Below are 103,554 nucleotides of genomic sequence, written 5' to 3'. Positions count from 1 at the left end.
GGGCTCGTTACATGACCCTAGAAACCATCGGCCAGATGAGCGATGATCCTCTGATCAGCTTGCCGGCAGTGGCACGTTGATCAGTCCGGCTCACGCCGGAGAGCATGGGACCAGAGCCGTCCAGTTACACCACTGCAGTGGACACGATCTCGAAGCGACTTCAAGACGCCAACGGAGCCGGCGCAAGCGCCCCGCGCCGAAGCAGTTCCACGTCTAGTTAAGATAAAGCGGCGATGCCTGTGTTTCTCATTTGGGAACGCCGGCATGAACGGCATGTCTAACTGGCTGCCACACAATAACGGGCCAAGTGATTTCCACTCCATGTCGCAGGTTTGCAGCATATCATAGTATAAGAATGGAATTCCGGCTTACTTCAATCGATGTACTGTAGATTGATCGAACAAGAAGAAAATGTTCTCGTCCAGGCACGATATGCGGCAATGCCGCAGGTCGGACATATCAACGATACGCGAACGGGACGTCCATGCCGTCATGCAGGTTTGATAGCAAGCGATTTTCTCGCTTTGGCCTATTTGCGTTCATTTGGGTGCCTTCTCGACCGGATGCGGGGCTGATCTTGACCCGCCGGAGCCACGCACCACGGCATGACGATCGCCGCCAATCCATCTGTTAAAGCAGGAGAAATGAGTATGGACGCATCGGTACGGAACAGTCACGCTGGGAGTTGCGCCGTGCCCGAAACGGACTGCGCTTCACAGCCGCCGCTTGCGGTGATCGTTGTGAGCTACAACAGTTCGCTCGTTCTTCCCAATCTGCTGTCGTCACTAAACGCTGGCCTGACAGGAATTTCGAGGTTCGAAGTTATTGTTGTAGATAACAATTCGAAGGACGATTCCGTTGCTATAGCGAAGGCGCATCCGATCAGTCCTCGTGTGGTCGAAACCGGCAGGAATGGTGGCTATTCTGCCGGCATCAATGCTGGCGCAGCAATTGTGCCGCCCGACTGGGATATTCTCATCCTCAACCCTGACCTGCAGCTCGCGCAAGGGGCAGCGGCCATCATGTCGAAGCGGCTCCAAGATCCGAAAGTTGGCGTCGTCGTTTCACGGATTTTGAATCAGGACGGCAGCCTTTCCCTCTCCTTGCGACGTGAACCCTCGATCAAATCGGCCTGGAGCGAGGCACTACTCGGAGGCCGGATATCAGGCAGACTCGGGATTGGAGAAGTAATTGCAGATCCTGAAAGCTATGAGGCTCCCAGGCAGGTCGACTGGGCAACCGGTGCCATTTTAATGGTTTCCTCGAAAGCACGACAAATAGTCGGCGACTGGGACGAACGTTTTTTCCTCTACAGCGAAGAAGTCGACTACATGCGGCGCGTACGCATGCAGGGTCTAACCGTCGAGTATGAGCCCCGCGCTCAAGCAATGCATATCGGCGGAGACACCGAAGGAAGTCCATTCCTTTTTGCGGTACAGACGACCAGTCGACTGCGCGATTTTAATGCGCGCAGCGGTTTGGTGCGTCGACTGTTATTCAGGGCGGGCGTCGCTACGGGAGAGGCCATTCGATCGGTTCGCAATCGGAGCCATCGGGCAGCCCTTAAAGCCGCATTGAGCCCTGTACGGCCGATCGTTGCCACCTGACAGGTCCGCGCAGAATGGCAACTCTACTCCAGTTCGGGGTTGCCCTGGGGTTCGTAACGCGCCCGTCGAGACGCGCCGACCGACGGCCCTTTGAGCGATGGCGGCTTCGTCCCCAGGATCTGCCTGAACCCTTTCGCCGAGAAGGGTTGCAGAAGCTGCGCCAGAAAGCCCTCGGCAACCCTTCCGCTGATTCCGATCTCGGCGGGCGGCCTGCGCGCGGGATTGAAATAAGTGCCGAATATCTGATCCCACAGTACAAGGTTTTCGCCATAGTTGGTGTTGCCCTCGGCCAAAACCTTGGAATGATGCCATCTGTGCAATCGGGGTGTACTGAAAATCCAGTCGAGCGGACCTGTCCTGACATCGATGTTGCAGTGGGTGAGAAGACCGATGAAGGCCGTGACGGCACTGGTCCAGAGAAAGACCGGCAAGGGCGCGCCCAAGAGATAGAGTGGGATCTGGCTAAGCGCGATCTTGAAGAGCGAATCGACAACGTGAAAGCGGCCGGTGTTGACGACCCACAGGCGCTCGACGCTGTGATGCAGGGCATGAAACCGCCACAGCGAAAGAAACTCGTGCGCGGCACGATGCGCAACGTAGAGACCGAACTCAGCGATGATCAACCCCAATACAGCTTGAAAGAAGACAGGCCAGTGATCCGGCCATATAGACGTTGCCGATGTGACAGCCGGCTGTACCACGGTGGCAATCGCCATCGGGGCGGACGCCCCGATTGCCGCGGCAAGCTGCACGCCCCCCTTTGTCAGGAGCGTATGTGCGATGTCGTTGAATGTTTCGCCATCATGCTTCAGCCATTCCTGTTCATAAGGCATCAACCGCTCGAACCCTGCGATCGCGGCCACGATCGTCAGATAGACGACGTTGAACCACAACAGCGGTGCCTCTGTGTGAAAAGCCCAACCCGCCCCGATCAATCCAGCCGCAAAAAGTGCGGGCCATAATGCCCACGACGCCGCCAAGTACAGCGCCGACTTGCCTTCATTCATCACACGCACCCTTCTGCCTTGCGTCAGACGGCGCATGATACACCGCAGTTGCGCCCGCGAGGCAAGGCCCGATGCGACGTTCTTCCCACATCAGGCAGCGCGTTGTGTATCCAGGAAGGGCCACGACCGCATCGGCCGACGCAGCTTTGCATTACGATTTCTTGCGATTGTCACGAGGCGAGCTTCTTGATAGGCGTCACGCACAAAACGTAACTCCCGCCGCAGGCCAATGCTCCAACGATCCCCTGACCACGCCCCGAGCCCGCTCGTCGGAATTGCGCTCGCATGTTCGGGTTATTCACTTTTTGCCATCCAGGACGCAGTCGTGAAGTGGCTCGTGGCGGACTACGCTGTTCCGCAGATCCTCTTCATGCGCAGCATCATGATTGTTGTTATCGCCGGCATCATGGTCCGCCGGCTGCGCCATCCGTCAATACTCAAGAGCCCGCACCGGAAATCGCTGCTGTTGCGGGCGGGGCTCATGCTTTCGGCATGGATGGCCTATTATACGGCTGCACGCCATCTCGGTCTCGCCGAGATCACGACGATGTATTTCTCAGCACCCATCATGGTCGTGGTGCTGTCGATCCTCATTCTCAAGGAAAACGTCGGGCCAATGCGCTGGCTCGCGTGCATCGGCGGGTTCGCCGGCGTGCTGCTTGCCGCCAATCCGGCAGAAGCGCCAAGTCTCGTGCCGGCGGGGATGGTTATCTTCGCAGGCTTCTGCTGGGCGTGGAGCACCGTCCTCGTTCGTCTTGTCAGCCGCACCGAAAGCACGCTGAACCAGATGATGGCAACAAGCTTCCTGTTCGTTGTCGCCTGCGGCGCGATGCTGCCATGGCTGTGGAAGACGCCGGATCTTTTCGGTTGGGCATTGATGATCGGTCTCGGCATTGTCGCTGCAGCCGGCCAGTATCTGCTCTATGAGGGCTTCCGCCATGCCCCGGCATCAACGCTTGCGCCGATGGAATATAGCGGCCTCGTCTGGGCTTTTCTCTACGGTTATCTGATCTGGTCGGAAGTCCCGACCGTCAATGTCGTGGCAGGCGCAGTCCTGATCGTCGCCTCCAGCCTCATGCTTGTATGGTGGGAGCGCCGACAGGTGCTCTCTGCCCGCCGCCTGACGGCATAGATCATAGCCGCGCGATCAAGGCAATTCGAGAGCAATTGCATGATCGGCATAATACCAGTATAGCTCCAGATGGCGATTTCCAAGAATCTTTTGGCAATCGATCTGTTACGGGGACAGGCATGCCAGGTATCAGCTTGATCGAACTTGTAGCCAAGGAACTGAGCCTGACGGCGGCCGATGTGCCACTTTACAAGCGGCTCAAATCGGCCATTGAGGCTGCCATTCGTTCCAATGCCGTGAAGGCCGGCGCCGTTCTGCCGGGAGAGCGGGTTCTTGCCGAGAGCCTCTCACTCTCACGTGTGACGGTTCGCAAAGCCTTGGCATTGCTTGAGGAAGAGGGTCTTCTCAATCGCCGCCACGGCTTCAAGACGGAGGTCGGATCGCGCGTCGAGAAGTCGATGTCGACCTTGACGAGTTTTTCGGAAGACATTCGCGCTCGCGGCATGGTGGCGGGATGTGTGTGGATTTCCAAACACATAAGCCGACCTTCGCCAACGGAGATGATGGCGCTCGGGCTGTCAGCCAATGCAAATGTGATCCGCATGAAACGCGTCCGCACAGCGGATGGCGCACCGATCGCGGTCGAAACGTCAACCGTGCCGACGCGCTTTCTTCCCTCGCCCGATCTGGTCCGGGATTCACTATACGAAGCGCTCGAGGCGCTTGGTTTCATGCCGCAACGGGCAATCCAGCGCATGCGTTCGAGAGCAGCAACCAGCGAAGATGCGCGCCATCTTCATTGCGAGGTGGGTGCACCACTCTTGATGACCGAAAGACGGTGCTTCCTGCCTGACGAGCAGATCGTGGAATACTGCGAGACACGCTACAAAGGTGACGTCTACGACTTCGTCGTCGAGCTTCAGCGATAAGACCAGATACAAACTGGTTGTAATCTGGTATTTTCCTTTTATCGTGATACCGAAATGGAGTGTCACGAGTGCAACGGGAAGACATCAGGAATAGCCTTATCGTATCCTGCCAGCCGGTTCCCGGCGGGCCGATGGATCGTGCCGATTTCGTCGCTGGCTTTGCGAAAGCGGCACTGAACGCCGGTGCCAAGGCATTGAGGATCGAGTCGGTTGCCTATGTGAAAGCTGTTCGTCCCGTCGTTTCCGCTCCGATTGTCGGCATCGTCAAGAGGGATCTTCCAGACAGTCCGGTCCGCATTACACCTTTCGTCTCCGACGCCGAGGCGCTTGCCGATGCTGGTGCCGACGTCATCGCCTTCGACGCGACGGATCGGCCTCGCCCGGCTTCGGTGGAGGAACTGGTCCGCGTCATCAAGGCGAGGGGCAAGCTGACGATGGCGGACTGCTCCTGTCTCGACGACGCCAAGCGGGCCCTTGCCGCAGGCGTCGATTTCGTTGGCACGACACTCTCAGGCTATGTTGGCGGACCGGAACCCGTGGACCCGGACATTGAGCTCATCGCGGCGATGCGACAGCTCACGCCCTATGTCATCGCCGAAGGTCGCATCCGTTCGCCGGAGCAGGCTCTGGCTGCCGCGCAAGCGGGGGCGTTTGCGGTCGTCGTTGGTTCTGCCATTACCCGCACCGAGCATGTGACCTCATGGTTCAATGAGGCGATCGCCAAGGCCTATAATAGCGCAAACCGCGAAACCGTCCTCTCCATCGACATTGGCGGCACCAAGACGATGGCAGCACTCGTCAAAGGCAGTACCGTTCTGGAAGAGATCGTCGTTCCGACCGCCCGCGATGCCGGACCGGACGCCTGGCTGTTAAAAGTGGCCGAGAGTACCGCAAATTGGCGGGGCCGATACGAACGGATCGGGATTGCAGTGACCGGCTTCATCGAAGGCGGCCACTGGTCGGCGCTCAATCCGGCAACGCTTGCCATTCCCGATCGCTACCCTCTTGTCGATCGCGTCGCTGCACTGTTTGGCAAGCCAGCTTTTGCCGTCAACGATGCACAGGCCGCAGCCTGGGGCGAGTACAGGTTCGGGGCGGGGTCCGGTGATGATCTGGTCTTTCTGACGATCTCGACCGGTATCGGAGGAGGGGTTGTCATCAACGGCAAGCCGCTGTCAGGGCTTGCCGGCCACTTTGGCCTGATCCGGTCGCCATCGCAGGGACAGGCTCCCTTCGAAGATCAGACGTCCGGCAGATGGATCGCGAGCGAGGCCCGGAAGGCCGGCCACCCGATCGACGCCGTCGAGGTTTTTGAGCGTGCGCGCAACGGTGAAACTTGGGCAGCCGATATCATGTCCCTTTCGGCCAATCGCGCCGCGACGCTCTGCCGGGATATCCAGCTGATGTTCGATCCGGATGTGATCGTGATCGGCGGCGGCATCGGCCTGGCGGAAGGCTATCTCGATCTGATGCGCAGCCAGCTGTCTGGCATGTCGCCTCGCTTCACTCCGCGTCTGGTGGCTGCAAAACTCGGCCGCCGCGCCGGTATCATTGGCGCTGCTGATCTTGCTGGTGAGGGCAAGTAGCGGCGAGCGAATGGCATGAAACCTAATATAAGAAAGGGAACGACGATGAAATCCATAACCAGGTCTCTTCCGGCACTGGCTGCGCTCCTTGCGAGCGTCGCACTGCCGGGCATGGCAAACGCGACTGTAACGGTGCTCGGCTGGCCAGGCGGCTCGGAGGAAACCGCGCTCAGAGCTACGGTCGAAGCCTACAATGCTAAAGCCGGCATCAGCGACGCCGACAAGGTGCAGTTGCTGTTCTTCAACCGCGATGGCTTCTTCGACAAGTTGCAGGCCGACATGGCCGCCGGCTCGGATGCTTTCGACGTCAATCTGGTTGCCACTTATTCGATCGGCCGTTACGCGCCTTACATGGAGCCTGTCGAACTGGGTTCGGACGCCGGAAAGGTGTTTGGTGAATCTGTCCTCAAGACGATGCAGTTCGATGGCAAGCAGTATGGCGTGCCGACAGACCTCTCCCTGCACTTCATGTACTACCGCAAGGATCTCATCGACGCCCTGATGAAGGACGACGCGGCCAAGAAGGCCTATGGGGAAATCGCTGAGAAGTACCTCGGCAAGGAACTCCAGCCGAAGGATCCCGACAGCTGGACCTGGGACGATTGGGCAGCAACTGCGCTCTATTTCAGCAAGCAGGCGAATTCGGCAAGTCCCGTGCGCTACGGCACTGTCCTGCAGATGAAGAACCTGCTTTTCAACATGATGGTCTTCCAATCCCTGCCACGCTCCTACGGCGGCAACTGGATGGACAAGGACGGCAAGATCACGATCGATTCCGATGCGTACAAAACCGGCCTCGAGCTCTACAAGAAGCTCTATGATGCAGGCGCTTCCCCGAAGGATTCGCTGAGCTACGAGTACGCCGAGACCAATGCCGCCTATGGCTCGGGCCAGGCTGCAACTGCGCTGCAATGGAATGCCGCAGCGGCCGATCTGACCAACGCTGAAAAGTCGCCGGCCGTTGCCGGAGTGACCGGCATCGTCGCGCCGCCCGCTGGCCCCGACGGCCGTGCGGATCACATCCACGGCCTCGGGCTTGGCCTAAACAAGAATGCCAAGAACAAGGAAGGTGCGACCAAGTTCCTGAAATGGCTGGCAAGCGAGGATGCCGCACTTCTCTATGCCAAAAGCGGTGGTTCTCCGGCCCTTTCGCCTGAAGTCGTCGCCAAGGTCGCCAGCGAGCGTCCTGATCTCGTCAAACTCGGCGAGTTCGCGAGCAAGTATGGCTATGTGATGAACGGCGCCACCTCCGCCAATGCCTTGTCGGTCTATGAACTTCAGGCAAAGGAATTCACGGGCTACTGGGCGGGCCAACAGGGCCTCGACGACGCGCTTGCCCACGTGAAGACGGGCATGCAGGATCTCCTGAAGAAGTAGGACGAACCCGGCGTCAGGTTTCGCCTGGCGCCGGCACACCCGGCGGACCATAATGGCTATTGTAAAACGTGCCGAAGGCAGAGCTTATCTCGCACCGCTTGTGGCATTCCTGCTTCTCTTTCTGGGCTTTCCTGCTCTCGTCAACCTCATCTACTCGGTCTCTACCGTGAGCTTCGAGAACCTGCGCAGTCCGAGCCTCAGCGGGCTTAGCAACTACGCATCTGTGCTGGTCGACCGAGAGTTCTGGCAGGCTGTATCCTTCTCGATGCGCTTCGGCATCCTGACCGCGCTTGCCGAATGCCTGATCGGCCTGTTCCTTGCGATCTTCCTTGCGCCACTGCTTGCGAAGCGATCGTTTCTGATGGCGCCGTTGATGCTGCCATTGATGGTGGCTCCCGCCATGATCGGCCTGATGTATCGGCTTGTGCTGCACGAGTTTGCCGGGCCGGTGCCCTATTATCTTTTCCTGTGGTTCGGTGACAGCCCGGCCTTCCTCGACATCAACAATGCCTTTCGCACGCTGATCGTCGTCGAAACGCTGCAGTGGACGCCGTTTGCCTTTCTGCTCTTTTATATGGCCTACGTTGCGATACCGCTCGATGTGCGGGAAGCGGCCGAGCTCGACGGCGCCCCGTGGTTCAAGATCCTGTGGTGGATCGAACTGCCGCTGATGCTTCCCACACTCGTCATCGCCTTCTTCATCCGCTTCATCGATGGCTTTCGCGTATTCGACAACGTTTATGCGCTGACCGGCAGTGGTGCCGGGGGATCAACGACATCGCTTTCGATCTACATCTACCAGGCCTTTTTCAAGGAGGGCGCCATCGGCAAGGCGGTTGCGGCATCCGTCATGCTGTTCGTCGCATCGCTTGCGGTGCTCTATGGTCTGAACTGGCTTGCCAGCCGCAGGAGGACGTAGCGATGCTGAACACTGCTCGTTGGCTCGTCTTTGCGATTGCTACGCTCGCAATGAACTTTCCGGTCATCGTTACACTCGTCACCTCGTTGAAGAGCGCGAGTGAACTGTCAATCAATCCCGGTCTCTGGATAAGCCAGCCGACACTTGAGAACTACCTTCGGGTTCTGACACACACGGATCGGTTCAATATTTATTCGTATCTCTTCAACAGTACGATTGCCTCGCTCATCGGAACGAGCCTCGCGATCCTTCTGGCCTTCCCGGCGGCCTATGCCATTGCGCGAAGCGAGGCGGGCAAGCGCACCTTGTTGCCTGTCATCATCAACCTGCGGGCCGTGCCACTGATCATCTTCGCCATCCCGCTCTATATGATGTATCAATGGCTTGGTCTTCTCGACACTCGGCTCGGGCTGGGCCTGATCTTGACGATTGTCAACACGCCACTTGCGCTGGTCATCATGGTCAACGCCATTTCCGACGTACCCCTGGAACTTGACGAGGCAGCGAAGGTGGATGGGGCAAGCTCCTGGCAAGTGATGCTGATGATCATCCGGCCTGTTGTCAGGCCCGCATTGGTGACCACCTTCATCTTCGGCTTCATCACCGCCTGGAACGAGTTCCTGTTTGGCCTCATGCTGACGACCAGCCAGGCCGTTCCGATGACCGTCGGCGCCTCCTTCTTCTTTGCCGCCAGCGGAGGCGGTGTGCAGTGGGGCACTGCATCGGCCGTCATGATGCTCGGCGCGCTGCCGCCTGCGGTGCTCGGTCTCGTCATGTACAGGCAGATTTCCGGCTCAATGACCGCCGGCGCCGTAAAGGGGTAGGGACACCTGCAAGCCCCAAGATCTCTTCCGAAACCCGGATGAATCTTGTCGATCAGTGTTTGCTAATATACCTTTGCAGGGTTGGCAACGAAGGAGCCGGGCCATGCTGAGACTATCTCTTGTCGCCTCCGCCCTGCTGTCATTATCCGTGCTCAGCGCTTTCGGCGACAGCCCCTGGTACCGGATGATCCCGGTACCAAATGCGCCAGGCTGCAAAGTTCTTGCCGACCCGGGCGGCCGGCCCATTTTGCAGCGCTACGAAAAAGGCGGCACGCGCATGTATGGCATCGGTGGCAAGGCATGCCCGGAAAAGTTCCCGGGAATAGACTCCGCCAAGATTTCGATCGCACGGTCAATTACGACGGACGGGAATTTTGCGCGTATCACAACAAGGACACGCAAGCTGGTGGTCACCCGCGCAGGCACCGGTAGCAACTATCAGTTCGCCGTCAACAAGCTGGACGTGCCGCGATAGGCGAGGCCGGCGGTTTGCCCGGCAGACTCAATATTCTCAGGTTGGGCGGCGATCCCGGCACTAAAGACTTGGCTTCCGCTCGCAAACATGGCGTAGGTCGGCGACGAATTAGGCGCACCTAAAGCCGATCTCACATAACCACAGGCGAAAGTGAGCCGATTGAAAACAACAGATCTGGATTAGCCGCCTGTCACAAATACAAATTAATAGAAACCCATTCGAAAAATACAATCTGTGCTGCGCATTACGAAAATATACTTTCCGTGCTTCGTTATATATTCAAGAATTGTCTCAACGTTACGCAATAAGGCGTATCTGAGGATAATTGTTGGACACGTTTAACCCATGCTAACTATACGGCAGGGTTGAGGGTGTGCTTCATGACCATTCCAGTCGAACAGAACTGGGGCCCGCATCTTTCCGTCAAGAGCGACCGGAAATGGTTCGGCCTCCACAGCATAGCGATTACCTGCATCGCAGCAGCGTTCGATTTTGTCGTCCTCCTTGCGGCAAGCGCCGCAGGGCATTTGTTCTATGAGCAGATGACCTACGGCACCCTGGCTGACCCGTTGCGCTACATCGGGATCGGTTTGCTTGTGGCAACGGTTTTCGTACTGGCGATGTTCAGCGTCCACGCCTATCGATCGAGCGAGATGTTCTCCTTCCGTCGCCAGTTGTTACTGATCGTCGCGTTTCTCCCCGCCGCCCTATTCTTCCTTCTCGCGGTCATCCTGTTCCTCAAGATCGACATGGCGATATCGCTGGGTTCAATCGTCACAAGTGCGGCCCTCTCTTTGAGCGGACTGGTGGCTTTGCGCTTGCTCTGGTATCGCCACCTTAGCAGGGCGATCGCGCGTGCCGCGTTCCGCACCCGCCGTGTCCTGCTTGTTTGCCCAGGCACGATGTCGACGGAACCGGTCGTTCAACGTGCCGCCCTCAGCGGTCTCTCCGTAGAGCATACGATGCGAATTTCCGAGGGTGATCATTCGCTGGCTTCCACGAGCGACGCTTATGTGAAGAGCGGCATAGGCGAAGTCGACGAGGTCTTGGTTGCCTGGAGCGACTACGGCAATTTGCGGGCACTCGAGGAGTGTCTGAACACCCTGCGCCAGTTCTGTGTGCCGGTAAACGTCATGTTCGGCGGAGTGGTCGGTGACGTCGTCGAGGGCTTCGCGCAGACTGTCGGAGAACGGCGCGTATTTCAGACCCACCGCCCACCGCTCGAGCTTTACGAACGCGGGCTGAAGAGAGCGTTCGATATCGCCTTCTCGATCGCGGCGCTGGTGGTCATGTTCCCGATCTGCGCTGCGGTTGCCGTCGCCATCAAGCTCGACAGTCCGGGACCGATTTTCTTCGTGCAGTCCCGAAAGGGATACAATGGCCGGACGTTTCGCATCCTCAAGTTTCGCAGCATGACCGTCATGGAAAATGCCGCTGACGTGCGCCAGGCGACACGCAATGATCCTCGCGTGACCCGCGTTGGCGGCTTCATTCGATCAACGAGCCTGGATGAACTCCCTCAATTCTGGAACGTCCTACAAGGTGACATGTCGGTGGTTGGCCCGCGTCCGCATGCGTTGGCGCACGATGATCTCTACGGAGCGCTTATTGCCCAATACGCATCCCGCCGCCACGTCAAGCCGGGCCTGACAGGCTGGGCCCAGATCAACGGGTGCCGAGGCGAAACTCCGACCGTGGATCGCATGGCTGACCGCGTTCGTCACGACATCTGGTACATCAATAACTGGTCACTGTGGCTCGATTTGAAAATAGTCTTCATGACGATGGGCACCGTGATCGGCCGCCGCAACGCCTACTAGCTCGCCATCGTTTGCAAGTGTTTGCAAGGTGCGAACGCGATGCGTCGGTTTCGCCCGCTGCTTTCCTGCACTCTCCGATTCGGAGCAATTCCTCTATAGATCACGGACGTCTATTGGCCCGAGAACGAGCGTGCAGTCATCTGTATGACACCTCGCTGAAGGCGATGGGTGTGATGACTGCCTTTCACAAAAGGACGGTGCTCTTCAAGAGATGCCGAGGGTTTTGCAGATGCACGGTATTCTTGAGGCTTTCGCTTTCTTCGCATAGTTGTAATTTGCACTTTCTTGCAAACCGGCGACGACAGGATGTCCGACGTGTCCGACCAAATTGCCAGCGGGCTGACCTTCGTCGTCGTTGCCCAAGCAATCGCATGGCTACTGCTTGTCTTCATCCTCTTCGTGACGGTCGCTCCCATACGGCTGCGTCCGCGGACGATCACTCACGTCAATCTTGACAGAAGCCTTGCTTTCGCGGCGATGGCCTTCTTCTTTGTGCTTGGCTATTCGCAGTCTCCGATGCTGATTGCGATCAGTTGCACTATCGGCGCCGGCCTTTCGGAATTACTTCAACTGCTGTCGCCGTCACGACATGCGCGAATGCCCGACGCCTTGGCGAAATCCGTCGGAGCCGCTGCCGGCGCTTTGGCAGCGATAGTAACGCTATCGACCGCTGCCTGAGCAAGAATTGACGCTACGGCTGCGGGTTGCAATCGCGCTTTCCGGAAACGTTTTTGTATGGCAGATAAGGACCTGACGCGTTCAATCCGGGAGGAAGATTGCCGCAAATGAAGGGAATTCGCCAACTCGCCAAGCATCTCGACATTTCGATCGGGACGGTTTCGCGTGCGCTGAACGACAGGCCTGACGTCAACGAGGAAACCCGCAAGCGCGTGCTCGCGGCGGCCGAGGAGCTGGGATATGTGGCAAACCAGTCCGGCCGGAGCCTCCGCCAGGGCACGACCAATGTCATCGGCCTGATGATCGAGTCCAGCAAGGAAACGGTCGAAAACAGCGACAACTTCTTCCTCGGCGTTACTGGTGGCCTGCAGAGTGTGCTGTCCCGTCACAAACTTGATCTGTTGATGTTGCCGTGCCCAAACGACGAGGATCCGCATGAATACCTCAAGCGCATGGTCGCGCGACGCATCGTCGATGCGATGATCATCTCGGCGACGCAGCGGGTCGACAAGCGCATCGATCTTCTGGTGAAGGCCAAGATCCCCTTTGTCGCGCTTGGCCGCAGCACCTCCGGCGGAAGCCACCCCTGGATCGATCTGGACTTCGAGGGCGTTGCAGCCTGCGCTGTCGATCGTCTCGTGTCGAAGGGACATCGCCGTATCGCGATCGCGGCGCCATCCAATGACATCAACCTCGGCTATATTTTCGTCGATGCCTATCGCCAATCACTGGAGCGCCACGGCATAGCCTATGATCCGTCGCTGGTGATCCGCGTCAAATCGAGCGAGCAGGGCGGCTATCAGGCCGGTCATGAGATGCTACGGCTCGACAGCAAGCCGACGGCCATCATTCTGATCTACGAGTTGATGGCGATTGGTCTCTATCGGCGCATGAACGAGGCGGGCATCGTTCCTGGTCGAGATCTGGCCGTTATCGGCTTTCGTGAGGAACCTCGCGGAAAATTTCTGCAGCCATCGCTAACCTGCTTCCGTATGTCACTGCGCGATCTCGGCGTCGAGCTCGCCGAGACCTTGCTCGCGACGATGCCGGCTTACGCCGAGCATTATCCCAGGGGTGCCCGCAACACGATCTGGCCCCTTGAGCTCGTCGCGGGCGAGAGCGACGCCTTTTCGCTGGAGGCATAGTCTCCAGCGTGGTCGGAAGGCCCTGCTCATCGCTTTCCAGTGCAGGCGGTATCTCGCTCCGCCTGAACGCGCGTGAGGTGAAGACGAAGTTCAGCAAGACGAGCATCGTCGACTGCTTTCCGATAGGAGACGGCGTCGAAGGTATTGTAATCGACTGGATCACCCGAGTTGAAGGCAATGCGCGCCGGAGGAGATGCCCCTCTCTTTCCTACGACACCATTCAAGCCGTGGATCGGCCGGCACAGCATCGAGCTTGAATTCCTGACCACGGCTGCTCCCGTGCGCCAGGTCCTACGGAAGGCGGCCGCTGCCGCAGGTGCTCCCTACTTCACGCCACATGCGATCCGCTCCACAGTCGCTAAGCCCTGTGATGAATGGGCCGCTTCTTTGCGGGATATGAAGGCGCTCAGCCAGAACCTCGGTCAGAAGCAGGTGAGGACGACGTCGAAGTACTATGGTGATGTCGAGCCTCACGTGAAACAGGAGCTGTTCCGGAAGATGCGTGACAAGCAGCGGAACCCGGGCGCCCGCGACATAAGCGACCTTGCCGAGCAGGTCGACCTGGAGACGCAGGATGTGGTTCGTAAGATCCTGCAGATGGCGCTGGACAAGAAATAGTGACATGTAGTGCGCAGTGGCAGACATTTGCCACCGCGCATCGGCTTGGTTGGCCCCTAGTGGTTCGAGCCCTGCAAAGCGCTTCCGAAAAAATAAAAAAAATCTTCACAAACGCTCTTGCGGTTTCCCCACGATCCGCATAAATCACGGCCACCGACGCGGCGGACCAAACGGGACCGATTTCGCGAGGGCGATTAGCTCAGTTGGTAGAGCGCCTCGTTTACACCGAGGATGTCGGGAGTTCGAGTCTCTCATCGCCCACCATTCCTTCTCCTTGAAATGGTTGAACTATCTGATCTTGCTGCACTTTGCGCCATCCCTCTTGGTACACAAAGGTGGTGCACATGGGTCTTGCGATCCCGTGAACGTCGAGTTCCCATCCATCCCGAGTTACTGAAAGAGGGCTGATAAGGTCCTCCACCCCGTGGGTGTATCCGCTCGATTCGAACTTCGCCATTAGGGCGACGGTAAGCCTCTTCGACGTTGCAGCTTGTCGCAGAATTAGACTTTGCCGATACTCTCCTCGGTTTCTGGAGGGTCGCAATGCAATACGTGATGGCTGCTGTTGTTGGCGTAGGCATCGGCTTCTTCGCCTTTTGTTTGCTTGCGCCGCTGCTCCAGAGGGTGCGCCTTGCTACGATACAATTGGATGGCCTGTCAGAGAGCGAGAGGCGCTTCAGAGCGGTCTTTGCGGTCATGGCAGAAGGGCAGCGGCAGTCGCTCCTCGACCACCACATGCAAAGGCTGGGGTGCAGTAGAGAGCAGGCGATGCGATACGCGGTTGAAGACAGAGAGCGCGATATCAATCGATGGTGAGCTCAGGCCGCGCTTACGAGCGCCTACCCGTTGCCAATTATTTTGCCTGCCTGACGCTCGCGGCTATCGCTCTCAGGCTCCTTAACCGCCCGCTTGTCATCTGCTGACTTCTCTTCAGCGTGATGCTTGCGCTCTGCCTCTTGGTCTTGGGCCTTGCGCTGATCGTGGTTGTCGGCACTCGGCATAGCGATGTCCTCTCTGTCGCTCGCATCGGGAACGGGCGGGCCGGACACGCGCAGGTCCGAAGCCATTTACCGCGGCGAAATCAGTCAGATTTTTTCCGTGCTGCGGTGCAGCACGTATTAATCTAAAGCCCTAGGTTTGCAGGTGTTTTCCGCAGCATTTCGCACTGTTTGAACCACTATTGACACCAAGAAACGTTTCCGCTTAGTATCGTAAACGTTTACGGGATGCGTTTCGGGAGGAAAACCGGAAACGATCCACCGGAGGAAATCGTGATTTTGAATGCCGTTCTATGCGGGTGCGGAGCCATGTCCAAAGGCTGGTTGCGCGCCATCAAGGAAACCCCGGCTCTTGCAGCCGCGATCGAGGTCAAGGGCCTCGTCGATGTCAATCCGGCAGCCGCTGAAGCACTTGCCACCGAGTTCGGTCTTGAGGGCGCTGTCATCGGCAGCGATCTTGCCGACGTCATCGCCAGGACCAAGGCCGACATCGTATTCGACGTCGTCATACCGACAGCCCGTTTCAATATCGTCTCGACGGCGCTGAAGGGAGGTTGCCATGTTCTCAGCGAAAAGCCGATGGCGACCTCGCTTGCAGAAGGAGCCGCGCTGATCGATCTCGCCGCCGAGACCGGCAAGATCCACGCCATCATCCAGAACCGCCGCTTCATCTCCGGTGTCCGCCGCATGCGCCGCTTCGTCGAGAGCGGGGCGATCGGTGACCTGACCGCCATCCATTGCGACTTCTTCCTCGGCCCGCATTTCGGCGGTTTTCGCGAGGAGATGGACAATGTGCTTCTGCTCGACATGGCTATCCATACCTTCGACGCGGCACGCTATGTCGCTGACAAGAAGCCGCTTGCCGTCTATTGCGTCGAACGCAATCCGACCGGATCCTGGTACAAGCACGGCGCATCCGCCAATGCCACCTTCGAATTTTCCGACGACGTCGTCTTCACCTATCGCGGCTCCTGGTGCGCTGAAGGTGAGCGCACGAGCTGGGAAAGCGAATGGCGTCTCGTCGGCTCGAAGGGCATGCTGACCTGGGATGGCGGCGATACATTCAATGCAGCTGTCGCCGGCAAGGATCCCGGCCTCCTGCACGGCTTTACGCCCGTAAACGTTCCCGAGCCCGCGCACGAAGAAGAAACGCACGGCCATGCCAGCGTCATTGCAAGCTTCGTCGAGGCGATCAAGACAGGCAAGCGGCCCGAAACCGCAAGCTCCGACAATATCAGAAGCCTCGCCATGGTCTTCGGTGCGATCGAAAGCGCCAAGACCGGCAAGCGCATCGAAATTTCAGCATAAGGAAAAGCGATTGTGAGCAACCCCGCCAAGTCCATTCGTATCGGCACCATGGTCAGCGCCTCCAAGGGCGGCGCCGACAAGCGCATCGGCCAGATTGCCGATATGGGCTTTGAAAGCTTCGAACCCTTCTTCTGGCAGACGACCAACGGCCAGGATCTGGCCGAACTCGGCAAACGCTCGCGCGACGCCATCGGTGACCGTGACATCACGATCTCGACGCTCGGCATGTTCGGCAATCCGCTGGAAACGACCGACATCGACCTGCAGACGCTGCAGGGCTGGAAGGATTGCATCGACAATGCGCACCACTTCGGCGCAACCTGCGTTGCCGGCTTTACCGGTCGAATCCGCAACAAGCCGCTGACCGACAGCCTGCCGCGCTATAAGGAAATCTGGAGCGAGCTTTCAAAGCGCGCCGCCGACAAGGGCGTCAAGATCGCGTTCGAAAACTGCGCCATGGACGGCAACTGGGCGACCGGCGACTGGAACATCGCGCACAACCCGGATGCCTGGGAACTGATCTTCAACGAAACGCCGGACGATCATATCGGTCTTGAGTGGGAGCCCTGCCATCAGATGGTCTATCTGATCGAGCCGCTGCCGCAGATCCGCAAGTGGGCCAAGAAGATCTTCCACGTGCACGGCAAGGACGCGACGATCCGCTGGGACGTCATCAAGGAGCATGGCATTTTCGGCAAGGAGAAATTCGTCTTCATGCGTACGCCAGGCTTCGGCGACAGCAACTGGACGGACATCATTTCCGAATTGCGGCTTGCCGGCTGGTCCGGTTCGATCGATATCGAAGGCTGGCACGACCCGGTTTATCGCGACGCGCTGGAAATGACCGGTCAGGTCTATGCGCTCAACCATCTCAAGCATGCCCGGGGCGCCGATTTCGTCGTCGATCCGGTTTGATGACATCGCGGCCGGCGAGGAGGAATCGCCGGCTTCCGACAGGATAACCACAAAGGAGGAGAACTATGGGTATCCGCAAGTTTGCAATGATCGGCGCCTTGGCGCTCGCAGGCGTTTCTCTCTTCGGCCTGGCCGCCAAGGCCGAAGACGTCACCTTGACCCTCTGGTCGCTGGACAAGGACATCCAGCCGGCGCCGAACCTCGTCAAGGAATTCAACGCCCAGAACAATGGCATCAAGATCGAATATCGTCTGATCCAGTTCGATGATGTCGTCACCGAGGCCATGCGCGCCTATGCCACCGGCCAGGCCCCTGACATCATCGCCGTCGACAACCCCGAGCACGCGATGTTCTCTTCGCGCGGGGCCTTCCTCGACATTACCGACATGATCAAGGGATCGTCGGTCATCAAGCCGGAAAACTACTTCCCAGGTCCGCTGAAGTCCGTCGAATGGGACGGCAAGTACTACGGCGTGCCGAAGGCGACCAACACGATCGCGCTCTACTACAACAAGGACATGTTCAAGGCGAAGGGCCTCGACCCGAACAAGCCGCCGCAGACCTGGGACGAGCTTGTCGAGGATGCCCGCAAGCTGACCGACCCCGCAAAGAACGTCTATGGTCTCGCCTTCTCGGCCAAGGCAAACGAGGAAGGCACCTTCCAGTTCCTTCCCTGGGCCCAGATGGCGGGCGGCGGTTATCAGAACATCAATGCCGAAGGCGCGGTCAAGGCGCTTGAAACCTGGAAGACGATCATGGACGAGAAGCTTGCTTCTCCGGACACCTTGACGCGCGGCCAGTGGGATTCGACCGGCACCTTCAACTCCGGCAATGCCGCGATGGCGATCTCCGGTCCTTGGGAACTCGACCGCATGACCAAGGAGGCGAAGTTCGACTGGGGCGTTGCCCTGCTTCCGGTTCCGAAGGAAGGCGCTGAGCGTTCCTCGGCAATGGGCGACTTCAACTGGGCCATTTTCTCCAGCACGAAGCATCCGGCCGAAGCCTTCAAGGCACTGGAGTTCTTTGCCTCGAAGGACGACAAGATGTTCAAGAACTACGGCCAGCTCCCGGCCCGTTCCGACATCACCATCCCGGAAACCGGCGAAAAGCTCAAGGACGAGGCGCTGAAGGTCTTCATCGAACAGCTGAAGTACGCCAAGCCTCGCGGCCCGAATCCGCAATGGCCGAAGATCTCCAAGGCGATCCAGGACGCGATCCAGGCTGCCCTGACCGGCCAGATGAGCCCGAAGGACGCGCTCGATCAGGCTGCCGACAAGATCAAGGCCGTGCTCGGTTAATCCACTCTGCATAACCGGATGGCTTTCGGGCCATCCCTACCATTTCCTCCCGGCAGGGGCTGTCTTGCAGCGCAAGCTTCAGGCAGCCCCGTTCGGAGTATTGGAGGATCGATGAAACGGATTCTTTCAAGCGTCAGAGACGGCCGCGGCTTCGACATCACCCTGGTCGCCTTTCCGCTGGCCTTCCTGTTCCTGATGGCGGGACTGCCGCTCATCTACAATGTGGTGATGAGCTTCCAGGAGGTTGACATGTTCAGCCTCGGAACCTTCTCGCGCCCCTTCGTCGGCTTCAAGAACTATACCGATCTCTTTGCCCAGCCGGAAACCTGGCCGATCCTCGGCAATACGGTGATCTTCGTCGTCGGCTCGATCGCAGGTCAGTTTCTGATCGGATTTGGCCTGGCGCTGTTCTTCTGGGTCAATTTCCCCGGCGCCTCGTGGCTGCGCGGCCTGTTTCTCGTCTCCTGGGTCATGCCCGGCCTTGTCGTCGGAGCGATCTGGAACTGGATTCTCTCGGGCGATTTCGGCGTCCTCAACTTCATCCTGAAGGAGAGCGGCGTCATTAGTAGCAACATCTTCTGGCGCTCCGATCCGCATTTTTCGCTCTATGCGGTCATCATCGCCAATGTCTGGCTGGGAACCGCCTTCAACATGATCCTGCTGTCGGTCGGCCTGTCCGGCATCCCCGGTGACCTCTATGAAGCCGCCGAACTCGACGGTGCCAATGCCTGGCAACGCTTCTGGACGATCACGCTGCCGATGATGCGTTCCACGATCGGCGCCATCATCGCACTTGGACTGATCTTCACGCTGCAGCAGTTCGATCTCTTTGCCGCCATCACCTCGGGCGGCCCGAACAACTCGTCCAACGTCACGCAGTACTGGGCCTGGGACCTGTCCTTCCGCCAGTATGATTTCGCCAAGGGCGCGACCATTTCCGTCATCATGATCATCTTCGTCATGTTCGCCTCGGTCGTCTATGTCCGCTCCACACGTCATGAGGTGCGCGGATGAGCGATACGACACGCAATCGAATTATGCTTGTGATCGCCATCCTCATGGCGGCGATTTATCTGTTCCCGCTCTACTGGATGTACATCACGGCCCTCAAGGGCGGGTCCGAGATGTTCGCAACGCCCCCGAGCTTCTGGCCGGGCGACCCGCAATGGGGAACCTTCGGCTATGTCTGGGAAAGCCGCGGCATGGGCCGGTATCTCTGGAACTCGCTGGTCATCGCCGTCGGCGCCGTTACCCTGATCACCGTTCTTGGCGTCGGCTGCGCCTATGTTCTGGCGCGCTACCGCAACGTCTGGGTCGATATCGGTCTGTTCATGATCCTCATGCTGCAGGTCCTGCCGGCATCGTTGATGGTGACCCCGATCTTCGTCGGCTTCTCGCAACTGGGCATGCTCGACTATCCGCGCCTTGCCGTCATCATCGCGATCGCCGCCAAGAGCATGCCCTTCTTCGTCGTCCTGGTGCGCGCCACCTTCATGGCGGTGCCGATGGAACTCGAGGAGGCCGCGCTCGTCGATGGCAATAGCCGCGTCGGTGCCTTCTTCAGTATCGTGCTGCCGCTTGCCCGCAATGGCATCCTCGTCAGCGCCATCCTCATCTTCATGCAGGCCTTCGGTGAGTTCGTCTACTCGAAGTCGATGATCCAGGCTGCCGAGCTTCAGCCGGCGAGTGTCGGTCTCAACTCCTTCATGGGGCCGAACACCAACGAGTGGAACAACATCATGGCCTACGCCACGATGTATGTGACGCCGATCCTCGCCATCTTCGTTCTCTTGCAGCGCCGCATTGTATCCGGCCTCACCTCTGGAGCCCTCAAATGACCAATCAGATCGAGCTCAGCGGCGTCAACAAGCACTACGGCGCGTTCCATGCCCTGAAGAACATCAACCTGTCGATCGCAAAGGGCACCTTTGTTGCACTCGTCGGTCCGTCCGGCTGCGGCAAGTCCACACTGCTTCGTTCGCTCGCAGGCCTTGAGAGTATCTCTGAGGGTGAGTTGAAGATCGCCGGCGAGTTGATGAACAACGTGCCGCCGCGCAAGCGGGATGTCGCCATGGTCTTCCAGTCCTACGCGCTCTATCCGCACATGACCGTGGAGGAGAACCTGACCTACAGCCTGCGCATTCGCGGCGTCGCCAAGGCGCAAGCCAAAAAGGCGGCGGAGGAGGTCGCTGCTACAACTGGCTTGTCGCATCTGCTGAAGCGTTACCCGCGCGAGCTTTCCGGCGGCCAGCGCCAGCGCGTAGCAATGAGCCGCGCCATCATCCGCCATCCGAAAGCATTCCTGTTCGATGAGCCCCTCTCCAACCTCGATGCCGCACTGCGTGTTCACATGCGCAAGGAAATCCGGGCGCTGCACGACCGTCTGCATGCCACCTCGGTCTATGTCACCCACGACCAGATCGAGGCCATGACAATGGCCGACCATGTGGTCGTCATGCGCGAGGGCGTGATCGAGCAGCAAGGCAAGCCTCTCGATCTCTACGACAAGCCTGCCAACAAGTTCGTTGCAGGTTTCATCGGCTCACCGGCCATGAACTTCATCCCGGCGGTAGCAGGCGAAGACGGCAGGAGCCTGACCATCGATCTCGGCAGCGTGAAGCACAAGATCGCGATCGACCATCAGATCCAGCCGGGCCGCAAGGTGACTGCCGGCATTCGTCCGGAGCATATCGGCGTAACGGCACCGGGGCAGGGCACCTTCGATGTGCCTGTCGCCGTGGTGGAATCCACCGGCTCATCCACCTTCGTCACGGCGGCGACAACGCCTGAGCTGACGATCGTCGAGACGGGCCGGGGAACAGCACGCGCAGGCGAAACGGTCGGCGTGACCGTCGATCCATCGCAACTGCACCTCTTCGACGACGCGAGCGGCGTGCGCCTCTGAAGAATAAGGCGGCCGGAAAATTCCGGCCGCACACCAATCCTACCGCCCGCCTTCGATCTTGCGATGGCGCTGGTTTGTGCCGCCAGCCCCATAGGGATAGTCGGCCACATGCGGCTGGCTGACATCGCTAAGCTTCGTCATCTCCTCTTCGGAAAGGATCAGCTTTGCAGCAGCAAGATTGTCTGCGAGCTGCTCGCTCGTACGCGCTCCGAGAATGACGGATGTTACCGCCGGTCGCGTCGCCGTCCAGGCAAGGGCGACCTGTGCCATGCTCACACCACGGGCCTTGGCGATCGCCTCTACCGTTTCGATGATCGCCCATGTCCTCTCCTGCGCATTCCGCTGGGCGTAGGATTCCATGCCGCGGCTCGGGTTCTCCCCCAAGCGGGTAGCGCCCGTCGGCATCTGGTCGCGCCGGTACTTGCCCGTCAGCCAGCCGCCGCCGAGCGGCGACCACGGCAGTAGCCCCATGCCGGCATCCTGGCATGCCGCGACGATTTCCAGCTCGATGTCGCGCACCAGCAGATTATACTGCGGTTGTAGCGTTACCGGGCGAGTGTAACCGCGGGCCTTGGCGATCTCGACGGCCTTGGCGATCTGCCAACCGACATAGTTGGAGAAGCCGTAATAGCCGATCTTGCCGGCGGAGACGGCGTCGTCGAGGAAGCGCAGCGTCTCCTCGATCGGGGTCAGTGCGTCCCATGCATGCATCTGATAGAGATCAATATGCTCGACGCCGAGCCGCAAAAGAGAGGCGTCGAGCGCCTGGTTCAGGTGGCGGCGCGAAAGGCCGATGTCGTTCGGACCTGACCCCATCGGAAACCGTCCCTTGGTCGCGATCACGGCTTGCTTTGCCTCGCTCGGGCGCGCCTTCAGCCATCGCCCGATGATCTCTTCCGACTTGCCGGCACTGTAGACGTCGGCTGTGTCGATGAAGTTTCCGCCCCAGGCGAAGTAATCGTCGAGCAGTTTGTGCGAGGAAGCTTCGTCGGCCTCCGCACCGAACGTCATGGTGCCGAGGCAGTAGGCGGTTACAATTGCTCCACTATGGCCAAGCTTGCGGTAATCCATGGAAGATCCTCCTCTTCGAATAGTGACTTGCTTGGAAGGCGAGATTTTAAGTCGCTGAACCGTTCGCCGTCGTCTCTTCGAGCACAGCATCCGGAATATCGTCGAAGGACGCGTAGTTCAGGTTATAGAGCCGCGAATAGAGCTTGCGGTTTTTCATCAGCTGCTGGTGGTTACCGCTTTCGATCAGCTCGCCATTCTGCAGGACGATGATGCGGTCCGCCTCTCTGATCGTGGCGAGGCGGTGTGCGATGACCAGCCCTGTTCGGTTTTCGAGCAGCTTGACGAGCGCCTTCTGGATCAGCATCTCGGTATAGCTGTCGATATTGGCGGTTGCCTCGTCCAGCACCAGGATTTTAGCATCGGCGACCAGCGCACGGGCAAAGCTCAAAAGCTGGCGCTGGCCGAGCGAGAGATTGCCGCCGCGCTCGCCGAGCATGCTGTCATAGCCCTGCGGCAGGCGCATGATGAAGTCATGAGCGCCGACCGCCTTGGCCGCCTCGATGACCTGTTCGCGTGTCGCTTCCACCTTGTGATAGCGAATGTTCTCGAACACCGTGCCCGTAAACAGGAACGGCTCCTGGAGAACCATGGCGATCTGGTTGCCGAGCGAATCCTGTGTCAGGTCGCGCACATCATGCCCGCCGACCAAAACCTGTCCCTGCTGAACATCGTAGAAGCGATGGATCAGCGACATGCAGCTCGACTTGCCGGAGCCGGTTGGCCCGACAAGCGCAACGGTTTCGCCAGGGTTCACCTTGAAGCTTACATGCTTCAGGACCGGGTGCTTGGGATGATAGCCGAACACCACATCGCGAAACTCGACGGAGCCATCCATATCGGCGGAAAGCTCCTTTGCGTCAGGCGCGTCCCTGATTTCGACGGGAACATCAAGAACCTCGGTCAGTCGTTGTCCGGAGGCCATGGCGCGCTGCATCACCGAATATTGCAGCGTCAGCGAGCGAATCGGATCGAAAAAACGCTGGATGTAAAACAGGAAAGCGACGAGCACGCCGACATCGAGCGCCTGATTGAGAACGCGTGCACCGCCAACGACAATGACAAGCGCCATGGCAACGCCGGTCAGGGAATCCACGATCGGCACCATCACCTGGGCATAGCGCGCTGCCGTCAGGTGTGCCTTCAGGTTTGCCCTGGCCTTGTCGTCATAGAGCGTGAAATTGACGCCCTGGCGATCCATGCTCTGGACGGCGCGCACGCCGTGGATGGCCTCGGCGAGCGCCCCTGCGGCAACGGAATTGGTCTCATGTGCTGCCATGAAGGACTTGCGCGCCAGCGGCAGCCAGAAGAGGCGAACGACAAACAGGATCGGCAGGACCGAGAGCGTCAGAAGACCGAGCTTGAAGTCGAGATAGAGCATGACGAAGACGATGCCGAACAGAAGCGTGATATCGCCGACAGACAGGACCGACGTTTCCAGGAACTCCTGCATCGAATTGACGTCGCCCTGCAGGCGCGACATGAGACGGCCGACCTCGGTCTTGTCCATGAAGGAGAGCGAAACCCGCTGGAGATGCGAAAACATCGCCTTGCGGATGTCGAAGAGCACCTCTTCCGCGACGTTGCCCACCAGCGTCTCTTGCCAGTAGCTGGCGCAGTAGTTGATGAGGATCGCGGCGAGAAAGGCGATCATCGCAAAGGTCAGCGCCTGATGACTTCCACCCGGCTGCATCCCGTGATCGATCGCGTAGCGGATGATCAGCGGGATCAGCAGCTGCATGGCCGTGAACGTCAGGACGGCAGCGACCGATAGCAGAACCTGCCTGCGGTATGGGTGCACGAACGCCCAGATGCGCTTGATGATGTTGCCGTCGAAGGCCTTGCCGAACATCTCCTCTTCAATGCGATGCGAGCCAACGACGGCGCGCGGCGGTCGGCGCCCATCCTCGCGAACGTCGGAGCGTTCGGTTTCCAGTTCCTCGGCCATTTCATTCCTCCCTAGGCGCTAAGCGCCTCATCGCCTGGCCGTACCTGCAGATCGTAGAGCGCCTTGTAGCGCCCGCCCGCGGCCAGCAACTCCTCGTGCGTGCCGCGTTCGACGACTTGCCCGTTCTCGACGAACAGGATCTGGTCGGCATGCATCAGCGAGCTCAGGCGATGCGCAACAATGATGGTCACGCGATCAGCCGCGTACTTGCGCATCGCGGAGCGAATGCGCTGTTCGGTGGCCGCATCGATTGCCGCCGTTGAATCATCGAAGACCATGACGGCGGGTTTCAACATCAGGGCACGGGCGATCGACAGGCGCTGGCGCTGTCCTCCCGAGAGCGACACACCGCGTTCTCCAACGACCGTGCCGTAGCCGGTCGGCAGGCCGAGCACGTAATTGTGCAGTTGGGCACTTTCACTCGCGCGCTCGATTCGGCTTTCCTTTGCCCAGGGGTCGCCATAGGCGATGTTGTTTTCAATCGAGGTTGTGAACAGGAAGGAGTCCTGCTGGACAACGGCGATCGCACGACGAAGCGACTGCAGCGTCGCCTTGCGGATATCCTGTCCATCAATGGTGATCTTGCCCCTGTTGACGTCGTAGAAGCGCGGGATCAGATGGGCAAGCGTCGACTTCCCGCTGCCGGGTGGCCCGACGATGCCGATCGTCTCGCCGCGCTTTGCCTCGAAGGAGACGTTGCTCAAGACCTGGTGCATCGGTGAGCTCGGATAGGCGAAGCTTACATTCTCGAAGCGCAGCGTCCCATCGGTCAGCGCCAGATCCCTGGCGTCAGGGGCATCCCGCACGGCAATTTCGAGGTCGAGCAAATTGAACAGCCGGGTGCCGCAGGTGGAGGCACGGGCAAAGGCATTGACCATCAGGCCGAGCTGGCGGACAGGCATCTGCAGGATCGTCATGAAGGTCAGGAACGAAGTAAGCGTACCGACCGTCATCTCGCCAGCCATCACCTTGCCGCCGCCAACCCAGAGGACGAGGCCCATGGCAGCGAAGAAGGAGAAGGTCATGGCGCTGGTATTGATGACACGGATGCCGACGCGTTGATGGGCGAGCGTCAAGGCGTTCTTGGAAGCGCCCTCGAACTTCATCATCTCGTGCGCCTGGGCGGCAAAGGCCCGGACCACGCGGATACCACCGAGATTTTCCTCCATGATCCGGGTCAGCACCGACAGCCGCTCCTGCAGGTCGAGCCAGGTCGCGCGCAACCGCAACTGCGTGACCGAGGAACGCCAGGCAACGAAGGGTACGAAGCTCAAGGCAAGCAAGCCGAGAACGACATCGGTGGAAAGCAGCATGTAGGCGCCGATACCGATCAGCGTGGTCAACAGCACCATGCGTACCAGCGCCGTCGAAAAATACATGCGCACGCCTTCAAGGTCGAGCAGACCGACGGTGATCAGATCGCCAGAGTGGACGCTGTCATGAAAACTGAAGGAAAGGCGCTGGATTTTCTCGTAACAGGCAAGACGCAGCTCGTAGCCCATGTGGTGGCCGACGCTCTCGCTGTAGTAGTTCTGGATCATCGTGAAGATGCCACGCAGAACGCTGGCGCCTAGCAGCATCAGCGCCGTGGTCAGCAGCGCATCCTGTGCGATCTGTCCCGCCTGCCCGCCTTCCATCGCGACCTGCGTGTGGTCGACCGCCCGACCGAGCAGACGCGGGATCATCAGCTGGAAGGTCGAGGCGACAAGGGTTGCGCCGATCGCGAAACCAGATTGCCAGGGATGGCGGAACGCCATGACGGTGATGCGGACGAGCGTAAAGAGGCCCTTGCCCCAGCCTGCCGCGGTCGCCTTCGCCATCGAAGCGGATGGCTTCGTCGCGCGTGTTAAAGCATTGCTGCTCACGGTCATATTCCAAAACAGAGGTGTGGTCGGACGTTGGTCCGGAAAGACGTCGAATCCATGAAGGGATTGATTAGCGCCCTTACTTTTGCCGATTCCTTTCGGCCCTTCAAGTCAAGAATTCACCAACTGGTTATTTTATCGTGAGTGCAACAAAGACTAGGAAGCACCATTTTGACCGCCCATGGCGTCTCGAAATGTTAAAACGGTTTCAGACACTTATCCGTTCCAGACGCTGGCACTCGGAACAAAGGCTTGCCTAAATCATCTTTTGGCGCTTTGATACACGACCAGTTTGATAGACTATAGGGCGGTTCAAAACCGCGTGAACCAGCTCAACGCGCGAGCGTTTTTTCCCGCGTTGAATTCAATCGAGACACGATGCGCAGACGGTCGCAAGGGAGTTGAGATGACGGTTCAAGGCCTGTTTTCTTCGAAGTCAGCGGCGGCAGCAAAGATCTCCGCCGTGCCGCGTTTTGCCATTGTCGGCCGCGGCTTTTCCGGAATGATGATGGCGATCGCGCTGATGAAGACAGTACGCCTGCCTTTTCATCTGCAACTCTTCGACCCCAACTCTTCGGTGAGCGGAGGGCAGGCACTCTCGTCGGCGCGGACCTCGACGATCCTGAATACGCGTGTTCGCGATCTTTCCGTCTCGGTGGGCGATACGGATGATTTCAACGACTGGCTTTGTAGCAACGCGGAATTCCGCGCCGCCGTGCCTGCGGCGATCCCGGGATTTCGCCAGATCTTCGTGCCGAAAGACATTTTCAGCGACTACGTCTACCAGCGCTTCTCGGAAGCCTTGTCCGCCCGCAAGGACATTACGGTTCAGGTGTGTCATGAACCGGTTGTGGCGATCCGCAAGAGCCACGGCAACCGTTTCCTCCTCGAAAGCGCCAATCCAGCCAATCCCCTATTCGACACCGTCATACTGGCCACTGGCTATGGTCTGCCGGAAACCGAGGAGACTGGGCAGGAGCCGTCGCAGGTGAGAGCCCAGCGCCTGGTCGCGCGCCCACACACGGTCCTTCTCGGCAGCGGCATCAGGGTTGTCGATCAACTCCTGCAATTGCGCGACGCCGGCTACGCGGGGCAGGTTACCATCCTTTCCCGACATGGCTTCCTGCCGCAGAGCCATACGCCGAACTCCGCCGACCCGGTTTTTCCGGCCGACGCGCTGCCAAAAAACCTCCCTGACATCCTGCGTTTCATCCGCGCGGCCTGCCGCGAGGCAGAGGAAGAGGGTAGAAGCTGGCAATCCGTCATGAACGGGTTGCGCAAACACGCCCGCTCTCTGTGGCGCGCACTGCCAGCCCATCAGAAGCATCAGTTCAACCGGCACTTGCGGGCGATCTATGACAGCCACCGCAACCGCTTGCCGGAGGCAATCTACGCCCGTCTCCAAAGCGAGCTCGTCAGTGGCAATACCGTACTGCGCCGTGGCGTCGTGGGTCGGCAGGGCCTGAGCGGTCTCTTCTTCCGGCCCGCCGGCTCGCACGCCGACGAGATCGTTCATGCCGAGCGTATCCTGGATTGTCGCTGCCGCGCTCCGCAACTGACTTCGCCATTGCTGGCAAGCCTTGTGAGCGGAGGTTTGGCCCTGGTAGACGAATTGTCGCTCGGGCTTGCCGTCAATCAGCGGGGACAGCCCTGTCTCGAGGATGGATCAACGGTCGATGGACTGTTTGCCGTCGGGCCCCTCGGCCTTGGCAGTCTGCCTGACATCGACCTCGTACCCGAGATCGTCAGCCAGGCCTATGCGGTTGGCGAACATATGGCTGAGCGCTTCTTTCCCCGGAGCAAGGCCGTCTGATCAGGACCGACGCGCGCGCAAATCGCCGCGGACGACGAAAGCGAGCAGTCCAGCGGCCATGACCGCAAGCGCAAACCAGGTGATCGCGTAAACCAGATGGTTGTTGGGGAAGGCGATCTGCGTCAGCCCACCGACCGGCAGGCCGCCTGGGTTTGGCGTCGCATCAGCATCGATAAAGTAGGGGGCGGTATCTGCCACGCCGCGACGATCGGCGATCGCGGCGACATCGCGTGAATACCAGCGGTCATTGGCCGGATCATTGGACTTGACCAGCGTGCCTCCAGGCTCGGTAATCCGCAGCAGTCCGGTGATTTTCACCGGGGTTGCAATCTGCCCTTCGCTGCGTGTTGCCGGATCGCGCTTGTCCGTCGGGACGAAACCGCGGTTGATCAGGATCGAGGTGCTGTCGGCCAGCTTGAGCGGGGTGATCACCCAATAGCCGGGCCCGAGCGACGTCGACGCGTAGATCAGCGTTTCCTTGTCGTTTTGCAGGATCCCTTCGGCAGTCACATGGCGATATTCGTCATTGGCGCGGCTGACCTGTCCCCACCGCGCGCGCACTGGCGCGGGAACCGGCTCCGCATGGACGCGCTGATCGACGCGGGCAATCAGATCCTCTTTCCAGGAAAGCCGCTCGACCTGCCAGACACCAAGCGCAAGCAGTGCTGCAATCAGCACCAGCATGACACCGCAGAATATCGCAAGCCCGGCGGCAGTATGCTGTCTTTGTGCGTTCTCGGAGGGGATGTCGGCCATTGCCAGAAAACCTTTGCGGGCGGCGTCACCACCGCCCGCTCCTGCCTTTAGGGCATATTCTTCATCATTTCCGGGCTCATCGGCATCATGTTCGTATTCAGATGATGCATGACCCAGAGCGAGCCGGCGAGCGCGATGGCGACGAGCAGAAGCGTGAAGATCAACGCCATCATCGTCCAGCCGCCTTCCGAGCGCGGGTTCATATGAAGGAAGAAAATCATGTGAACGACGATCTGGACAGCCGCGAGCCCCATGACCCATGCGGCCGTTACCGATGGATTTTCGAAGACGCCGGCCATGACCAGCCAGAACGGGATCGCTGTCAGGATTACCGACAGCACGAAGCCGATCATATAGCTCTTGAAGGTGCCGTGGGCGGCCACATGACCATGGCTGTGACCATGATGGGCTTCGTGGGCGTCCTCGGTTACTGGTGCGTTAGAGGTCATCCGAGGACTCCCATAAGATAGACGAAGGAGAAGACGCCGATCCAGACGACGTCAAGAAAGTGCCAGAACATCGACAGGCACATCAGGCGGCGGCGGTTTTCCGGGATCAGGCCACGGATCGACACCTGCACCATCAGGGTGATCAGCCAGACGATACCAAAGGTGACGTGCAGGCCATGCGTGCCGACCAGCGTGAAGAAGCCGGACAGGAAGGCACTGCGGGTTGGACCTGCGCCCTCGTGGATCAGGTGCGAGAACTCGTAGAGTTCAATCCCAAGGAAGGCCAGGCCGAAGAGGCCGGTAATAGCCAGCCAGAAGAGTGTGGCGCCCTTCTCCTGCCGCTCCATCTGCAGCATCGCAAAACCGTAGGTGATGGAGGACAGAAGCAGCATCGAGGTGTTGATCGCCACCAGCGGCAGATCAAAGAGATCGGCCGGCGAGGGCCCAGCGGCAAAGTTGCGGCCGAGGACGGCGAAGGTTGCAAACAGCACCGCGAAGATGAGGCAGTCGCTCATCAGGTAGAGCCAGAAACCCAGCATTGTGCTGCCTTCCGGATGGTGCTCCTCGGTGAGGTAGAATTCAGGCTTGTCTGCCTTGTCGATCACAGCATCGCTCATGGTCTTACACCTGCTCGGCAAGCAGCGCGGTACGCTTGCGTTCCGTTTCCGTGACTTCTTCGGCGGGGATATAGAAGTCGCGATTGTAGTTGAAGGTATGGCCGATCGCGACGGCGATCATGGCGACGAAGGACAGGACGACCAACCACCACATGTACCAGATGAGGGCAAATGCCAGCACGACGCTGATCGCGCCGAGGATGACGCCGGTTCCGGTGTTCTTCGGCATGTGGATCGGCTTGAAGCCTTCCAGCGGACGGGCATAGCCGCGGGCCTTCATGTCGTACCAGGAATCATGGTCATGGACGACGGGCGTGAAGGCGAAGTTGTAGTCCGGCGGCGGCGACGAGGTCGACCATTCCAGTGTGCGGCCATCCCAGGGATCGCCCGTCGTGTCGCGCAGCTCCTCGCGCTTGAAGAAGCTGACGACGAGCTGGATGATGAAGCTGGCGATGCCGATCGCGATCAGGACGGCGCCGAAGGCGGCAAGGATGAACCAGATCTGTAGCGACGGATCTTCGAACTGCGACACGCGGCGCGTGACGCCCATCAGGCCGAGCACGTAGAGCGGCATGAAGGCGAAGTAGAAGCCGATCAGCCAGAACCAGAAGGACATCTTGCCCCAGAACGGATCGAGCTTGTAGCCGAACGCCTTCGGGAACCAGTAGGTGACGCCAGCCATCAGGCCGAACACCACGCCGCCGATGATGACGTTGTGGAAGTGGGCGATCAGGAAGAGCGAGTTGTGCAGCACGAAGTCCGCGGGCGGAACGGCGAGCAGAACGCCGGTCATCCCGCCGATGACGAAGGTCACCATGAAGCCGAGCGTCCACAGCATCGGCACTTCGTAGCGAATGCGTCCCCTGTACATCGTGAACAGCCAGTTGAACATCTTCGCCCCTGTTGGGATCGAGATGATCATCGTGGTGATGCCGAAGAAGGAGTTGACGCTTGCCCCCGAACCCATCGTGAAGAAGTGGTGCAGCCACACGAGGTAGGACAGGATCATGATCACGCAGGTGGCGTAGACCATCGAAGCGTAGCCGAAGAGACGCTTGCCGCAGAAGGTGGCAACGACTTCGGAGAAGATGCCGAATGCCGGCAGCACGAGGATGTAGACTTCCGGGTGACCCCAGATCCAGATGAGGTTCACATACATCATCGGATTGCCGCCGAGGTCATTCGTGAAGAAGTTCGTGCCGGCGTAACGGTCGAGCGACAGCAGCGCCAGCGTCGCCGTCAGGATCGGGAAAGTCGCGACGATCAGGATGTTGGTGCAGAGCGCGGTCCAGGTGAAGACCGGCATCTTCATGAAGCTCATGCCGGGTGCGCGCATCTTCACAATCGTCGCGATCAGGTTGATGCCCGATAGTGTCGTGCCGACACCGGCCACCTGCAGACCCCAGATGTAATAGTCGACACCGACGCCCGGGCTGTAGGCGGCTCCCGACAGCGGCGGATACGCAAGCCAGCCGGTCTGGGCGAATTCGCCGACGAAGAGCGAGATCATGATGATGATCGCACCGGCGGTCGTCATCCAGAACGAGAAATTGTTCAGGAACGGGAAGGAAACGTCGCGGGCGCCGATCTGCAGCGGCACGACGAGGTTCATCAGGCCCGTGACGAACGGCATGGCCATGAAGAAGATCATGATGACGCCATGGGCCGTGAAGACCTGGTCGTAGTGATGCGGCGGCAGGTAGCCGGCGGATCCGTTGAAGGCGATTGCCTGTTGCAGACGCATCATGATCGCGTCGGAAAAGCCGCGCAGCAGCATGATGAGCGCCAGGATGACGTACATGATGCCGATCTTCTTGTGATCGACGCTCGTCAGCCAGTCGCGCCAGAGATAACCCCAAAGCTTGAAATAGGTAACAACACCCAGAAGCGCGATGCCGCCAAGTGCGACTGCCGCAAAGGTCACGACCAGGATCGGCTCGTGATAGGGGATCGATTCTAGGGTCAACCGACCGAAGATGAACTTCAGGAGGTCAGGATTGGAAAACATGGATGAACCCGTTCATTGATGTCGTATCGACGCAAAGCGCCAGGTCTAATTGCTGTTTGATTGCGCAGGCGCCGGGTCGCTGCCGGTGCCGTGGTCCATGCCGGGCATTGTGTGCCCGTCATGCTGCATTCCTGGCATCGTCTGCGTGTCGCCAGACTGGCCGGCGCCGTTTTGAGCGTCTGCCGGCTTGGTTTCGCTGGCATCGGGGCTTTCGCCCGCAGGCGTTTCGTGACTGCCACCGGCCTGATCGGAGTGGCGGTTGTCGTAGAGCAGCTTCTCGCGATTTTCGGCGCTTTCCTTGCCGCCGCCACCCATACGGTCGATGTGCATCATTTCGTTCATGCACATCTGACCGGGGGCCGCGCACATGTTGAGGATCGCGTTGAAGAGATCCTTGTCGACGGTCGAGAAGTAACGCACCGGCTCCCTTTCACTCGGCCGTTCGAGCTTGAGATAGGTATCCCTGTTGAGGGCAGTTCCCTTTTCCCTGACCTGCGCAACCCATTGGTCGAAGCCCTGCTGGTTTACTCCATGGAACTTGAAGCGCATGTGGGAAAAACCCGCGCCGCTATAGTTGGCCGAAAAGCCGTCGAAGATGCCTTCCTGGTTGATGACGGCATGCAGCCTGGTCTCCATGCCGGGCATTGCATAGATCTGGCCCGCAAGCGCAGGCACGTAGAAGGAATTCATGACCGACGAGGAGGTGATCCTGAAGCTGATCGGAACATCGACTGGCGCTGCCATTTCATTGACGGTCGCAATCCCGAGTTCGGGATAGAAGAACAGCCATTTCCAGTCGAGTGCGACGACTTCGACGGTCAGCGGCTTGGTATTGGCCGGGATGGCGCGCTCGGCGTCAATCCGATCGAGCGGACGAAATGGGTCGAGCTTGTGCGTGCTGATCCAGGTGATGGCCCCGAGCGCGATGATGATGGCCAGCGGCGCTGACCAGATGACCACTTCCAGACGGGTGGAATGATGCCATTCCGGATCATAGGTGGCAGCCGTATTGGAACGGCGATAGCGCCAGGCAAACAGCAGCGTCAGAAAGATCACCGGAACGATGATCAGCAGCATCAAAACCGTCGACACGATAATCAGGTCGCGTTGCTGCATGGCGATATCGCCCGAAGGCGACATGACCACCAAATTGCATCCCGCCAGCGTCAGAAGCAGGGGCAGAATGAGGAGATGGCGGGAAAACTTTGGCAGTTTTTGCACGTCTCTATGCTCTTGTTGTTTCATCCAGACCGCGACTAAAGCACCGTACCTGATAGCAACATGAGGTGTTTGGTCGCAGTGCAACAGAAATGCCGCACTGCGGGATAAGGCACGTGGCGCAGGATGTCAAAATCCTGATGAAAATTCGAAGGATTCTTGCGCACAATCCATTTTGAAGGGCTAATATATCCGCACGCGCCGATCATGCCAGTCTTTTGCAGGCTGATTTCGCGGCACGACCGTGATTTTTCATCCACATCTGATTTTCAAGCCGGATGATGAACTATTTGCGTCGATCGGACTTGATAAGCGCAGTGGTTTGATCAAGATCGCTAGTGAGGCGCTTTGCCACAGGTGCCTCAACGAGGGAGGCATTTAATGGCAGGTACAACACACTACGGACCATCGTCCACATCGATGGAGCAGGATGCGCGGCGAATTCATGCCGACAAGCCGATATCGGCCGGCAGCATCGCGATGGGCGTCGTCATCGGGCGCGCGTCCGAATTCTTCGATTTCTTCGTTTATGGCCTCGCATCCGTGCTGGTCTTCCCTCAGCTTGTCTTTCCTTTCGCGCCCGATCGACTAACGGCAACGCTTTATTCCTTTGCGATCTTTTCGCTCGCATTTCTGGCGCGCCCGGTGGGATCGCTCGTGTTCATGACCATCGACCGTTTCTATGGCCGCGGCGCCAAGCTGACGATCGCATTGTTCCTACTTGGGGGCTCGACGGCTTCGATCGCTTTCCTGCCAGGCTATAGCGAGATTGGTGCCTGGTCGATCGCGTTGCTCGCCCTCTTCCGGCTCGGCCAGGGATTTGCGCTCGGCGGCGCATGGGACGGCCTGGCGTCGCTGCTTGCACTCAACGCGCCCCCAAACCACCGCGGCTGGTATGCGATGATCCCGCAGCTCGGCGCCCCGATCGGCTTTGCGCTGGCAAGCGCGCTTTTCGGCTATTTCATCGCCAATCTGTCCAGTGAGGACTTCCTGAGCTGGGGCTGGCGCTATCCGTTCTTTGTCGCCTTTGCGATCAACGTGGTTGCGCTGTTTGCGCGTTTGCGTCTGGTCATGACGCCCGAATTCGGCTCCGCACTGGAACAGCACGAGCTTGAAGCGGCACCGATCCGCGACGTGGTGCGCGTCCATGGTCGCGACATCCTGCTCGGCGCCTTCGTGCCGCTCGCGAGCTTCGCGATGTTCCACCTGGTGACGATCTTCCCGCTGGGCTGGGTGTATCTTTACGGAACCCAGCCGATAGGCGGTTTCATGGTCGTGCAGATCATTGGCGCCGTGGTCGGTCTCGTCGCCATCGTCGTCTCCGGCATGATCGCAGACCTCATCGGCAGGCGTGCCCAGCTTGCGATCTGTGCCGTGCTGATTGCAATCTTCAGCTTTGTCGGTCCGCTCCTGATGGCAGCCGGCTCCGGGGGACAGAGTGCCTTCGTGATCATCGGCTTCGGCGTCCTCGGACTGTCCTTTGGCCAGGCGACCGGCTCGATTTCGTCGCGCTTCGGCAGAGGTTATCGCTATACCGGTGCGGCCTTTACCTCCGACCTTGCCTGGCTCGTCGGCGCCGGCTTTGCCCCGCTCGTCGCGCTGACCCTGTCCAGCCACTTTGGTCTGCCTTTCGTTGGCTACTACCTGCTGTCCGGCGCGGTCTGTACGCTTGCGGCATTGGCCTTCAGCAGAGCGCTCGAACAGCGCGAGTAACGAAGATCCGTTCATCCGGGTCTATCCCACAACTCTGAAGTAGCTTGTGCAATCTGCAAACGGGAATGGGGATCGCGCCAACCGCGTCCCCTAAAACATCTACCATGCGCTCCGCACGGCTCCGTGACATGGCCTTCAACTTCCAGAATGCGTTTTCGATGAATTGAAGTCGGGCCTGTAAGGGGCAGCAGGAAAGCGAGTTGTCCCCGGCACGCTCGGTAGCCTCGCGCACACCGCCTGTTTTGCGGGCTATCCATATCGACAATGTCGCCAACCTGTTGCACGCGATCGTGCTGTAACGCGGGTAACGTTTTAAACGGGCCGGTGAAAGTTCGAACTCGATGTAGATGGCATGCTTGCCGAGAGTGATCAGGCATTGTCGATACGCTTCCATCAACTGATTGGCGAAAAGCTCGACGTGAAGATCAGCTCGCTGACTGAGGGATTGTCCAACCTGCCGCCAATCGTGCCGCCGCACGCAGCGTGGCGTCGATCTCCTGCATTGGGGTACTCAGCGCGTGGCATGCCAAGGCCCGAGACTTCGGCCCTTGGCTCGGGTTGGTCCAGACGCAATAAGCACGGCTGCAAGACTTGGCTGCCTCGCAGCCGTGGCCGTCAATGCGTTGATAAGTTCATTGGTTTGCAAGTCCAACCATCACGACGCCGGAAACGATGAGCGCAACGCCCAGGAGCGACTGCCGTGTCGCAACTTCGCCAAACAGTGCCGAGCCTGCGAACACAGTAACGACGATACCGAGTGCCACGAAAGGATAGGCGAGTGACAGGGGAATGCGCGACAACACGAAAAGCCATACGAGCGCGCTTAGGCCAAAGCTGGCGAGTCCAGCGATGACCAGGGGCGAGGCTGCGAGGGCCGCAACAACGCCACCGGGCCCACCTTGGCCGATTGCCGCCTGTATCGCTTGACTGATCATCCCCCGCTTCAGCAGAATTTGGGACAGTGACGACAAGCTCACGCTCACGAGTACTAGCAGGATGTCAAGCGGCCTCATCCAACTCCCTCCGTTAGAACGGTATGGTTGCTGCGACCAGGATGGCGACGACGAGGACGCCGGCGAGCCGGCTGTTCCGGTCGCGAACCGCAAAGACGATTGGATCGTCATCTAGGATGCGGCGGTGTGCCATCATAATAACCCGGCCGAGCCAATACAGCATGATTGGACAGATCACCCACAGGAACTCGGGATTAGAGTAGAGTTTCCGCACAGTGTCCGAAGAAATGTAAAGCGTGAACAGGGTGACCGCGTTGAAACCTGAAGCGGCGGCCAGCGCAGCGATGATATCCAGGTCTGTCTTGCGGTAGTTGCGGTTGGTTGGGTTTGGAAGGTCCGCATCCAGTCGAGCTGCCATCTCAACATAGCGCTTGATCAAGGCGAGCGATGTGAAAATGAACAGCGAAAATCCGAGCAACCATTCAGATATAGGCACCGAAATGGCCGCTGCGCCGCCGACGATCCTGATGCTGTAGAGCCCCGCCAGCGTTACTATGTCAATAAGCATCTTCCGCTTGAGATAAAACGTATAGGCAGTCGTCAGCACTAAATAGGCGATTAGCGCGACCGCAAAGAGCGGCCCCGCGATTACTGCCAACACTGCTGCAAGGGTGAGTAGACCGCCTATAAGCGGAATTGTGGACAGAATTGGCACTGTTCCCGCAGCAAGGGGGCGTTGCTTTTTGGAGGGGTGTTTGCGATCGGCTTCGATGTCGACAAGGTCATTGACGATGTAGATGGCTGAGGCGGCGAAGGAAAAGGCAAAGAATGCGACGATCGAAACAAGCAGCGATCCGATATCGAAGTGGTGGGACGTCAGCCAGGGTACGAATACGAGCGCATTCTTGGACCATTGATGTACGCGAATGAGCTTGATCCAAGACTTTGCCTGACCCTGCGTTGTCTCGATAATATCTACCTTTGTGTCACCAGCAGCCAGCTCCCGTCGGACTCCCGGATCAGGATGAACGGCGATGCCTTTTCGAGCAACAGCCCATACAGGGAGGTCGGCCTGATCGTTGCCCACGTAATCGAAGCCTTGCTCGCCGAAGCAATCCACTAGGTGCCGAGCCTTGATGTTGGAGGACAGGTTTTCAGTGTCGTTGGAGGCAAACCAACCATTGGCACCAACATGAGACGCCACAGCCTCGACATACCGTTCGTTGCTCGCAGAGGCGAGATAAACCATTCGGCCTTGGCGCCATGCATCCTCCATCAGCGCCCGTACTTGCTCGTCATAGGGCAGGTAAGCCGGATCGATGGGGGTCTCGCTTGCAATCGCGGCTTTCAGCGCGGCCTTGCCGCGGCTTAGCAGTTGAGGCAGCGCGAACGCTCTTAATGGACTGGCTCCAAGCCAAGCAAATGCCGACTCGACCAAAAGGTCCGATCGGATCAATGTGCCATCTAGATCCACGACCAGCGGAGGCGCGTTCCCAATACTCTGGTCGATAGCCATTGGACGCCCCTTTTGCTGCCCTCAACTACCTTCCATCATTAGCAGCCGCTAGGTTGCCTGCCCAGATTGTACACTGATATCAATTCGATGGAGTTGACTAACCAATGTGAGTAAGTTGCGTAGATTCTTGACGAATTCGCCAGGCATGGTCTGAACAGCCACAAGCTTCGTGACGCCTTCCTCCCTGAAATTGATGCAAGAAGGCTTTCATGGGCAAAGCCAATTTCAGCGGCGATTTCAAAACGCCTTGCGTCAGATCACCGAGCGGCAGTATCCGTCGCAACGGTTATGGTAGCGCGCTGTCAGTCAGCATTCGCTACGTGAATAGAAGAAGTTTACACGTCAAATGCCTTGGGCAACGACGAGGCCGAAACATTTAGAAGGCTTCGGAAAGAGTTTGCCCGCGCCAGCAGCATCGATGGCAGTTCTCGGCGTGGACGATGTCCTATTGCCTTCGCATCCATCCAGGCGCAGATCGGCTACTAGCGCAGCGGTCATAGCGTCTACGGCGGCGGGCCTTCCGTCACTTTATTTTCGCCGCCGCATCGGAGGCCGAGCGCATCTGTCGGAACATGAGGCTCTGCAATCTGCTTTTGAAGCGTTAACCGGGGCGATCGACGATCGCCTTCACAACGGCCAAGTTGCCATTGTCCGTTGGAATACCAGATGGCGCTCCGAACGCTCCGCGATCCGCTGTGACAACAATGAAAAGGCCCGGGTTGCCTCCGCTGTCGACTGGCACGCAACTCACTGATCTGCCTTCCGGAACTCAAAGCGAATTGCACCGAGAAGCATTTGGCGACCGAACAAGATGGTCAGCACTGTTATCAGCAATGTGCGGAAGTGGGATGCTTCAGGAAAAGGGAACATCCGCATGACTAATTGTTGGGGGAAGCAAAACATCGCAATAGAAAATAGAAAGAAGATGAGATGGTACGGATGCGAACGTTCGCTGGGCCAGAAGAGGGCGAAGGCTGGAGCGATCAGGATTGTGTCGACCGGTCGTGAGAACACCATCATCTGCACGAGCAAAATCGTACTCAACGCGATTGGCGAGAACGGAGGCACTTTGCTGCGGAAACGCAGATAGCAAAGCGCTAGCGCTCCAATTGCGGTCGCCAGCGGCAACGGAATTGCTATTCCGTACAATGCCAAAAGACTGGGCAGCCCCATGATTGTCTCGCCACCCAGTGCGTTCATTGGATACTGTTGATAGGTCGCAAGAGCGCTCCGCCATCCGTTAATCGCAGGCACGATCCCCATTTCCACAAACACATACGAACTCATGAGAGCAGCGACGACGGCAGCAACAATTAGTACCCTGAAGCGTCCGTGAAGCAGGACCCAAAGGAAAAGCAGCGACGCCATCTGCGGCTTAACCGAAATGATCGCGAGCAATACCCCCGCTGCAACAGTATTGCCAAGATGAATTTGGCGAAATGCAATCCATACAAGCAACGCAATCAGAAGCGAGATTTGCCCCAACCAGACCGCGCCCCAGACGCCAGAGCTTCCGAGCACTATGAGGAGTGCCCATAGATGGCTCAACGGCACATCGTCCACCTCTGTTGCTCGAACTTTACGCTCGGTTTCTACAACCACAAATGCCATTGCAAACGAGATGACGATACTTGCCGAGAAGAACAGATGTGAAGATAGAGAAATCGAGGGAAAGGCTATTCCCACTGCAAAGGGCGCGAAGTGCGGTGGGTAGGGAAGACCCGCCAACGCTTGGATGCCAGTAAGCTTCTGTAGGATAGGACCGAAGCAGCCCACATCGTACATGTTGCTGCCGTTTTGAAAGCAAACTCCCCCGGCGTAATACCAGTAGAAGTCTGTCATCCACGATTCCCCTTTGCCAAATCCGAAGATTACAACGGCCACGAAGGAGAAGATGCCGCCAAGCGCAGCAAAAGGAGCAAATGCATTTGCAACACGAAAAGGCGTGCTCTTAGCTAGTGGAAACACCTGGATTCTTTGCATCACTTGCCCTGGTTTTGCTTGGCGCATTTCAAGAACTCGAGAGCATCCATCGCTTTTTATCGGGGAGCCCTAATTGCTCTGTTTGTTTAAATGATATTTCAACTATCTCCGACACCCTCTTCTGGCCATGCCTCTAATACTTTGTGGCACATCTGGAAGGGAAAGCGATGGCGTTATACCTTCGATACTTGCGCTGCTGCCCGGTTCAATTTGATGTGCATGTTGGCCGTTTCCTGTACGTCGCGATCCAGAACCAGGCTGGGACATAGGTCGATGAGACGCACCTGGCTATGGAGGTCTTCTGGGGACTTCAGGATAACCGCTGGCAAGCAGGACGTTCATCATGCCCTCGCCCAATGCGGGCAGAGCCCCTGTTCTCAAGTTCTTCTCCTGCGAAAAGTCAATCCGACATTCGGCCGGAAGGAGCCGGCCGGATTTCGGCCTGCGCGAGGGGAGGAGCGGGATGACAGCCGTACGGCCGCCGGTGAATCGCCGACCAATTTAAAGTGAATGTCCGTCCAATTTAAACTCACGATGCGTCGATTCTAGAATACGGGCGGATCCACGTGCCGCGAAATACCCAAGGAAAAGAACGCGATCGCTGGCCGCGACTTCGAGAGCTAGTCGCATTTGAAGCAAATCCGGATCGATGAACGCGCGAGGTTGCTGATCAGCAAGAACATGGAACTGCAGGCGACAAACCTGACCGTCTTGCTAAAGGGTTAAGCGCTAAGCCCGCTCGCGGAACGGCCACCCCTGGCACAATTGCTGGATCTGGTTCGCAAAGTTCAGTCAGACTGTTCGATCGACCCGATACGAATGGCACTTCCGCTCCCTCGCGCCTGATCGGTGAAGGTGTACAGGTTGTGGTGCTGGCTGGCCGCGTTGTCATAAGGCATGCCGGCCACGTGGTCGCCAATTATGCCGTTGCGCGCGGCGACGACAAAGGTGTTGTAACCGGGCGCATCTTGTCGGTGTGACCGGAGCCGACGGACTGGTGCGAGCTGCCTCACCCCCTCGACGTCCCGGCCCCCCCATATTGCGTCCGCTAGCGAATACGAAGCGCTTGTTGGGAGGATGTTAATGGCATGCGCTGACCACGATGTGCTAATCGCGACTCTCGATCGGTCGAGCTGACAACGATCTGCGACCAGCTCGACACGTTGCGGGACGAGACTGCTCGCTCAAAGATGTATATGCGCGAGGCGCGGGCGTTCTCGTGTCGTGCGAAACGCTGTGATGAGCGGCGCGTCGAGCTTTCGCCCATAAGCTGACGCAAGCGCGTCGACAATTCCGCCGGCGGGCTCATCAGGTTGCCCGCGTGACAACAGGATCGCTCGCAACTCGTTGACGAGGTGTCGGCTCTGCGACGAGCCCGCGAACACTTGGAGGCCCGCAGAATGCGCAAACTACCAGGGGCTGCGGATATGACCCGGATTGAACAGGATCTGCTGCAAAGTCGCGAAAAACAGCAGAAGCGTTACATCGCGGCTACTTGCGGCTGCTTCGCCGCGCGCGCTGCGGTCAATTCCGCTGTTGTATGGTTCAGACGGTCTGCCAACACGCGCATGATCTCGACGGCCATTTCGGGGAAATCACTCAGTAATTTAAGAAAGTGTTCCTTGCTGATGCGCAGCACTTCCAGGGGCGAGGTGGCGCGAATCGTCGCGGTACGCGATACGTCGCACAATATGGCGATTTCACCGACGATGGAGTTGGGTTCCACATCGGCGACCTTGATGTCGCCTGCAGGTGAGTGGACAAGAATGTCGGCCGTTCCGGACAGGACGACATAGGCTGCATCCCCCGGATCCCCCTGATGGAAGAGGTCCTGCCCGACGTTGTATGTCATGCGATCGGAAGTGAAGGCCAACAATTTGAGTTTTGCAGGTGCAATTCGCGAGAAAATCGGCACCCGCCGCAGCATTTCGACTTCGTCTCTCAGCAACATATACGTACTACCCCCGTCACGCTTTCCGGTGCGCGACGCTTGACCGTGGCACCTCGCAAGGGGGCACCATCTTTATTGTCCCTCTTTAGGATATTACGATAACAGTTCCTTGAACATACCGTTTTGTTCGGAAAGCTCCGGAAAGTTGCCTGCCTCGGCCAGCGCACCGCGGTCAAACAGCAGGATTCGATCAAACAATTCCGCAAGTTTTGCGTTCGAAAGCACCCAGATGATGGCCGGCTGTTCGCCTTCCTTGTGCAATCCCTCGACCACATTTCGGGTAATCTGATCCTGAACACGCTGGTCGAGCGCGGATAACGGCCGGTTGAAGACAAAATAGTCAGACCGTTTGAGAAGCGCACGGGCAAGGTTCAGCTTCTGCCGTTGCGCCATCGTCAGGCGCTTGCCGCCAGAACCGACATCAAACTCAAGCCCTATCGACAAGACGTCGTCGAAGAGTTCGAGAGAGTCGAAGAGTTCGCCCATGATGGCCCGGATGCGATCGGACGCGTCCGCCTGCTGATAGGCGATGCGCCCGAACAGGACGTTGTCCATCAGGCTTGCCGAGGAGATGAAGCCCTCCGGATCATACCGCTCGATGACGGCGGAAAGATCATCCGGAATATTCTCATGGAACTGTTTGCGGGCGCTGACGATCTTGGCCATCAGCGCGTCGGTCAGAAGACCGAAACGGTGCCGCGGCTCGATATAGGCAAAGCTGAGACGGATGATTGCAGAGCGCTCTTCGGGCGTTGCATCATCAAACCGTCGGCTCTGCAATTTCTGCAGCAGCGCCTGATAGGTCGGGATATCGTCCGCCGTCATGAAGGTCAGCTGCTGGAAGAACGGGTGATCCGGCGGCAGATCATGGAAGAGTTCAACGGCATTCTCCGCGATCTCCAGACCCATCCCGTAGAGATCGTCGCTGAGGCCGGTGTCGCGGAAGAGCGCCTGGAAATAGGGGTGGGCCGCCAGCCGGCGATTGTTCATCATCGGCCGCTTCATCGAGCCGAAGAGCAAATTCTCGCCGACAGTGGCTTGCGGATTGAACGCATCGAAATCGAACGGCACGACGATATTGCCGAGCTCCGACTCCTGCATGCGCTTGCGAAGTGCGGTACGCAGATCGACGATATGTCCGGCAAGCGTCACATGCACGCTCGTGTTGACGGTCGATCGAAGCGCCAGGTCGAGAATGTCCTGTGAAATGAGGACCGCATCGAGCACAGGACGGATCGCCGTCAGGATATCCTCCGGGCCGGTTGCGCCGGCAGCCTGATAGTCCACCCAGTCGCTGTTGATATCCATTGTCGGGTTGCCGGCCTTGACGGCCTCCTCGGCATGCCACTTGGCTTCAAGAGCCTCCTTGCCGTCGTACTGCGGGTCGCGCATCGGGGCATGCTTCAAGCCGTAAAGAAGATTGTCCCTGAGCGTCCCGTGGAAGAAGTAGGCGTCGGCAGAGGCGTAGGACATGCGCCTGCCGGTAATGGATTCAGGCAGATCGAGAAGGTCATGGCCATCGATCGTCACGCGGCCGGAATCCGGCCACACAAGCCGACCGAGGGCTTCCGCGAAGGCTTCGGCACCACTCGAGTTCGGGCCGACGACCGCGACCGTTTCGTTGGGCTTGATTTCGACCGAGACGTGGTCGACCAGCCGCGCGCCGCTGTCGTCACTCACAGTGAGATTTGTGACCACGAGCGGAGCCGTCAGGGCGCCGATCGTTTCTGACGAGATATCCTGTATCTTGCCGTCGATCAGCGGCTCGACGTTGAACTGCTCGTAGACCTGTTGATATTTGACCTGCACATCCTGGCGCATCTGATCCCAGTCGATCAGTTCCTTGAGCGGACCCGGCAGATCCTTGTAGGCGCTGATGACCGCAACGAGCTGACCGATGTCCAGTCGGCCCTGAAGCGCGAGATAGCCGCCGATGGCGTAAAACAGGAATGGAGTGACCTGGGCCAGGAAGTTGTTCAGGAACTTGACCAGGAACTTCCACTGGTAGAGGTCATAACGGATCGAGAAGATCAGCCCGAGCCTGGTGGCGATGTCGGCACGCTCGAAATTCGAAGTGTCGTTGCCGTGAATCGTGCCGATGCCATCGACGATTTCGCCAACGCGTCCGGACAGCTCGCGGGCTGTCAGCTGACGCTGGCGGCCAAGCTCGAGCAGGCGCTTTCTCATGCGCGGGATCACCACCGCCTGCACGCCGACGATCCCCGCGGCAATCATCCCGAGCCAGAAATTCTGYACGATGATGAAGGCGAGCGCCGTCAGCGCCTGACCGCCGAGCAAGGCAGGCGAAACGAAGGCATCCCCGGTGAAGCCGCCCATCGGTTCGACTTCATCCTTGATCATCGTTGCGATCTCGGCGGACTTGACGCGCTTGAAATGCGACGGCGGGAAGCGGAGTACCCGGTCGATCAACTCGAACCGAATGCGGCGCAGCATGCGCTCGCCAAGCCGTCCCTTGTAGGTGTTGATGTAGAATTTGAAGAGACCGTTCAGCACGACTAGCGCGAGGAAGACGAGGCTGAGCCCCATCAGCATTTGCAGGCGATCAAGCTGGAGGCCCTTGAAGAACTCTACCTCGCCGATGAACGGAAAGGTGTAGGACAACCGCATGAACGTCTGCGTTGCGCCTTCGCCCTCGAAGCCCGAGCCCTGAATCGGTCCGTTGACGATCTGCTTCGGCAGGTCGAAGGACAGAAAGTAGGGGATCATCGAGACTGCAACGACTGTCAAAATCCAGAGCTGCTGCAGCCGCGTGTTCGACCAGATGTAACGCGCGAGGCTTTTTTCCATTGCTAACCGTCAGTTGCCTGGGAAATCTGGGGGCAATGAACCTGCGGCGAAGCGAAAGGGAATGCCGAAAACAGGATCATGCAACCGGACCGCCGGATCTCATAACGAAAACAAGGCGCATCGGATTTCCATCGTCATGCCGATTCTCGCCGGGACGTTGTTTATATCACATCATTTTTGCAAAGTGCGAGGCTTTCACCCAATCATGGACCGAATGATTGATGCCGTTTTGCCGGCCCCCCCGAGATCGAGAAATGCCGAGGCTGCCCGCGGTTTTGCGAGCGCCGCGCTGACCGCATTGGCAACGATTTCGGACGTCAGACCGGCCTCCGGCAGGATCTCGGCGAGCCCGAGTGTCCTCAACCGTTCCGCGCGGACCGTTTGTTCCGTCTCTCCACCGGCAACGAAGGGAATGAGGATCATCCGGCAGTCGGTCTGAAGCAGATCGCCAACGGTGTTATAGCCCGCCTGCGAGATGGAAACCCGCGCGCCGCGAAGCAGCGATGGGAAATCCTTGCGAAACCGGGTCAGCGTAACGTTCGAGGGCGTTGCCTTCGAAAGGCTGGCGAAGTCCGCCTCGGGAAGGTTCGGCCCGCTGATCAGGAGCCACCGCAGGTTCGCCGGCAACATCGCGGCCGCGCCATTGGCCGCGCGAAGCAGGTCGAGGCCGACCGCTCCGCCACCAGCGGATGCAACAATGTCGAAGGTCTCTTCAGGATCAGCCGCCCGCGGGGCCGCCACCAAGCCGGTATAGAGGAGCTTGGAGGCAATCTCCGCCGTCAGGGGAAAGGTATCTTCCAGGCGAACGAAGCTCGGATCCCCGTGCACCAGGACGCCGTCGAAATGGTCTCTGACCAGCGCCACGGTCTCCTCGTCGCGCCCGGGCTTCCGGTTCTGCTGCAGGATATCGCGCACAGAGCTGAAAAGCTTCGGCCGTGGATGGGCTCCCTCGATTGCATCAAGAAGCGGGAGCAGCTCGAACCGCATCTGCCGGCGGCCAAAAGGAAACGCTTCGATGATGACGACGTCGGGCGCTGTATCATGGAAGGCTTCGAGCAGCAGATCCCGACGTTTGCGCAGGAACGCCTCGTCGGCGGCAACACCATTGCTGTCCGCAAGTCCGGAAAAACCGGCATTGCTTGCCACCACCGCTGGAAGAGCCACCGTCCTGATGCCGACTCCCGGAAACCCCGGGACCGGCAGCCCACCGGTCACGACAGTGACGTCGAACCCGTCGCTGACAAGCGCGCTCGCGATGCGGCTTGCCCGGGCAATATGCCCGATGCCAAGCAAATGCTGGACATAGAAAAAGACCCGGGGCGCGTTCATGAGGCTTTCTGCCATTCCTGTTCAAACAGATGGCCGAGCTCGGTGATGCTCACCTCGTGGTCAAAATGCTCGCGCACGCGTCTTTCGGCTGCATCTCCCAGCCGCGACCGCAAGGCAGGATCGCGGATCAGTGCCTCGAGTGCCGCTGCAAACGCCGCAGGATCCTCGGGTGGCACCAGCCTGCCGTTTTCACCGTCGACAAGAAGCTCCGGCACACCGGATACCGACGTCGAGACGCAGGGCAGGCGCTGGCTCGATGCCTCCACCAATACATTCGGCAGGCCGTCGCGATCGCCATTGGATGCAATCCGGCAGGCAAGCGCGAAAACATCGGCCTGGCGGTAGTGATCGAGCACGTCCTCCTGTGCGAGTGCGCCCTTCCAGCTGATCCGATCCGTCAGATTGAAATCCGCAGCAAGTGCCTTCAGCTTCGGCAGCTTGTCGCCGCCGCCGATATGCTCGAAACGCCAGTTCAGGTCGCCGGGCAGCAGTGCGAGTGCCTTGAGCAGCGTCTCGTAGCCCTTCTTCTCGACGGCACGGCCGACGCTGAGAATGACGACAGGGTCCGCCTGGTTGCTGCCGTCGCGCTGCGATCGCTGGCCGCCGAAATGCCCGAAACGCGCCAAATCAAGGCCGTGATAGCTCAGATGCACGGCGTCCTTGCGGGGGGTCAAGGTGCGCATGTGCTCATAGCCGCTTCGCGTGCAGGTCACCGTCCAGCGGGCGCTGCCAAGCTTCTCATGCAACTCCCAGTCCGGCGATGTCCAGATGTCCTTGGCATGGGCCGAACAGGTCCAGGGCACACCAGTGAGGATGCTCGCATATTCGGTCACGGAGGCAGGGGTATGGATGAAATGTGCGTGCAGCCACTCGCCGCTATCCGGCCATTCGCGTGCGAGCACCATCGCCTGTCCAAGCCGCCGGAAGCGGTTGCGGGAAATGTCACGTGGGAGGTCCTTGAGGAAGCGCTGCCAGAGAGCCTTGATCCCGGGCCGCCGGAAGCTCGCAAACAGCCCCATCAGCACGCGGATCGGCTCTTCGTGAAGATACTCGGGCAAATAGACGACGCGTGCCCTGATCTCGTCATGCACCGGATGCCGCTTCTTGTCGGTTGGCCGGCGCATCGAGATCAAGGTCAGGTCAAACCCCGCCTTCTCCAGACCGAGCAGTTCCTGGGCGATAAATGTCTCCGAAAGGCGCGGGTAGCCTTTCAGCACAACGAGAATCTTACGACGCTTCGACAAGATCTTGTTCTTCACTCGGCCCCGACGACGGACAGATGCGGGCCCCGGCCATCCAGCCAATGTCCGACCGTCTGCGAAATGTGATCGAGGCCCTGCAACTGCAAGGTACAGCCGCTCTTCGACGGCGGTGCGCGTTCGGGAAGTCGTTTCAGGGCCTCGGACATCACCTTGGGATCTGCCGACTGGTCTGGCAGCAGCATGTCAATCAGGCCAAGCTCACTCGCTCGCCTGGCGCGCAGCAGCTGCTCTTCGCGTGGCTTCACCCGGGGAACAATGAGTGCAGGCTTGTCGAATGAAAGGATTTCGCAATAGGTGTTATAGCCACCCATGGCCACAACGCCGGTGGCCCCCACGATCAGCTCTTCCATATTATTGTCGAACTCGATCACCTCTATGTAGGGAATGCGGGACCCTTTTGCCACCAGCTTGGAGCGCTCGGCAGCCGGCATATAGGGGCCGAGCACGACAAGCGCCTTTTGCTGCAGGGAAGGGTCTTGCTCATAGGCGTTCATGACATCGTGAACGAGATCGGACCCATCGCCGCCACCGCCGGTCGTGACCAGAATGTAGTTGTCCGAGCGCGCATTGATCGAGGTCTTGCTCGTGGAGACACTGCGCTGCAGAAATCCGACGAAATCCATCTTTCTGCGCACACTTGCCGGCACGTCCAGGCCGATCAGCGGATCATAGAAATCAGGCGGCCCATAGACCCAGATGGAATCGTAATACTGGTCGATCTTCTGCATGATGCCGTTCCGCTTCCATTCGGCATCAAGCAGGTGGGGGGCATCCATGATCTCGCGCAGGCCAAGCACCAGAACGGTGCCCTGCGCCTTCAGATAGGCCAGTGTCTCCTCGACTTCGCCCTTAAGCCCCATCGGTTCCTTGTCGACGATGAAAATGTCGGGCTGGAAGGTTTCGGCGGTGTGTCGAATACTCGACTCACGCATCTTCAGCGTTTCATGCAGATCGATATGGCTTGCCATCGACGTATATTCGCCGTTGCGAAGCTTGATGACACTCGGGATCTTCACGAAGTCGACGCGCGCCCGGTAGTCGAACGCGCCGGCAATCGTGGCTCCGGAGATGATCAGAATATTAAGCCCGCGATAGTCCTCGACCAGAGCATGCGCGATCGCGCGGCAGCGGCGCAAGTGGCCGAGCCCGAACGTGTCGTGGCTGTACATGAGGATACGGGCATCTTCCAGGCGCCGTGCCATGGGCAATCCTTCTGCGCTGTGGATCATACAAGCACCGCCGGTTTTTTGCTGGCCGTCAAAAGACAGAGCAGTGCTCCGCCGGGCTGGCCGCTATTTGTAGGGATCTGCCGCATCGCGCAAGCCGTCTCCCAGAAAGTTGAACGCCAAAATCACCAGAACGACAGGTATAATCGGAAAAAGCAACCATGGATAGAAGGCGATGACGCTTACGCTCTTTGCTTCTGTCAGTAGAATGCCCCAGCTGGTGATCGGCGGGCGCAGACCGAGGCCAAGGAAGCTGAGCGCCGTCTCGCCGAGGATCATGCCGGGAATCGAGATCGTGGCAGAGGCGATCAGGTGGGACATGAAGCCCGGAACAAGATGCCGGCCGATGATGCGCGGCGTGCTGGCCCCCATCAGCTGGGCAGCCTGGACATAATCTTCTTCACGCAGGGCCAAGAGCTTTGAGCGCACGGCGCGCGCAAGACCGGTCCAGTCGATGATGCCGAGGATGACCGTGATCCCGAAATAGATGACGATGGGGCTCCACGTGACAGGCATGATCGCAGCCAGCGCCATCCAGAGCGGAAGGCTTGGCAGCGACTGAAGAACTTCGATGACGCGCTGGACGATCAGATCGAAGACGCCGCCCCAATAGCCTGCCAATCCGCCGATGACGATCCCGAGGCAGAAGCTGATGGCGATACCGATCAGGCCGATTGTGAGCGAAATGCGGGCGCCATAGAGAATGCGCGACAGCACATCACGGCCGAGGCGGTCAGTGCCAAGCAGGAACATCTGCCCGCCGACTGCCGGACAAACCAGGTGAAGATCCGATTTGACCAGCCCCCAGAACTTGTAGGAATCGCCGCGGCAGAAGAAGCGGATCGGCTGCACCTCATCCGGCTTGTCGGAGTAAAGCCGATGGAGGGTGTCGAGATCGAGCGACATGGAGCGCCCGTAAACGAAGGGGCCGACGAATTTGCCATCGTGGAAGAAGTGCACGCGCTGGGGCGGGGAATGGATGAAGTCCACATTCTTGGTATGCAGCCCATAGGGCGCAATGAACTCGACGACGATAATCATGGAGTAGAGCGCAAGCAGAAAAATGCCGGAGGCAAGTGCCAGCCGGTGCTGCTTGAACTTCCACCACATCAACTGCTTCTGCGAGGCAAGGTGGATGCGCGATTGCGCAGCCGTCATCCCCTCGGTCGCCATGGGATCGAAGGGTGCGGTCGAAACATAATGCGGCATCGGCGCGCCGGGCGGTGGCAAGGGCGACATCTATTTGGTGCTCCTGCCTTGCAGGCGGATACGCGGATCGAGAAAGCCAAGTGCGATATCGGAGACGAGCACCCCGATGACGTTGAGGAAGGCGAGGAACATCAGGAACGAACCCGCAAGATACATGTCCTGGCTCTGCAGGGCCTTGATGAGCATGGGGCCTGTCGTCTCGAGCGACAGCACGATGGCGACGATTTCCGCCCCTGAGATGATCGAAGGCAGGATCGATCCGATATCGGCGACGAAGAAGTTGAGAGCCATGCGCAGCGGATACTTCACGAGCGCGCGAAGCGGGTGAAGCCCCTTGGCACGGGCGGTGACGACGTATTGCTTCTGCATCTCGTCGAGCAGATTGGCGCGAAGCCGCCGGATCATGCCGGCCGTCCCCGCAGTGCCGACGATAATGACCGGGATCCACAGATGCGAGAGAATGGACCGCGCCTTTTCCCAGCTCATCGGTTCGTTCAGGAACCTTTGGTCCATCAAGTGCCCGATCGAGACGCCGAACCAGATGTTGGCGAAGTACATCAGGATCAGGGCCAGCATGAAGTTCGGGATGGCGATGCCGAGCAGACCGAGAAAGGTCAGCCCGTAGTCGCCCCAACTATACTGATGGGTCGCCGAATAGATCCCGATGGGAAAGGCGATCAACCACGTCAGCAGGATCGTGGTAAAGGAAACGAGCATCGTCAGCCAGAGGCGATCACCGACGACTTCCGAGACCGGCAGCTGGTATTCGAACGAATAGCCGAAGTCCCCGTGCAGCATGCCGCCGACCCAGAAGAAGTAGCGGACGATCTCGGGCCTGTCGAAACCGTATTGTATCCTGAGTTCTTCGATTTCCTGCAGGTTGGCACTCTCGCCCTGCGCCCGCAGTTCGGCGATCTGGCTTTCGAAAAAGTCGCCCGGCGGAAGTTCGATGATGGTGAAGACCAGCGCCGAGATGATGAACAGTGTCGGCACCATCGCAGCAATGCGCCAGAGGATGTATTTCAGCATCCCTCAAGCCTCCTTGAACCAGAAGGCATCCGGCATGTAGAGGCCGAGATAGGATGTCGGGTCAAAACCATAGAGGCCCTCATCCGGCACGTTCTGCAATTTGGCGGATCGGACGATCGGCTGCAGCGTGCTGTTGATGAGGCCGATCGAGAAGACCTGCTGTGTATAGAGCGCCAGCATCTGATGCCAGATCACCTCTCGCTCCTCGAATCTCGTAGTATCACCCCACTGTTTGAGAAGCGCGACGAGCTGCTGTACTTCCTCGAGGTCCGGGGCGCTGCCTTCCTGCCCGGCCGACAGGTGATACATCCCCCAAAGCGGCCATTGCAGTTGATCGTCGACGGTTGGCGCAAGCTGCCCCGGAGGCATGTCCGCGGTCGCAACCCCATTCTCGATGCCGTACCAGATCGACATCATGATCGTGCCGCTCATGGCGCGGCTGCGGAAAACGTCGCGTTGTGAGGTGCGGGTATAAAGAGCAAGACCGACCTCAAACCAATGATCACGCACCAGTTCCAAAACGTCGGTGTCGAGGTTGCTTTCGCCAGCGGTCTCCACGGTGATTTCGGCACGGCGACCATCCGGCAACAGCCGAATGCCATCGGCGCCACGGTTCGCCAGCCCGAGCTCGTCCAGGAGCTTGTTTGCCTGATCGGGATCATGAGCAATGAAGGCTTCCGCATATTCGGGTCTGAAGAGGGGGCTATCGGGCAAAACGGTATCAGCGCTTGCCTTGCCGAGACCATAGAAGGCAACCATGTTGATCTCATGCCGATCGATCGACATCGACAGCGCCCGGCGGAAGCGCGTATCCCGGAACAGCTTGCGCCAGACCTCGTCGGCGCAGTTGAGGTTCGGCAGGAGCGCCACGCGCGATCCGCGCACCTGCTTCCACAGGTTGACCTTCACGGGGAACCGCTTTTCGGCATCCTTGAGGAATGTGTAATCGTTGAAGTCGACGCCAGTGGCCTGCAGGTCGGATTCACCGGCGCCCGCCTTGGCGGCGATGATCGAGGATGAACTGACGTTGAGGACGAACTTGTCGATGTAGGGAAGTTGTACCCCGTTCTCGTCGATGCGATGGAAAAACGGGTTTCGCACGAACACGAATTGGTCGGCCGGCAGAGGCGTCGTGTTGCGCCAGGGATCAAGCGTCGGCAGTTCCGGATTTTCAGGACGCGAGGAACGCGACATCTTGATGTGCAGATCCGCCCACTTCTTGACGCGGTTTTCCTTCATCAGCGCCGAAATACGGAAATCGTCCTGGTATTTCTTGTGAAACTGCTTGAGATAGTGCCCCGGCCCGAAGATCACGAGCGGCAGCGGACCGGCAAGCGCCGGCAGGAACATCGGATTGGGTCGCTCCCAGGTGTAGCGAACTGTCAAAGCGTCGAGCACTTCGAATTTCGGCAATGTGCCATGGGGTCGCAACTCGAGCGCGCCACCACCAGGTGTCAGGTCCTTGTTGAGGATCACGTCCTCCCACCAGTAGCGGAAATCGTCCACCGTAAAGGGTGCGCCGTCGGACCAGCGGTGACCTTCGCGCAGATAGAAGGTGAAGACCGTGTCATCCTTGGATTCGAAACCCAGGAGAATATCCGGCTGGAACATCAGATGCTTGTCGTAACCGACCAGGCGCGAATAGCCATAGACGGTCATGTAGCGGATATCCTTCTGGCTGCCGATGATCGTGCGCACCGTGCCGCCATAGACGCCCGGATGGCGCCCCGTATCCTTCATCTTGACGATCCGCGGATGCGTCGGCAGGCGATCCACCATGGGAGGAATGCGCCCTGCGCGCAGCCAATCCCTGAGGAACTCGGGTTCGATATCGCGATCCGCCGCCGCCTTGACAGCCGAGGGCAGCACTGCCGAACCGATAAGACCACCGAGAAACGTACGCCGCGTTACCATGAGCGAAGCTCCTTTGCGTCTGCACCCTTGCGGGCACGCACAAGATGGCCGTTGCCGAGATCAGCGTAGGCGAGCTCGGACGCATCATCATGCTCCGCCGTAAAGGTAATGCCCCAGTTCTGCTTGTCTGCGGCGCCATTTCTTCGCAGCGCCTCGAAATCGAGCGGACGGTTGAGGTCGGGGAAGGGGACCGCCGCCAGGAGCGACTTCGTATAGGGATGCACCGGATCGCGCAGAATGATCTCGCGCGGGGCAATCTCGACGATGCGCCCCTTGCACATCACCGCGATGCGGTCGGCCATGTAGTCGACGACCGCCAGATTGTGCGAAATGAAGAGATATGTCAGCCCGAGATCCTTCTGCAGGTCTTTCAAAAGGTTCAGGATCTGTGCCTGGACGGAAACGTCGAGGGCCGACACTGGCTCGTCGAGAATGATGAGCTTTGGCCCGAGTGCCAGCGCGCGCGCAATGCCGATGCGCTGGCGCTGCCCGCCGGAAAAACTGTGCGGGTAACGGTTCAGATAGCGCCGGTCGAGGCCGATCGCACCCATCAGGGCCTCTACCCTCTGCTTTCGCTCGGCGCTATCCCCGCGGTCATGGATCTCCAGCGGCTCGCTGAGGATATTGCGCACGGTCATGCGCGGCGACAGGGACGAGACCGGATCCTGGAACACCATCTGTATCTTGGTGCGCAATTCCTGCAGATCGTCGCCGGAAACAGACAGGACATCGATCACGTCCTTGCCGTCATTGAAGACCACCGAGCCACCGTCCGGCCTCACGGCCCGCATCAGGATCTTGCTGACCGTCGTCTTGCCGCAGCCGGATTCGCCGACGAGCCCCAGGCATTCCCCTCGGCGGATGTCAAAGCTGACATCGTCGACAGCATGAACGAGGGCGGCTTCGCGCGTTCCAAAAAGGCCGCGATTGCGGGTCTTGAAGGTCTTGGAGAGGTTATTGACGGAAAGCAGGATCTCCGGCCCTTCGGCCTTCACCTTCTTCTTGCCGATCAGGGACTCCAGGTTGACAGGCACGTCGCGCAGCGCCTTGAGACGTTCGCCGGGCTTCATGTCGAAATGCGGCACGGCAGCCATCAGACCCTTGAGGTAAGGATGCTGCGGATTGCGGAAGATCGACTCGACCGGTCCCGCCTCCATGATCTCGCCATGATAGATCACCACCACCTCGTCGGCCATGTTGGCAACGACGCCGAGATCATGCGTGATCAGCAGCATCGCCATTCCGAGCTTGTGCTGCAGGTCGCGCAGCAGCTCCAGGATCTGTGCCTGTATGGTCACGTCGAGCGCCGTCGTCGGCTCGTCGGCGATCAGGAGCGCCGGATTGCAGATCAGCGCCATTGCGATCATTGCGCGCTGGCGCATGCCGCCCGAGAGCTCGAAGGGGTACATGTCGAAGGTGCGCTTCGGATTGGCAAAGCCGACGAGACCCAGCATCTCCTCGGTCTTTTCGCGTGCTTCCTTCTTGTCGGCCTCCGTGTGGATGAGGAGCGCTTCGCTGATCTGGTTGCCGACGGTGTGGAGCGGCGACAGCGAGGTCATCGGCTCCTGAAAGATCGTCGCCATGCGGCGGCCACGCAGGTCACGCATCTCCTCGCTGTCGCGGGAATAGCGCAGAATGTCTGTCGTCTTGCCATCCAGCGGGTCGGTAAAGAGGATCTGCCCCTCGGCCGTTGCGGGATTTGGCAGGATGCCCATGATACTCTGGCTGATGACCGATTTGCCTGAGCCGGATTCTCCGACGAGCGCAGTGACCTTGCCCGGCAAAATACGGATATTCGCGTTTTTTACGACGCGCAGGCGATCGCCGAAAACCGAGAAAGAAACGTCGAGGTTCTCGATGCGCAACAGATCCGAGGCGGACGCCATACCAATGAAATTCCCCAGTTTTTCCATGTTCCCGTTAAGGCACACTACCGTACCGCAATCGGGGTGTCCAGTTGATGACGGACACGTGAAAACCCTGGCATTTTACAGGCTGGGGAAGATTAAATCTCGGCTGAATCTGCGCCCTGGTATCTCTACTGGACGAATTCCTCCACCGTCGGTCTTTTGGCCTGCTTTCTAGCATCGCGATGAAGCAGAATGACCTGTTCCGCCTCGGAAAGTCCGGCCGGTGCGACCTCGCGGAAATTCTCTTCGACATGCAGGACGGGTGCTGGCACATGCGGCTGCAAGACCGTGACTTTTTGGCGGATGCCGCGGAGCTTTTCCTCGCCGAGAGTGCGCCACTCACCGCCGCAGTAGCCGGCAAAGGCCTGGCTTGCGATGACCTCGCTCGAATATTTCTTTGTCAGCGATTGCAGGCGCTGGACCTCGTTGACGGCCGAGCCGAACGCCGAAAAAGTCAGGCGATCCTTGAGGCCGACATTGCCGAACATGACGTTGCCGACGTGCAGGCCGATCCCGTAGGAAACCTTGGTCAGGCCGGCATCCAGTCGCTCCCGGTTCAATTCCGCGACACGGGCTTGCGCCTGGTGGACCGCGGAAAGGGCTGCCTGACAGGCAATCTTGGATGGATCCTTGTGCCGGCCACAGGGATAGACGGCCAGGAAGCCGTCACCGAGGAAGCTCAAGATCTCACCGCCATTGCGGTTGAATGGCGCAGCGATGGCGTCGAAGAACTGGTTCAGCGTATCGATGTAGGCCTGCCGCCCCTCCTTTTCGGCATACACGGTCGACTGACGCATATCGCCCATGACGAGAGCGGCACGGATCGTCTCGCCGTCGCCACGGCGGATCTGGCCATTCAACACCCGCTTTCCCGCATCGCCGCCGAGATAGGTGGTGAGCATATTGTTGGCGAGCTTGCCGAGAACCGCCATCTTCGCGGCAACGGCAAGATGGTTCTGCATGCGCAACAGGGCATCGATCATGTCGTCGGAGAAGCCGGCGTGGCTATCCGTCGACCATGAGCCCATCATGCCCTGAACCGAGCCATCGCCGAATGGCTGGACGAAAGCCAGATAGTCGGTGATGCGCTCATCGCGCAGATCGAGGAAGACCGGGAATTCGGCGGGGCCATCGGCCGGTATACGGCGACGGATGTGCTGCAGGTTATTGTCCAGGAGATAGTAGTAGGGGCTCTGCAAGAAGCGGTCCGGCTTCTGCCCGGCGGCATGGCGATAACCCTCGATCGTGACACCGCTTGCGCGTCGCCATGTAAAGCTCAATGCGTCGTAAAGCGGGTGCAGCATCGAAAAGGTCAGATGCACGCGCGCGATCGGCAGCCCTGCCGCAGCAATACGCTCGCAGAATCCGCGAACGATGCTTTCGAGGTCATCTCCGGCCAGCGACGAATTCGTCAGCCATTCAGCGACCCGATCCAACAAAATAGAGGAGACGCTGGATTCGATCGTGCCCATTCTTGGTAGTATCCTCATAAAGCACGTCCATTCCTGAAAAGCGTCGGCAACCCTGCCTGCAGCAACGCCGTGCGCAGGGCGGGAAGGAGGATGGACGAGCGGTAATATTGTGTCAACGATCTGCCGGGAACCCGGCAGCGGCACCTGTCAAACCCTTGATAAAGTGGGTAGGATAGGCAGTCCTTTCTCGTGGTTCGTTATTCGATGTAGATAGGCACAGGGCCAATCCCAAACAATGGTATCTGAGCATTTTCTGACCCTGCAATGAAATCTCTTGGGGCATCCGCGCCTTTTTGGTCACACTGGTCGGAACTGCCGGAGGATCGAGGCACAGCCGCAGCGCGAGTTTCGCGGTCGCGTCAGCGGGCATTGCCCTGGCGGCGGGTTTCAATTGGTGCGCTCTTACATTAGATCAAGGTACCTTCAGCACTATGATGAGACCTGCCTTGGCGAGTTCCTCCACCTACGACGTCCTTTCAAACAAGATCGAAACCCGCAATGCCCGAGCCGGTGTCATAGGCCTCGGCTATGTCGGCTTGCCGCTGGCAATCGCCATTGCCCGCAGCGGCTTTGCTGTCATTGGCTTTGACATCGATCCGAACAAGATCGTCTCCCTGGATGCGCGGCGTTCCTATATCGATGCGGTCGCAAGCGACGACCTCGCAGCCGAAATTGACGGCCAGCGCTTTTCGGCCACGACGGATTTTGCCGGGCTTGCGGCCTGCGACGTCATTGTCATCTGTGTTCCGACGCCGCTCACCAGGCATCGCGATCCTGACCTTTCCTTTGTGGAGGCAACCTCGCGGTCGATTGCTGCCCATCTGCGTGCCGGCCAGCTTGTGGTGCTGGAATCGACGACCTATCCGGGCACCACGGATGATGTCGTCAAGGTCATCCTGGAGAAAACCGGCCTGAAATCCGGCCGCGACTTTTTCATCGGTTTCTCGCCCGAGCGTGAGGATCCGGGCAACCAGCACTATCATACGGCGACAATTCCGAAGGTTGTCGCTGGCGATGGCGCAGAGGCCCTGGCGCTGATGAAGAGCTTCTACGGCGCTGCGGTCAAAACCGTCGTTCCCGTGTCCTCCAACGCCACTGCAGAAGCCGTCAAGCTGACCGAAAACATCTTTCGGTCGGTCAACATCGCGCTCGTCAACGAGCTGAAGACCGTCTACGCCGCCATGGGAATCGATGTCTGGGAAGTGATCGACGCGGCCAAGACAAAACCGTTCGGCTACATGCCCTTCTACCCGGGCCCGGGCCTTGGCGGCCACTGCATTCCGATCGATCCCTTCTACCTCACCTGGAAATCCCGCGAATACGAGTTGCCGACGCGCTTTATCGAGCTCGCTGGCGAGATCAATTCGGCAATGCCGCGTTATGTCGTCGGCAAACTTGCCGAAACACTCGACATCAAGGCCGGCAAGGCGCTCAGCCGCTCGCGGGTCCTGATCCTTGGCCTCGCCTACAAGAAGAACGTCGCCGACATTCGCGAGAGCCCTTCATTGCGCCTGATGGAGATCATCGAAGAGCGCGGCGGCAAGGCCGACTATCACGATCCCCATGTCGGTGAGATCCCCTCGACGCGCGAATACCAGCATTTGAAAGGCCGGAAATCGGTCGATCTCACGCCCGGGGCCCTGGAAGCCTACGATGCAGTTCTTGTCGCAACCGACCATGACAAGCTCGACTATGCGGTGATCGCAGATCGTGCGCCGCTGATCATAGACACCCGCAATGTCTTCACGCGCCTCGGGCTGTTCGCCGACCACATCGTCAAGGCGTGATATCGACTGCTGACAGTGTCTTGCCCGTGATCTGGCTGGCAGCGACGGCGTATCCGCCGCTGGCACCGTCGACAAAGTGCACGTGGTCGCGTGACACCGGTGTCGGGACAAAACAGGTCATCAGCGCCGAGGACTGCCGGTGCAGGCCGTAACGGGCAATGCCCTTTGCTTTCGCCTCTTCGAGGAGCGCCTGGATACGGCCAAGATGGCCGGCATCGACGTCGATCGTCATCTTCAGCCCATCGTCGAACTTGCGGAAATCTGAATTTCCGGAGACGTCTTGGGTGTAGCGCCGGGCGTCGAAACGGCCAAGCTTGATGCCCAGTCTGTGGAGCGCGACGACAAGCGCGATCTGCAACAGGATGATCACCTTCCGCAGCAGTCTCTTTCCCGGCAGTGCGGTTGCCCGTGCCTCACGATCAACGCCCTGCAGTGAAAAGGCAAATTCAGGGCCATCGGCAGGGATCGGGTGGCCGCCACGGCCCTGTTCTGAAGAGATAGCCACGACGTCCATCACGAGCTTGCGAAACTCCGGGCTGGGGCGCCCGCCCTCGGCCGGTACGGCGATAATGGAGACGATCTCGCCGTTATGCGCCGCAATCGGGCTCCACCGACAGGAGAGACCGGTCAGATCCGGCCGCGTCCCTGGCGGTGCAGGCTCGACGCCATAGCGTCCGGCCTTCATCTGGCGCTCGGCCCAGCTGGCTCCGCCGCCGGCAAACATGGCATAGGTTACGAAGGGACTGGCGGCGTGCCGGGCGACGCGAACGTCCAGGCCCTCCTTGCGAATATCGGCAAGCGGGACGACCGCAATGCGCAGCGTCAGGCCCATTTCCTCCTCTACCCATCGCTGCGTAGCCGCCAGTGCACTTCGCGCCGCATTCTCGAGGTTCCCCGGCAGCGCAACCACGGCACCATCGCCGCCAAACACGAACGGGTAGTCGCCCTTGTCAACCGCATTCAGGACGGCTGAAATGACGCTGACGCCCGCCATGTTGACGTCCTTATAGCGGCCGGCGGCGATCGCCTGCGTCGAACCGACGATGTCGGCAAGGGCCAGGAACCAGCCGTCGGGAAGCGGGTGATAGTTGCTCGTATCGGTTACCCGCTCGAAATCGGTGAAAACGGGTACGTCGGCAAAGAATCTTTCATTCGAGATGTCGTTCATCTGAGAAGCCTAGCACAGACCCATGCTGTAACTGCAACGCCATTTTCCCATCTACGGCAATCGACTTCATACAGTTTCATGTGCTAGCACCGCTTTCGAAAAACGATTGAATGGACAAGAACATAGATGAGCCGCCTGGACAGCTTCATCCGCCGATTGACGGCTCAACGCGACATATTGAATGCGATCGTCGAGCTGGTGAACGGCACCGAGGGGCCGGTTCTGGAATTCGGCCTTGGCAATGGCCGCACCTATGATCACCTGCGCGAGCATTTTCCTGATCGTCGCATCATTGCCTTCGACCGCGACGTTCGCTCCTATTCGTCTTCGACACCCCCGGCGGAGAATATGGTGACCGGCGATATCCGCGAATCAGGCCAGGCCTTTCTGGGTATCGGAGCGGCACTCGCCCATGCAGATATCGGCACCGGGCATGACGATATCGATGCCGTCACATTGACCTGGCTGCCGCAACTCATGGCAGGCGTGCTTGCCAAGAATGGCATCGCGGTCAGCGGTCTGCCGCTGGATCGCCCGGAACTGGAAACGCTCGAGCTACCGGCAGGAGTCAAGGAAGGCCGTTACTATCTCTATCGGCGGAAATAATCAGGGAAGAAACAAGACGTCGTACTGTTCAATGCTGCCAGGCAGGTTGACGACCTTCATCTCCTGTTCTTCCTCCTCGAAGAAGACCAGGCAATCCTCGTAGTAACCGGCGAGCGTCCTGATGAATTCGCGGGTCTGTTCCGCTCCGTAAAAGAGCGGCGTGAATTCCATATAGAGCGGCACGCGGCGCGACAGGAGCGGCGCCATCGAGGCGCAGGCGACAGGCTCATAGCCCTCAATATCCATCCAGACGAGACCGATATCGAGGGGATCGATGGAAAACTCATCGAGGATCTCGGTCACCGGTCTGACCGGGACGCTCGTTTTCTGGTCGCTGGCACTTTTTCGGTACGCGCTGCTCTTGCCGTGATTGTCGGCATTCATGAAGAAGTCGATCTCGCCAGCCGTCGCCCCGGCGGCACAGTTGACCAGCGTCACCATTTGATCGAGCCTGTTCTGGCGGATATTGGTCCGCAGCAGTGGGAAATTGCGCGGATCGGGCTCGATGCTGACGATGTGATCATAGGCGCCGCTCAGTGCGAAATAGACGGTCTGCGTCCCGATATTGCCGCCAATCTCCAGAAGATAGCGCCCGTGCATGAGCCCGCGCTCTCGCAGCACCGCAATCAGGCGGTCCACATGCTCGCGCTCGAAGTGCCCCTTTCGAAAGACCTTGCGCCCAATGTAGTCGGACGGCGAGAAGGTCATCAGATGATCGCCAGCATCGACCGTCATCGACACGACGCGCGGCCCGATGCTCTCGATCAGCAACCGCCTGCCGGTGCGAGTATTGAAGAACCTTTTTGCGACAGCGTTGCGCGCCTTTCGCAGCCGTTTCTGCCAGAATCTGGTGTTGAGCCAGCCGCGGCTCGTCATGCGTCTTTTCCTTCGATCAGTTCAGCGGCCTTGTCGCTCGGAATCACATAGACTTTCAAGGGCAGTGCGCGACCGCGCACGCTGATTTCACGGCTTTCCACACCCGCCGTGTCGGCCCCGGAAAGGCTTGCGACCGCGTCGGATATGACGATGGCCGCATCGAATTCCTTGGCTGCGGTCTCCAGCCTGCTTGCAACGTTGACGGTGTCGCCGATCGCCGTGAGGCTGCGCACCCGGCCATAGCCAAGCGTTCCGACGACGGCGGGCCCCGTGTGAATTCCGATGGCGATGTGAAGCGGCATGGATAGTTCGTCCGAAAGCTCGACGCCGAGCTTTTCGATGTCGCGAACGATGGCCGCTGCCGCGGCAAGCGCCTGGCGACATGCCTCTTCAGGCGCGCTGCCGATGCCGAAGAGCGCCATGGCACCGTCACCGATGAACTTGTCGACACGGCCGCCTGCCTTTTCAACGGCGTTTCCAACCAGGGCGAAATAGCGGTTGAGCAAAAATACGATATCGAAGGGCAGGCGCATTTCCGTCAGTGACGTGAAGTGGCGAATGTCGCAGAAGAGAACCGTAATCTCACGCTCGCGTCCCGGGCTGGTTTCCTGTGCGTTTGGCGGCAATGTCGCCTCTGGTGCCGCGACGAGCAGTGGTGCGACGGTTACATCATGATTTGGCCGCAGCTGGCAGGCAAGCCGCACATCGGGTGCTGCCTTGATCCTCTTCAGCGTCGTTTGCTCGAGCTTGTCGGGCGGCGGCAGATCCTCGTATCGGCCAAGGATCTGGACGCGGCAGGTCGAGCATTGCCCCTTGCCGCCGCAGACGGAATAGTGCGGCAAACCACCGAGCCGGCTTGCCTCCAGAACCGTAAAGCCGCGCGGCACGCTGATTGCCTCGCCACCCGGATAGCGCACTGTGATCTGATTGACCCGCTCCCTCCACCGTCGCCATGTCCGCGCGCCGACGACGATCAAAAGCGCGCCCGAAAACGAGCCGTAGAGGCCGGCGCGGATCATGGTAAGCTGGCGTTGAGCCTCAGGGTTCGAGTAGTAGCGCGTGTTGAGATTCTCGAGATAGCGGTCGGTGTTGACCATGCCCTCGTATGCCGGCTCCGCGATCGTCCTTCCCATTTCAATGAAGCCGAGTATGCCAAGCACCGGCAAGAGGATCGCGACCGCGAGAAGCATGGCGGCGATGGTGTCGTACCAAGGCCGGTAGCGAAGCCAGAAATGCAGGCCGATACAGCCATGGATCCAGACGGCAAGCAGTGCGATGATCTGGCGCCATCCGTTGCCAGGAGAGGTAATCCATAGCAACCGAACGATCGTCTCGTAGTCGTCCCGGTAGTGAAACAGCGTATGGGCGATCCGCGTGCCGATGACATGGTCGATCAACAGCAGCGGGATCGCGATCCCGAGCACGATCTGGGTCATCTCGCCCGCCGGCATGACAAGGCTGCGGCGCCTGTAAACGGCCCTCAGCACCAGCGTGATGTGAACGAGGACGGCGCCGTAGAGGACGACGGTTCCGACAGGATTGCGCCAGATCGCCAGGAAAAGCCTCCGCCCATCGTCGGCTACCGGGACGGAGATCAGACCCAGCGCATGGTTGGACAGATGCAGCAGGACAAAAAGAAACATGACGAGGCCGGAACCAAGCCGAGCTCTCCTGATCGTCCGCTCTGAAAAAATACTGGTGGCAGCGACCGTCGCCATTCATTCCCGTTCTTGAATACCAAATGACAAATACAATAGAGAGGACGGAATTGAGGTGGAATTGCCGCCGTCTCTGATTGTGATCGCCTTTCACATGCTATCAGCAAAACCTAAGGAAGCCGACAATAGCGGAATTTCTCGTGGCAAGCCCAGACATCGATTGTAAACAGTGTGTGTCCACGGAGGCGCTTTGATGCGGGTTGCATTCTATGCACCGTTGAAGTCCCCGAACCATCCCGTTCCCTCAGGTGACCGTCTGATGGCGCGGCTCATCATGAGGGCTCTGGAGCTGGCCGGACATTCCGTCGAGGTCGTCTCGGAGTTTCGCAGTTTTGCTGCGACCGCCGAGGATGCCGCCGGGCTATGGCCGGCGGGACAGGCGGAACTGCAACGTCTCCGCAACGACTGGTCAGGCGGGCTGCGCCCGGATCTCTGGTTCTGTTACCATCCCTACTACAAGTCACCCGATTTCTTCGGACCGACGCTCTGCCGGGAGTTCGCCATTCCCTACGTCACGGCCGAGGCATCCTATTCGGCCAAGCGGGACGCCACCGATTGGGCACCGCTGCAGAAACTGGTTGTGGACGGAGCCCGTAGCGCCGCCGTCAACATCGCTCTCACGGAACGCGACAGGGCGGGGCTGGCAGAAGTCCTGCCGACCGGCTCGTTCGCCGTACTCAAGCCCTTCATCGACACTGCGCTTTTCGAGACCGCCCTGCATCAGGCAAAGCCACAACGGCTGATCGCCGTCGCGATGATGCGCAGCGGCGACAAGATCAAGAGCTACACGATGCTGGCCAAGGCGCTGAGGCTGCTTGGCGATCGTGCCTGGACACTGGCGATCGCCGGTGATGGGGCGATGCGGGCCGACGTGGAGCAACTGTTTGGCGCCTTCGAACCGGGCCGTATTGAATGGCTCGGAGAGCTGAATGTCGGACAAATCGCTGCTGAACTCAGCCGCTCCGGCATCTATGTGTGGCCGGGTTGTGGGGAAGCCTATGGGCTTGCCTACCTGGAGGCGCAGGCAGCCGGGTTACCGGTGGTCGCCCAGAGGACGGCGGGCGTTCCGGAGGTGGTCATCGACGGCACGACTGGCTATCTGACGGCCGACGGCGATCTGCCTGGCTTTGCCGCGGCAATAGCGGCTTTGCTCGACGATCCAGGCAGGCGCTCGACAACGGGTGCAAATGCGCGCCAATTCGTTCTGGAAGAACGTTCGCTCAAGGTCGCGGCGAACGCCCTCGACACCATTTTGCGGACTTACGTGAGACGAGAAGCATGACCGACGATCAGATCTGGCTGCCCCTCCGGAGGGAATTCGACCGCTGGCAGCAGGCAGGTCGAAGGGCACGGCTCTGGTTGCGCGACGACGACGCGATCGAGCCGACCGACGCACTCGAGAGCCTGCTCGCGATCACAGGTCAAGCTTCCGTCCCGCTGACCATCGCCGTCATTCCAGCCTCGACCGGCGAAGCACTGGCAACGCGCCTGTTGCGCGAAAACCATATCCTTGTCGCCGTTCACGGCTGGTCACATGCAAACCATGCCGGCCCGGAGGAAAAGAAACAGGAGCTCGGCCGCCATCGGCCGGCCGACCTCGTGCTCGGCGAATTGCGCGATGGCCTTGTCACCCTTCAGGGCCTTTACGGCCCCAGGCTCGTTCCAATGCTCGTGCCGCCCTGGAACAGGATTAGCGCCGAGCTCATCCCGCTGCTTGGAGCACAGGGTTTTGATGCGCTGTCGATATTCGGCAGGACCACGGCTCACAGCCCGATCCGCCTGTTGAACACGCATGTCGACGTCGTAAACCAGCGCGGACAGCGTGGGAACCGCCCGCATGCCGATCTGGTCGCGGAATTGGTTGCAGAGTTGAAGGCACGCTTTTCCAGGGACGATGAGCCGGTTGGCATTCTCACCCACCATCTGGTGCACGGCCCGTCGGAGTGGAAATTCCTGACCCACCTCTTCCAGGAGACCGGCAAACATCCGGGCGCCGCCTGGATGCCGGCGCGCGATCTGCTGGACTAGATTTCGAGGACCTGATTGTCCCTTGCGGCGAAAGCTCCTGGAAATGCGGCCTTGGCCTCCTGTTCCATCTGCTCGAGCTGCGTGTCGGTTCGCGATGGAGCATGGTGAAACAAGGCAAACTGCCTAGTACCCGCCATCTTGGCCAGTTCGACGCCATGCTGCCAGGTGGAATGGCCGAAGCCCTTGAAGCGCTGCATCTCGTCTTCGTTGTAGGTGCAATCATAGACGGCGAGATCGACGTCCTTCATCATTTCAAGCGCAACCGGATCGTAGACGCCGGGGATATGCTCGATATCGTAGATCAGGGCGACGGAGCGCCCCTGCCATTCAATGCGGTAGCCGATCGCACCGCCCGGATGGTTCAGCATGAAAGTCTTGATCTTGACGCCGGGCCGCGGCTCCAGCGTCTGGCCAGCGTGAAAGTCGCGGAAACTCATCGTCGCCTGGCAGATGTCGGTCTTGACCGGGAACCACGGCGGGCTGATGAACTGCTCGATCATCTCGCGTGTGCTCATCTTGCCGTCGAGATGGCCCGACCAGATCGTCAGGTCGATCGTCGGATAGTAGATGGCCTTGAAGAAGGGCAGGCCGATGATGTGGTCGTAATGGCAGTGGCTGAAGAACAGGTCGACATCCCTGACATCCTCGTTGAGCATGGCAAGCCCGGCTTCGCGCACGCCTGAGCCGGCGTCGAAGATCATCCGGTGTTCACCGCAGCGGATTTCGATACACGAGGTGTTGCCGCCATAGCGATCGAATTCGGGGCCCGAGACCGGGATGCTGCCGCGAACGCCCCAAAACTTTACCTGAAACAGATCTTTACTCATCGCGTCTTCAAAATGGGCCGACCTCTCTACGCCATGGTAATCATACTTTGACGAACAAGCGAAGCGTTGAGTTTTGTCGGCGACCCGTATCCTTCGTGCCGTTTCTACCAGCTGCAAGCAGAATGGTAGATATTTCTAAGCAATCGGTTTTCACGCCAGAACGCAACTGCTTATGGTTTGTTTTCAGTAAACGGACGATGACGCCTGACAAAAAGGGAGACGGCATGGCCCGCATTGCCTGTCTATTAGATGGTTTCTCGACTGCCGGAATACAATTGAGTGCTTCTCCGCCAATAGTATGAGATCGCCGCGTGCGGTTTGGCCACGGGGCAGGACGACGATCGTGCCCCCTGGTTGCTCCGCCTAATGCAGACCGCCAACGCCAAGCAAGCGCTCGACAGCCGCGTGATCGTCCGACAGCGCCTTTGGCGTACCGGCCCAGGCGAGGCGCCCGCGCTCCAGCACGATCACATGGTCGGCAAAATCAAGCGCGCTCTGGATGCGTTGTTCAACCAGCAGGATCGTCATGTCGCCGGTCTTCGCGAGCTCGGCGAACGCAGCCATGAGCTCCTCGCAGATGACAGGTGCCAGGCCCTCCAGCGGCTCGTCAAGCAGAAGCACCGACGGACGACCAAGGATCGTGCGTGCCGTCGACAGCATCTGCTGTTCGCCGCCCGAAAGCTGGTTGCCAAGATTGCGGCGTCGCTCCTTCAGGCGCGGGAACATGCCATAGGCTTCCTCAAGCGCGCTCTTCGGCCGGCCCTTGAGGCCGACGAAGAGGTTCTCCTCTACCGTCAACGTCGGAAAGATGCAGCGCGCCTGCGGAACATAGCCCAGTCCCTTGTGCGCGCGTGACGCACTTGGCATTGCCGTCACGTCGGCACCACCGATCCGGATCGTGCCGTCGTAGCGTTTGGTCTGCCCGGCGAGCGTCGCAAGCAGGGTGGTCTTGCCCATTCCGTTGCGGCCTAGAACGGCAAGGCGCGCGCCTGATGGAACGGAGAATGAGATGCCTTCGAGAACACGTGTCGGCCCGTAACCGGCGGACAGGTTTTCGACCTCAAGCGGCGTGGCTGGCATTGGCATAGCTCCCGAGATAGGCCTCGCGAACGCGGGCATCCTTGGTAACGTCGGCGGGCGATCCATCGAAGATGATCGTGCCAGCCGCGAGAACGACAACGCGCTTGGCGAAACGGAAAACAAGATCCATGTCGTGCTCGATCATCAACACAGCGAGATCGGCGGGCAGGTCGGCGAGCGCCTGCTCGATGCGACCGGTGTCGCTCTGGGGAACACCGGCGGCCGGCTCGTCAAGCAGGAGCACCTTTGGCCGCAGGGCCATCGCAACGGCGATTTCCAGGAGCCGCTGCTGGCCGTACGCAATCTCGTTCACCTTGCGATGCATGAGGTGGGCGATCCCCAGCGTACTGAGCAGCTCGCTGACTTCATCCATCACATCGGGCATGGCAAGAAAATTCCCGAACATGCGCCCCGTGCGTCCTTGACGCTGGAGGATGGCAAGGGCGACATGCTCGGCCGACGTCATCTCGAGGAAGAGCCGGGTAACCTGGAAGGACCGCACCAGGCCGCGCTTGACACGGCCATTGGCACCAACTTTGGTGACAGTCTCGCCCGCAAGCCGGACATCGCCGGAATCGGGCTGCAAGTTGCCGGTCACAAGATTGACGAAGGTCGTTTTGCCAGCACCATTCGGTCCGATCAGCGCCACGCGATCGCCCGGCGCCATCGACAGCGAGACATCGTTTGTTACGGCAAGGCCGCCGAAGGATTTCTTCAGGTTGGCAACTTCGAAGACGGCGTTCATTGTCCCGCCTCCTTCCTGCGGTTAAAGAAAGCTGCGGCGGAGCCGTAGAGCCCCTTCGGCGCGAACAGGACGACGGCGATCAAAAGCGCGCCCACCATCGTCAACCAGTGGAATGGATTTGCCGCTGAGACATAGTCCTCGAAGAGCATGAAGATCACCGTGCCGGAAAGCCCACCGAACAGTGAGCCCGTGCCACCAAGAACGAGCATGACCAGTGACTCCGCCGACAGGGTGAAGGAGAGGCTGTCGAGGCCAACGACCTGTGTGGTGATGGCGTTAAGTGCCCCACCGACGCCGGCGACCGCACCCGAGATCACATACATTTTCATCAGGGCAGCCTTTGGGGAGGCGCCCATGGCCTTAATGCGCAACGGATCCTCCTTTATGCCACGGCACAACATGCCGAAGGGCGAGCGCACGATGAGACGCAGAAGCACAAAGACGATGAGCAGCAGGACAATCGCAAAGACGTAGGCGGTATGGCCGTAGAGATCGAACTCGAAATATCCGAGGATAGGGTCGGCAGAGATCCCCGACAGACCGTCGCTCCCGCCGGTCCAGCTGGATGCCTTGTTAGCGAACTCGTGGAAGAGATGGATGAGCGCGATCGACAGGACGAGTTGCGGCAGGCCATGGCCACGCAGGATAATGACACCGCTGATCAGTCCCGCGACAGCGCCGCCAGCGATGCCCGCGAGGGTCATCAGCAGCGGATCATTGATGCCATAATGCGCCGAGAGAATACCTGCAGCATAGGCGCCCGAACCGAAGAGGGCCGCGTGTCCAAGCGTCGCGACGCCGCAATAGCCCGTGACAAGATCAAGCGAGAGAACAAGCAGGGCGACCGCGACGATGCGGGTAAGCAGCGCAAGATTGTCAGGAAACAGGAAGTAGCCGATAACGGCAACGACCAGGATCGCCACAGCGCCTGCCGCATCACGGCCAAGCGATCGGTGGCGGCGGGCAGAGGCGGAAACGCCTGCTTCGGTGTTCATGACGGCAGCCATTCTATTTCGTCCTTCCCGCCAGACCGCGCGGGAAGATGCAGATGATCGCAATGACCGCGAGGTAGAAGAAGAATTCGCCGAATTCCGGCATCAGGTAGCGTCCTGTCGTATCGATGCCGCCGAGCACGAGGCAGGCGATCAATGCGCCCGGGATGGACCCCGCACCGCCGACCGAAACGACCACGAGGAAGGTCACCATATAGCGCAGCGCGTAGTAGGGTTCGACCGGCAGCAGTTCGGCGCCGACAACCCCGCCAAATGCGGCAAGGCCAACGGCAACGGCAAAGCTTAGCGCATAGACGATCTCGGTGCGTACCCCGAGTGCTGCCGCCATCGCCGCATTGTCGACGGAGGCACGCAGCTTCACGCCAAAGCTGGTCCTTTCGATCGCATACCAAAGTCCGCCCGCGACTGCGAGACCGCACAGGATAGCAAACAGGCGGTGGACAGGGATGGTTCGGAAGCCAAGGTCCGCCGAGCCCTGCAATCCCGATGGCAGCGGGATCGTCTTCAGGGTTGGACCAAACACGTAATTGGCAATGCCGATGATGCAGAAGGTAATGCCGATCGTCATCAGCACCTGCGTCAGCTCTGGCGCCCCATAAATCCGCCTGTAGAGAAAGCGTTCGACAGGAATTGCGATGATGACGGTCCCAACGACAGCGGCAATCACCGCAACACCGTAGCCAAGCCCGAGATCGCGCGCGGCATAGGACGCGATGTAACCGCCGATCATGGCGAAGGCGCCGTGGGCGAGATTGACGACGCGCATCAATCCCATGGTTACCGACAGACCGATCGAGATGACGAACAGCACCATGCCATAGGCAAGCGCATCGACGGCTATGCTGAAGACTGTTTGCATGAGGCTATCCCGATGCTGTTGGAGCGGGCCGGCCTTGCGGTGCTGAGAGCGCGCTCGGCGCCGCAAGCAATCCGGTCCGCTACAGATGTCAGAGGTCGTTACTTCGCAGCCGCAAGGCCAGGGTCGCCCTGCTTTTCGAACGTCTGGACTTCCTTGTTGTAATAGGTGCCATCATCGGCCTTGGTGACTTCGCGCAGGTAGATGTTCTGCGTGATATGGCGGCTTTCCGGATCGATCGAGACCGGACCGCGCGGGCTGACCCAGGTCAGGCCCTTGACTGCCTCGACTGCCTTGGCTGCATCCTGCTTGCCGCCGGTCGCCTCGATCATCTTGTAGATGACCTTCATGCCGTCATAGGCACCGACGGCGGGGAAGGACAGTTCCGCCTTGCTGCCGATTGCCTTGGCTGCAGCCTCGACAAACGCCTTGTTCTCCGGCGAATCATGCGAAACGGCATAATGGAAGGTTGTCTGAATGCCGAGAGCAGCATCGCCAAGTGCCGGAAGATCGGATTCCTGCGTCAGGTCACCTGGCGCAAAGAACTTGATACCGGCAGCCTTGAGGCCGTTTTCATTGTAGGCCTTGACGAAGCCGAGCGTCGTCGGACCGGATGGCAGGAAGGCGAAAACGCCCTGCGCGCCGGAATCCTTGATGCGCTGCATGATCGGGCTGAAATCGTTGGTCGAGAGCGGCATGCGGATCGCCTCGACGACCTGACCGCCTTCCTTCTCGAAGGCCGCCTTGAAGGCATTCTCGGCGTCGACGCCCGGACCGTAGTCGCTGACAACGGAGATGACCTTGCTGACGCCGGCGTCATGGGCAACCTTGGCGATCGGCGTCGAGGTCTGCCACGTGGTAAACGAGGTGCGCACCACCAGCGGGCTCTTGGTGACAATTGCCGATGTGGCCGCGTTCATGATGACGAGCGGCGTATTCGCCTGCTTCAGGATCGGCGTCACGGCCATCGCGTCAGGCGTGAAATAGAATCCCGCGAGGTACTGGACCTTTTCCTTGACGACCAGCTCCTGCGCAAGCGCCTTCGACTGCGCCGGGTCGGCCGCGGGCAGATCGCGATAGATCACTTCAACGGTGTTGTCGCCGACCTTGTTGCCGTTGATCGCCATGTAGGCATCGATACCGGCTTTGAAGTTCTTGCCCTGCAGGGCGAACGGACCAGAGAACGGCCCGACGACGCCGACCTTGATGGTATCGGCATAGGCCGCTGTGCTCATGACGACTGCCGCAACGGCGGCCAGAACAAACCGTTTCATAAATCCTCCCATTGACGATGGCGCACTCCTACGCCGCTTTAGTTCACAGCTAAAGCCTTGGCGATAGTGTCTCATTCAAAACGGTAATGTAAAATGAAATAAACGGCAAAAATCATACCCCAAGGGTTATGATTTGTGCCCAATTCGCTTGATATTGCCGGCCAGTTCAAGCGCCAGGCGAAGCGAAGTGGCGGTCGCCATGACCATTTGCGGCAGAATTAGCCATTCCAGCGTCCACGCCGCGCCCGATCGCTCCTGTTCGTGCACCAACGACTGATGCATGCCGGAGAGTTGGGTCGCATTGAAGCGCGCCAGAGCAACGAGCGTTTCGGCCGCGACCGGGTTTTGCTTGTGCGCCATTGCTGACGAACCGCCACCCCCGGATAGCTCGATCTCATCGCCCGCCTGCGCCAGAAGCGCGACATCCTGCCCGAATTTGCCAAGGCTGCCACCGATGAGCGACAGCAGATTGGCGAAATCCGCGACGACCCCGCGTTGGCTTTGCCATTGCGGCGTGTCTGAGAGACCGAGCTCCTGGGCCAGGGCTGAGCGCACGGCTGGGGCAAGATCCTGAAGCTTGTCGAGAGTACCGGCTGCCCCGCCAAACTGCAGGGGAAAGCCCTGTTCGGTCAGCCGGTCCCGATAACCGGCAAGCGGTGCGCGCCAGGCGCGAAGACGATCAGAGACTGTGATCGCGATCGCAGCCTGCATGCGGGTCCGCCCCATCAAAGCGCTTTTCCCGAACTGCGCGTCGAGACTGTCGAACACCTTGGCAAGCTTCGTGAGCCGATTTGAAAACAGGAACGCGATTGCCTTCAGGCGAACCATCAGGCTGGTATCGATGACATCCTGGCTCGTGGCGCCGAGGTGAACGCAATCAAAGTACGGCTCCCCGACTGCCTCGCGCAGCTGTTTGACGAGATCGGCAACGACAACCCCGTCGCGGGCCGTGGCCGTTCTCAGATTGAGGACATTCGGCTCAAACGTTGCGCAGACCGTGCCGATATGGCGTGCCGCTTCATGCGAAATCAGACCGTGAACGGCCTCGGCCCTGGCGAGTGCTGCTTCGAACCCGAGCATGGCGCGAATATCTGCCGCCGCGGAGAAATACGAAGCCGTCTCCTCGTCGCCGAGCAGGCCGGAAAGAAACGGGTGATCAAAGGCTGAGATGGTCATCGGTGTCTTTCTTGCTGCGACCGACAACTGCGCCTGCAATGGCCTTAACGCAAGTCCCTGCGGTCAGATATCGAGGAACACGGTCTCCCGGTCGCCCTGCAGCCGGATGTCGAAAGTATAGGTCGATCCGTCACGCTGGGCGATCAGCGTGTCGACGCGTTCCCGGTGCTCGATGCGCAGAAGCAGCGGGTCTGCCTTGTTGGCCTCGGCTTCTTCTGGAAAATACATGCGCGTATGCAGGCCGATGTTGATGCCGCGTGCGACGATCCAGAAGGTGATGTGTGGCGCCATCTTGCGGCCGTCCTTGAAGGGAACGCGGCCCGGCTTGACGGTGTCAAAGGTGAAAACGCCGTCTTCGGCGCGTGTCGGGCAACGGCCCCAGCCGGTAAAGTTCGGATCTGCCGTGCCCCGCATCTCCGACGGGCTGTTATAGAGGCCGGCGCCGTCGGCCTGCCAGATTTCGATGACTGCATCGCGCACCAGGGCACCGGCACCGTCAAAAACGCGGCCTGTCACCGTGATGCGCTCGCCAAGCGTCTTGTCGTTGACCATCACCGTTCCGAGGTCATTTTCATAGACGCCCTTGATGTCACAGAAGTTCGGGGTCAGCCCGATATGGACATAGGGGCCTGCCGTCTGCGAGGGCGTTTCCTTGAGATAGCCGAGTTCCTGAACCATCAGTTCCCCTCCATGCGGTTTTCGAACATCGTCGAGCGGCGGCCGCGCAAAACGATGTCGAACTTGTAGGCGCGCGCATCCATCGGAATCGTATTGCCCCAGTCGAGCGGCGCAATCAATTGCTCGATGGCGCGTCTGTCGGGGATCGTGCCGACGATCGGACACTTCCAGATCATCGGATCACCCTCGAAATACATCTGCGTGATCAGACGCTGGGAAAAGCCATGGCCGAAGATCGAGAAGTGGATGTGGGCCGGGCGCCAGTCGTTGACGCCGTTGGGCCAGGGATAGGCTCCCGGGCGAACCGTGCGAAACGCATACTGACCATGCTCATCGGTGATGCAGCGCCCGCATCCGCCGAAGTTCGGATCGATAGCGGCGAGATAGGTTTCCTTCTTGTGCCGATAGCGCCCGCCGGCATTGGCCTGCCAGAACTCGACAAGGGCACCGGGTACCGGGCGTGCGCGTTCGTCGAGCACACGGCCGTGGACGATAATGCGCTCGCCGATGGCACTTTCGCCCGGCCTGGCGAAATTGTGGATCAGATCGCTGTCGAGCTCACCGAGGACGGAGTGGCCGAAGACCGGCCCTGTGATTTCCGAAATCGTTCCGTCGAGCGACAACAGCGCGCGCTGCGGCGAACGCAGGACCGAGGTCTTGTAGCCTGGGGTGAAGGCAGGTGCATGCCATTCGCGGTCTCGCGCGAAGAATGCGCCGGTTTCGGGAATGCGGTTGGGAAGATCGGACATCCTATGCCTTTCAGGCCGCCTTGCCGGCGTCCATCTGTTCGAAAACATGCTTGGCGATCTTGATGGCGTGATTGGCGGCGGGAACGCCGGCATAGATCGCCACGTGCAGCAACGCTTCGCAAATATCATCGCGCGAGGCGCCGGTGTTGGCGGTGGCGCGGACATGCATCGCCACCTCGTCGTCCTGGCCAAGTGCTGCCAGAAGCGCGATCGTCACGATCGACCGCTCGCGGCGCGTCAGTGTCGGGCGCGACCAGACATGTCCCCAGGCCGCTTCCGTGATCAGGTCCTGGAACGGCTTGTCAAACGGGGTCGAGCTTGATTCGGCGCGATCGACATGGGCATCGCCCAGCACGGCACGGCGCGTCGCCATACCCTGCTCGAAGCGCTTCGACGGCTGGTGGAGTTCACTCATGAGCTCTTTTCTCCATGCAATGCAAATCGATGAATGCGCGAATGATTGCCGTCAGCGCTTCCGGCTGCTCGACGCAAGGGATATGGCCCGCATCGCGTATGATCTCAAAGCGGGCGTTCGGAATGAGCCTGGCCGTCGACTTGACCAGATCGGGCGGCGTCGAGCCGTCCTGATCACCGACAATGCAGATCGTCGGAACGCTGATCCTGGTGGCGGCGTCCGTGTAGTCGGCATCGCGGATTGCCTCGCAGGTGGCAAGGTAGCCTTCCACCGGCTGGCGTATGAGCATGTTGCTGTAACCGTGATAGGCCGTGTTTTCCGGTCGCCGGAACGCCGGCGTGAACCAGAGCTTCATGACGCCGTCGACAATGCTCGCAATACCCTTGCTGGCGACGGTTTCAATCCGTGTATTCCAGCTCTCGGTGGTGCCGATCTTGTGCGCCGTATCGCAAAGGATCAGTCCCTGCACGATGTCGGGCCGCGCCTTGTAGAGCGCCTGAGCAATCAGCCCGCCCACGGAAAGACCGCAGATGAAGGCCTGCTTGACCGCCAGAAGATCGAGCAGGCCGGCAAGATCGGAAGCATGATCGTCGATCGAATAGGGAACCTGGCCGACATCGGAAAGCCCGTGGCCTCGCTTGTCGTAGACAATGATCGCATAGTCCCCGGCCAGTCGTACGATCACGTCGCGCCAGATGCGAAAATCGGTGCCAAGCGAATTAGCAAAGACGATGACCGGCTTGTCAGCGGGGCCGCTGATCAGCTGGTAGTGGATCGCGATGTCGTTGATACGGGCAAACTGCACGGCAAATCTCCTCTCCGTGCCGGTCTCCATGCAAGTCGCGGCCGACTTGAATGAGAGGGGCCGACACAGACCCTGGTTCAAATTGGATGTTTAATCTGGTTAGGTAAAATGATATTTCGTGGCATTTCGATAACTCCGGAGTTATGAAATCCATGATCGATAGTCGGGTGAAGTTTCGTCATCTACAGACATTTGTCGAGGTGGCGCGGCAGAAAAGCGTGATGAAGGCAGCCGGATTGCTCAATGTCAGCCAGCCGGCGGTGACGAAGACGATCCGCGAACTGGAGGAGGTGCTTGGCGTTGCGGTCTTCGAGCGCGACGGGCGCGGCATCAAGATCACCCGCTATGGCGACGTTTTTCTGCGCCATGCGGGAGCAGCGCTCACCGCCTTGCGCCAGGGCCTTGATTCGGTATCCCAGGAGCGTTTCGGCGAGGCCCCGCCGATCCGCATCGGCGCCTTGCCGACGGTTTCGACGCGGATCATGCCGCGCGCCATGGAGCTTTTCCTCAAGGAAAACACCTGGAGCCGCATCAAGATCGTCACGGGAGAGAATGCGGTGCTCTTGGAGCAGCTGCGCGTCGGCGACCTCGATCTCGTCGTCGGGCGGCTTGCCGGCGCGGAAAAGATGGCCGGCTTTTCCTTCGAGCATCTTTACTCGGAACAGGTCGTCTTTGCGGTTCGTGCAGGCCATCCGCTGCTGAAATCGCGCCAGTCGCTGTTTGCGAAGCTCAGTGAATATACCGTGCTGATGCCGACGCGCGCCTCGATCATTCGCCCCTTCGTGGAAAGCTTCCTGATTGCCAACGGCGTCGCAAGCCTGCCGAACCAGATCGAAACGGTCTCCGATTCATTTGGCCGCGCCTTCGTACGGTCGAGCAACGCCATCTGGATCATTTCCACAGGTGTGGTCGCAACCGATGTCGCCGACGGCCTCCTGGAAGTCTTGCCGATTGACACCAGCGAAACAAAAGGACCGGTTGGACTGACAATGCGCACGGACGCCATTCCCTCGCTGCCGCTTTCGATCCTCATGCAGACATTGCGGGAGGCGGCGACAGAGGTTGCCGCCAAGATCTAGCGACCCTGTTGCGGATACGGCCTGCGTGGTATCGTTCAGCTCATGCAACTGCGCGTGGGAGCCACACTATGGGAAGTGCAGCCGCATTACATGGAACATGGAGAATGGTATCCTGGACGCGCCGCGCTGTTGCGACCGGGGTGGTTACGAATGCGATGGGACCCGACCCCGTCGGATATCTCTCCTATCATCCGGATGGCCGGGTAATGGCTGTGGTCGTCAGCCGCGAACGGCCGGCGCTGAAAGGCGACGTCCCGACGGACGCCGAAAAGGTCGCGCTGTTCGATTCCATGCTCGCCTATGCCGGAACCTACACCTTCGAGAATGGACGCGTGGTGCACCATGTCGATGCGAGCTGGAATCCGGCCTGGGGCGTCAGCGACCTGATCCGGCCGTTCTCCATCGACGGCAACAGGCTTGTCATCAGCGGCGCGCCTGGTGTCGATCCAAAGAACGGCGAGGAAGTCGTCTACGAACTCGAATTCCGCAAGGTCTGACGCCAGCAAGCCTGCCAGCCGACAGAGGTCCCGATCAATGGGCGAGCAGCGGTGGGACGCATGAACCACCGCCGCTCTCCGTGCACCCCTTCCGTGGATGGCGGAAGGGAAGCTAGTAGGGAAGGCCGACGTAGTTTTCCGCAAGCGCGGTCGAAGCTGCGCGTGAATGCGTCAGATAGTCGAGTTCGGCTTCCTGAATCTTTTGGTCGAAATCACCGGTATCGGGGAACCGGTGCATCATCGTTGTCATCCACCAGGAGAAACGGACCGCCTTCCAAACCCGGGCGAGTGCCTTTTGGGAGTAGGTGTCGATGCCTGCGTTCGAACGATCCTGGTAGTGTTCGATCAGGCCCGAGAACAGATAATGCACGTCGCTCGCGGCGAGATTGAGGCCTTTCGCACCGGTCGGCGGAACAATATGGGCGGCGTCGCCGACAAGGAACATGCGGCCAAAGCGCATCGGCTCGGCAACGAAGGAGCGAAGCGGTGCGATCGACTTCTCGAAGGAAGGCGCGGTCACAAGTGCGTCGGCATGATGCGCAGGCAGGCGGCGGCGAAGTTCGTCAAAGAAGCGGTCATCGCTCCAATCCTCGACCTTTTCATCGAGTGGACACTGGATGTAGTAGCGGCTGCGATGCTCCGAGCGCATGGAACAGAGCGCAAATCCCCGCGGGTGGTTGGCATAGACCAGCTCATGGTTGACGGGAGCGACCTCGGCCAGAATTCCAAGCCAGCCAAAGGGGTAGATCTTCTCGAATGTGCGCAGCGACTTTTCGGGAACCGCCTTGCGGCTGGCACCATGGAAACCGTCACAGCCGGCGATGAAATCACAGTCGATGCGGCGCGTGGCGCCATCCTTTTCGTAGGTGACATAAGGGGCCGATCCATCGAAATCGTGCGGCTTGACATTCGCTGCCTCGTAGATCGTCAGTGCGCCGCTGGCTTCGCGTCGCTCCATCAGGTCGCGGGTGACTTCCGTTTGCCCGTAGATCATGACGCGCTTGCCGCCGGTGAGACCGAACAGGTCGATGCGATGGTCGCGCCCATCGAAGGCAAGGGAAAAGCCGTCATGCGAAAGACCTTCGGCATGCATGCGCGCGCCAGCCTTTGCCTCATCGATAAGTCCAACGGTTCCCTCTTCCAGCACGCCGGCGCGTACGCGGCCAAGGATGTAATCCTTGCCAACGCGGTCCAGGATGACGTTGTCGATGCCGGCTTCCGTCAGCAACTGGCCAAGCAAAAGTCCCGAAGGGCCGGAGCCAATGATGGCTACCTTGGTGCGCATGGTGTCCTCCCGCACTTGTCTTTTGTCAAATCTTGACCGGGCAAGGCACCATCAACAATGGACAAATCCATCATGAAATTGCACAAAGCGAACATCGGGCGATGGAGGCAGGAATGGTAAGGATTGTGCCGACCTACGAGCTCTACGGCGAGAATACCGGCAGGAAGCCGGAGTTTTGGCTGCACTGCGAAACAATTCCCGCCCGCAGCAGCCTGCATCATTTCGAGATCCGGCCACATCGCCACGACAGTTTCTTTCAGATATTGTACATCGATAGCGGCTCCGGCGAGGCAATGTTCGCAGGCGCCTGGCACCCGATCGAAGGTCAGTCGGTCATTACCGTTCCCCCCGGCCTCGATCACGGTTTTCGCTTCTCCAGGGACATCGACGGCTTCGTCATCACCGTGTTGAGCTCGCATCTGAAGGCCATCCCCGGCGACCGCAGCCGCCTCGGCGAGTGGATGGCATCGCCGCATCTGACGAGGCTCGACATGCACGATGAGGAAGCGCGCTACGTGGCTGCCTGCCTGCAGCGGCTCGGACGCGAATTCGCGCAGCGCAAAAGCGGGCGCAACGACCTGCTGGAGTCCTATCTGACGTCGGCATTGTTGTTGACCGCGCGTCTCTCCTCTGAAAGACAGGACGACGAGGCGGCCGCCGACGAGAATGAACGTCGCATGGAGCTGCTGCACGGCCTGATCCAGCGGCATTTCAAATCGCACCAGCCGGCAGCTTTCTATGCCAGGGCGCTCGGCATCTCGCCGACCCACCTGAACCGGATCGTGCGCGCCACGAGCGGTTACGGTGCGCATGAGTTGATTGCCCGAAAGCTCCTCGATGAGGCAAAACGCGAGTTGGTCTTCACCTTTGGCAGCGTCCAGGAGATCGCTTACCGGCTCGGGTTTTCAGACCCCGCCTATTTCTCGCGCTTCTTCCTCAAACAGGCTGGCCAGACGCCTCGATCATGGCGCATGGCGGAGCGTGCGAAGCTTGGTGTCTAGCGTAGCACGAGGCTGAGCGCCTTCTGTGTCTCTCGAAGGAGCGGCAGGTAGCGAGCCGGCATATCCGCGGCTGGCGCATGGGCTGCAGGTGCGCCGATATTGATTGCCGCCACCGTCTGGCCGCGATCGTTTTCGACCGGAACTGCAATGGAGCAGAGGCCTATTTCCAGTTCCTGGTCGATCACGGCGTAACCCTGATCGCGCACACGCCGAAACTCCGCCATCAGTTCCTCGACGTCGGTCTTGGTGTTCGGCGTATTTTGCTTGAGGTCGGTGCGGGCAAGGACTGCCCTGGCCTCGGCCTCCGGCAGCGCTGACAGCAGGACGCGCCCCATCGAGGCACAGAAGGCGGGAAGGCGGCTGCCCGGTGTCAGGTTGATCGACATGACACGCCGCTGCGAAGCGCGGGCGATATAGACGATCTCCGTGCCATCGAGCACGGAGGCGGATGCGCTCTGCCCGGCTTTTTCCGACAATTGATCGAGATGCGGCTGGATGAGGACGGGCAAGGGCGTTGCCGAGAGATAGGAGTGCCCGAGCCGCAGGATCTTGGGCGTCAGGGCGAAAAACTTGCCGTCATATTCGGCATAGCCGAGTTCGGCCAGCGTCAGCAGCGACCTGCGCACCGTGGCGCGGTCGAGGCCGGTCAGCTTCGCTGCGTCGGCGATCGAAAGCCGCTGGCGGGTCTCCTCGAACGCCTCGATGACCTTCAGTCCTCTGGCAAAGCCGCTGACAAAATCAGTTTCTCGCATGGTTCCTCCTTTGCTCGCGGGCTTGTTGCTAGATCCCGGTCAGAATGCCAGCACCTATTATTTTGTGCGATATACGAACAAATGTCAAATACCGCACAAAATGCCTTGCCCGCCCTGCCTGCGCGTTTTATCCATCGGTGAAGGGCGCAGAGGAGCATCTCGCCGGCAAGGAGTGATCCAGCATGGACAAGACTATCGGGAGCACGGCTGAGGCCATCTCCGAAATCGGAGACGGAGCGACCGTCATGATTGGCGGCTTCGGCGGGTCTGGCGCGCCGATCGAACTGATCCACGCCCTGATCGACAAGGGGCCGAAGAACCTCACGGTGATCAATAACAATGCCGGCAACGGCCGCATCGGGATTGCCGCGATGATCGACGCCGGCATGGTGCGCAAGATGATCTGCTCCTTTCCGCGCTCGTCCGACCCGCGCGCCTTCACGGACAGGTATCTTGCGGGAGAGATCGAGCTGGAGCTGGTGCCTCAGGGAACGCTTGCCGAGCGCATCCGCGCTGGCGGCGCCGGCATCCCCGCCTTCTACACGCCGACGGGTTACGGCACCGAACTTGCCGAGGGCAAGGTCATCGCTGAATTCGACGGCCGGCATTATGTGCAGGAGCGCTGGCTGAAGGCGGATTTCGCCATCGTCAAGGCCCATCTTGGCGACACCCACGGAAACCTCACCTACAACAAGGCGGCGCGCAACTTCAATCCGCTGATGTGCATGGCGGCGGGCAAGACCATCGTCCAGGTTTCCAGCATCGTTCCCGCCGGCGGCATCGACCCCGAGCATGTCGTCACCCCCGGCATCTTCGTCGACCGTGTCGTCGAGATCGCCAATCCCGCCCAGGAAGAAGAGCTCGTTCGAGCCGGAGTGGTCTATCAATGACCGTCGATATCAGCATCATCAACACCCGCGAAGACATCAAGCTTTCCAATGCCAGCATCGCATGGCGCGCAGCCCAGGACATTGCCGACGGTGCCTATGTGAACCTCGGCATCGGCTTTCCGGAAATGGTGGCACGCTATCAGCCGCCAGGCCGCCAGGCGATCTTCCATACGGAGAACGGCATCCTCGATTTCGGCGAGGCACCGCCCGCCGGGGAGGAGAACTGGGATCTCATCAATGCCGGCAAGCGGCCGGTGACGCTGAAGCCCGGCTCGGCCTTCTTCCACCATGCCGACAGTTTCGCCATGGTTCGCGGCGGCCATCTCGACGTCGCGATCCTCGGCGCCTACCAGGTGGCGCAGAATGGTGACCTCGCCAACTGGAGGGTCGGCGCCAAGGGCGTGCCGGCGGTCGGTGGCGCCATGGATCTCGTGCACGGCGCCAAGCAGGTCTGCGTCATTACCGAGCACGTCACCAAGAACGGCGAGCCGAAGCTTGTCGACAAATGCACCTTCCCGCTGACCGGGGTCGGTTGCATCACCCGCGTCTATACGAGCCATGCCGTGATCGACATCGTGGAAGGCCGTTTCGTGTTGCGCGAGAAGCTTGCCGCCATGACGCTCGAGGAATTGCAGGCGATGACCGGCGCGCCCCTCTACATCGACGGTCCGGTTGCCGATCTCGTCGTCCCGGAACTCTAAGGGAGAAGCCTGATGACCGAAGCCTATATCTGTGACTATATCCGCACCCCGATCGGGCGCTTCGGCGGTTCGCTGTCAGCGGTTCGCGCTGACGATCTCGGCGCCGTGCCGTTGAAGGCGCTGATTGAGCGCAACGGCAATGTCGACTGGGAAGCGGTTGACGATGTGATCTTCGGTTGCGCCAACCAGGCCGGCGAAGACAACCGCAATGTCGCTCGCATGTCCTCGCTGCTGGCGGGCCTGCCGGTATCGGTGCCAGGTACGACCATCAATCGCCTCTGTGGTTCTGGCATGGACGCCATCATCGCGGCTGCCCGCGCCATCAGGGCAGGCGAAGCCGAACTGATGATTGCAGGCGGCGTTGAAAGCATGTCGCGCGCGCCCTTCGTCATGCCGAAGGCGGAAACGGCATTCTCCCGCCACGCAGAGATCTACGACACGACGATCGGCTGGCGTTTTATCAATCCTTTGATGAGGAAGCAGTACGGCGTCGATTCCATGCCGGAGACCGGCGAGAACGTCGCCGAGGACTACAAGGTCTCGCGCCAGGATCAGGACGCCTTTGCGGTTCGAAGCCAGGCCAGGGCCGCGGCCGCGCAGGCCAATGGCCGGCTGGCAAAGGAAATCACCTCCGTCACCATCCCCCAGCGCAAGGGCGATCCTGTCGTCGTGGAGAAGGATGAGCATCCGCGCGCGACGACAATGGAAGCGCTTGCCAAGCTTGCCACACCCTTCAAGAAAGAGGGCGGGACAGTGACAGCAGGCAATGCCTCCGGTGTAAATGACGGCGCTGCCGCCCTGATCATTGCCAGCGAAGCTGCTGCCAGAAAGTATGGACTGACACCGATCGCCCGCATTCTGGGCGGAGCGGCTGCCGGCGTGCCGCCGCGCATCATGGGTATCGGCCCGGTTCCGGCATCGCGCAAACTGATGGCACGGCTTGGCATGACGCAGGATCAGTTCGACGTCATCGAACTCAACGAGGCATTCGCCTCGCAGGGTCTGGCGGTTCTGCGCGAACTCGGCGTAGCCGACGATGACGGCCGTGTGAACCGCAACGGCGGCGCCATCGCGCTTGGCCATCCGCTCGGCATGTCCGGCGCGCGCATCACGGGGACGGCGGCAATGGAACTGCGGGAAGCCAGTGGGCGCTACTCGCTGTCGACCATGTGCATCGGCGTCGGGCAGGGGATTGCCATCGCGCTCGAGCGCGTCTGATTTTCATCGCAAAACGAAAACGGCGCGGAGATCGTCCGCGCCGTTTTTCTTTGTGCAAGCCAACGCTTACGGCATCAGCTGGCCGCCATTGACCTCGATGATCTGGCCGGTGATGTAGCCGGAAAGCGTCGGCGATGCCAGGAAGAGATAGGCGCCGACGCAATCCTCCGGCGTTCCGACGAAACCCATCGGAATCGTCTTGCGCTGCAACTCCATCTGTTCGTCGTTCGTGTAGCGCTCATGGAACGGCGTGCCGATGACGCCCGGCGCCACCGCGTTGACCCGAATGCGGTCAGGAACGAACTCCTTGGCATGGCCGCGCGTAATCGTCGAGACGAAGCCCTTCGATGCCGCATAGAGCACGGCACCATTGCCGCCACCGTTGCGGGCGGCGATCGATGTCGTGTTGATGATGAAGCCGCCCTGCTTCTTCAGCCACGGATGCGCAGCGCGGGTTGCAGCGAGAACCGAGCGGGCATTCAGATCCATGACCTTCATGTAGTGCTCGTCGGTATATTCGGCGGTTGGCTTGCGGCCGAGCATGCCGCCGGCATTGTTTACCAGCCCGTCGAGATGCCCGAAGGTTCTGGCCGTTTCTTCGACGACACGCTCCGTCTCGCCCTCTTTCGACACGTCGCCATGAACGAGGTGCACCGTTGCGCCGGCTGCCCGGATTTCGTCGGCAAGCGCTTCGGCGGGCTCCCGGCTCGCATTGTAATGAATGCCAACCTTCATGTCCTGCGCGGCAAAGGCGCGGGCGAGCGCTGCACCGATACCGGTCGAGGCACCGGTGATCAGCACCGCCTTGCCGGCGAGGTCCGGGATTTTGATGAATGCAAGCAATTGAGCAAGATTTGCCATGGCAGCGATAGCCTCCGGGAATGTGACGGGACGGTTTGGGGCGAGTTGCAGGGAGCTTATCAGCCTCCCTCAACCCGGGGCAATGCCATATCCGCTATGGCGCGAGATCAAGCTCTGGATAGTGCCGAAAAATTCCGTCCTCGTTGAAGGCAAGCCGGCGGTCCGACTGTAGGTAGGCGGTAATGTTCGGGCGCCTGGTGACGGCATCGTGCAACGCGATCAGCCCCGGATAGTCGGCCGCATAGGCTTTCATCGCTTTTGGAAAGGCATATCGCAAGCCCTCGATGACCTGAAACAGCGACAAGTCGACATAGCTCAGAGCATCGCCAACGATATGGTGCGGCCCCCGAGGGTTCTGTTGCAGCACCTGCTCGAAGTAGCCGAGGAACTTTGGAATGCGCTCGTTGATAAAGGCGGCGGAGCGGGCTTTCGCCGCCTCCTTCTGATCCTCATAGTAAAGGGAGGTGGCAATCGGGTGGTGCGTATCGTGCACCTCAGCCACCAGGTCCGTGATGGTCAGTTGCAGCCCGTTGCCGACGCAGCGCAGTTTCTCATCTTCCGGCGCGAGGCCAAGCTTTGGGCCAAGATAGGAGAGAATATTGGCGACATGCGAGACGATGAGCTCGCCGTCCTTCAGAAACGGCGGCGCAAAGGGAATGTGTGGCTCGCGCTTGCTCCTCATCAGGTCCAGCATCGCTCCGGTTCCCATCGCGGGCCCGGATTGCCTGGCGACATCGACATAGTCCGCCTGTGCTTCTTCCAGCGCCAGGCGGACAAACTCTCCGCGGCCTTGAATGCCATCCCAATAGTACAGTTCATATGCCATGAGGTCCCTCCCGGTGGCGTGCTCGAGATCAGTGATGCGCGTGCTGCGCGTTGCGTTTGCGCGTCGCTGCTGCTTTCTTGGCCGACGCCGAGCGCTCGGCCGCAGAACGCGATGCGGAGGCGGCGCCGCCCTTGCGCCCACCCTTTTCCGATGCCTCGTGGGTATCTTGCTTGCCACGACCGGAGCCGGACTTGTTGCCGCCACCGCTTTCCTTGTTGACCGTCGCCCAGGCCCGCCGTTCGGCCTCCTTGGTGGAAACGCCACGGTCTTCGTAGCCTTCCTCGATATGTTCGGCTTTTCTTTTCTGCTTGTCCGTGTAAGCGGATTTGTCGCCTCTTGGCATGTCTGGCTCCTTTTCTGACGGAGAAAAGGCCAACCAACTGATGCTCGAAAAGTTCCAACGTTCTCGCAAACCCAAAGGGGCAGACGCTGACGGAAAGTGCGCCGACGAGGTCACTTACTTGCGATAATATTTGCGCGACAACGCCATCATCTTCTCAAAGGTGGGAAAATGCAGCGGTAGGGCAGAATGCGCATCCGGAAAGAACAGTGCAACGAGATTGTCGATCGCATAGACAAGGATCAGGGCGAGGGCCAGATAGGCTAACGCGGCGATGACAAGAGCGGTCATTTTACCCTCAAGGCGCGATGCGGAGGCAGCAATCCGCTACGACAAATCTATCAACTTCCAAATTCGATTTTGGTTCCAGCGCCGATTGTCGCCGCAGCATTTTTTCCGCGAGGTCGGCGTCATGCGCAGTCATGCATACTCTTCCTCTGACGCACCTTTCGTGCCCGTTGGAAATCAATAGGGCAGAAGCAATGCAATCATGTGACGAAGGGCGTCATGGTGATGCCCTTCGCAACATGGAAGCAAGCGATCAGGCCGATTTGCGGCCAGCTGTCTTTCTTGGGGCGGAGCCCTTTATGGCGCCATTTGCGTTGGAAGCAGTGGCGGTGCGTTTGCGCGTCTTCACTTCCTTGCCATCAGGGGATGCAGCAGACCCTTCGAGTGCTTGGCGTTCGGCACGGGCCTGTTCCCAATGTTTGAAATCTCGTCCCGTTGGACGCCCTTCCTCTTCCCACAGCGCATAGGCACGCTTCCTGATCCACTCTTCGCGAGTTTCTGTCATCGCCGATCTCCAGTCAGTGAGGCCCGTGGTCTAACGCGATACTGGCCTTAGAGTTCCAGAGTAATCGTGAGGTTTCAAGCAATTTTTGACACACTGCAAAAATAGATCCCGCATCGCAGCATTCGGCTGCTGCGTAGCGCGTGCTTTTTGCTTGCCGACGACAGGTTTTGCGCCGGCAAGACCGGACGCTTCATGCCCATGAGTTCGCAATGAGTGCGCAATTGAACACTGCAGCTTTGTGTTTATAGTTCAACGCAATGTTTTATCTCATATCGACCTACTGGCCGCATATTCTATTCGTTGTTTCGCTCGCCATGGGCGCCGCGGCAGCAATCCACGCGGCCATGACAAAGGAAGAGGTCCGCGCCGCAATCGGCTGGGTCGGGGTGATCATCCTCTCACCGATCGTCGGCGCTGTGCTCTATGCGATCGCCGGTATCAATCGTATCCGGCGCGCCTCGCTCAGCCTTCGGCGCGATGCGCTGATCTCCGACGCGGACCTCGATGAGCTCGAAAGCTTCGACGCCGATACGGATATCGTCATCAGCGGCTTTGGCCGGCGTTTCGCTGCCCTCCAGACACTCGGCGACCGCGTCGCTCGCGTTCCGCTCGCAACCGGCAACACGATCGACATGCTGGAAACCGGCGACGACTGCTATGGTGCAATGAAGGCGGCAATCGACAGTGCGGCCCGCAGTGTTCTGCTTGAGACCTACATCTTTGACCGCGATCCGATCGGATTGAGGATCGGCGATTCCCTTATTGCTGCAGTCAAGCGGGGCGTCGAGGTGCGCGTGCTGATCGATGCGGTCGGCGCCCGCTATTCGGTGCCGAGCATACTCGGATATCTTGCAGATGGTGGCGTCACGGTCTCGGTCTTCAACGGCAACGTTATCATGGGGTTGCGTTTGCCCTATGCGAACCTGCGCACCCACCGCAAGATCCTCATCGTCGATGGCCGCATCGCGCTGACCGGCGGCATGAACATCCGGGCAGGCTTTACCCGCGAAATAGCAGGGGAGGGCTTTGCGCGCGACACCCATTTCAGTGTTACCGGGCCGGTTGTTGCCGACCTCTTCAATGTTGCCGCCGAGGACTGGCGCTTCACGACGGGCGAGATCCTGCAAGGGGAAGCATGGCGAACCGCGATGCCCGAGCGCCAACCGGGGGATCCCGTCTTCATGCGCGTCGTGGCGTCCGGGCCCGACAGACGCATCGAGACGAACCACAAGATGCTGATGGGCGCCTTTTCCATTGCGCGCAAATCGATCCGCATCATGTCGCCCTATTTCCTCCCGGACCGCGAGCTGATCAGCGCACTGGCGACCGCCGCACGACGTGGCGTCGAGGTTGATATCGTCGTTCCCTCCGTCAACAACCTCGTCCTGGTCGACCGGGCGATGACCGCGCAGTTCGACCAGATCCTTACCAGCTATTGCCGCATCTGGCGCTCGAGCGGCGCCTTCAGTCATTCCAAGCTGCTGTCGATCGACGGGGTCTGGTCCTATGTCGGATCATCCAATCTCGATCCGAGATCGCTGCGGCTGAATTTCGAGGTCGACCTGGAAGTGCTGAATGAAGGCTTTGCCAACGAGATTGACGAGCATATCGACGAGGCCATCAAATCGGCGTCGCCGGTTACGTTGCAGGGGCTGCGTGCGCGACCTTTCGCTGTCCGGCTGCTTGAGAAGGTTCTTTGGCTCGGATCGCCTTATTTGTAGCGGATTTCTTCGGCCTAAAGGCGTGGCAAGTTTCAATAGCCGGCCTATACTCCGGATCAAACCACTTCGACCAACGGAGCGCGAGCAAACTCCGATGCATGCCAAAAAGGACAATCTGCCCTCAAACATCCTCGCATCGATCCGCAATCGAAAAAAGCGACTGGATGCAGCGCATTCGGAGAAGAAGCCGCGCTCGGACGGCACTTTGATTGCCTCTTACAACGTTCACAAATGTGTCGGCAATGATCGTCGTTTCGATCCAGAACGCACCAGCCGGGTCATCCACGAAATCGATGCCGATGTGATTGCGCTTCAGGAAGCCGACACCCGGTTTGGTGAGCGTACCGGCATTCTCGATCTCGGCCGGCTGGAACGGGAGACCGGACTTATCCCGGTGCCGGTTAACGGCATGGCCAAGGCTCATGGCTGGCATGGCAATGTCGTGCTCTTCAAGCGTGGCCTCGTCCGTGACGTACACCAGATCAACCTCCCCGGTCTTGAGCCGCGCGGCGCGCTTGTCGCCGAACTCGATCTCGAACACGGCGGGGCCTTGCGCATCATTGCCGCCCATTTCGGGCTGCTTCGCCATTCGCGCGCACAGCAGGCCAAAATGCTGGTCGAACTGATGGCCGACAAGCGTGAGGTCCCGACCATCCTGCTCGGCGATCTCAATGAGTGGCGGCTCGGTGACCGCTCATCGCTGCACACGTTCCAATCCGCCTTTGGCCCGCAGCCGCTCGCCGTGCCGAGCTTCCCCGCACGACTTCCCGTTCTCGCGCTTGATCGCATCATGGCAAATCGCAAGGGGGTTGTGACAGCGGTCGAGGCGCACGACACGCCGCTTGCCCGCATTGCCTCCGATCACCTGCCGGTAAAGGCCGTGGTCAATCTGAAGCGCGTGGAAGAACTCGCGGCCAAAGCCTAGCCGGCATACGACAGAGGCATTACTTTCACACGCCGAAAAGGGTCGTCTCCTAAACCATGGCGAGCTTGACAGGGCGCGTGGTCGTGGCAGGTTTCACCTGTCTCGACAGATGTCCTGAATCGGAGGTTTCGCGGTGCTTGTGATGGAGATTTTGCGGCGGCGGGTCGACATATTGTGCGGGCTCGCGTCCGCGGCGATCATGCGCTCAATAGCGGGATTGACCAAAACCTGTCTGGTCGCAAGCCTGGCCGTCGCCTTCTCGATGTCGCCCACCAGCGCCGGGGATACGCCGGTCCAGACGCAGGTTTCGAAGGACCAGGTCCGCAAGCTCGTCGAAACATGGAAGCACTATTATGCGAAGGCCGACAGCTTTCGCGATCGGCGCAACGCGTTCGAAGACATGATGGAAGCCACCCCCGAGCCGACGCGCGTGCAAATCAGGCCTGTCGATGCCGATGGTGTCGATGCGCAGCTCATCTGGCCGGCAAGGCTGCATCATCCGATCGGCAAGCGCGCCATTCTCTATATCCACGGCGGCGGCTTCTATGGCGGTTCGTTGCGCACGCACCGGGCAATAGCGGGCGCACTGGCCAAGGCGGCGTCCGCCGACGTGCTTCTCATCGACTACAGGCTTGCACCTGATAACCCCTATCCCGCACAAATCGACGACGCGCTGACAGCCTACCGGTGGCTGCTTGGTTCCGGCTATGAGGCCAGCAATGTCGTCGTCGTCGGCGAATCCGTCGGCGGAAACCTCGCGATCGAAGCCACGCTCAGGCAGATGCGGGTCAAGGGGCCGTTGCCTGCGGCCGTCGTGGCGATGAGCCCCGTTACGGATCTGGCTGCAACAGGCGCATCGCTGACGGCCAACGCCAGTACCGATCCACTGATCGACGCCGCTCAACTCGATCTCATGCGCAAGGCTTATCTCGGAACACGCTCTCCCACTGATCCGATGGTGTCGCCCCTCTATGGCGACATGACCGGGTTTCCACCATTGCTTGTCCAGGTCGGTTCGGGCGAAGCATTGTTGGACGATACGCTAAGGCTGGCTGAAAAGGCCCGAAAGGTCGGAGTCGACGTCGAGACCGAAATCTGGCCTGGCATGATCCACCAGTGGCAACTCTTCCCGTTCTGGCTCGATGACGCAAGGCAGTCGAACCAGCGTGTTGCGGAATACGCGATCAAGCATTTCGCCGACAAACCACGGCCATAGTCTTTTCGGTATCTTCAAGATATCGATGAGGTGGAGCACATCTTTCAGATCGGGTGCAGAATTCTACGGTTTTGGCCTATGGAAGTGTCCTTGGGTCGATGGCATGAATTCTCATACCGCGTGATGTGATGGATGCTGGAGGTGTATCGTGGCGACCATCGAGAAAAGAGCCATCAGCCTGCCGGGCGATCAGGCAGCGTCTATCGACGCGAAGGTGAGCGCTTGTGATTATGCTTCGGCGAGCGAGTTGATCCGCGCGGGTATCAGTGCGCTGAAAGAACGCGATGAGGCAATCGGGCGCTGGCTCCAGCATCAGGCAGCCTCGAGCTTCGACGCGATGAAGGCCGATCCCGCGCGCGGTGTCTGTGTCGATGATGCGTTCGCCAGCGTGCGCGCCCGTCATGCGAAGCGGGTAAAAGGCTAACTAGCAGACGAAACGACAAATGCACCATGGAGAGATCGCGCCGCCGTAGGACGAGGCACTCGATCGTTCACAGAATAGAACCGGAATACGCGGGCGTCAGGTTTGACATCAGCAAGCAGAAAAAGACCGCAGCGATGCAGTTCAGGGCGACGTGGCCGCACTAGGATCTTCCGCAAGGACACGAGCCTCCAGAATGGAAACGCCATAGGCAGCCATGAGCCACAGACACAAGGCGACACAACGAGGCACAGGCTTCTCTCCAGAGGCAAGCTGGCTTCTGGTTCGTTCGTCAATGCCAAGCAGTTCCTGAATGTCGCTTGCCGACATTCTTGCGACCACCACGGCCGCGCTAAACTCAGACGGTGTCATGTTGCCCCCAGGCGCGATTTCAAACGCGCGATTTCCTGGTTGAGTCTCCTCTCCAATCAGGGGCAGTCTGCCAGCAACCGGGCTTTCGTTTCCAAGATCAGAGCGTTGTTCCAACTCCAAGCGGGCGGCATCGCCTGGCTCGAAAACAACACGCTCGACCTGACGGCCGAGCATCGGGATATGAAGCCCATGCCCGGCCAGTGTCGGAAGCCTGTGTTCAGAGCCTCGTGACGATGACCTCCAAATATTCGCTTGGCACGACCACGGTGCCGTCATCGGCGCGATTGAAGCGTTCCATGAGCGCCAAAAGGTCGTCGGTCAGTGTATCTCGCGCCGCCGGGTCAAGGGCGGCGAATGTTTTCAGCACGGGACCATAATAGGTCCGGAAGACCTCAAGCCAATGGTCCGGTGACTTGTAGCGGAACACGAACTGCCTGGGCGTTGCTGCGATCGACGCGACGGCTTTCGGGAACAATTCGTCAAGCCGTGCCCGCGAGCCCCAGAGCGCCGGCGAGCGAGCACCTGCCGGAGGCGGCACATGCTTGCCGATCGTCTTGAACATCTGCCCGATGAAACCGTCAGGGGTCCAGTTCGCAAGGCCAACCGAGCCGCCGCGCTTGCAGACCCGAACGAGTTCGGACGCAGCGCGCTCCTGGTCGGGCGTGAACATCACGCCGAAAATCGACAGCACATTGTCGAAGGACTGATCGGCAAACGGCAGATGTTCTGCATCGGCCTCTTGGAAGACGATCGACAGCCGATCGGCTTTGGCGCGCTCCTGGCCACGTTCGAGCAGCGCCGGAACGTAATCGGTTGCCGTGACCTCGCACCAGCGTCGGGCTGCGGCAAGCGCGCCGTTGCCGTTGCCGGCCGCAACGTCAAGCACCTTCGAACCGGCGCGCAGATCGAGCGCTTCGCAGAGGCTTTCCCCGACAATCTGCAAGGTCGTCCCAACGATTGCGTAGTCACCCGAGGACCATGCACTTTGTTGCCTGGCCTTGAGCGCGCTGAAGTCGACGGCGGGCTGAGGATTACTGGCGACGGCCGCAGATGTGGACATTGTTTTCTCCTTGGGTCAGATTGATCAGCCTCATGGTGCGTCTATGGCAACCGTGGTTGGGCACGTGTCGTGCCACGGTCTCTGGCTTAGACAGGGATAGTGGGGGTCGGCGTGGCAGCTGGCGTGGGAATGAGCGTGGAATCGGGCGGCGGGGACGCAAATCAACCCGGAGGCCCGCTCGAGATCCGACTGCTCGGCCCGATGGCGATCCGGCGAGAGGGCGTCGATCTGACGCTCCCCGGCTCCCGGAAGGTGCGATCTCTTCTGGCCTACCTTGCGCTTTCACCGAGGCCCTGCGGCAGGGCGCAGCTTTGCGATCTGTTGTGGGATATCCCTGACGATCCGCGCGGCGAGTTGCGATGGTGCTTGAGCAAGATTCGCACGCTGATCGGTGAACAACGCGTCGTCACGAAGGGCGACACCATCAGACTGGATCTGTCGGACTGCTTTATCGATGCGATCGAGGCGACTGCGGCTTATCAGCATGGATTCAAGACGCAGTCACTCAGCCAGTTGCGCTCCCTGGCAGCCCTGTTTGCCGGGGACTTTCACGAAGGATCGAGCGTCGAGCGTAGCCCGGCATTCGAAACATGGCTGCTGTCGCAACGTCGTCGGCTGCGCGACATTCATACAGCCCTTCTCGAGCATATGGTGCAGCGTTTCCCGCCCGAAGAAGCACAAACCTATCTCGATCGCTGGATCCAGCTTGCGCCCTTCGACCTTCGCCCGCACGAATTGCTATTGATGTCCCTTGCCAAGGCGGGTCGTTTTCGAGAAGGCGAGGAACATCTGGAAGCGACCGCGAAGCTGTTTGATGCCGAGGGTATCAACGAGCGATCCTTGCGCGACGCCTGGCAGACGGCCAGAACCCAGACAGACGAAACCTTCCGGCAGCAGCGCCCAGGCGCCAGCGCTGTGGCTGCATCGTCTCCACCCGAAACCGAAAGCTTGCTCAAGGAGCCGCGGCGCGCATCGATTGCGATCATGCCGTTCAATGAGCTGTCGGCCGTGGCCGCTCCCGGCGGTCCGTCCGATGCATTGGCATACGACATTATCACACGGCTCGCCAAGCTGCGCTCTTTCCATGTCATCGCGCAGGGCACGATGTTTGCGCTGAGGGACCGGCACCACACGGTTGAAGAGACAGCACGGCTGCTCGGCGTCGACTACGTGGTCGACGGATCGTTTCAGCGCGTCGGCGACCGCATTATCGTTCGCGTCGAATTGACAGAGGCAAGAACAGCGCGCATCGCCTGGACGGAGGTCTTCGAGCGCCGTGTGGCCGATACCTTCCTTCTCCTTGAGGAAATCGGCAGCAAGATCGTCGTCTCGATCGAGCGCGAAGTCGAAACGATCGAGAGCAATCGTGCCCTCCTGAAGACGCCGAACTCTCTCGACGCCTGGGAGGCCCACCACCGGGGGCTCTGGCACATGTATCGCTTCACCAAGAGCGACAACGAGCAAGCCCAGCGCTTCTTCGAAAGGGCAATTGGCCTCGACCCGACGTTTGCCCGTGCGCATGCGGGGCTCTCCTTCACCCATTTCCAGAGTGCCTTCCAGCATTGGGCGGATCGCGACGCCGAGGCCGAACTTGCCTATCGAGCAGCGAGCCAGAGCATGATGGTCGATGATCGCGACCCGACGGCACATCTCGCCATGGGCCGGGCGCTATGGTTGAGAGCGTTGCACGATCAGTCCGTCAGCGAGCTGCAACAGGCGGTCGAACTGAGCCCCAGTTTCGCGATCGCGCATTACTCCCTCGCTTTCGTTCAATCCCAGTCCGGTGATCCGGGCGCCGCGATCCTGGCGGCCGATCACTCCCGCGCGCTCAGTCCTTTCGACCCGCTGCTCTTCGGCATGCTTGCAAGCCGCGCCCTGGCTCTCGTGCGCCTCGGAAGCTTCGAGGATGCCGCGGACTGGGGCGTCAAGGCCGCCGCCCGTCCGAATGCTCACGCTCACATTCTGGCGATCGCCGCACTTTGCCTGTCGATCGCGGGACGGCTGAGTGAGGGGAAGTCTTATCTCGCCATGATACACGATCGGTATCCCGCCTATCGGCTGAACGATTTCATCTCGGCATTCCATTTGCCGCTCACTGACCAGGCGCTGTTCCGCGAGGGAGCCCAGCGCCTCGGCTTTGAGTAAGCGGCCCCGGGAACCCACCAGATCACCTGCCGCCGCCCGGCATCGACGATGCGTGAGTTTCAAGCTTGCTGAACGCTGACAAACGAAACCACTTCAGGAAAATCACGGGGCGCGCGCGCGCGCCAGGGCGCGCGACATCCCGCGATTCCTGATCGACATGATCCGTTTCTCGGTGGACCGACAATGATCTTCTTCCAAGGTCAAAAACGACGGGACAATGTATCGACCGCATCAAGACTGAGGGGCTGCGATCGAACCGCGTTCAACGAATGGGCACTCGAGCTTGATCTTCTGGGTGGTTCGGTGGGATGAAATACCCTCGTTGTGGTCTAGGAGGACACCAACGGCCCATCGCGCCATTTCGTCATGGGGCAACAGCACCGTTGAAAGTGGTGGCACCATGTAGGAGGCCAGATCCTCGTCGTCGAATCCCACCACGGAGATGTCTTCGGGCACACGCAGGCCGCGGCTTTTGATGGCGTCATATGCGCCGACGGCCATTCGGTCATTGAAGCAGAAGATGGCAGTCGGCGGGTCTTTCCGATCAAGCAATTTGAGGGTCAGCTCGCGGCCGCCATTGACGGTCCATCCTCCCATCAAAACCAGGTCTTCGTCGACGGGCACATCCCATGTGGTCAGCGCTTGCCGGTATCCCTTTTCGCGGTCCCTGGCAGCTTCGATCCAGTCCTCGCCCTTCAGGTGAGCGATCCTTCGATGACCGGCCTTCAGCAGCGCCTCGGTCGCCGCATGCCCGCCGGCGATATCGCCGGGAACGACCGAGGGATGACGCCGATGGTTCTCATAGCAATTCACGAGAACTGTGGGGATGTCGTTCAGCCGTTCCGGAACAACGATCTGTCGGGTCGTCAGGGTGGTATAAAGAATGCCGATGACGTTCAATTCCTGAAGCAGATCGAGAGCCGCGCTCTCGATCTTGGGATCGGAGCGCGTGCAGAAGGTTGCGATCAGGATATCCTGCAGGGCCGCTTCATCGCGCGCGCCCTCGATGAAGGGCATGGCAAACGGTGTTGTGCTGACTTCATCGAGCAGCAGCCCGATAACGGGTCGCCGATGCTCGGGAACATTGTGTCGAGGGCCCTTGCGATAACCAAGGGCTTCGGCCGCTTCCACGACGCGCGATCGGGTCACCTCGGAAACGCGGGGATTGCTGACCCCGTTCAATACCAGCGACACCGTTGCTTGTGAAACGCCTGCACGCTGTGCAACGTCAACCATGGTTGCACGCTTGGTCAATGCTTGTCCCACTTCATCGATCGGCCCATCCCATTCATCAAATTATAGAAAACCCAGTTTTCCGACAACCGTCCACTGTGGCTTTTGCGGGTCCCGAATTTTCCGGCTTGCCAGTTGGTTATATTCTCTGTACCCATAACTAATAATATAACTAATAACATAATTCGCAAGGGAGAGAGTACATGACCGCCCCTGTCACGCCCGCTTTGCCGCTATCCCAGGACGCGCGCAAGCGAATGACACTCGACGGCCTCTGGCAGTTCAAATTCGAAGGGGATGCCGACTGGCGCTCGATTTCCGTTCCATCCGTTTGGCAATCCGAATTTGCCGATCTTCGCGACGCGTTTGGCATTGCAAGCTACCGTCGACAGTTCTTTCTGCCGCAAGAATGGGCGGAGCGCGACATCTCCCTTCACTTCGGCGCGGTGAACTATTTTGCTGAAGTCTTGGTCAATGGTCAGCCTATCGGCAACCACGAAGGAGGCTACCTTCCGTTCTCGTTGACGATTCCGAACAGCATCCTCAAACCGGAAAATGAGATCGAGGTCTCGGTTACGCTTCCGAGCGCCGACGCGACCAGGTACCCGCAGTTTCCTTTTGCGGAAATTCCGCATGGCAAGCAAAGCTGGTACGGCCCTCTCGGCGGCATATGGCAATCGGTGACGCTGGAGGCGCGTGACACCAGCCACATCAAGCATGCCGATGTAAGGGCAGACCTTTCCTCGGGTGCCGTTCGCTTCGATCTGGACCTTTCCGCATCCGCGGCAGACGCCGAGGTGCGCGTCGCTGTCTACGGGCCGGACGGAGCCCTGGAGGCCGCGGCTAAGGGATCTGGTCGCACCTTGAGCGTCGTTGTTGGCGAGGTGAAGGCCTGGTCGCCTGATGCACCGCAGCTTTATCGTGCCGACATCAGTCTTTCGGTCGCAGACGCAATCGTCGATGCGACTTCGGTTACATTCGGGTTTCGCACCATCGAGACCAGGGGCGGCCAGCTCTTCCTCAACGGTGCTCCGCTCTACATGCGTGCCGCACTTGATCAGGACTACTATCCCGAAGGCATCTGCACGCCGCCTTCCCTTGAGTTCCTCGAGGACCAGGCGCGCAAGGCCAAGGCACTTGGGTTGAATACGCTGCGCATCCACATCAAGGTTCCCGACCCGCGCTACTACGACGTGGCGGACCGTATCGGTCTTTTGATCTGGACCGAAATTCCGAACGTCCAGACCTTCAGCGATGCCTCGGCCAGGCGAATGCGCGAGACCATGCAGGGAATCGTCAAGCGCGATGGCCATCACCCGTCGATCATCGCCTGGACGATCATCAATGAGGATTGGGGAACCCGGATCGTCGAGAACGCCGATCATCGCCAGTGGCTCGCCGAGACCTACGACTGGTTGAAGACGCTCGACCCGAGCCGTCTTGTTTCGGACAATTCCGCCTGCTTCCCGAACTTCCACGTGAAGTCGGACCTCAATGACTACCACTACTACCGCTCCATTCCGGAACGACGCGAAGAGTGGGACGACATCACCAGGCAATTCGCCGAGGGCGCAGCGTGGACCTATTCTGGCCTTGGCGATGCGCAGTGGCGAGGCGAAGAGCCTCTCATCGTCTCCGAGTTTGGCGTCTGGGGCTTGCCCGATCCCTCGAAACTCCTTCTGCAAGATGGTTCCGAGCCCTTCTGGATGGAAACCGGTGCGACATGGGGTGATGGCGTCGCCTATCCGCATGGCGTTCAAAAGCGCTTCCGCGCGCTCCATCTGGACACCGTCTTCAAGGACTTCGGATCGTTCATCGAGGCCGCGCAATGGTACCAGTTCGCGAACCTCAAATATGAAATCGAGGTGATGCGCGCCCATCCCAAGATCGTCGGCTACGTCATCACCGAATTCACGGACGTTCATTGGGAGGCAAACGGCCTTCTGGACATCAACAGAAATCCGCGTGTCTTCCACGACGACTTCGCGAGCATCAATAGCGACATCGTCGTGATCGCCCGCCCGAATGCCTGGTCTGCCTACGCCGGCGAACTGCTGGAGGTGGATCTCTCGGTGGCGACCGGTGGCGCGTCCATTCCGGATGGCGCAACGATCCGCTGGACCTACGGGCAGGACGGCGAGCGGGCACTGCCAGCAACGGGTGCCAACGCGGTGGCAAGCGTCGGCATCGTGCCGATGCAAATGCCGGAAACCGACGTCAATCGCATGCTTCGCATCGAACTTGAGGTCCTGTCCAGCGGACGGCGGCTTGCGACCAATGTTCTCGATATCGCGCTGTACGCAAAACGCAGCCGAGCCAACCTGCCGAGCATCGCTTCGAAGGATCCGGCGCTTCGCGCTTTTGCAGAGACACTGGGCTATCCGGTCTCTGAGACTGATAAAGCGGAGGTCAATCTGGCGCATGCCCTTGATGAGAGCGACATTGAGGCAATGCGCCACGGGGCACGCTATCTCGTGATCGCCGATGGCAGCATTCCCACGCACCGCAATCTGCGCAAGGACATTCCCGAAGGTGAAAAGCTCTATCGCGAGATGACCATCGATGAACGGGATATGCCTGTTGGTATCGACCAGCAGCTTCCAGGAATCGGACTGATCGCACGTGAAGGTACGCTGTGGCGTGGCGACTGGATTGCCAACTTCAGCTGGATCAGACGTAAAGGTGCGTTTGCTTCATTGCCGGGTGGTCCGTTGCTCGACCTGTCCTTCGAGAAGGTTGTTCCACATCATGTCATGACGGGCTTCCGCACCTTCGAGTATGCCGGACCGGTCCACGGCGGGCTGGTCATCGGTTGGGTTCACAAGCCCGCGGTCACCATCGCTGAACGACGTGTCGGGCGCGGCAATCTCGTTGCAACGACCTTCCGGTTGACGAGTGGCCCGGCCGGTACCGATCCGGTCGCTGCCGCCTTGTTCGACGCCATGATCGCGACGGTCAATCAGAGCAAATGAACGAGCTGAGGCGGGCGCGGAAAACCGCGCTCGACCTCAAGCGGCAGGCTCTGGAACTCAATCAGCGGAGGAATACGTGGCGCTCATCGAACTGGTGAACATAAGCAAGCAATACGGTGCGGTGCAGGTCATCGACAACCTGTCCCTGACGATCAATTCCAACGAGTTCATGGTCTTCCTCGGCCCATCCGGCTGCGGAAAATCCACCTTGCTGCGAATGATTGCCGGGCTGGAGAGCATCGACGGCGGCGAGATACGCATCGACGGCAAGCGCATCGATCATCTGCCGCCGGGCGAGCGCGGTATCGCCATGGTGTTCCAGCACTATGCGCTCTACCCGCACATGAGCGTGCGCGACAACATGGCCTTCGGCTTGCGAAACATCGGGGTCGACGAAGCGGAAATCGCTCGCCGGGTAACGGAGGCGGCCGAGATTCTTGTTCTCGACAAGCTGCTTGATCGCAAGCCGGGGCAATTGTCCGGCGGTCAGCGTCAGCGCGTGGCCATCGGCCGCGCGATCGTCAAGGAGCCGCAAGCCTTCCTGTTCGACGAGCCCTTGTCGAATCTTGATGCAGCACTTCGTGTCAGAACGCGCGTCGAGCTGGCGCAGCTTCACAACCGCGTCAAATCAACGATGGTTTTCGTGACGCATGACCAGATCGAGGCGATGACGCTCGCACACCGGATCGTGGTCATGAACAATCGCCGCATTGAGCAGGTCGGCACACCAATGGAGATTTATGCACGACCTGCGACACGTTTCGTCGCCGAGTTCGTCGGTTCTCCTGCCATGAACTTCCTGCCCGTGAAACTGGACCGCGATTTTGTTCGCCTAACCGACGGAACGACTGTCCATACGGCGGTTCCAATCAAGGAACTGGCGCCGGCCAGTGACTACACGATGGGTGTCCGCGCTGAAGCCATTTCGATCGGGCGATCCGGCACAGGCGACACGGATGCCGTTGTCGAGGTCATCGAGCGGCTGGGAGATCGCACGCTCGTCTATGCTCGCATCGCAGATAACTCGCTGCTGGTGGCAGAAGCCAAGGGAGACAGCCCGCTCGCGCCAGGGGCAGCCGTCGCCCTGACGTTCGACGGCCGCCGGACCCACCTCTTTGACGCGGCCGGCCGCGGCTATCACATCGCGGAGGCAGCGTGATGAGCCAGGCCATCCACATGAACGAATCCCGATTGCGAAACGGCTTGTTCGTTGCGCCGTTCGTGCTTGTTTTCGTCTGCCTGCTCGTCATTCCTCTCTTTTGGGGCTTCTGGCTTGGCCTGACGAAGGCTGACCTGTTCGGCCCCGGCAAGTTTGTGGGGCTTGCAAACTATACGCGCCTCTTCAACGACAAGATTTTCCGCGGGGCAGTTCTGAACACGCTCTATTTCGTTGTCTTGACCGTACCGGTTCTCGCGGTATTCGGACTTGCACTCGCGCTGGCGCTCAATCGCAAGACACGCTTCGCCTCGGTGATGCGCGCCGTCTTCTTTGCCTCGTCCGTGCTGTCGGTTACGGTGGTGACGCTGATATGGCGCATCGTCTTCATTCCCGACATTGGCCTGCTTTCCAATATCTTCGGCTGGTTCGGTCTGCCGCAGGTAACCTTCCTCAGCAATGCGCGTCTTGCGCTTCCGGCCGTTGCGATCGCGACGGTCTGGTGGGGTGTAGGCTTGCCGATGATGCTGTTTCTGGCCGCACTGCAACAGGTGCCGGGCGAGATCTATGAAGCGGCTGCGCTCGACAATGCCGGGCGCTGGAAGACGCTGTGGCGCATCACGCTTCCGTCGATCCGTCGGACATTCCTGCTCGTGCTGATCATTCAAAGCGTGCTTCAGTTCCAGGTATTCGGCCAGGCCCAGCTGATGACGCAGGGTGGCCCCAACAACGCTTCGAGACCGATTGTCCTTTACATCTACGACGTTGCCTTCACCCGCTTCGATGTCGGCATGGGCGCTGCGACCTCGCAGGTCCTGTTCGCGATCATCCTGATGGCCGGCATGCTGCAGTACTTCCTTTCCAACCGGCAGGGAGAAAATCGATGAACCGCACGAGCTCCGGCATTGTCGGAAAATCCCTGGGAGACCGGATCATCCTTCTCGCCGTCGTGGCAGCCGGCCTGATCATGGTATTGCCGATCCTTTGGGTCGTCGGGCTGTCGTTCAAGCTCAATGCGGAACTGAAGCTGGATACGAATTCGGTCTTCCACGTTCCGTATACGATCAAGAACTACGCAGACGTGTTTGGCGGATCCAATGTCTTCCGCTGGTTCTTAAACAGTCTCATCGTTTCGTCGGGGATGACGCTGGGTGTGCTGATCCTGTCGTCGCTTGCCGGCTACGGTTTCGCGCGGCTACGGTTTCCGGGGCGCGACATTCTGTTTGTCATGGTTCTGTTCGGCCTTGCCGTGCCGGAGCAAGCGGTGATCGTCGCGCGTCATCAGATCTTCAGCATGCTGCGACTGCACAATACCTATCCTGGCCTGATCCTGCCCGGTTTGGCTGCGCCATTCGGTGTTTTCCTGATGACGCAGTACTTCCGCGAGATTCCCAAGGAACTGGATGAGGCAGCACTGCTCGACAACGCGTCGCGCTTCAAGATCTTCTGGACGGTTCTTCTACCCCTTACCATCCCGGCCCAGGCGACACTCGGTGTGTTCACCTTCCTCGGTGCCTGGAACGACTATCTGTGGCCGCTCATCTCGGCGACCAAGAAGGACATGTACACGATCACGACCGGCATTGCTTCCATGCAGATGAACTTCGCCCAGACTGAGGGCCTCGGCTTCCTGATGGCTCAGGCTGTGTTCGCAGGCCTGCCAACGCTCGCTGTCTACCTGTTCTTCCAGAAATACATCGTCACCGCGGTTTCGGGTTACGCAGTGCGATGACGATCATGATCTGACAATCCGGCTTCAACGCGCATTTTCGCAAGCAATAGGAGGAGATTGCAATGAAGATTGGCATGAGGAATATCTTACTGGCGGCGACGCTGACCATGGCGTCGTGGCCGGCTCTGGCCGCTGATCCGGTCGAAATTACGGTTCAGCGGTTCTTCGGAGCCTGCGACGCCGATTGGGGAACCAACACCGACGTCAGCAAGGCTGTAGGCGAGTGCGGAATCATCACGTCGCAGATCAACAAGTTCGTTGCCGACAATCCCGACATCAAGATCAATGTGAACACCGTCGAATGGCCTGGTTACGACCAGCTGACGGCGCAGCTGGCATCGGGCGAGCCGCCAGATGTCGTCACCATCCATGAATCCGTGCTGTCCGACTATCAGTCGAAGGGTCTTCTTGAGCCTCTGGACCCGGTACTAAAGGCTGCCGGCGTGGATTCTTCCACTTTCACCGCGGCGGGCCGGGAAGGAGTGACGAAGGAGGGCCAGATATTCGGCCTGCCGATCGATTCCCACACCATGTTGTGGCACATCAACATGAACTATTTCCGCAAGGCGGGTCTGGTGAATGATGACGGAACGCCGGTGCTGCCGAAGACGGCCGATGAACTACTCGCACAGGCTAAGCAGTTCAAGGAAAAGACCGGCAAGCCTTATCTGGTTCAGAGCATGGCCAACGAAAAGGGTGCGTTCTATCGTGCCCTCTATATCTACCTGACCCAGATGAAGTCCGACTTCTTCGCAGATCCGACCCATGTCAAACTCAACACACCTGAAGCCAAGAAGATCGTCCAGCTGTTCAAGGACATCTACGATCAGGATCTGACCACGAAAGATCAGGACTATGCTGCATCCCTGTCCGGCTTTACCAAGGGGGACGGTGGTGTTCTTCTGAATGGTACCTGGGTTGTGGGTGACTTCGATGCCCTGTCGAAAGAGGCCGACAACGCGCTCACCAACGGCTACGCGGTCTATCCGTATCCGCCGGTGTTCGGTGGTGAACCGGCCTATTGGTCGGATGGCCATTCCTGGGCGATGACAAAGAAGGATCGCACCCCGGAGCAGGTTGCGGCAATCGGCAAGTTCCTGAAGTTCATGGCCGATCACAACTTCGATTGGGCCCGGACCGGTCACCTGCCGGCTCAGCAGGCGGTCATTGATTCAGCGGAGTTCAAGGCACTGCCGCATCGCGCCACGATCCTCAGCATCGCAAACGTCGCAAAACCCCTGCCTGCACAGGTTCGTCATCAGTTCGCGGTCAACGACATCATCGGCGAAGAGATCGCTTCTGCGATCACTGGGCAAAAGGAGATCGATGCCGCGCTCACAGACGCCGAAACTCGCGTCAACGATCTGCTTGCAAACTAGCAATAAAGGGGGCTGTCCGAGCATTCCGGACAGCCCTTTGGCAAATTATGCCTCGTAGAGCATATCGTCGTGGGCGCGGTAACGGCGTCTCTCCGTCCTGCGAGCGCGAGGTGGTCCTCATCGGCCAAAAGGTGATCGCCCGATTTAGCTCGAAAGGCGTACAAGGTATTTCGCGCTTCTTCGGCTATGATTCGACAATCTGCACATTGGTAGATTTTCGCGAGGGGGCATGCCATGCATCGCAAAGCTCTCCGTTGGGCATCTCGCTCAATGCTATTGGATTCGTTGACTCCCCGGTGGTTCGCTGCGGGCCGAAAGGCGAAGCTTCGTAACACCCCCTATAGGGAAGATAACAACTATCAACTCGCGCTGGCCGCACAAACGACCGATGCGATCAAGTCTGGCACTGCCGCCGATAGTCCCGTCAACACCATCGCGCTCAATGAAGACGACGATCGGCCGACGGGAATGGTCTGCGACGCTCACGGCCAGGTCAACAACGACATCACGCTGCCGTCRCTGGCCGATGGTTTCGCAACGATCGACGGAGCCGGCGTTCAACGCGGCGACTTTGTAGCACATCAGCCGTTTGCAGCTGATTGGGGTTTTTCGCCTTCCGATAGGCATGCCTATGCCGGTAGCATGAGTGGGCCGCTCCACGGCGCACGCTCGGGAACGAGCTTCATGGCTGCGGATCCCCTGGCGCCTTTTCTGCGGAACGGTGCTGCGCAGACAGCATCCGGGCCAGGTTCGACCAGTGTGGGGAGCAGCTCCGCTTCCGGTAAAGTCGTCATCCTCGATTCGACCCCCTCAGCGCAGACGAGTGCCCACGGATCGCACTCATTCCTGGCGTTTGGCTTGCCGTTTGGCGTCTGCGGCTGCGGCTACTATACGTCTCCGACGCGACTGCTTGATTGGGCTCAAGGCGGCGGTATGCTCCAGCCCGACGGCCAATTGCCGGGAACAAGGCTGGCCGAGGGACCGGACTATGTACCGACCGGCAAGGGAACATTTGGCGCGTCGGTCAGCGACCCGCTTCTCAACCGTGACCTTTCGCCCTTGTCAGGTTGGCGCGGGACGGCGACATGGAGGGGCTCAACGGTTTCGAACGGGCCATTGCCAGGCGGTGGGGAGATTGGAACCGGAAGCGCAACCTCAAAAGGCGTCGGCATCCTGTCCGGCTCGGTGACCAAACCGGTGGGCGGCCAGCAGAAGGCAGCAACGCAGGGGCTCGCGGCTGCGGCCGCCGCCACCAACGCGATCGTGGCGGAAAATCAGAAGCAGGGCAATCCCGAGAGCGAGTGGGGCATCGACGGCGCGGGCAGCTCCAACATCGAGGGTTTCGCGACAGACATCAGCGTCGACAACGGCAAGACGATCAGCTTCAAGATCGATACGGATTCCACCAACTATCGGATCGATATCTACAGGCTCGGCTATTATGGCGGCATGGGCGCGCGCAAGGTCGCCACTCTGCAGCACACCGGATTGCAGAACCAGCCCGATCCGCTGCGCAATGCCTCGACCGGCACGGTGGATGCCGGCAACTGGGCGGTCTCGGCGTCGTGGACCGTGCCAGAGGACGCCGTCTCAGGCGTCTACATCGCCAAACTCGTGCGTCAGGACGGCACTTTCGGCGAAAACCACATCCCGTTCATCGTACGCGATGATGACAGTCACAGTGACATCGTCTTCCAGACCGCGGACGAGACGTGGCAGGCCTATAATGGCTGGGGCGGCGCAAATTTCTATGGCGGCAATGGACCCGCGACGGGGCAGGGTGCCGGTCGTGCCTATGCTGTCAGTTACAACAGGCCGATCGCGACCCGTGGCGGGGTTGGCACATATGCTGGGCCACAGGACTATCTGTTCGGCGCAGAGTATGCCGGGATCTACTGGCTGGAACAGAACGGCTACGATGTGTCTTACCTGTCGGGCGTCGATGTCGACCGCTATGGCAGTCTGCTTCTAAACCATAAGGTGTATGTGGACGCTGGGCATGACGAATATTGGTCTGGACAGCAACGCGCCAATGTCGAGGCAGCACGCGACGCTGGCGTCAATCTGGAGTTCTGGAGCGGTAACGAGGTTTACTGGCGCACCCGTTGGGGCAACAGTTATAGCAGTGATGCCACCCCCTACCGTACCCTGATTTCCTACAAGGAGACATGGTCACCTGGCGCCAGCATCGACCCCTCCGACCAATGGACAGGCACCTTCCGCGACCCGCGCCTCAGCCCGCCCGCTATCGGTGGCGGAAACCCGGAAAATTCGCTGACCGGCCAGTTGTTCAAGGTCGACGATGTCGGCACGAACCTGCAGTCGATTACGATTCCCTTCGATGACGCCAACCTGCGGTTCTGGCGCAATACGAGTGTTGCCAACCTTCAGCCCGGACAGACCGCGACACTCACAAAGAACTACCTCGGGTATGAATGGGACGACTCACCCGATAACGGCTTCGATCCAGCCGGTCTGGTGAGACTGTCCTCGACGACGTTGAATGTCAGCTCCTACCTGCTCGACTATGGAAACACGACCGGCAACGGTACCTCGACCCATAATCTGACGCTCTATCGCGCGCCGAGCGGTGCGCTGGTGTTCGGAGCGGGCACCGTCTACTGGACCTGGGGCCTGAGCGACAATCACGACAAGGAGGTGACTCCCACCGACCCCCGGGTGCAACAGGCCATGGTGAACCTGTTCGCCGACATGGGCATTCAGCCGGGAACACTGCAGACTGGGCTCGTCGCGACAACAACGTCGACGGACCATACCGCACCGACCTCCGTCATCTCGGTCCCGGCAACGGCCACCGTTGGCGCGACGATCACGATTTCTGGCACCGCCACCGACACGGGCGGCGGGGTCATCGCGGCCGTCGAGGTCTCGACCGACAACGGCGCGAGCTGGCACCCGGCGACGGGGGACGAGAGCTGGACCTATAGCTGGTCTCCCCAGGTCGCCGGTACCTACACCATCCTCTCCCGCGCTGTCGACGACAGCATCAACCTCGAAACCCCCTCGGCGGGGCGCACGGTCACTGTCAGTGGCCCTACGTTCACATCGCTTTTTGGTGCCACGACACCAGTGGTCGCCAGCACCAACGACAACGCAGCCGTCGAGCTAGGCGTCCGCTTCCAGACCTCCGTGGCAGGTACTGTCAGCGGCATTCGCTTCTACAAAAGCACCGACAACACGGGCACGCATACCGGCTCACTATGGTCGAGCACGGGTACGCAGCTCGCGACCCTCACCTTCACGAACGAGACCGTGAGCGGCTGGCAGACGGCCTATTTCTCCAGTCCGGTGACGTTGACGCCGGGGCAAATTTACACCGCGTCCTACCACACGGATACCGGTCGCTACTCGAGCACCACCAACTACTTCACATCCGCCGTGACGAGTGGCCCATTGACCGCGCCGGCCAGCGGCAACGGCGTCTATCGCTACGGCAGCACCAGCCTGTACCCCACGAGCACCTACCAAGGGGAGAATTATTGGGTCGACGTGATGTTCAACCCGTCAAACAACACGGTGCCGACGGCGGTTGCCGATGCTGGCGATGCGACCGAAAAGGGCGGCGTTGCCAATGGCTCGGGTGGTTCGCTCGCCAGTGGCAACGTGCTTGCTAACGACACCGATCCTGATGCCGGCGACACCAAGACGGTCACGGCCGT

At 59.6% G+C, this 103,554-nt stretch carries 87 protein-coding genes, 1 tRNA gene and 2 pseudogenes; 45 read left to right on the top strand and 45 right to left on the bottom strand.

Features of this window, described 5'->3' with window-relative positions:
• Positions 1 to 605: 605 nt before the first annotated feature.
• Positions 606 to 1,607 (top strand): glycosyltransferase, encoded by a 1,002-nt coding sequence (locus tag AC1DPR_RS19810; RefSeq protein ID WP_477816969.1) that lies wholly within the window; start codon positions 606 to 608, stop codon positions 1,605 to 1,607.
• Positions 1,608 to 1,630: 23 nt separating this feature from the next.
• On the opposite strand, the gene olsE is transcribed toward AC1DPR_RS19810, so the two are convergent.
• On the bottom strand, positions 1,631 to 2,614 hold the full coding sequence (gene olsE, locus AC1DPR_RS19805) for an ornithine lipid hydroxylase OlsE (protein ID WP_477816968.1): 984 nt from the start codon (positions 2,612 to 2,614) through the stop codon (positions 1,631 to 1,633).
• A 229-nt stretch (positions 2,615 to 2,843) separates the two neighbouring features.
• On the opposite strand from olsE, the gene AC1DPR_RS19800 reads away from it, so the two are divergent.
• From AC1DPR_RS19800 to AC1DPR_RS19710, 19 genes are all read left to right on the top strand, one after another.
• Entirely contained in the window at positions 2,844 to 3,746 is a 903-nt protein-coding gene (locus AC1DPR_RS19800) for a DMT family transporter (protein WP_113469903.1), read from the top strand.
• 119 nt (positions 3,747 to 3,865) lie between these two features.
• Positions 3,866 to 4,615: a GntR family transcriptional regulator gene (locus AC1DPR_RS19795; RefSeq protein WP_477816967.1), complete on the top strand. Its 750-nt coding sequence runs from the start codon at positions 3,866 to 3,868 to the stop codon at positions 4,613 to 4,615.
• Positions 4,616 to 4,683: 68 nt separating this feature from the next.
• Positions 4,684 to 6,201: a putative N-acetylmannosamine-6-phosphate 2-epimerase gene (locus AC1DPR_RS19790; RefSeq protein ID WP_477816966.1), complete on the top strand. Its 1,518-nt coding sequence runs from the start codon at positions 4,684 to 4,686 to the stop codon at positions 6,199 to 6,201.
• A gap of 45 nt (positions 6,202 to 6,246) precedes the next feature.
• On the top strand, positions 6,247 to 7,578 hold the full coding sequence (locus AC1DPR_RS19785; protein ID WP_477816965.1) for an extracellular solute-binding protein: 1,332 nt from the start codon (positions 6,247 to 6,249) through the stop codon (positions 7,576 to 7,578).
• A 52-nt stretch (positions 7,579 to 7,630) separates the two neighbouring features.
• The gene (locus tag AC1DPR_RS19780; RefSeq protein ID WP_477816964.1) at positions 7,631 to 8,497 is read left to right on the top strand and encodes a carbohydrate ABC transporter permease; all 867 of its coding nucleotides are present in this window, start codon (positions 7,631 to 7,633) and stop codon (positions 8,495 to 8,497) included.
• 2 nt (positions 8,498 to 8,499) lie between these two features.
• Positions 8,500 to 9,321 (top strand): carbohydrate ABC transporter permease, encoded by an 822-nt coding sequence (locus AC1DPR_RS19775; protein ID WP_025658223.1) that lies wholly within the window; start codon positions 8,500 to 8,502, stop codon positions 9,319 to 9,321.
• A 103-nt stretch (positions 9,322 to 9,424) separates the two neighbouring features.
• A complete protein-coding gene (locus AC1DPR_RS19770) occupies positions 9,425 to 9,796 on the top strand; it encodes a hypothetical protein (protein ID WP_062368407.1) in 372 nt (123 codons plus the stop codon).
• Positions 9,797 to 10,176: 380 nt separating this feature from the next.
• Positions 10,177 to 11,616, top strand: coding sequence for an undecaprenyl-phosphate glucose phosphotransferase (locus AC1DPR_RS19765; protein ID WP_477816963.1), 1,440 nt, complete (start codon positions 10,177 to 10,179; stop codon positions 11,614 to 11,616).
• Positions 11,617 to 11,922: 306 nt separating this feature from the next.
• Positions 11,923 to 12,294, top strand: a complete 372-nt coding sequence (locus AC1DPR_RS19760; RefSeq protein ID WP_477816962.1) for a VanZ family protein — start codon at positions 11,923 to 11,925, stop codon at positions 12,292 to 12,294.
• Positions 12,295 to 12,401: 107 nt separating this feature from the next.
• Positions 12,402 to 13,439, top strand: a complete 1,038-nt coding sequence (locus tag AC1DPR_RS19755) for a LacI family DNA-binding transcriptional regulator (protein ID WP_192305691.1) — start codon at positions 12,402 to 12,404, stop codon at positions 13,437 to 13,439.
• Positions 13,440 to 13,607: 168 nt separating this feature from the next.
• Positions 13,608 to 14,057, top strand: coding sequence for a hypothetical protein (locus AC1DPR_RS19750; protein ID WP_477816961.1), 450 nt, complete (start codon positions 13,608 to 13,610; stop codon positions 14,055 to 14,057).
• Between the two features lie 188 nt (positions 14,058 to 14,245).
• A tRNA-Val gene (locus AC1DPR_RS19745) sits at positions 14,246 to 14,321 on the top strand.
• Between the two features lie 279 nt (positions 14,322 to 14,600).
• Positions 14,601 to 14,873: a hypothetical protein gene (locus AC1DPR_RS19740; protein ID WP_192305695.1), complete on the top strand. Its 273-nt coding sequence runs from the start codon at positions 14,601 to 14,603 to the stop codon at positions 14,871 to 14,873.
• A 410-nt stretch (positions 14,874 to 15,283) separates the two neighbouring features.
• On the top strand, positions 15,284 to 16,363 hold the full coding sequence (locus tag AC1DPR_RS19735; protein ID WP_477816960.1) for a Gfo/Idh/MocA family protein: 1,080 nt from the start codon (positions 15,284 to 15,286) through the stop codon (positions 16,361 to 16,363).
• A gap of 12 nt (positions 16,364 to 16,375) precedes the next feature.
• The gene (locus AC1DPR_RS19730; protein WP_025658231.1) at positions 16,376 to 17,278 is read left to right on the top strand and encodes a sugar phosphate isomerase/epimerase family protein; all 903 of its coding nucleotides are present in this window, start codon (positions 16,376 to 16,378) and stop codon (positions 17,276 to 17,278) included.
• A 65-nt stretch (positions 17,279 to 17,343) separates the two neighbouring features.
• Positions 17,344 to 18,576 (top strand): ABC transporter substrate-binding protein, encoded by a 1,233-nt coding sequence (locus tag AC1DPR_RS19725; protein ID WP_018856680.1) that lies wholly within the window; start codon positions 17,344 to 17,346, stop codon positions 18,574 to 18,576.
• Positions 18,577 to 18,687: 111 nt separating this feature from the next.
• A complete protein-coding gene (locus AC1DPR_RS19720; protein ID WP_477816959.1) occupies positions 18,688 to 19,590 on the top strand; it encodes a carbohydrate ABC transporter permease in 903 nt (300 codons plus the stop codon).
• On the top strand, positions 19,587 to 20,414 hold the full coding sequence (locus AC1DPR_RS19715; protein ID WP_113161420.1) for a carbohydrate ABC transporter permease: 828 nt from the start codon (positions 19,587 to 19,589) through the stop codon (positions 20,412 to 20,414). Before AC1DPR_RS19720 ends, AC1DPR_RS19715 begins: the two co-directional genes overlap by 4 nt.
• Positions 20,411 to 21,481, top strand: a complete 1,071-nt coding sequence (locus AC1DPR_RS19710; RefSeq protein WP_192240006.1) for an ABC transporter ATP-binding protein — start codon at positions 20,411 to 20,413, stop codon at positions 21,479 to 21,481. The genes AC1DPR_RS19715 and AC1DPR_RS19710 overlap by 4 nt, the downstream gene beginning before the upstream one ends.
• A 39-nt stretch (positions 21,482 to 21,520) precedes the next feature.
• Here AC1DPR_RS19710 and AC1DPR_RS19705 read toward each other — a convergent pair whose 3' ends face one another.
• Genes AC1DPR_RS19705 through AC1DPR_RS19695 form a run of 3 tightly spaced genes read right to left on the bottom strand, consistent with a single transcriptional unit; the run spans position 21,521 to position 26,317 of the window.
• Positions 21,521 to 22,552 (bottom strand): aldo/keto reductase, encoded by a 1,032-nt coding sequence (locus AC1DPR_RS19705; protein WP_477816958.1) that lies wholly within the window; start codon positions 22,550 to 22,552, stop codon positions 21,521 to 21,523.
• 46 nt (positions 22,553 to 22,598) lie between these two features.
• A complete protein-coding gene (locus tag AC1DPR_RS19700; protein ID WP_025658236.1) occupies positions 22,599 to 24,497 on the bottom strand; it encodes an ABC transporter ATP-binding protein in 1,899 nt (632 codons plus the stop codon).
• A gap of 11 nt (positions 24,498 to 24,508) precedes the next feature.
• Positions 24,509 to 26,317, bottom strand: coding sequence for an ABC transporter ATP-binding protein (locus tag AC1DPR_RS19695; RefSeq protein ID WP_477816972.1), 1,809 nt, complete (start codon positions 26,315 to 26,317; stop codon positions 24,509 to 24,511).
• A 451-nt stretch (positions 26,318 to 26,768) separates the two neighbouring features.
• Here AC1DPR_RS19695 and AC1DPR_RS19690 point away from each other — a divergent pair, with 451 nt between their 5' ends.
• Positions 26,769 to 28,175 carry an FAD/NAD(P)-binding protein gene (locus AC1DPR_RS19690; RefSeq protein ID WP_477816957.1) on the top strand — a complete coding sequence of 469 codons (1,407 nt, stop codon included), beginning with the start codon at positions 26,769 to 26,771 and terminating at the stop codon, positions 28,173 to 28,175.
• Here the strand turns inward: AC1DPR_RS19690 and AC1DPR_RS19685 are convergent, their stop codons facing one another.
• From AC1DPR_RS19685 to cyoA, 5 genes are read right to left on the bottom strand one after another with little or no spacing between them, the layout of a single operon-like run.
• Positions 28,176 to 28,931, bottom strand: a complete 756-nt coding sequence (locus AC1DPR_RS19685; protein WP_477816956.1) for an SURF1 family protein — start codon at positions 28,929 to 28,931, stop codon at positions 28,176 to 28,178.
• 47 nt (positions 28,932 to 28,978) lie between these two features.
• Positions 28,979 to 29,380 carry a cytochrome o ubiquinol oxidase subunit IV gene (gene cyoD, locus AC1DPR_RS19680; protein WP_025658240.1) on the bottom strand — a complete coding sequence of 134 codons (402 nt, stop codon included), beginning with the start codon at positions 29,378 to 29,380 and terminating at the stop codon, positions 28,979 to 28,981.
• On the bottom strand, positions 29,377 to 29,997 hold the full coding sequence (gene cyoC / locus AC1DPR_RS19675; RefSeq protein ID WP_018856668.1) for a cytochrome o ubiquinol oxidase subunit III: 621 nt from the start codon (positions 29,995 to 29,997) through the stop codon (positions 29,377 to 29,379). The genes cyoD and cyoC overlap by 4 nt, the downstream gene beginning before the upstream one ends.
• A 4-nt stretch (positions 29,998 to 30,001) precedes the next feature.
• A complete protein-coding gene (gene cyoB / locus AC1DPR_RS19670; protein ID WP_025658241.1) occupies positions 30,002 to 32,005 on the bottom strand; it encodes a cytochrome o ubiquinol oxidase subunit I in 2,004 nt (667 codons plus the stop codon).
• Between the two features lie 45 nt (positions 32,006 to 32,050).
• Positions 32,051 to 33,226 (bottom strand): ubiquinol oxidase subunit II, encoded by a 1,176-nt coding sequence (cyoA, locus tag AC1DPR_RS19665; protein WP_018856666.1) that lies wholly within the window; start codon positions 33,224 to 33,226, stop codon positions 32,051 to 32,053.
• A 378-nt stretch (positions 33,227 to 33,604) separates the two neighbouring features.
• Here cyoA and AC1DPR_RS19660 point away from each other — a divergent pair, with 378 nt between their 5' ends.
• Positions 33,605 to 34,936, top strand: coding sequence for an MFS transporter (locus AC1DPR_RS19660; protein WP_026371725.1), 1,332 nt, complete (start codon positions 33,605 to 33,607; stop codon positions 34,934 to 34,936).
• 632 nt (positions 34,937 to 35,568) lie between these two features.
• Here the strand turns inward: AC1DPR_RS19660 and AC1DPR_RS19655 are convergent.
• Entirely contained in the window at positions 35,569 to 35,949 is a 381-nt protein-coding gene (locus AC1DPR_RS19655; protein WP_477816955.1) for a DMT family transporter, read from the bottom strand.
• Positions 35,950 to 35,962: 13 nt separating this feature from the next.
• Complete coding sequence (locus tag AC1DPR_RS19650) at positions 35,963 to 37,405, bottom strand: UbiA family prenyltransferase (RefSeq protein ID WP_477816954.1); 1,443 nt, start codon at positions 37,403 to 37,405, stop codon at positions 35,963 to 35,965.
• A 551-nt stretch (positions 37,406 to 37,956) separates the two neighbouring features.
• Between AC1DPR_RS19650 and AC1DPR_RS19645 the strand changes: the two are divergent.
• Positions 37,957 to 38,141, top strand: a pseudogene (locus AC1DPR_RS19645) (IS3 family transposase); the annotation flags it as partial.
• An 11-nt stretch (positions 38,142 to 38,152) separates the two neighbouring features.
• On the opposite strand, the gene AC1DPR_RS19640 reads toward AC1DPR_RS19645, so the two are convergent.
• A complete protein-coding gene (locus AC1DPR_RS19640; RefSeq protein WP_477816953.1) occupies positions 38,153 to 39,415 on the bottom strand; it encodes a glycosyltransferase family 87 protein in 1,263 nt (420 codons plus the stop codon).
• A gap of 558 nt (positions 39,416 to 39,973) precedes the next feature.
• Here AC1DPR_RS19640 and AC1DPR_RS19635 point away from each other — a divergent pair.
• Positions 39,974 to 40,472 (top strand): annotated as a pseudogene (locus tag AC1DPR_RS19635) (Mu transposase domain-containing protein); the annotation flags it as partial.
• Positions 40,473 to 40,868: 396 nt separating this feature from the next.
• Here AC1DPR_RS19635 and AC1DPR_RS19630 read toward each other — a convergent pair.
• The 10 genes from AC1DPR_RS19630 to AC1DPR_RS19585 form a co-directional block, all read right to left on the bottom strand.
• Positions 40,869 to 41,339 (bottom strand): cyclic nucleotide-binding domain-containing protein, encoded by a 471-nt coding sequence (locus tag AC1DPR_RS19630; RefSeq protein ID WP_018856664.1) that lies wholly within the window; start codon positions 41,337 to 41,339, stop codon positions 40,869 to 40,871.
• A 93-nt stretch (positions 41,340 to 41,432) separates the two neighbouring features.
• Entirely contained in the window at positions 41,433 to 44,147 is a 2,715-nt protein-coding gene (locus AC1DPR_RS19625; protein WP_477816952.1) for an ABC transporter transmembrane domain-containing protein, read from the bottom strand.
• A gap of 195 nt (positions 44,148 to 44,342) precedes the next feature.
• On the bottom strand, positions 44,343 to 45,491 hold the full coding sequence (locus AC1DPR_RS19620; RefSeq protein WP_477816951.1) for a glycosyltransferase family protein: 1,149 nt from the start codon (positions 45,489 to 45,491) through the stop codon (positions 44,343 to 44,345).
• Positions 45,473 to 46,720, bottom strand: a complete 1,248-nt coding sequence (locus AC1DPR_RS19615) for a glycosyltransferase (protein ID WP_477816950.1) — start codon at positions 46,718 to 46,720, stop codon at positions 45,473 to 45,475. The genes AC1DPR_RS19620 and AC1DPR_RS19615 overlap by 19 nt, the downstream gene beginning before the upstream one ends.
• 11 nt (positions 46,721 to 46,731) lie before the next feature.
• Positions 46,732 to 47,940: a glycosyltransferase family protein gene (locus AC1DPR_RS19610; protein ID WP_018856660.1), complete on the bottom strand. Its 1,209-nt coding sequence runs from the start codon at positions 47,938 to 47,940 to the stop codon at positions 46,732 to 46,734.
• Between the two features lie 90 nt (positions 47,941 to 48,030).
• The gene (locus AC1DPR_RS19605; RefSeq protein WP_112665135.1) at positions 48,031 to 49,203 is read right to left on the bottom strand and encodes an ABC transporter permease; all 1,173 of its coding nucleotides are present in this window, start codon (positions 49,201 to 49,203) and stop codon (positions 48,031 to 48,033) included.
• A complete protein-coding gene (locus AC1DPR_RS19600) occupies positions 49,204 to 50,202 on the bottom strand; it encodes an ABC transporter permease (protein ID WP_018856658.1) in 999 nt (332 codons plus the stop codon). It abuts the gene before it with no gap.
• A gap of 3 nt (positions 50,203 to 50,205) precedes the next feature.
• Positions 50,206 to 52,116: an ABC transporter substrate-binding protein gene (locus AC1DPR_RS19595; RefSeq protein WP_477816949.1), complete on the bottom strand. Its 1,911-nt coding sequence runs from the start codon at positions 52,114 to 52,116 to the stop codon at positions 50,206 to 50,208.
• Positions 52,110 to 54,002: an ABC transporter ATP-binding protein gene (locus tag AC1DPR_RS19590; RefSeq protein ID WP_018856656.1), complete on the bottom strand. Its 1,893-nt coding sequence runs from the start codon at positions 54,000 to 54,002 to the stop codon at positions 52,110 to 52,112. Before AC1DPR_RS19590 ends, AC1DPR_RS19595 begins: the two co-directional genes overlap by 7 nt.
• Before the next feature lie 152 nt (positions 54,003 to 54,154).
• On the bottom strand, positions 54,155 to 55,498 hold the full coding sequence (locus tag AC1DPR_RS19585; protein ID WP_192240019.1) for an adenylate/guanylate cyclase domain-containing protein: 1,344 nt from the start codon (positions 55,496 to 55,498) through the stop codon (positions 54,155 to 54,157).
• Between the two features lie 431 nt (positions 55,499 to 55,929).
• Here AC1DPR_RS19585 and AC1DPR_RS19580 point away from each other — a divergent pair, with 431 nt between their 5' ends.
• Positions 55,930 to 57,285, top strand: coding sequence for a nucleotide sugar dehydrogenase (locus AC1DPR_RS19580; protein ID WP_477816948.1), 1,356 nt, complete (start codon positions 55,930 to 55,932; stop codon positions 57,283 to 57,285).
• On the opposite strand, the gene AC1DPR_RS19575 is transcribed toward AC1DPR_RS19580, so the two are convergent.
• The gene (locus AC1DPR_RS19575) at positions 57,275 to 58,453 is read right to left on the bottom strand and encodes a DUF3095 domain-containing protein (RefSeq protein ID WP_477816947.1); all 1,179 of its coding nucleotides are present in this window, start codon (positions 58,451 to 58,453) and stop codon (positions 57,275 to 57,277) included. The two genes, AC1DPR_RS19580 and AC1DPR_RS19575, sit on opposite strands and share 11 nt — an antisense overlap.
• Positions 58,454 to 58,579: 126 nt before the next feature.
• Here AC1DPR_RS19575 and AC1DPR_RS19570 point away from each other — a divergent pair, with 126 nt between their 5' ends.
• On the top strand, positions 58,580 to 59,059 hold the full coding sequence (locus AC1DPR_RS19570) for a class I SAM-dependent methyltransferase (RefSeq protein ID WP_477816946.1): 480 nt from the start codon (positions 58,580 to 58,582) through the stop codon (positions 59,057 to 59,059).
• Here the strand turns inward: AC1DPR_RS19570 and AC1DPR_RS19565 are convergent, their stop codons facing one another.
• Positions 59,060 to 59,935: an FkbM family methyltransferase gene (locus AC1DPR_RS19565; RefSeq protein WP_477816945.1), complete on the bottom strand. Its 876-nt coding sequence runs from the start codon at positions 59,933 to 59,935 to the stop codon at positions 59,060 to 59,062.
• Positions 59,932 to 61,653 carry an adenylate/guanylate cyclase domain-containing protein gene (locus AC1DPR_RS19560; RefSeq protein ID WP_477816944.1) on the bottom strand — a complete coding sequence of 574 codons (1,722 nt, stop codon included), beginning with the start codon at positions 61,651 to 61,653 and terminating at the stop codon, positions 59,932 to 59,934. The genes AC1DPR_RS19565 and AC1DPR_RS19560 overlap by 4 nt, the downstream gene beginning before the upstream one ends.
• Before the next feature lie 193 nt (positions 61,654 to 61,846).
• Between AC1DPR_RS19560 and AC1DPR_RS19555 the strand changes: the two genes are divergently transcribed.
• Positions 61,847 to 62,935, top strand: coding sequence for a glycosyltransferase family 4 protein (locus AC1DPR_RS19555; RefSeq protein ID WP_477816943.1), 1,089 nt, complete (start codon positions 61,847 to 61,849; stop codon positions 62,933 to 62,935).
• Complete coding sequence (locus AC1DPR_RS19550; protein ID WP_477816942.1) at positions 62,932 to 63,681, top strand: polysaccharide deacetylase family protein; 750 nt, start codon at positions 62,932 to 62,934, stop codon at positions 63,679 to 63,681. Before AC1DPR_RS19555 ends, AC1DPR_RS19550 begins: the two co-directional genes overlap by 4 nt.
• Here AC1DPR_RS19550 and AC1DPR_RS19545 read toward each other — a convergent pair.
• The 11 genes from AC1DPR_RS19545 to pcaD form a co-directional block, all read right to left on the bottom strand.
• A complete protein-coding gene (locus AC1DPR_RS19545) occupies positions 63,678 to 64,508 on the bottom strand; it encodes an MBL fold metallo-hydrolase (protein WP_477816941.1) in 831 nt (276 codons plus the stop codon). The two genes, AC1DPR_RS19550 and AC1DPR_RS19545, sit on opposite strands and share 4 nt — an antisense overlap.
• Positions 64,509 to 64,871: 363 nt before the next feature.
• Positions 64,872 to 65,588: an ABC transporter ATP-binding protein gene (locus AC1DPR_RS19540; protein WP_113161401.1), complete on the bottom strand. Its 717-nt coding sequence runs from the start codon at positions 65,586 to 65,588 to the stop codon at positions 64,872 to 64,874.
• Positions 65,569 to 66,333, bottom strand: a complete 765-nt coding sequence (locus AC1DPR_RS19535) for an ABC transporter ATP-binding protein (protein ID WP_062368437.1) — start codon at positions 66,331 to 66,333, stop codon at positions 65,569 to 65,571. Before AC1DPR_RS19535 ends, AC1DPR_RS19540 begins: the two co-directional genes overlap by 20 nt.
• Positions 66,330 to 67,340, bottom strand: coding sequence for a branched-chain amino acid ABC transporter permease (locus AC1DPR_RS19530; RefSeq protein ID WP_018856644.1), 1,011 nt, complete (start codon positions 67,338 to 67,340; stop codon positions 66,330 to 66,332). The genes AC1DPR_RS19535 and AC1DPR_RS19530 overlap by 4 nt, the downstream gene beginning before the upstream one ends.
• A gap of 1 nt (position 67,341) precedes the next feature.
• Positions 67,342 to 68,205: a branched-chain amino acid ABC transporter permease gene (locus tag AC1DPR_RS19525; protein WP_477816940.1), complete on the bottom strand. Its 864-nt coding sequence runs from the start codon at positions 68,203 to 68,205 to the stop codon at positions 67,342 to 67,344.
• Positions 68,206 to 68,303: 98 nt separating this feature from the next.
• Positions 68,304 to 69,476 (bottom strand): ABC transporter substrate-binding protein, encoded by a 1,173-nt coding sequence (locus AC1DPR_RS19520; protein ID WP_477816939.1) that lies wholly within the window; start codon positions 69,474 to 69,476, stop codon positions 68,304 to 68,306.
• 126 nt (positions 69,477 to 69,602) lie between these two features.
• Positions 69,603 to 70,652, bottom strand: a complete 1,050-nt coding sequence (locus AC1DPR_RS19515; protein WP_477816938.1) for a 3-carboxy-cis,cis-muconate cycloisomerase — start codon at positions 70,650 to 70,652, stop codon at positions 69,603 to 69,605.
• Between the two features lie 63 nt (positions 70,653 to 70,715).
• Entirely contained in the window at positions 70,716 to 71,330 is a 615-nt protein-coding gene (gene pcaG / locus AC1DPR_RS19510; protein WP_018856640.1) for a protocatechuate 3,4-dioxygenase subunit alpha, read from the bottom strand.
• Complete coding sequence (gene pcaH, locus AC1DPR_RS19505; protein ID WP_477816937.1) at positions 71,330 to 72,079, bottom strand: protocatechuate 3,4-dioxygenase subunit beta; 750 nt, start codon at positions 72,077 to 72,079, stop codon at positions 71,330 to 71,332. The genes pcaG and pcaH overlap by 1 nt, the downstream gene beginning before the upstream one ends.
• Before the next feature lie 10 nt (positions 72,080 to 72,089).
• Complete coding sequence (pcaC, locus tag AC1DPR_RS19500; RefSeq protein ID WP_018856638.1) at positions 72,090 to 72,494, bottom strand: 4-carboxymuconolactone decarboxylase; 405 nt, start codon at positions 72,492 to 72,494, stop codon at positions 72,090 to 72,092.
• Positions 72,487 to 73,299, bottom strand: a complete 813-nt coding sequence (gene pcaD, locus AC1DPR_RS19495) for a 3-oxoadipate enol-lactonase (protein WP_477816936.1) — start codon at positions 73,297 to 73,299, stop codon at positions 72,487 to 72,489. Before pcaD ends, pcaC begins: the two co-directional genes overlap by 8 nt.
• 152 nt (positions 73,300 to 73,451) lie before the next feature.
• Here pcaD and pcaQ point away from each other — a divergent pair, with 152 nt between their 5' ends.
• Positions 73,452 to 74,378, top strand: a complete 927-nt coding sequence (pcaQ, locus tag AC1DPR_RS19490) for a pca operon transcription factor PcaQ (protein WP_477816935.1) — start codon at positions 73,452 to 73,454, stop codon at positions 74,376 to 74,378.
• 68 nt (positions 74,379 to 74,446) lie between these two features.
• A complete protein-coding gene (locus tag AC1DPR_RS19485; RefSeq protein WP_026371723.1) occupies positions 74,447 to 74,875 on the top strand; it encodes a lipocalin-like domain-containing protein in 429 nt (142 codons plus the stop codon).
• Between the two features lie 112 nt (positions 74,876 to 74,987).
• Here the strand turns inward: AC1DPR_RS19485 and pobA are convergent, their stop codons facing one another.
• Complete coding sequence (pobA, locus tag AC1DPR_RS19480; RefSeq protein ID WP_477816934.1) at positions 74,988 to 76,160, bottom strand: 4-hydroxybenzoate 3-monooxygenase; 1,173 nt, start codon at positions 76,158 to 76,160, stop codon at positions 74,988 to 74,990.
• A gap of 113 nt (positions 76,161 to 76,273) precedes the next feature.
• Here pobA and AC1DPR_RS19475 point away from each other — a divergent pair, with 113 nt between their 5' ends.
• Positions 76,274 to 77,161: a helix-turn-helix domain-containing protein gene (locus tag AC1DPR_RS19475; RefSeq protein WP_477816933.1), complete on the top strand. Its 888-nt coding sequence runs from the start codon at positions 76,274 to 76,276 to the stop codon at positions 77,159 to 77,161.
• On the opposite strand, the gene AC1DPR_RS19470 is transcribed toward AC1DPR_RS19475, so the two are convergent.
• Positions 77,158 to 77,913 carry an IclR family transcriptional regulator domain-containing protein gene (locus AC1DPR_RS19470; protein ID WP_477816932.1) on the bottom strand — a complete coding sequence of 252 codons (756 nt, stop codon included), beginning with the start codon at positions 77,911 to 77,913 and terminating at the stop codon, positions 77,158 to 77,160. The genes AC1DPR_RS19475 and AC1DPR_RS19470 overlap by 4 nt on opposite strands.
• Before the next feature lie 182 nt (positions 77,914 to 78,095).
• On the opposite strand from AC1DPR_RS19470, the gene AC1DPR_RS19465 reads away from it, so the two are divergent.
• The 3 genes from AC1DPR_RS19465 to pcaF are packed head-to-tail and all read left to right on the top strand — an operon-like array spanning position 78,096 to position 80,722.
• On the top strand, positions 78,096 to 78,803 hold the full coding sequence (locus AC1DPR_RS19465; RefSeq protein ID WP_477816931.1) for a 3-oxoacid CoA-transferase subunit A: 708 nt from the start codon (positions 78,096 to 78,098) through the stop codon (positions 78,801 to 78,803).
• Positions 78,800 to 79,504 carry a 3-oxoacid CoA-transferase subunit B gene (locus AC1DPR_RS19460; RefSeq protein WP_018856630.1) on the top strand — a complete coding sequence of 235 codons (705 nt, stop codon included), beginning with the start codon at positions 78,800 to 78,802 and terminating at the stop codon, positions 79,502 to 79,504. Before AC1DPR_RS19465 ends, AC1DPR_RS19460 begins: the two co-directional genes overlap by 4 nt.
• A 12-nt stretch (positions 79,505 to 79,516) precedes the next feature.
• Complete coding sequence (gene pcaF / locus AC1DPR_RS19455) at positions 79,517 to 80,722, top strand: 3-oxoadipyl-CoA thiolase (RefSeq protein ID WP_477816930.1); 1,206 nt, start codon at positions 79,517 to 79,519, stop codon at positions 80,720 to 80,722.
• A gap of 66 nt (positions 80,723 to 80,788) precedes the next feature.
• Here pcaF and AC1DPR_RS19450 read toward each other — a convergent pair whose 3' ends face one another.
• The 5 genes from AC1DPR_RS19450 to AC1DPR_RS19430 form a co-directional block, all read right to left on the bottom strand.
• Positions 80,789 to 81,583, bottom strand: a complete 795-nt coding sequence (locus tag AC1DPR_RS19450; protein ID WP_477816929.1) for an SDR family NAD(P)-dependent oxidoreductase — start codon at positions 81,581 to 81,583, stop codon at positions 80,789 to 80,791.
• A gap of 94 nt (positions 81,584 to 81,677) precedes the next feature.
• Positions 81,678 to 82,409 (bottom strand): glutathione S-transferase, encoded by a 732-nt coding sequence (locus tag AC1DPR_RS19445; RefSeq protein WP_477816928.1) that lies wholly within the window; start codon positions 82,407 to 82,409, stop codon positions 81,678 to 81,680.
• A gap of 28 nt (positions 82,410 to 82,437) precedes the next feature.
• A complete protein-coding gene (locus tag AC1DPR_RS19440; RefSeq protein ID WP_112645044.1) occupies positions 82,438 to 82,752 on the bottom strand; it encodes a plasmid stabilization protein in 315 nt (104 codons plus the stop codon).
• Positions 82,753 to 82,866: 114 nt separating this feature from the next.
• The gene (locus AC1DPR_RS19435; protein WP_018860250.1) at positions 82,867 to 83,040 is read right to left on the bottom strand and encodes a hypothetical protein; all 174 of its coding nucleotides are present in this window, start codon (positions 83,038 to 83,040) and stop codon (positions 82,867 to 82,869) included.
• Between the two features lie 250 nt (positions 83,041 to 83,290).
• Positions 83,291 to 83,542: a DUF2934 domain-containing protein gene (locus AC1DPR_RS19430; protein ID WP_018860251.1), complete on the bottom strand. Its 252-nt coding sequence runs from the start codon at positions 83,540 to 83,542 to the stop codon at positions 83,291 to 83,293.
• Positions 83,543 to 83,799: 257 nt separating this feature from the next.
• On the opposite strand from AC1DPR_RS19430, the gene AC1DPR_RS19425 reads away from it, so the two are divergent.
• The 4 genes from AC1DPR_RS19425 to AC1DPR_RS19410 all read left to right on the top strand — a co-directional run bounded on the left by AC1DPR_RS19425 (position 83,800) and on the right by AC1DPR_RS19410 (position 87,828).
• Positions 83,800 to 85,263: a phospholipase D-like domain-containing protein gene (locus AC1DPR_RS19425; RefSeq protein ID WP_477816927.1), complete on the top strand. Its 1,464-nt coding sequence runs from the start codon at positions 83,800 to 83,802 to the stop codon at positions 85,261 to 85,263.
• A gap of 94 nt (positions 85,264 to 85,357) precedes the next feature.
• A complete protein-coding gene (locus tag AC1DPR_RS19420; RefSeq protein ID WP_018860253.1) occupies positions 85,358 to 86,188 on the top strand; it encodes an endonuclease/exonuclease/phosphatase family protein in 831 nt (276 codons plus the stop codon).
• 262 nt (positions 86,189 to 86,450) lie between these two features.
• On the top strand, positions 86,451 to 87,404 hold the full coding sequence (locus AC1DPR_RS19415; RefSeq protein ID WP_477816971.1) for an alpha/beta hydrolase: 954 nt from the start codon (positions 86,451 to 86,453) through the stop codon (positions 87,402 to 87,404).
• Positions 87,405 to 87,552: 148 nt separating this feature from the next.
• On the top strand, positions 87,553 to 87,828 hold the full coding sequence (locus AC1DPR_RS19410; RefSeq protein ID WP_477816926.1) for a ribbon-helix-helix domain-containing protein: 276 nt from the start codon (positions 87,553 to 87,555) through the stop codon (positions 87,826 to 87,828).
• 586 nt (positions 87,829 to 88,414) lie between these two features.
• On the opposite strand, the gene AC1DPR_RS19405 is transcribed toward AC1DPR_RS19410, so the two are convergent.
• Entirely contained in the window at positions 88,415 to 89,257 is an 843-nt protein-coding gene (locus AC1DPR_RS19405; protein WP_477816925.1) for a class I SAM-dependent methyltransferase, read from the bottom strand.
• A gap of 129 nt (positions 89,258 to 89,386) precedes the next feature.
• Between AC1DPR_RS19405 and AC1DPR_RS19400 the strand changes: the two genes are divergently transcribed.
• Positions 89,387 to 91,402, top strand: a complete 2,016-nt coding sequence (locus AC1DPR_RS19400) for a transcriptional regulator (protein ID WP_477816924.1) — start codon at positions 89,387 to 89,389, stop codon at positions 91,400 to 91,402.
• A 231-nt stretch (positions 91,403 to 91,633) separates the two neighbouring features.
• Here the strand turns inward: AC1DPR_RS19400 and AC1DPR_RS19395 are convergent, their stop codons facing one another.
• Positions 91,634 to 92,656, bottom strand: coding sequence for a LacI family DNA-binding transcriptional regulator (locus AC1DPR_RS19395; protein WP_477816923.1), 1,023 nt, complete (start codon positions 92,654 to 92,656; stop codon positions 91,634 to 91,636).
• Between the two features lie 182 nt (positions 92,657 to 92,838).
• On the opposite strand from AC1DPR_RS19395, the gene AC1DPR_RS19390 reads away from it, so the two are divergent.
• From AC1DPR_RS19390 to AC1DPR_RS19365, 6 genes are all read left to right on the top strand, one after another.
• Positions 92,839 to 95,607: a glycoside hydrolase family 2 protein gene (locus tag AC1DPR_RS19390; RefSeq protein WP_477816922.1), complete on the top strand. Its 2,769-nt coding sequence runs from the start codon at positions 92,839 to 92,841 to the stop codon at positions 95,605 to 95,607.
• Between the two features lie 76 nt (positions 95,608 to 95,683).
• Entirely contained in the window at positions 95,684 to 96,766 is a 1,083-nt protein-coding gene (locus AC1DPR_RS19385; protein ID WP_477816921.1) for an ABC transporter ATP-binding protein, read from the top strand.
• Positions 96,766 to 97,650 carry a carbohydrate ABC transporter permease gene (locus AC1DPR_RS19380; protein ID WP_112645083.1) on the top strand — a complete coding sequence of 295 codons (885 nt, stop codon included), beginning with the start codon at positions 96,766 to 96,768 and terminating at the stop codon, positions 97,648 to 97,650. Before AC1DPR_RS19385 ends, AC1DPR_RS19380 begins: the two co-directional genes overlap by 1 nt.
• Positions 97,647 to 98,495: a carbohydrate ABC transporter permease gene (locus tag AC1DPR_RS19375; RefSeq protein WP_477816920.1), complete on the top strand. Its 849-nt coding sequence runs from the start codon at positions 97,647 to 97,649 to the stop codon at positions 98,493 to 98,495. The genes AC1DPR_RS19380 and AC1DPR_RS19375 overlap by 4 nt, the downstream gene beginning before the upstream one ends.
• A 62-nt stretch (positions 98,496 to 98,557) precedes the next feature.
• Positions 98,558 to 99,874, top strand: coding sequence for an extracellular solute-binding protein (locus AC1DPR_RS19370; protein ID WP_477816919.1), 1,317 nt, complete (start codon positions 98,558 to 98,560; stop codon positions 99,872 to 99,874).
• Between the two features lie 642 nt (positions 99,875 to 100,516).
• Positions 100,517 to 103,554, top strand: a 3,038-nt coding sequence (locus AC1DPR_RS19365) for a N,N-dimethylformamidase beta subunit family domain-containing protein (RefSeq protein WP_477816970.1), incomplete at its 3' end; no start/stop codon positions are given.

This window comes from Rhizobium sp. 01T417 (assembly GCF_056398905.1).
The sequence above is the reverse complement of the archived record's forward strand: the minus strand, read 5'-3'. Positions and strand labels throughout refer to the sequence as shown.

Excerpts from the sequence above, each read along its gene's own strand:
- AC1DPR_RS19810 (WP_477816969.1), top strand. The coding sequence starts at position 606 with ATGACGATCGCCGCCAATCCATCTGTTAAAGCAGGAGAAATGAGTATG.
- olsE (WP_477816968.1), bottom strand. The coding sequence starts at position 2,614 with ATGAATGAAGGCAAGTCGGCGCTGTACTTGGCGGCGTCGTGGGCATTA.
- AC1DPR_RS19800 (WP_113469903.1), top strand. The coding sequence starts at position 2,844 with ATGCTCCAACGATCCCCTGACCACGCCCCGAGCCCGCTCGTCGGAATT.
- AC1DPR_RS19795 (WP_477816967.1), top strand. The coding sequence starts at position 3,866 with ATGCCAGGTATCAGCTTGATCGAACTTGTAGCCAAGGAACTGAGCCTG.
- AC1DPR_RS19785 (WP_477816965.1), top strand. The coding sequence starts at position 6,247 with ATGAAATCCATAACCAGGTCTCTTCCGGCACTGGCTGCGCTCCTTGCG.
- AC1DPR_RS19780 (WP_477816964.1), top strand. The coding sequence starts at position 7,631 with ATGGCTATTGTAAAACGTGCCGAAGGCAGAGCTTATCTCGCACCGCTT.
- AC1DPR_RS19775 (WP_025658223.1), top strand. The coding sequence starts at position 8,500 with ATGCTGAACACTGCTCGTTGGCTCGTCTTTGCGATTGCTACGCTCGCA.
- AC1DPR_RS19770 (WP_062368407.1), top strand. The coding sequence starts at position 9,425 with ATGCTGAGACTATCTCTTGTCGCCTCCGCCCTGCTGTCATTATCCGTG.
- AC1DPR_RS19765 (WP_477816963.1), top strand. The coding sequence starts at position 10,177 with ATGACCATTCCAGTCGAACAGAACTGGGGCCCGCATCTTTCCGTCAAG.
- AC1DPR_RS19760 (WP_477816962.1), top strand. The coding sequence starts at position 11,923 with ATGTCCGACGTGTCCGACCAAATTGCCAGCGGGCTGACCTTCGTCGTC.
- AC1DPR_RS19755 (WP_192305691.1), top strand. The coding sequence starts at position 12,402 with ATGAAGGGAATTCGCCAACTCGCCAAGCATCTCGACATTTCGATCGGG.
- AC1DPR_RS19740 (WP_192305695.1), top strand. The coding sequence starts at position 14,601 with ATGCAATACGTGATGGCTGCTGTTGTTGGCGTAGGCATCGGCTTCTTC.
- AC1DPR_RS19735 (WP_477816960.1), top strand. The coding sequence starts at position 15,284 with ATGCGTTTCGGGAGGAAAACCGGAAACGATCCACCGGAGGAAATCGTG.
- AC1DPR_RS19725 (WP_018856680.1), top strand. The coding sequence starts at position 17,344 with ATGGGTATCCGCAAGTTTGCAATGATCGGCGCCTTGGCGCTCGCAGGC.
- AC1DPR_RS19720 (WP_477816959.1), top strand. The coding sequence starts at position 18,688 with ATGAAACGGATTCTTTCAAGCGTCAGAGACGGCCGCGGCTTCGACATC.
- AC1DPR_RS19715 (WP_113161420.1), top strand. The coding sequence starts at position 19,587 with ATGAGCGATACGACACGCAATCGAATTATGCTTGTGATCGCCATCCTC.
- AC1DPR_RS19710 (WP_192240006.1), top strand. The coding sequence starts at position 20,411 with ATGACCAATCAGATCGAGCTCAGCGGCGTCAACAAGCACTACGGCGCG.
- AC1DPR_RS19705 (WP_477816958.1), bottom strand. The coding sequence starts at position 22,552 with ATGGATTACCGCAAGCTTGGCCATAGTGGAGCAATTGTAACCGCCTAC.
- AC1DPR_RS19700 (WP_025658236.1), bottom strand. The coding sequence starts at position 24,497 with ATGGCCGAGGAACTGGAAACCGAACGCTCCGACGTTCGCGAGGATGGG.
- AC1DPR_RS19695 (WP_477816972.1), bottom strand. The coding sequence starts at position 26,317 with ATGGCGAAGGCGACCGCGGCAGGCTGGGGCAAGGGCCTCTTTACGCTC.
- AC1DPR_RS19690 (WP_477816957.1), top strand. The coding sequence starts at position 26,769 with ATGACGGTTCAAGGCCTGTTTTCTTCGAAGTCAGCGGCGGCAGCAAAG.
- AC1DPR_RS19685 (WP_477816956.1), bottom strand. The coding sequence starts at position 28,931 with ATGGCCGACATCCCCTCCGAGAACGCACAAAGACAGCATACTGCCGCC.
- cyoD (WP_025658240.1), bottom strand. The coding sequence starts at position 29,380 with ATGACCTCTAACGCACCAGTAACCGAGGACGCCCACGAAGCCCATCAT.
- cyoC (WP_018856668.1), bottom strand. The coding sequence starts at position 29,997 with ATGAGCGATGCTGTGATCGACAAGGCAGACAAGCCTGAATTCTACCTC.
- cyoB (WP_025658241.1), bottom strand. The coding sequence starts at position 32,005 with ATGTTTTCCAATCCTGACCTCCTGAAGTTCATCTTCGGTCGGTTGACC.
- AC1DPR_RS19660 (WP_026371725.1), top strand. The coding sequence starts at position 33,605 with ATGGCAGGTACAACACACTACGGACCATCGTCCACATCGATGGAGCAG.
- AC1DPR_RS19655 (WP_477816955.1), bottom strand. The coding sequence starts at position 35,949 with ATGAGGCCGCTTGACATCCTGCTAGTACTCGTGAGCGTGAGCTTGTCG.
- AC1DPR_RS19650 (WP_477816954.1), bottom strand. The coding sequence starts at position 37,405 with ATGGCTATCGACCAGAGTATTGGGAACGCGCCTCCGCTGGTCGTGGAT.
- AC1DPR_RS19640 (WP_477816953.1), bottom strand. The coding sequence starts at position 39,415 with ATGCGCCAAGCAAAACCAGGGCAAGTGATGCAAAGAATCCAGGTGTTT.
- AC1DPR_RS19630 (WP_018856664.1), bottom strand. The coding sequence starts at position 41,339 with ATGTTGCTGAGAGACGAAGTCGAAATGCTGCGGCGGGTGCCGATTTTC.
- AC1DPR_RS19620 (WP_477816951.1), bottom strand. The coding sequence starts at position 45,491 with ATGGCAGAAAGCCTCATGAACGCGCCCCGGGTCTTTTTCTATGTCCAG.
- AC1DPR_RS19610 (WP_018856660.1), bottom strand. The coding sequence starts at position 47,940 with ATGGCACGGCGCCTGGAAGATGCCCGTATCCTCATGTACAGCCACGAC.
- AC1DPR_RS19605 (WP_112665135.1), bottom strand. The coding sequence starts at position 49,203 with ATGTCGCCCTTGCCACCGCCCGGCGCGCCGATGCCGCATTATGTTTCG.
- AC1DPR_RS19600 (WP_018856658.1), bottom strand. The coding sequence starts at position 50,202 with ATGCTGAAATACATCCTCTGGCGCATTGCTGCGATGGTGCCGACACTG.
- AC1DPR_RS19595 (WP_477816949.1), bottom strand. The coding sequence starts at position 52,116 with ATGGTAACGCGGCGTACGTTTCTCGGTGGTCTTATCGGTTCGGCAGTG.
- AC1DPR_RS19590 (WP_018856656.1), bottom strand. The coding sequence starts at position 54,002 with ATGGCGTCCGCCTCGGATCTGTTGCGCATCGAGAACCTCGACGTTTCT.
- AC1DPR_RS19585 (WP_192240019.1), bottom strand. The coding sequence starts at position 55,498 with ATGGGCACGATCGAATCCAGCGTCTCCTCTATTTTGTTGGATCGGGTC.
- AC1DPR_RS19580 (WP_477816948.1), top strand. The coding sequence starts at position 55,930 with ATGATGAGACCTGCCTTGGCGAGTTCCTCCACCTACGACGTCCTTTCA.
- AC1DPR_RS19575 (WP_477816947.1), bottom strand. The coding sequence starts at position 58,453 with ATGAACGACATCTCGAATGAAAGATTCTTTGCCGACGTACCCGTTTTC.
- AC1DPR_RS19570 (WP_477816946.1), top strand. The coding sequence starts at position 58,580 with ATGAGCCGCCTGGACAGCTTCATCCGCCGATTGACGGCTCAACGCGAC.
- AC1DPR_RS19565 (WP_477816945.1), bottom strand. The coding sequence starts at position 59,935 with ATGACGAGCCGCGGCTGGCTCAACACCAGATTCTGGCAGAAACGGCTG.
- AC1DPR_RS19560 (WP_477816944.1), bottom strand. The coding sequence starts at position 61,653 with ATGGCGACGGTCGCTGCCACCAGTATTTTTTCAGAGCGGACGATCAGG.
- AC1DPR_RS19555 (WP_477816943.1), top strand. The coding sequence starts at position 61,847 with ATGCGGGTTGCATTCTATGCACCGTTGAAGTCCCCGAACCATCCCGTT.
- AC1DPR_RS19550 (WP_477816942.1), top strand. The coding sequence starts at position 62,932 with ATGACCGACGATCAGATCTGGCTGCCCCTCCGGAGGGAATTCGACCGC.
- AC1DPR_RS19545 (WP_477816941.1), bottom strand. The coding sequence starts at position 64,508 with ATGAGTAAAGATCTGTTTCAGGTAAAGTTTTGGGGCGTTCGCGGCAGC.
- AC1DPR_RS19540 (WP_113161401.1), bottom strand. The coding sequence starts at position 65,588 with ATGCCAGCCACGCCGCTTGAGGTCGAAAACCTGTCCGCCGGTTACGGG.
- AC1DPR_RS19535 (WP_062368437.1), bottom strand. The coding sequence starts at position 66,333 with ATGAACGCCGTCTTCGAAGTTGCCAACCTGAAGAAATCCTTCGGCGGC.
- AC1DPR_RS19530 (WP_018856644.1), bottom strand. The coding sequence starts at position 67,340 with ATGGCTGCCGTCATGAACACCGAAGCAGGCGTTTCCGCCTCTGCCCGC.
- AC1DPR_RS19525 (WP_477816940.1), bottom strand. The coding sequence starts at position 68,205 with ATGCAAACAGTCTTCAGCATAGCCGTCGATGCGCTTGCCTATGGCATG.
- AC1DPR_RS19520 (WP_477816939.1), bottom strand. The coding sequence starts at position 69,476 with ATGAAACGGTTTGTTCTGGCCGCCGTTGCGGCAGTCGTCATGAGCACA.
- AC1DPR_RS19515 (WP_477816938.1), bottom strand. The coding sequence starts at position 70,652 with ATGACCATCTCAGCCTTTGATCACCCGTTTCTTTCCGGCCTGCTCGGC.
- pcaG (WP_018856640.1), bottom strand. The coding sequence starts at position 71,330 with ATGGTTCAGGAACTCGGCTATCTCAAGGAAACGCCCTCGCAGACGGCA.
- pcaH (WP_477816937.1), bottom strand. The coding sequence starts at position 72,079 with ATGTCCGATCTTCCCAACCGCATTCCCGAAACCGGCGCATTCTTCGCG.
- pcaC (WP_018856638.1), bottom strand. The coding sequence starts at position 72,494 with ATGAGTGAACTCCACCAGCCGTCGAAGCGCTTCGAGCAGGGTATGGCG.
- pcaQ (WP_477816935.1), top strand. The coding sequence starts at position 73,452 with ATGATCGATAGTCGGGTGAAGTTTCGTCATCTACAGACATTTGTCGAG.
- AC1DPR_RS19485 (WP_026371723.1), top strand. The coding sequence starts at position 74,447 with ATGGGAAGTGCAGCCGCATTACATGGAACATGGAGAATGGTATCCTGG.
- pobA (WP_477816934.1), bottom strand. The coding sequence starts at position 76,160 with ATGCGCACCAAGGTAGCCATCATTGGCTCCGGCCCTTCGGGACTTTTG.
- AC1DPR_RS19475 (WP_477816933.1), top strand. The coding sequence starts at position 76,274 with ATGGTAAGGATTGTGCCGACCTACGAGCTCTACGGCGAGAATACCGGC.
- AC1DPR_RS19470 (WP_477816932.1), bottom strand. The coding sequence starts at position 77,913 with ATGCGAGAAACTGATTTTGTCAGCGGCTTTGCCAGAGGACTGAAGGTC.
- AC1DPR_RS19465 (WP_477816931.1), top strand. The coding sequence starts at position 78,096 with ATGGACAAGACTATCGGGAGCACGGCTGAGGCCATCTCCGAAATCGGA.
- AC1DPR_RS19460 (WP_018856630.1), top strand. The coding sequence starts at position 78,800 with ATGACCGTCGATATCAGCATCATCAACACCCGCGAAGACATCAAGCTT.
- pcaF (WP_477816930.1), top strand. The coding sequence starts at position 79,517 with ATGACCGAAGCCTATATCTGTGACTATATCCGCACCCCGATCGGGCGC.
- AC1DPR_RS19450 (WP_477816929.1), bottom strand. The coding sequence starts at position 81,583 with ATGGCAAATCTTGCTCAATTGCTTGCATTCATCAAAATCCCGGACCTC.
- AC1DPR_RS19445 (WP_477816928.1), bottom strand. The coding sequence starts at position 82,409 with ATGGCATATGAACTGTACTATTGGGATGGCATTCAAGGCCGCGGAGAG.
- AC1DPR_RS19440 (WP_112645044.1), bottom strand. The coding sequence starts at position 82,752 with ATGCCAAGAGGCGACAAATCCGCTTACACGGACAAGCAGAAAAGAAAA.
- AC1DPR_RS19435 (WP_018860250.1), bottom strand. The coding sequence starts at position 83,040 with ATGACCGCTCTTGTCATCGCCGCGTTAGCCTATCTGGCCCTCGCCCTG.
- AC1DPR_RS19430 (WP_018860251.1), bottom strand. The coding sequence starts at position 83,542 with ATGACAGAAACTCGCGAAGAGTGGATCAGGAAGCGTGCCTATGCGCTG.
- AC1DPR_RS19425 (WP_477816927.1), top strand. The coding sequence starts at position 83,800 with ATGTTTTATCTCATATCGACCTACTGGCCGCATATTCTATTCGTTGTT.
- AC1DPR_RS19420 (WP_018860253.1), top strand. The coding sequence starts at position 85,358 with ATGCATGCCAAAAAGGACAATCTGCCCTCAAACATCCTCGCATCGATC.
- AC1DPR_RS19415 (WP_477816971.1), top strand. The coding sequence starts at position 86,451 with ATGTCGCCCACCAGCGCCGGGGATACGCCGGTCCAGACGCAGGTTTCG.
- AC1DPR_RS19405 (WP_477816925.1), bottom strand. The coding sequence starts at position 89,257 with ATGTCCACATCTGCGGCCGTCGCCAGTAATCCTCAGCCCGCCGTCGAC.
- AC1DPR_RS19400 (WP_477816924.1), top strand. The coding sequence starts at position 89,387 with ATGAGCGTGGAATCGGGCGGCGGGGACGCAAATCAACCCGGAGGCCCG.
- AC1DPR_RS19390 (WP_477816922.1), top strand. The coding sequence starts at position 92,839 with ATGACCGCCCCTGTCACGCCCGCTTTGCCGCTATCCCAGGACGCGCGC.
- AC1DPR_RS19380 (WP_112645083.1), top strand. The coding sequence starts at position 96,766 with ATGAGCCAGGCCATCCACATGAACGAATCCCGATTGCGAAACGGCTTG.
- AC1DPR_RS19375 (WP_477816920.1), top strand. The coding sequence starts at position 97,647 with ATGAACCGCACGAGCTCCGGCATTGTCGGAAAATCCCTGGGAGACCGG.
- AC1DPR_RS19370 (WP_477816919.1), top strand. The coding sequence starts at position 98,558 with ATGAAGATTGGCATGAGGAATATCTTACTGGCGGCGACGCTGACCATG.